This window comes from Aureimonas glaciei (genome assembly GCF_014643375.1).
GTDB lineage: Bacteria > Pseudomonadota > Alphaproteobacteria > Rhizobiales > Rhizobiaceae > Plantimonas > Plantimonas glaciei.
The window spans coordinates 169,178-281,566 of the sequence record NZ_BMJJ01000002.1 but is presented as its reverse complement, the minus strand read 5'-3'; the positions used below and the strand labels follow the sequence as shown (position 1 = coordinate 281,566).

Genomic DNA, 112,389 nt, shown 5'->3' with positions numbered 1-112,389 from the left:
TTGCGATCCGACGACGACGACGTTGGCCATGCATTCTCCTCGCGGCTGGACGCCCGCTCGGGCGCCGCCAATTCTCTCTTTACGTCCGGTCGAATCGATCGGACCCGACGCGGTCGACGTGCCCGAAAAGACACTCGCAAAACGGCCGGACTATAGTGTCAGTCGCACTCCGAAGCGAGACGCGCTTGCCCTTTTAGCGACAGGAACTGCTTCGGACAGCTTATTTACCTGCCGCACCCTTTGCGGCAAACGCGCGCCACCGTAAACCCGTCGCATGAAAAACCGACTCGCCCACCCCTATGCGATGCTGACCCTCGTCGCCCTGATCTGGGGCGCCAATGCCGTGGCCGGAAAGCTGGCCGTCGGGCATGTCTCGCCGATGATGCTGACCTTGCTGCGCTGGATCGTCGCCTGCGCGGTGCTGGCGCCCTTCGCCTGGCCGCATGCCCGGCGCGACTGGCCGTTGATCCGTCCGCGCCTGCCCTTCCTGATCGCGCTCGGCGTCTTCGGCTTCAGCCTGTTCAACGCCCTCTTCTACTTCGCCCTCACATATACGAGCGCGCTGAATGTGGTGATCGAGCAGGCGTCGATGCCGCTCATCGTCTTTGCCCTGTCCTTCATCCTGTTCTGCACCCCGGTCACGCGCTGGCAGATGATCGGCTTCGTGGTGACGATCACCGGCGTCGCCGTCACCGCCTCGCATGGCGATCTCTCGGCGCTGGCGAGCCTCGAGCTCAACCGCGGCGACGCGCTGATGCTGCTGGCGGTCCTGTTCTACGCCGGTTTCACGGTAGGCATCCGCTCGAAGCCACCGATCCACTGGCTCAGCCTCATCTTCGTCCTGTCCCTGTCGGCGCTCGCGGCCTCGTTTCCGCTCGCCGCCATCGAGGCCGCGAGCGGCGCGATGATCCTGCCGGATGCGAGAGGCTGGGGCGTCGTCATCTTCGCGGCCCTGCTGCCCTCAATCGTCTCGCAGTCGCTCTATGTCCGCGCGATCGAACTGATCGGCGCCAACCGCGCCAACCTCTTCACCAATATGACGCCGGTGTTCGGCGCGATCCTGGCAATCCTCGTCATCGGTGAGGAACCGCATCCTTACCACGCTCTGGCGCTCGGCCTGGTGCTGGGCGGGATCGTGATCGCGGAGCGGCGAAGCGGGCGGAAGACGGCCCCTGCCTTGCCGCCGACGCTCTGAAGCGCGTCCTCGCGGACCCGCTGATGTCAGGGCGTCGCTCGCCTGCCTTTGGCCGCCCGCGGCCGGCTGCCTGAAGCCGGCCGCGGGCGGTAGGTGAAGATCAGACGTCGAAGGACAGAAGCTTTGCCTGGCCGATCTTCTTCAGGCTGCGGATCTCCGCCATCACCGCCTCCTCCAGCGGCTCGTCGAGATAGAGCATGGCGATCGCATCGCCGCCCTTGGTGTTGCGGCCGAGGTGGAAGTTGGCGATGTTGATGTTGTTCTTGCTGCACATGGTGCCGAGCTCGCCGATGACGCCGGGCTCGTCGTGGTTGGTGGTGTAGAGCATGTGGCGGCCGACCTCGGCCTCCATGTTGATGTCCTTGATCTGGATGAAGCGCGGCTTGCCGTCGGAGAAGGACGTGCCGGCGACGGAGCGCGAGAATTTCTCCGTCGTCACCGTCAGCTTGATGTAGCCGTCGAAGACGCCCGACTTGTCGCGCCGGACCTCGGAGACGATGATGCCGCGCTCCTTGGCCATCAGCGGCGCCGAGACCATGTTGACCGACTGCATCAGCGGCTTCAGGAGGCCGGCCAGCGCGGCGCTCGTCAGGGCGCGGGTGTTCATCGCGCCCGGCGCGCCGTCGTAGACGATCTCGACCGCCTTGATCGGATCCTCGGTGACCTGGCCGACGAAGGAGCCGAGGATTTCGGCGAGCTTGACGAAGGGCGTCAGCAGCGGCGCCTCCTCGGCCGAGATCGAGGGCATGTTCAGCGCGTTCTGCACCGCGCCGGAGATCAGGTAGTCCGACATCTGCTCGGCGACCTGCAGCGCGACGTTCTCCTGCGCCTCCTCGGTCGAGGCGCCGAGATGCGGGGTGCAGACGACGTTGTCGAGGCCGAAGAGCGGCGAGTCCTTCGCCGGCTCGGTCTCGAACACGTCGACGCCGGCACCGGCGACCTTGCCGGACTTGATGGCCTCGGCGAGATCCTTCTCGACGACGAGGCCGCCGCGGGCGCAGTTGATGATGCGCACGCCGTCCTTCATCTGGGCGATCGCCTTGGCGTCGATGATGCCCTTGGTCTTCTCCGTCATCGGCGTGTGCAGGGTGATGAAGTCGGCGCGCTTGAAGAGAGTCTCGAGCTCGACCTTCTCGATGCCGAGCTGCGCGGCGCGGTCGGCCGACAGGAAGGGATCGAAGGCGATGACCTTCATCTTCAGCCCGACGCCGCGCGAGGCGACGATCGCGCCGATATTGCCGCAGCCGATGATGCCGAGCACCTTGCCGGTGATCTCGACGCCCATGAAGCGGTTCTTCTCCCACTTGCCGGCCTGGGTCGAAATGTCGGCGGCCGGCAGCTGCCGGGCGACGGCGAACATTAGCGCGATGGCGTGTTCGGCGGTGGTGATCGAATTGCCGAAGGGCGTGTTCATCACGATGATGCCCTTCCGGCTCGCGGCCGGGATGTCGACATTGTCGACGCCGATGCCGGCGCGGCCGACGACCTTCAGCTTCGTCGCCGCGGCAATGAGCTTTTCGGTCACCTTGGTGGCGGAGCGGATGGCGAGACCGTCATACTGGTCGATGACGGCGAGAAGGGCATCCTTGTCCTTGCCGAGATCGGGGAGATAGTCGACCTCGACGCCGCGATCCTTGAAGATCTGGACGGCGGTGGGGGAAAGCTGATCGGAGACGAGAACGCGCGGGGCCATGATGTGTCCTATCGGTTTGCTGGACGTTGCTGCCAGCTGCAAAGGGATGTGGGGCAGGCCGCAAACGGCCTGCAAAGGGGATGCGGGGCAGGCCGCGAGCGGCCTGCCGGGATCGTTGGGATCAGCCGCCGAGCGACATGGGCTTCTGTCCGGGGCCTTCGAGACCGAAGAGCCGGCGGACGAAATCGAGCCAGAGTCCGTAGGGGCGGCCGAGCACCAGCATGAGGGCGGCGAAGCCGAGCGTGCCGAGGACGATCGCCTGTCCCTCGGCGCCGCCGGCGACGATGATGGCGACGTAGATCGGCACCTGGAAGATCAAGAGGGCAGCCGTATCGGCCAACATGCTCCCCCACTGCGTGGAAGGATCGATCTTCGCCAGGAGCCAGCTCCGCCAAAGGCCATAGGGCCGCGCCGTCAGCACCATCAGCACGGCGCCGATCGACCGGGAGACGAGTACCTCATCCCAGGCCATGCCGGCGACGAAGCGCTCGTTCATCCCGCTGGTGAGGGTGAAGAACACAACGAGCGCCAGCGTGTCGGCGATGAAGGCGCGAACGCCATCCGAGAACCGCATGGCGGTGCCGACCCCGGGACTCTCGCCGGCCTACGCCGCCTGTGCCAGCGTCGCCTTCTCAGCCGCGTAGGCATAGGCGAGCCAGGGCATCAACGCCTCGAGGTCCGAGGCCTCGACGGTGGCGCCGCACCAGATGCGCAGGCCGGGCGGCGCGTCGCGGTAGGCGCCGATGTCGAGGGCGACGCCCTCCTTCTCCAGGAGCGCCACGACGCCCTTGGCGAAGGCTTCCTGCGCGTCGGCCGGCAGCGCGACGATCGCGGGATCCACGAACTGCAGGCAGACGGAGGTGTTGGAGCGGATTTCCTTCGACGTGGCAAGGAAGCCGAGCCAGGAATTCTTCTCGACGAAGCGCTCGATCACCGCGAGATTGGCGTCGGCCCGGGCCTTCAGGCCGTCGAGCCCACCGACGGACTTCGCCCAGCCGAGGGCATCCAGATAGTCCTCGACGCAGAGCATCGACGGCGTGTTGATCGTCTCGCCCTTGAACAGGCCCTCGATCAGCTTGCCGCCGGAGGTCATGCGAAAGATTTTCGGCAGTGGCCAGGCCGGCTTGTAGGTGAGCAACCGTTCGACGGCACGGGGGCTGAGGATCAGCATGCCGTGCGCCGCTTCGCCGCCGAGCACTTTCTGCCAGGAGAAGGTGACGACATCGAGCTTGTCGTAGGGCAGGTCCTGGGCGAAGGCGGCCGAGGTCGCGTCACAGATGGTGAGGCCCTGGCGGTCGGCCGGGATGGCATCGCCATTGGGAAGGCGCACGCCGGAGGTCGTGCCGTTCCAGGTGAAGACGACGTCGCGGTCGAAGTCGACGGTGGCCAAATCGACGATGTCGCCATAGCCGGCTTCGAGGGTGCGCACGTCGGAGAGCTTCAGCTGCTTCACCGCGTCGGTGACCCAGCCCGCGCCGAACGATTCCCAGGCGACGAGGTCGGTGCCGCGGGCGCCGAGCAGCGACCACATGGCCATTTCGACCGCGCCGGTATCGGAGGCCGGGACGATGGCGATGCGGTAGTCGGCGGGCACGCCGAGAATCTCGCGCGTCTCGTCGATGGCCTGTTGCAGCTTGGATTTTCCGACCTTGGCGCGATGCGAGCGCCCGAGCGCGGCATCTTCGAGCGCGGCGAGCGACCAGCCGGGTCGCTTGGCGCAGGGGCCGGAAGAGAATCGGGGATTTTGCGGACGCAGGTCCGGCTTTGTCGTGGTCGTCATGGCTATCCTCACAGATAGATTGCATCCCGTTGGGGGGATGTGTCCCATCCATGGGGCTAGGCCTCCGACGCCGTTTGGTCAAGCGGGATTTTTGCTTCGCGACACGATCGATGGCCGGCATCCCAGACGACAAGGCCGGCGGGATCGCTCCCGCCGGCCTTGTCAGATCGAGGTTGGGGGCTGCGCCTAGAACAGGGAGTAGCGCAGGCCGGCCTGGATGGTGTGGCGGTCGAAGCCGTCGTCCTTGCCCTGGGCGCCCGCGGCGCCGAAGCCGGCCGTGTAGCTGTCGAAGCCGAACATGTCGCCCTCGTCGACATTGACGTAGCGATAGCCGACGTCGAGCTTCAGGCTGTGCGTCAGGTCGTAGGACGCGCCGGCCATCAGGGCGTAGGCGAAGCGCCAGTCGGACTCGCCGGGGTGCGTGGCGCTGTAGGCCACCGCGCCGTCGACGCCGTCGTAGACGCTGTAGGAGGTGTTGGTGAAATCGTCGTACTTCACGTGGACGGCACCGACGCCCGCGCCGACGTAGGGAGTGAAGCCGGCGAAGGTGCCGAGGTCGACATAGGCGTTGGCCATCAATTCCCAGGCCGAGATCTTCGAGCTGTCCTCCGAGCGGCACTCCGCGTCGGTGATCACATTGCCGTAGCAATCGATGCCGAAACCGCCCCGGTCGTCGCCCTTGACGTCCGCCTGCCAGTAATGCGCGGTCAGGTCGCCGCGGAAATAGTCGGTGAACTGGTAGCCGAAGCCGACGCCGACATTGGCGCCCGAGTCGATCTCGAAGCCGTCATAGTCCTGATCGTCGTAGGTCGGGTCGATTCCGCAACCGCCCGGGCAACCGACCGGACCGAAGGTCCGGTAGCTGGCGTCGAGATCGCTCTTGAAGTCGTAGGAGACGTCGCCGCGCAGGTACCAGCCGGAGCCGACCTCGACGGGAACGATCTCGGGCACTTCCTCGTAGACGGGCTCGATCAGGTCGGCCGCCAGCGACCCGTGGGAGAACGCGACGAGGGCCGTCACGGTAAGCAGCAGGGGTTTGACAATTTTCATCATTGTCTTCGCTCTCTTTTGTTCGCTCTGATCTCTTCGGAGCGTGCCCGCCCGAACCTGTTTTCAATCTGAACGACAAAACTTAAGCGATGATTAACCCTGATTCTTAACCGTGTCGGTTGACGAAACGGAAACTATAGCCAGGAAAATAAGTCCCGGCCCGCCGCTGCTGGCAGCAAGTCGGCGTGCGCCGAGGCCTCATCGACTGATCATGGGCGGCTGGCTGTGGGGGTTGGCTCACGAAGTGTTGAAGAGGCCGGCGCGCGCCGTCCTCCGGACCATGCGGCAGCGCGACAACGGGCGCTCGGTGCGCCGGGTGCTGTCATGAACTGCGCCGCCTTGGCGCCGGGGGTCAGGCCCGGGGAAGCCGAAGCCGCCAACGCGATCGCGGCGCCATGGTCCTGAGGTATGCGTTTCGGATCAGGCGGCGGCCTGGGTCAGGGCGCCGACGATGTCGTCGACGACGCTGCGCACCAGCACAAGATCGTCGCCTTCGGCCATGACCCGGATCAGCGGCTCGGTGCCCGAGGGGCGGATGACCAGCCGGCCGCCCTTGCCCAGACGCTCCCGCCCGGAGGTGATCGCGGACTGCACCGGCATCTTCTCCAGCGGCTCGCCGCCGGAAAAACGAACATTCTTCAGCACCTGCGGCACCGGCTCGAACTTGCGGCAGACCTCCGACACGAGGCCCCCCGTCTTGCGCACCACGGCCAGCACCTGCAGCGCGGAGATCAGCCCGTCTCCGGTCGTGCCGTAGTCGGACAGGATGATGTGGCCGGACTGCTCGCCGCCGACATTGTAGCCGTGCTCGCGCATGTGCTCGACGACATGGCGGTCGCCGACCTTGGTCCGGGCCAGCTGCAGGCCGCGTTCGCCGAGGAAGCGTTCCAGGCCGAGATTGGACATGATGGTGGCGACGATGCCGCCGGCCGCCAGCCGCCCGTCCTCGGCCCAGGATTCGGCGATCACCGCCATCAGCTGGTCGCCGTCGACGATGTCGCCGTTCTCGTCGACGATGATCAGCCGGTCGGCGTCGCCATCGAGAGCGATGCCGATGTCGGCGCGCACTTCCCTCACCTTCGCCGACAGAGCCGCCGGACTGGTCGAGCCGCAGTCGAGGTTGATGTTGGTGCCGTTCGGCTCGACGCCGATGCGCACGACTTCGGCGCCCAGTTCCCACAGCACTTCCGGCGCCACCTTGTAGGCCGCCCCGTTGGCGCAATCGATGACGATGCGCAGACCGTCCAGCGTCAGCGTCTTCGGCAAAGTGCGCTTGGCAAATTCGATGTAGCGGTCGCGCCCGCCATCGTCGTAGCGCTTGGCTCGCCCGAGCCGGTCCCCCATGGCGAGCTGCGAGGACATGTCCTCGCCGATCAGCTTCTCGATCTCCATCTCGACCTCGTCCGACAGCTTGTAGCCGTCCGGTCCGAACAGCTTGATGCCGTTGTCCTCGAAGGGATTGTGCGAGGCGGAGATCATCACGCCGAGGTCGGCGCGCATCGAGCGGGTGAGCATGGCGACAGCCGGCGTCGGCATCGGCCCGAGCATCAGGACGTCCATGCCGACCGAGGTGAAGCCGGCGCACAGAGCCGGCTCGATCATGTAGCCGGAGAGCCGCGTATCCTTGCCGATCACCACCCGGTGGCGGTAATCGCCGCGCCGGAAGGCGATGCCGGCGGCCATGCCGACCTTCATCGCGATCTCGGCATTCATCAAAGAGCTGTTGGCGGTGCCCCGGATGCCGTCGGTGCCGAAGAATTTTCTACGCATGGCAATCCCTTGAGAACAATATCTGCCGACGGCCCGCACGGCCTCCTTAGTGCGCAGATGATGCCCGAAAAAGTAAAAAAGAATGTCAGCGGGACATCAGATGTCCCGCTGCCGATCCGACATGACCGCCAACGAAAAAGGCGGCCCGACCGGGCCGCCTTCAACACGTCGGGATAGAGACCGGCGTCAGATCGACGGCTGCGGCTCGAGCGGGCTGTCGGGTGCCCCCTTGGGACGCGGCGAGGAGCCGGTTTTGGGCACCGCCGAGCCGCGCGAGGGCGGCGTGTCGTCGCCCATGTCGCGGGCCAGCGTCTTGCCGGCGATGAGATCGCGCACCTCGTCGCCCGACAGCGTCTCGAATTCGAGCAGGCCCTTGGCGACGATGTGCAGCTCGTCGATGTGATCGTTGAGGATCTTTCGCGCCTTGTTCTCGGCGGCCTCGATGATGCCGCGCACTTCGGAGTCGATCATGCGCGAGGTGTCCTCGGACATGTTCTGTTGCTGCGAGACGGAGTGGCCGAGGAAGACCTCTTCCTGGTTCTGGCGGTAACGGAGGCGTCCGAGCTTCTCGCTCATGCCGTATTCCATCACCATGGCACGGGCCATGTTCGTCGCCTGCTGGATGTCGTTGGAGGCGCCGGTGGTGACGTTGTCGAGACCGTAGATGATTTCCTCCGCGGCACGGCCGCCGAAGATCATGGCAAGGCGCGCCTCCATCTCGTTCTTGCGCATGCCGTAGCGGTCGCGCTCCGGCAGGTTCATCGTCACGCCCAGCGCCCGGCCGCGCGGGATGATCGTTACCTTGTGCAAGGGATCGTTGAACGGCTCGTGGATGCCGACGAGAGCATGACCGGCCTCGTGATAGGCGGTCAGCGCCTTCTCGTCCTCGGTCATGGCCATGGACCGGCGCTCGGCGCCCATCATGACCTTGTCCTTGGCGTCCTCGAATTCGAGCATGGTGACGAGGCGCTTGGAGCGACGGGCGGCCATCAGCGCCGCCTCGTTGACGAGGTTGGCGAGATCGGCACCGGAGAAGCCGGGCGTGCCGCGGGCGATGGTGCGAAGGTCGACGTTCGGCGCCAGCGGCACGTTGCGCACATGCACCTTCAGGATCTTCTCGCGGCCGCCGACATCGGGGTTCGAGACCATGACCTGGCGGTCGAAACGGCCGGGGCGCAGCAGCGCGGGATCGAGCACGTCCGGACGGTTGGTCGCGGCGATGATGATGATGCCTTCGTTCGGCTCGAAGCCGTCCATCTCGACCAGCAGCTGGTTCAGCGTCTGCTCGCGCTCGTCATTGCCGCCGCCGAGCCCGGCGCCGCGGTGGCGGCCGACGGCGTCGATTTCGTCGATGAAGATGATGCAGGGGCTGTTCTTCTTGGCCTGCTCGAACATGTCGCGGACGCGGCTGGCGCCAACGCCGACGAACATCTCGACGAAGTCGGAACCCGAGATGGTGAAGAAGGGCACGTTCGCCTCACCCGCGACGGAGCGGGCGAGCAGGGTCTTGCCTGTGCCGGGAGGGCCGACGAGGAGAACGCCGCGCGGGATCTTGCCGCCGAGGCGCTGGAACTTCTGCGGCTCGCGCAGGAACTCGACGATCTCTTCCAGGTCCTGCTTGGCCTCGTCGACGCCCGCGACATCCGCGAAGGTGACGCGGCCATGCGCCTCGGTCAGGAGCTTGGCCTTGGACTTGCCGAAACCCATCGCCTTGCCGCCGGCGCCGCCCTGCATCTGCCGCATCAGGAAGATCCAGACGCCGAGAATGAGGAGGATCGGTCCGAAGGACAGGATCATCGACCAGAGCGGATTGGAGTTGTCGCTGGGCGGCGCGGCGGTGATCGAGACGTTCTTGCCCTCGAGCCGCTCGATCAGGTTGGCGTCCTGCGGGGCGTAGGTCTGGAACGGCGTCGAGGCGTCCGTGTAGGAGCCGCTGATCTGCTGTCCCTGGATCGTCACCGCGCGGACACGGCCGGCATCGACGTCGCTCAGGAATTTCGAATAGGGGACGCTGGTCGAGCCCTGCGTCTGCGCGCCGTTCGAAAACAACTGGAAGACCGCGACGATGAGCAGACCGATGATCGCCCACAGCGCGATGTTGCGAAAGTTCTGGTTCATATGAGGTCCTGACATCCGCGCCGCTGGCAATCGACTTTTCGCCACACCGGCTGGATCGAAGATAGGTGCACGGCTGCAGCTTGCCAACCGCGTCGGGCGCTTTTGCGGCGATTTGCGTATCCGGGGTTAATCGACGGCCCGAGTCGCAGGCGCCGGTACTTTACGCGCTCGCCGAGTGGGAGGGAAGATCGGCCTGAAGACGCCACGACAGGCGCTCTTGCAGCGCCAGCGTACCGACGCCGGGTCCGAGCTTGGCATGCAGGCAGGCCGGCGCGGCGATCGGGCGCCCTGCCGCATCGAGAGCGACAGGCAGGGTTTTTTCGATGGCGTTGCCGCGACCGAGGCGGCCGAGCGGCACGAGAAGGACGGCCTGGTCTTCGAGGCCGGCGGTGTCGACGTCGAAGCGCCCGTCGAACAGCGTCGGCGCCGGGCCCGTCACCGTCACGCCCATCGGCCCGGCGCGCCCGAACTCGCGGGCGAAGTGCAGCGTCCGGTCGCCGCGGACCGCGACGCCGCCGAGCGTAGCGGCAACGGGCGACGGGTTGTCCTCGCTCAGCCGCGCCCACAGACGCGCCCTGGCCGCATGCTGCGGCGGATAGTCGCCGCCGCCGACGGCGCGAAGAATTCGGGCGAGGAGATCGGCGGCCGTCTCGGGTGCGAGGGTCGCCAGCGCCTGCCGATCGATCTCGACGGTCCCGACGGGCCGGACGGCAAGCTTCCGATCGGCCCCGAAGGCCCGCAGACAGTCGCTCAGCCGTCGATCGGCCGCATCGCGCGCCGCGGCATGGCGGGCGATGGCGGCCAGCACGGCGTCGCGGTCGAAGGCGCAGACGGCCAGCGCTTGGCGAAGCCGGGCCCGGTCGAAGCGGGGATCGCGGTTGCTGGGATCGTCGACCGCCGGGTGGCTGCCGAGCGATGCCTTCAGCACGGGGCCGGGAATATCGAGGAAGGGACGCAGCAGCACGAGTCCCGGGGCGAGCGCACGCTGCGCGCGCATTCCGGCGAGGCCTCGGTCTCCGGCATGCCGGGCTTCGGCGAGGAAATGCGTCTCGATCTGATCGTCCTGGTGATGGCCGGTCATCACCGCCTCCGCCCGGAGATCGCGTGCCGCCTGGATCAGCAAAGCGTAGCGCGCGTCGCGCGCCCTGCCCTGCAAATTGCCGGCAGGCGAAGCGTCCGTCCACCGGCGGACCGAATGCGGCAGGCCGAAAGCCCGCGCCACGGCGCCGACGTCGGCCGCTTCGGCGGACGATCGGGCGCGCAGGCCGTGATCGATGGTGACGACGTGGAAGGCGGTGGGGGACGCGGGACAGCGGTATCGTGCGGCCGCCTGCAGGAGGGCCAGCGAGTCCGGGCCACCGGAAACCGCGAGGACGACGGTGCGTGCCTTCCCCTCGAGGCGCGCCAGGCTGCGCTCCAGACAGCGCGCGAGCGTGTCGGCGGTCGCGGCGGTCGGGCGCTCTGCCGTCAGCAGTTGTTGGCGGCCGCTTCCGCCTGCAGCTTCTTCTTCACGCTGGCGCTCATCTGGGGATAGCGCTTGGAGACTTCCTTGAAGGTGACGCAGGCGGTCTCGCGGTTGTCGAGCTTGGCCAGCGACATGCCGAGCTTCAGCATCATCTCCGGCGCTTTCGGGCTCTTGGGATGCTTCTTCTGGGCAGTCAGGAAAACCTCGGCCGCATCGGTGTATTTCGCCTGCTGGAACAGGCTCTCGCCCAGCCAGTACTGTGCGTCCGGCGCATCGGCCGCGTCGGGATAGGTGTCGGCGTACTGGCGGAAGGCGTTCTCGGCCAGATTGTAGTCGCCAGCCAGCATATAATTGTAGGCCAGGCCGTAGAGTTCGCCCTCGCTGCCCGGGCGAACCGAAGCGACGGTCGAGGATCCCGCGGCCGGCGCCGTCGGGGCCGCGGCGGCACCGCCGATGCCCGAAGTGTCGAGACCGCCGGAGAGCAATCCGCCGATCTCGTCGCCGCTGCCGCCGGACGATGGCGCCGCGACCTGCGGCGGGGGCGCCGATGCGGCCGGCGCCGCGGGCGGCAGTTCGGCGCTCTGCGTCGGTGCGGCCGCCGGGGCCGGTGACGCATCGGTCCGCTTGCCGTTGCCGCTTTCGAGTTCCTGGAAGCGGAACTCGTTGTCTTCCTGCGCCTTGCGCAGCTGTTCCTGCAGCTGCAGGACCTGGAAGGAGAGTTCCTCCAGCTTGCCGTTCAGCCGGCGGTTGTCTTCCTCGAGCTGGTTGATGCGCTGCACCGGGTCGCTGGCCTGGGCATAGAGCACGGGGGCCCTGTCCTCGGCCGGCAGTGCCTGGCGGTTCTGCGCGGCCGCGCCGCCGAACTCAAAGGGCAGCGTCAGCGCATGGGCCGGAAGCGCGGCCGTCATCAGAAGAGCCGCCGTCGTCGTCGAGCGGATCAGGGTCAGCAGTCTCATTTGTACAATGTCCTCTTTCGCAGGTCACAGAGGGTCGCATCGCACCTCCTTTACGCGAGCGGGCGCCAGCCTGCCAGCATGGACAAGGCAGTGCGGCCAAAGTGTGCCGCCCGCCGATCCCGGCGGCGAAAGGTGATTCGCCGGCGCGCCCTTCGGGGTGGCTCCGGGCAAACGAAAGCGGCCCCGAAGGGCCGCCGACGTCATGCGATGGAGGGGGGTGGAGCCGGCGCTTAGCTGCCGGCGCCGTTCAGGACCGTCACGGCGCGGCGGTTCTGCGACCAGCAAGAAATGTCGTCGCAGACGGCGACCGGGCGTTCCTTGCCGTAGGAGATCGTCCGCATACGGCCGGAAGCGACGCCCTGGCGCACCAGATAGTCGCGCGTCGCGGCGGCGCGGCGGGCGCCCAGCGCCAGGTTGTATTCGCGGGTTCCACGCTCGTCGGCATGGCCTTCGACCGTGATCGAGTACTGCGAGTACTGGTTCAGCCAGCGCGCCTGGGCCGTCAGGGTCTGCTGTGCATCGGCACGAACGACCGAGGAATCGGTGTCGAAGAAGATGCGGTCGCCGACATTGACGGTGAAGTCCTGGCTGGTGCCGGGCGCGGCGGAGCCGCCGACGCCACCGGCGCCACCAAGGCCGCCAGCGCCGCCAAGGCCGAGGCCGCCGGCATTGTCGGGCAGGCCGCCATTCTTCTTCGCGCAGCCGGCCACGGCGAGGGCGGCCATCAGGGCAAGTGCGATGCGGCTATGGGCCAATACGGCGATCCGGCTCATGGCCAGCTCCTTCAAAGTCGATAAGTTGGTGTTACGGGACATTTACCCTGACCAGCCTTAAGGCGAAGTAAACACACGGAAACCATGCGCCGGTCGGGAAGAGGTCTCATCTCGTTTCGTGCCATCGAAACTTTGAGTCGCGAAGGTGGCGAAGTTGTGCGTTTCGGCGGGCGGCCGCCGAGCACAGTCGTTTCGCCGCCGGCTTGTTGCCGTGCGGCATCAGTGGGTTCCGGCGCCGCCGTGCGCGGCGTCCGGCGCCGCTACTCGCGCGAGGGCGACCAGGCAGGATCGGACGCATAGCCCGGCGTCGCCACCTTCTGCTCGTTGCGGCCGGTCAGATCGATCGAATAGAGCTGCGGTCCGGTGCCGCCCTGCGGATCGCGGAAGAACATCAGCACGCGGCCATTCGGCGCCCAGGTCGGCCCCTCATTGTGGAAGCCGGAAGTCAGGATGCGTTCGCCCGAGCCGTCCGGGCGCATGACGCCGATCTGGAACTGGCCACCGCTCTGCTTGGTGAAGGCGATAAGATCGCCGCGGGGCGACCAGACCGGCGTCGAATAGGAACCGTCGCCGAAGGAGATGCGCTGCTGCCCGCCGCCGTCCGCGCCCATGACGTAGAGCTGCGGTCGGCCGCCGCGATCGCTTTCGAAGACGATGCGGGCGCCGTCGGGCGAGAAGGACGGCGAGGTGTCGATGGCGGTGGTCGAGGTCAGGCGCGTCGTGGCGCGCGAGCGCAGGTCCATGGCGTAGAGATTGGCGTTGCCGTCCTGCTGCAGGCTCATCACCACCTTCTGCCCGTCGGGCGAGAAGCGCGGCGCGAACGTCATGCCGGGAAAGTTGCCGACGACTTCGCGCTGGCCGGTCTCGAGCTGCAGCAGGTAGACCCGCGGCTCCGACTTGCCGAAGGACATGTAGGTGATTTCCTGGCGGCTCGGCGAGAAGCGCGGGGTCAGCACCAGGTCGCTGCCGTCGGAGAGATAGCTCACATTGGCGCCGTCCTGGTCCATGATGGCGAGACGCTTGACGCGCTTGGTCTTGGGTCCGCTCTCGGAAACGAAAACGACGCGCGTGTCGAAATAGCCCTTTTCGCCGGTCAGCCGCTCGTAGATGGCGTCGGAGATGATGTGGGCGACACGGCGCCAGTTGTCGGGCGTGGTGTAGAACTGCTGGCCGTCTAGCTGCGTGCCGGCAAACGTGTCCCACAGGCGGAACTCGACGCGCAGGCGGCCGTCGGCCTCCGGCGTGACCTTGCCGGTGACGATCGCCTGGGCGTTGATGACCGTCCAGTCGGCAAAGCGCGGCGCCGCGTCGGGGCCGAGGTCCTTCTGGATGAAGGCGGAGGGGTCGATCGGGGCGAACAGGCCCGAGCGCTTCAGGTCGGCATTGACCACCTCGGTGATCTGTCCGCCGACCTGACCCTTGGCCTGGAACTGGTTGATGGCGATCGGCAAGGGATCGACGTTGCCGCTGGTGATGTCGATGTTGATGGCCGCACTGGCCGGCGCCAACGGCGCGCCGAGCAGGAGGGCGATGGCGGCCAGTGCCGCCTTAAAATCAAACTTCATGTCGGGACCTTCATGGCAAATCAGGAAGCTGGCGGCGTGGCGGGCGTGATGTCGGCGCCCGAGCCGCGCTGGCTGCCCCTGGCTCGCGGGGGCGATGGATCGGAAAAATCAGTACATGGCGCTCGGGTCGAAATTAAGGGTCGTGTCCTCCCAGCCGCCGGCATACATTTCCGCCGGCAGGTTGAAGGGGGCACAGCGCCTGATCGCGCGCACCGCCGCCTCCGCCGCGATCCGTGCCGCGCCCGAGCCGCCGCCGCCGGCCACGATGTCCGGCGCGCCGACGATGGCGCCCGAGGGATCGAACTGGATGCGGATCGAGACCTTCATGTCGTCGCCGTCGGTGCCGCCACCCGGCACAGAGTAGCAGCGCCGCATCTGATCGTTCAGAAGACCCTGGATCTCGCCGAGCTGGCTGCGCGAGAGCTTCGTGCCGGTCGTGCGCTCGCTGCCGAGCGAAGCCTGCTGGTTCGAGCGCTTGGCACCGCCGCCGGCGGCCTTCTGCTTGTTGATCGCCGCCGCCGCCATCGCTTCGAAATCGGACGGCGCATCGGAGTCCTCGTCCGCGGGCTTGTCGGCCTTCTGCGCCTTCGATTCCTTCGCCGGTGCCGGCTTGGCTTCCGCGGGCTTGGTCTCGGCGACCTTCACCGGCGCCGGCGGACGGGGCTTGGTCTGCGGCACCGGAACATGGGCCGGGGCCGGGTCGGGCTTCGGCTCCGGATCGGGCGTCGGCTCTTCCTTGGCGGCGGCGATCATCTCGGCCAGCGGGTCGATCTCGGGCGTCACCTCTTCGGGCGCCTCGGCCTTGGCCGGGGTCGGCTCCGGCGGCGGCGGCGTGGGTTCAGGCGTCGGCTCAGGCGGCGGGGGCGGCGGCGGGGTGTCCGCGACTTCGGGCGCTTCGACCGGCTTCACCTCGGGGCGGGCCGCCGGCTTCGGCGCGCCCGTCTGCGGCGTCTTATTGTTCGTCTTGTCCGGCGTCGGCGGCGTCGCGAGGTCGGTTTCGTTGTCGCCGACATTTTCCGCCGGCATCGGCAGGGTCTCAGGACGTTGCGTCGGGGTCGGCGCCGGCGCCTCGGTGATCGGCGCGGTCTTCTCGCCCTTCACGCCCTCGAAGCTGTCGGACATCACGATCTCGACAGGCAGGGCCTCGGCATAGGTCGTGTCGAACGCCGGCGGCGCAGACGACGACCACAGACCCAGAGTCAGGGCCGCGACATGCAGGACAGCGGAGGTGGCGACGCCGGACTTCATGTCAGCCGATCAGCTCGTCGTTTCTTGATCGGTCACCAGACCGATATTGGTGAATCCGGCGAGCGAGATGCGCGACATCACCTGCATCACCGTGCCGTAGTCGACCGAGCGGTCGGCGCGCACGAAGATGCGCTCCTGATAGCCGGTCTTGGCGATCTCGGTGAGCTTGGCGACCAGTTCCTCGATCGGATAGGTCTCCTCCTGGATGTAGATCTGCCCGTCCGACTTCACCGCGACGGTGATCGGCTGCGTCTCGGCGTTGAGCGCCTTGGCCTGGGTCTTCGGCAGTTCGAGCGGAACGCCGACGGTGAGGAGCGGCGCCGCGACCATGAAGATGATGAGCAGCACCAGCATGACGTCGACCATCGGCGTCACGTTAATCTCGCTCATCAGTGCCCGCTTGCGGCTCCGGCGCCGGCGCGAACCGCCCGATGCTGCTCCGCCTGTGGACATGCCCATATGATCGGCTCCTTGGCTCTCGAAGCATCAGCGCTCCGAAAAGGGTCTGTGCAGCGCCCGATGGGGCGCCTCATGCGTCCGGCAGGGTCAGCGTGCCGGGGTGCGCTCGTCGATCTGGCGCGACAGGATGGCGGAAAACTCGTCGGCGAAGGCCTCGAGCCGCATGCCGAGCTTGCTCGCATCGCCGGAGAGCTTGTTGTAGGCGATGACCGCGGGGATGGCGGCGACGAGGCCGATGGCGGTGGCCAGAAGCGCTTCGGCGATACCCGGCGCGACGACGGCGAGATTGGTCTGCTTGGAGGCGGCGATCGCCTGGAACGAGGTCATGATGCCGACGACGGTGCCGAACAGCCCGATGAAGGGCGCGGCCGAGCCGATGGTGGCGAGAAAGCCGAGGCGCGATTCCAGCCCGTCCATCTCGCGGGCCAGCGTCACGTCGAGCGCCTTCTCGATGCGGGTGTGCAGGCCGATCGGCGAACGCGCGCCCTTCTCGAAGGATTTCTTCCATTCGCGCATGGCGGCGACGAAGAGCGCGCCCATGCCGGTGGTCTTCTTCTCCGAGAGCGACTGGTAAAGCTCTTCGAGCGACTGGCCGGACCAGAAATTGTTCTCGAACGTGTTCAACTGGCGACGGAAGCTCCCGAAGCGCATCGACTTGTCGATGATGATCGCCCAGGTCCAGACGGACGCGCCGAGAAGGCCGAGCATGACGGCCTTGACGATGAAGCCGGCCTGCCAGAACAGATGCCAGAGCGAAACCGTCGCTTCGGGTGCGGCAAGAGCGCTCTGGGCGACCTCGTTCATTTCCTAGATCCTCGAATCTCGACGCCCGGACCGGGCAGGCTGTTCGCACATGCAAAAGGGGACATGCCCGATCATCCCGTCGGGGCGATCGAACCGCCTTCGCGCTCTTCATGCTCTGTGCTGCCGATGACCCCAACCGTTCTACACAATTTGAATCAAGCGAAAGAATGGCATGCAGCGCCGGGGTGACCCTAGGCACCTGCATCCAAACAGGATTAACCTTAAGCATTCGTTGACGCGATGCTGCGCTGCCGTTCAGGGAGAAGGCGCCGGTGCGCCGAGGATGGCCGACACCGCTTCCGGCATTCGGCGGGGACGGCCGTCCGGCGAAATCACCGCGACCTTCACCCTCGCCTCGATCAACACCTCGTCGCCGCGCAGGATCTTCTGGTCGAGGACGATGCGGGCGCCGCCGAGGAGATGGGTCCGCGTCTCGACCCGCAGCACGTCATCGATCCGCGCCGGCCGGAGGAATTCGATCCCCATCTGCCGGACCGCGAAGGCCATCGGTTCGCCATAGGCACCCTCGGCCAATTCGCGGTGACCGATGCCCTTCAGGCGCAGGAAATCGGTGCGGCCCCGTTCCAGGAAATGCAGATAGCGGGCGTGGTAGACGACGCCGGAAAAGTCCGTGTCCTCGAAATAGACGCGCACGTCGAGGCAATGGCCGTCATCGGTGAGCCAGCCGGAGAGAAGATCGTTCATCGCGCGGCCATAGGCGATCACCATGGCTTTGTCATGGGGCGGCTTCGTCAGGGGCCGGCTTTGTCAGGGAGCGGCCTTGTCGGGGGCCGGACCTGTCATCCGGCTGTCACCTGGCAGTGGTTAGGAAACCCGATCCGCCCTCCAGTCCGAGAGATCCGATGACCTTCCCGAAAACCGCCTCGCTTGCCGCCCTGCTCCTGGCATCGACCTCGCTGGCCGCCGTCGCAGAGCCTGTTTTCAACCGCATCGCCTCCTTCCCGGTCGCCTCGAACCTGCCGGAAGGCGCCGACCCCAAGGCGGAGACCTCCTCGGAGATCATCTCGGCCTCGAAGGACGGCATGACGCTGGTCTATTCCGACAGCCCGCACGGCGGCATCGGCTTCATCGACATCACCGACCCGAAAGCGCCGAAGGCCGGCGGCTATATCAAGTTCGACGGTGAGCCGACCTCGGTTGCCTTTGCCGGCACCAAGGCGCTGGTCGGCTTCCGCACCTCCGAGACCAAGGCCGATCCGTCCGGCGAACTCGGCGCCGTCGACCTCGCCACGCGGGAACAGAGTCCGGTCTGCGAGCTCGGCGGCCAGCCGGATTCGGTCGCCGTCGCGCCCGACGGCAGTTTTGCCGCCATCGCCATCGAGAACGAGCGCGACGAGGAGTTGAACGACGGCGCCCTGCCGCAGATGCCGGCGGGCTTCCTCGTCACCGTGCCGCTGGCCGCCGACGGCACGCCGGACTGCGCCGGCCTGAAGAAGATCGAGATGACCGGCCTTGCCGAGATCTCGCCCGAGGATCCCGAGCCGGAATTCGTCGACATCAACCAAGCCGGCGAGATCGTCGTCTCGCTGCAGGAAAACAACCACATCGTCATCGTCGACGGCAAGACCGGCACGGTGACCTCGCACTTCTCCGCCGGCAGCCTCGCGATTGACGGCGTCGACACGGAGAAGGACGGCAAGCTCGACTTCTCCGGTTCCGTCGAGGCGCGGCCGCGCGAGCCCGACACGGTGAAATGGCTGAAGGGCGACCGCATCGCCGTCGCCAATGAGGGCGACTGGAACGGCGGCACGCGCTCGTTCACCATCTTCAACCGCGACGGCAGCGTCTCCTACGAGTCCGGTGCCTCCTTCGAGCTGGCCGTCGCCCGCCTCGGCCATTTCCCCGACAAGCGCGCCGACAAGAAGGGCGTCGAGCCGGAGGGTCTGGCGACCGGCAACTTCGGCGGCAAGGACTACCTCTTCGTCCTGGCCGAGCGGGCTTCTGTCGTCGGCGTCTACGAGGATACCGGTGCGGAACCCGTGCTGACGCAGATCCTGCCCTCGGGCATCGCGCCGGAAGGCGCGGTCACGATCGCGTCGCGCAATCTCCTCGTCACCGCCAATGAGAGCGACCTCGTCGAGGACGGCGCCGCTCGCTCGCATGTCATGCTCTACGAGCGCGCCGAGGGCACGGCTGCCTATCCGCAGATCGTCAGCCAGGACGTCGACGGCAAGGTTCTCGGCTTCGGCGCGCTGTCCGGCCTCGTCGCCGCGGCCGAGCCGAACCAGTTCTACGCCATCAGCGACTCCTTCTATTCGGCCGCGCCGAGCATCTTCACCGTCGACGCCTCGGCCAAGCCCGCCAAGATCACCGCGGCGATGACCGTCACCCGCGACGGCAAGGCCGCCAAGAAGCTCGACCTCGAAGGCATCGCGCTCGACGGCGAGGGCGGCTTCTGGCTGGGCAGCGAGGGCAATACCGAGAAGGAAGTGCCGCATGCCCTGCTGCACGTCGACGCCAAGGGCGCCATCGCCGAGGAGATCGCCTTCCCGAAGGAGCTGCTCGAGGGCGAGACCCGCTTCGGCACCGAAGGCGTGACCCTGGTCGACGGCAAGGTCTGGCTCGCCATCCAGCGGCCGTGGAAGAACGACCCAAAGAACCAGACCAAGCTGGTCTCCTACGACCCGGCCGCCAAGAGCTGGGGTGCCGTGCTCTACCCGCTCGACGCGCCGCAAGAGGGCATGTGGACCGGCCTCTCGGAGATCACCGCCCACGGCGACCACGTCTACCTCATCGAGCGCGACAACGGCATCGGCGAGACCGCCCAGCTGAAGTCGATCACCCGCGTCGCCATCGCCGACCTCCAGCCCGCCCCACTCGGCGGTGCCCTGCCGGTGGTGAAGAAGGAACTGGTGCGCGACCTCCTGCCCGAGCTGAAATCGGCGACGAACGGCTACGTCGTCGACAAGGTCGAGGGCCTCGCCATCGACGCCGACGGCATGATGACCATCGTCACCGACAATGACGGCGTCGACGACTCCTCGGGGGAGACGCTGTTCTTCCAGGTCGGCAAGACCGAGGAAAAGGCGGCTTCGCTGGCGAAGTGATGGGGTTCGGGGCGGGGCGGCGAGGCCTGTGCCTTATCGTCCCGCCGCGGACCTCATCCTTTCAGTTTCGTCATCCCGGGCTTGAGCCGGGATCCTTCCAAACCGTCCAACACGCCGGCTGAGGGCGGACATTCCCGCCCCTTCGGGACGGATCGAGCGCCTTGCCGCAGAGGAATGGATCCCGGCTCAAGGCCGGGATGACGAGATCAGCGATGGCAGCTCGCCGGCAGCCGATTCACCCTCTACGCAAGCCGCGTTCCGCCAAGGGCGCGGCCTTTGCGTTTCATTACTCGAGGTCGGGCGCGTCCTCGAACAGGGTGGCCTGCGCCCCCTGCCAGCCCTGCGGCACGGCGAGGCCGATGTGGCGGAAGGCGTGGGCGGTGAGCACCCGGCCGCGCGGCGTGCGCTGCAGGAAACCCTGCTGCAGGAGATAGGGCTCGACGATGTCCTCGATGGCGTCGCGCGGCTCCGACAGGGCGGCGGCGATGGTCTCGATGCCGACCGGACCGCCGCCGAAGTTGAGCGAGATGAGGTCGAGATAGCGCCGGTCGAGCTGGTCGAGGCCGAGGCTGTCGACCTCGAGCCGCGTCAGCGCCTCGTCGGCGATGCGGCGGTCGACGAGGGTGACGGACGCGACGTCGGCGAAATCGCGGACGCGTCGAAGGAGCCGGCCGGCGATGCGCGGGGTCCCCCGGGACCGCCGGGCGATCTCGCGGCCCCCCTCCTCCGACAGAGGCAGGCCCATGATGCGGGCGCCGCGCCGCACGATCAGCTCAAGCTCCTCGACGGTGTAGAAGTTCAGACGGACCGGGATGCCAAAACGGTCGCGCAGCGGCGTCGTCAGCAGGCCGACTCGGGTGGTCGCGGCGACGAGGGTGAATTTTGCCAGGTCGATCTTCACCGAGCGCGCGGCCGGACCCTCGCCGATGATGAGGTCGAGCTGGAAATCCTCCATGGCGGGATAGAGGATCTCCTCCACCGCCGGGTTCAGCCGGTGGATCTCGTCGATGAAGAGGACGTCACGGTCTTCGAGATTGGTGAGGAGCGCGGCGAGATCGCCGGCCTTGGCGATCACCGGGCCGGAGGTCGAGCGGAAATTGACGCCGAGCTCCTTGGCCATGATCTGCGCCAGCGTCGTCTTGCCGAGGCCGGGCGGGCCGACGAAGAGCACATGGTCGAGCGCCTCGCCCCGGCCCTTCGCCGCCTCGATGAACACCTTCAGATTGGCGCGCGCCGCGGCCTGGCCGACGAAATCGTCGAGCCGCTGCGGGCGCAGCGTCGTATCGAGGTCCTCGCCGCGGGCGTCGGGGTCGAGAAGGCGGGTGGGGCCGGTCATGAGAATTCGGTCGCTATGGTCGCATCGGCAAGCCGGCTGGCGGCATGGTCGAAAGTTACGGTGGTGTCACAGCCGAGGCTGCGGTTGCGACAGGCGATAAGGGCGTCGGCAAGATCGCACTTGGCGGCTCCGGCCGCCTCAAGCGCCCGGACGACGTCGTCGCGGGCTTCCAACAGAAAATCCGGCGAGGCGAGGAGCATCTCCACCACCTCGGGGATGGTGGGAGCGGTGGGCCGCTTCAGCTTGCCAAGAACCCAGACCGCCTTCGTCAGGACAAGGAGATTGATCATGATCGGCCTGCCTTCCTGGCTGGCGAGAATGGCCCGAACCGTCTCCAACTGCGCCACATCATCGCCGACGAGGAGGCGGACCAGCACATTGGTGTCAATCCCGATCAAGCGAACGCTCGTATCTGTGCACGACGGCCTCTCCAATCGCCGCATCCATGGCGTCGAGCGAAACCGGTTGGTCGCCGACGGGCTTGAGAATGCCGATCAGATCGAGAGCCCGGACATGACGGGGTCTCAGGACGACATTTCCGTTCACCTCGACGAAATCGATCTGGTCGCCCGCCTTCAGCTGCAGCCGTTCGCGCAGCGCCTTTGGAAGCGTCACTTGTCCCTTGGATGTGATTGTCGCGATCGCCATGTCCAACCTCGTCCTTACACGCTCCTAAAAGTAAGGAATAACGCCAGGATGCACAACTCAGCCGCGGCTCAGTTCCCTCAGGCCCAGCCGGATCAGCGTCGCCGAACTCGGATCCTCGCCCGCTCCCTTCAGCGCCGCGGAAACGGCGGTCGCCGCTTGTTCGCGGGAATAGCCGAGATTGGTCAGCGCCGAGACGGCGTCGGTGATCGCCGCGGGGGCAAGGCCGTCGCCGAGATTGCGCTTCAGGCCCATCGACGGCGCATCCTGGGCTCCAGCGAAGGCCGGCGCCTTGTCCTTCAATTCGATGACGATGCGCGCCGCGACCTTGGGTCCGACGCCCGGGGCACGCGAAACCATCGCCTTGTCCTGCAGCGCGATGGCGCTGGCGAGTTCGCCCGTGGACAAGGTGCCGAGAATGGCCAGCGCTACCTTCGAGCCGACGCCCTGCACGTTTTGCAGCAGGCGGAACCAGGCGCGCTCGATCTCCGAGGCGAAGCCGTAGAGCCGCAGCATGTCCTCGCGCACATAGGTCTCGATGAACAGCGTCACCGCCTCGCCCGGCCCCGGCAGGGCGCCGAGCGTGCGCGCGCCGCAATGGGCGACATAGCCGACGCCGTGCACGTCGATGACGACGTGATCCTCGCCGATCTCGTCGACAGTGCCCTTCAGTTTGCCGATCACGTGGGGGTCTCCGGCGAGATGATCTCGAGGTCGGGGAAATAGGCGCGGTAGAGCGCGGGATCGCGCGTCAGGAGACGGTGGCCAGCGACCAGAGCATGAGCGCCGATCAGAAAATCGGGGAGCGTCCGCTCTCGGCGCCCTCCCCGTCCGCGGTAGAGCGCATGGGCTCTGCCGGCCGGAAAGGCAGCCTCGAACGGCAGATCTTCCCGCCTCGGGCGAAGCCAAGCGATCCTGTTCGAAAGCTCTTCTTCGGCCATGAAGGCGAATGCGAGTTCTGCCCAGACGACGACGCTGAGGACAACGTCGCCCCGCCTCAACTCATCGATCACGGCATCGACGGAAACCTCGAACTCAGGCCCATCTCCCAGCATGTCGATCAGGATGTTCGTATCAAGCATCGTCGAGGTCTTCACGCGGCCCCCTCATCCAGTCGACATAAGCCTTTCCGCCCATCCCGCGGGTGTCGAGGGTGCCACGCATGCGTTCGATCTCGGCCTCGAACTGTTTTTTGAACCGTTCGCGGTCTTCCGGCGGCTGAGTTTTCACGATCTCGATGCCGCCGTTCCTCTCGACGAAGGCGACCTCGCTCCCCGGACCGATCCCGAGCTTGTCGCGGATCGGCTTGGGGATGGTCACCTGGCCTTTTTCCGTCACCCGCATCGACGTCGTGCCCGCCCTGAAAAGTAATACCTCACCGGTATTACCTACGCGCGCGGCAAGAACAAGTCAAGAACATCAGCGAGCCTCGAAGGCCGCCCGGGCGGCCGCGGACTGGCGGTGATGGGTGTGGCAGATGGCGATGGCCAGCGCATCGGCGGCGTCCTCCGTGTCGAAGGTCGCGCGCGGCATCAGCACCTTCACCATCATGTGGATCTGCTTCTTGTCGCCGTGACCGACGCCGATCACCGCCTTCTTCACCGCGTTGGGCGCATATTCCGCGACCGGCAGGCCAGCAATCGCGGGAACCACCATGGCGATGCCGCGGGCCTGGCCGAGCTTCAGCGTCGCGACCGCGTCCTTGTTAACGAAGGTCTGCTCGACTGCCGCCTCGTCCGGCCTGTAGGTCGCCATCACCCCCTGCAGCCCGTCGTAGAGTTGGCGCAGGCGCGTGGCGAGGTCGAAGGTGGCGTCGGAGGTCACGGTGCCGGCCGCGACAAAACTCAGCGAATTGCCGATGCTCTCAACCACGCCCCAGCCGGTGCGGCGCAGGCCGGGGTCGATGCCCAGGATACGAATCGTCGGTCGCTGCAACACTTTGTTAACCCCCGCTTCTCATCGAATCAGTCGAGAGCTTAGGGACAGAGAGTGAACGAATTGGAACATAATGCCAACCAGTACGTCGGGCTGTCAGCGATGGTCGCGTCCGGGGTGCTTTGCCGCCGGATGAGACGGATACGATTCCAAAAGGAACAGGCAACTGACCTCTTTTGTCTTCGTCGCCGCATTTGCTAGATTGCCTCGAGATCGAGCCGTGGAGCTGGGGATGAGCGAGGCGACGACGCTGCCGCGAATGACCGCCGACGAGTTCTTCGTCTGGCAGGTCGAACAGGACAGGAACTACGAACTGGTCGATGGCGTGCCCGTGCTGACGCCCAAGGCGATGACCGGAGCCTCGCGCCGGCACGACACGATCACCGTGAACATCCTCCTGTCTCTGGGCAACCAGTTGCGGGGGCGGTCCTGCCGGCCGCACACCGACGACATCGCCATCCGCAACCCGAACGGCAATGTGCGGCGTCCCGACATCCTGATCGACTGCCGCTCGGCGCCGGACCGCTCAATGGAAGTGACCGAGCCGAGGGTCCTCATAGAGGTGCTGTCGCCCTCGACGACGAGGTTCGATCGCTTCCAGAAGATCGAGGAATACAAGGCGCATGCCGCCGTTGCCGTGGTGCTGCTCGTCGACAGCGAGGCGCCGCGCGTCATCGTCTGGCGGCGCGGCGCCCAGGGTCTGTGGTCGTCTCTGGTAGTGGAAGACGCCGGCGCGAGCATCGCGCTGCCGGAGATCGGTGCGGCGCTGACGCTCGCGGACATCTACGAGGATGCCGGACTGCCGTCCGCCGGTTGACCCGCCGCACACCGCCCAGGCGGGGCTGATTGCCCCGGCAGCGAGAGCCTTAGGCTGCCGACAGCTTCGCCATGACGGCGTCGTCCACCTCGAAGTTGGCGTAGACGCTCTGCACGTCGTCGTCGTCCTCGAGATTGGCGATGAGGCGCATGACGCTCTCGGCCTTCTCCTCGTCCACCGGCACGCCGTTCTGCGGCCGCCAGATGATCTTGACGCTTTCGCTGGGGCCCAGCGCCGCTTCGAGCGCACCCGAGACCTCGTTCAGGCTCTCGAACGTCGTCGTGATGGTGTGGCCGTCCTCGTCGGAGACGACGTCGTCGGCACCCGCCTCGATCGCCGCTTCCATGACCTTGTCGGCCGAGCCGGCCTTCGGCGCGAAGACGATCTCGCCGACCTTGTCGAACATGAAGGAGACCGAGCCGGTCGCGCCGAGGGCGCCGCCGGACTTGGTGAAGTAGGAACGCACGTTCGAGGCGGTGCGGTTGCGGTTGTCGGTCAGCGCCTCGACGATGACGGCGACGCCGCCGGGCCCAAAGCCCTCATAGCGGACCTCGTCGTAGTTCTCGGCGTCGGCGCCCGAGCCCTTCTTGATCGCCCGTTCGATGTTATCCTTGGGCATGGACTGCGCCTTGGCATTGTTCACCGCCAGGCGCAGGCGCGAGTTCATGTCGGGATCGGGAAGGCCCGCCTTGGCGGCGACGACGATCTCGCGCGCGAGCTTGGAAAACAGCTTGGACTTGATGCCGTCCTGCCGCCCCTTGCGGTGCATGATGTTCTTGAACTGTGAATGGCCTGCCATGGGGCACCTGTCTTCGAATTGTCGCGCGATGGCGCACATATAAAAAATCGCGCCCCAAAGGTCCAGAACGCTTCTGGAATGCGCGTGATGCAGCGCGAAAACGCGGCTTCGGGAATGACGTGATTATGATCCTCGCACGCCGCGATCGTGTGCTTAGGATGACGCATCGTCGTCCGCCGGGAGCCGCCCATGACCGCTCGTCGCATCGCCGCCGCCGCCTTCATGACCGCCTGCCTTGCCTTGCCGGCACACGCGCAGAACGCTCCAAGCACCTGCCACGCCATCGCCGAGGGCATTCCGAAGGCACAGCACGCTTCCTTTTCGGGTCAGGCCCCTGCCCTCCTGGCGGCGCTCGGCCGCGAGGAGGTCAAGATCACCTACGCCCATCATTCGACCTATGTCATCGAAAGCCCGGCCGGGGTGACGATCGCCACGGACTATTCCGGCTATGCCGGACCGCTGGTGCCGCGCGTCGTGACCATGAACAACGCCCACTCGACCCACTACACGAACGTCCCCGATCCCGGCATCGAGACGGTGCTGCGGGGCTGGAACCCTGACGGTGGACCGGCCCGCCACCAGGTGACGGTGGACGACACCTATATCCGCAACGTGCCGACCGATACGCGGGGCTATGGCGGCGACATTGCCGACGGCAATTCCATCTTCGTTTTCGAGATCGCCGGCCTGTGCATCGGCCATCTCGGCCATCTGCATCATCTGCTGACGAACGAGGATTTCGCTGAGCTTGGCCGCCTGGACGTCGTCATGGTGCCGGTCGACGGATCCTGGACGCTCAGCCAGGAAGGCATGGCGGAGACGGTCGCCAGGTTGCAGTCCCGCATCGTGCTGCCCATGCACCGCTTCGCCGGCCCGATCGAGCGCTTCCTTCAGCGCCTGCCGGACTTTGCGGTGGAGCGACGAGCCGAGCGCAGCCTCATCGTTTCAATGCGCAGCCTTCCCGAGCGACCGACGATCGTCGTCCTCGACGGCGTCTGAGGCCAGACATCCCTTGAAACGAGAAGAGCCGGCTTGCGCCGGCTCTTCCCTTCTTGAAACGTTGGCGGACGTCAGAGCCCCTTGCGGGCGTCCGAACGGCTCTTCAAGAGGCTTGCGACCGTCGTCACGACCAAGATGCCGACGATGACGGACAAAGAGAAGCTCGTCTCGATGTGCGGCAGGCCTTCGATGCCCTCTCCCCCGTTGAGGAAAGGCAGCGTGTTCGCCTCCATCGCATGGATGATCAGCTTGATGCCGATGAAGGCGAGGATCAGCGACAGGCCGATGCCGAGATAGACGAGCCTGTCGAGCAGGCCGCCCAGCAGGAAGTAGAGCTGCAACAGGCCGAGCAGCGCGAAGGCGTTCGCCGTGAAGACGATGTAGGGCGCGTCGGTGAGGCCGTAGATCGCAGGGATGGAATCCAGCGCGAACAAGAGATCCGTCATGCCCAGCGCGACGATGACGATGAACATCGGCGTGAAGAAGCGCTTGCCGTTTTCGATGACCGTCAGTGCATTGCCCCGGTAGTCGGGAACCGTCGGCAGATGGCGCTGGACGTATTTGACGATCGCGTTCGGCTCGTATTCCTCGTCCGTCGACTTCGCGCCGTGCTTCAGGCTCTCGGACGCCAGCTTCCAGGCCGTCCAGATGAGGAAGATACCGAAGATGTAGAACACCCAGGAAAACTGCTCGATCGCCGCCGCGCCGAGCGCGATGAAGATGCCGCGCATGACCAGCGCGATCACGATGCCGATCAAAAGCGCCTTCTGCTGGAAGGCGGCGGGCACGGCAAAACTCTTCATGATGATGACGAAGACGAAGAGATTGTCGACCGACAGCGACTTCTCGGTAATGAAGCCGGCGAAATACTCGATGCCGTGCTGGCGATCCCAATAGACCCAGACGCCCCAACCGAAGAGCAGCGCGATCGTGACATAGAAGGTCGACCAGAGGGACGCTTCCTTGAACGACGGCTCGTGCGGCTTGCGCACATGGGTGAGGAAGTCGAACACGAACAGCGCGCCGATGGCGCCGATCGTCGCCAGCCAGACCCAGGTCGGCACCGCATCGGGGGCGATGCCCGTCAGTGCGGTCTCTGCGGCCGCACTCGAAATTGTTTGGTCCAAAACTTCCTCCTTCGCGCCGGATCCACCGATCCCGACGTTCCTGTTTGGCAGCTGAGCGCCGCGTGGGAGCGGGGCGCTCGGGAGGGAGTTGTCTACCGGAAGCGCGACGGCTGCCGGTGGATAACGCTCTGGTGACGCCCCGTCGCCGCGACGTCCATGCCGACGGCTATCGACAGATGGCTATAGATTGCCAAAGCGCAATGTGCGGCAGGCCGCAATTCAGCGCCAGAACGCCGGAATGGTTTCCTCGAGCCGCGGGCCGATGCGCAGGGGCGCGACTTTTTCGGCGAGGCCCGTGCGATCGGAGATCTCGACGCCGAGGCCGGCGATGGTCGCCGGGCCCTGCGCCGCGTCGAAGCGGCCCGTGGCGATCTTGGTGAGAAACCGGTTCAGCGGCTCCTCCTTCTCCATGCCGAGCGAGGAATCGTAGTCGCCGCACATGCCGGCATCCGACTGGTAGGCCGTGCCGCCCGGCAGGATCTGGTGATCGGCGGTCGGCACATGCGTATGAGTGCCGACGACCAAGCTCGCGCGCCCGTCGAGAAAATGCCCGAAACACTGCTTCTCGCTGGTCGCCTCGGCGTGGAAGTCGAAGATCACCGCATCGGCCTGTTCGCCCAGCGGACAGGCCGCGACGATATCGCCGGCGCAGCGGAAAGGATCGTCGAGGCTGGGATTCATGAACACCGTGCCCATGACATTGGCGACGAGAACGCGCGCGCCGTTGCGCGCCTCGAACAGGCCGGAGCCGTTGCCGGGCGCGCCCTTGGGATAGTTGGCGGGCCTGAGGAAGCGGTCATGGCGGGTGGAAAACTCCAGCGCCTCGCGCTGGTCCCAGACATGGTTGCCGGTGGTCATCACGTCGGCGCCGGCACGCAGCGTCTCCTCCAGGATCTCCTCGGTGACGCCGAAGCCGCCGGCAGCGTTCTCGCCGTTGACCACGACGAAATCGAGCTTCAGATCCGCGATCAGGCCGGGCAATTGCTTGAACACCGCGGTGCGGCCGGAGCGGCCCACCATGTCGCCGAGAAACAGGAAGCGCATCAGCCCAGCGCCTTCTTGGCGGCCGCGAGCTTTTCCAGCGCCGCGATCACTTGCGGACGGGCGCCGATCCGCGCGACCCAGGCGGCAAGCGCGGGAAAATCGCCGGCGGCGCCGAGCTCGTCCAGGCCGGCCTTGGCCCAGGAAAAATTGATGACGTCGGCGATCGAATAGGTGCCGGCGAGGAAATCGCGTCCCGTCAGGTGCTTGTCGAGCACGCCGAGCAGGCGGCGCGATTCGTCCCGGTAGCGATCGATGGCATAGGGAATCTTTTCCGGTGCGGCGCTCTTGAAGTGATGCCACTGGCCAATCATTGGCCCGGTCCCGCCGGTCTGGAAGAACGTCCAGGCAAAAGTCTCGGCGCGGTCGGCACCGCTGGCCGGCAGAAGCTTGCCGGTCTTCTCCGCCAGATGGACGAGAATGGCGCCGGACTCGAAGACGCGCTGACCGGCGTCAAGGATCGCAGGAATGCGGCCGTTCGGGTTGATGGCCAGAAAATCCGGCTGCTTCTGAGCACCCGCCCCGATGTCGACAAGATGCAGCGTGTAGGGAAGCCCGACCTCCTCCAGCATGATGATGGGCTTTTCGCCGTTCGGGGTCGTCCAGGTGTAGAGGTCGATCATGTCGATGCTTTCGAGGGTTAGCTTGACCCGACATAGCGCGGATGGCGGGGATTTCGCGAGAGGCATCGCCGGCGTCGGCGGGGGATCGTGTACAACAAGGACAACGACATGCAGTTTCGGCCATTTTCCAGCGCGTCCCGGATCTCAAGCAGGGCCCGCCCCCTGGCACTGGCCCTCTGCCTGGCCGGGCTCGGCGCCTGTGCGACGGGCGGCCCGCAGGGTACGGCCTCGACGCTCGCTTTCGACAGGCAAGAGGCGCTCGCCTCCGTCAATGCCTTCCGCTCCGAGCACGGATTGCAGCCGCTGGCGCTCAATGCGCGCCTGACGCAAGTGGCGGAGGCGCAGTCGGTCGCGATGGCCGCCCGCGACCGGATGGATCACAACGTCGCCGGCGCCCTGCCCGCGCGGATGCGCCAAGCCGGCTACGCCTGGTCGACGACCTCCGAGAACATCGGCCGCAGCTATCCCGACTATGCCGCCGCCATGGCCGGCTGGGTGCGCTCGCCCGGGCACCGGGCGAATCTTCTCAATCGAAGCGTCACCGAAATCGGCCTGGGCGGCGCCCGGGATGCCGCGATCGGCCGAAACTACTGGACGCAAACCTTCGCGGCGCCGAAATAGCGGCTCTGCGTCGCCCTTCTTCCGGCCGCTGAAGTCGTTCGTAAGACTTGCTATCCCCAAAACACGGTCATCCCGCCGGTTGTCCGCTCTTCTCGATAGAGAGATTTTGGAGCGTTGCTGGCTTGCCATTCTGGGCGCCGAATGTCCGACTCCCATTGAAAAGAAACAGTATTATTCTTCTTTCGCCCGGAATCGATGGATGTACTTAAAGTTGTTTATTTTAGCTACTTGATTGGTTCCGCCCTCTTGCAGGGCATTCGGCGAAAATATAAATGTCAATTATATTTAAATCGCCCTAGTAAATTTTGATTTGATAGACAATTATTGGCTATCAAACGAGTATCGAGAGGCTCTCCTCTCTCGCCATTTCTCTGATGGGATCCGGGTGCGGCACGCCGCAGATCAGGTCTCACTGCTCATTTATTTTTTAGGATCATTCACATGACGTTTCCGAAGCTCTTCGGTGCGAACAGCACCGCCATGTCCAAGACCAGCCGCCAGTTCATCCCGGCCCTGGCCCTCGTGGGTCTCGTTCTCGGCGCCGGGCTCAGCCCCAGCATCGCGGCCGACTCCGTCGGCTTCAACCAGAACGCCGCCCTGCGCCTGGTCAACGACTTCCGCGCCGAGAACGGCGTGGGACCGGTACAGATCGATGAGCGCCTGATGCAGGTCGCCTCGACCCAGTCCGACGCGATGGCCGACCAGGATCGGCTCGGCCACTCCGTGGCCGGCTCCCTTTCGAGCCGGGTGCGCGGCAGCGGCGTGACGTATTCGGCGATCGCCGAGAATGTCGGCGCCGGCCAGAGCAGCTTTTCCGGGGCGATGGACCGGTGGATGAGGTCGCCCGTCCATCGCCAGAACATCCTGCGCAGCAACCTCACCAGCATCGGTTTTGCCGGCGCGCAGGCCGGCGGCAAGATCTACTGGACGGAAGTGTTCTCGGCGTCGCCGGGCGGCTTCATGTCGGCTCTTTGAGAGCCGCCTCCGTGGCAATGAAGTCGAGGCCCACATCGTGGGTCTCGGCCGGCACTTCTTCGATCTCCTGCACGGCGAAGGCCAGCCCCGCCAGCAAGGGGGAAAGGCCCTTGCCGCGCAGCGCCGTGATGGCGCGGTCGTAATAACCGCGGCCGTAGCCGATGCGATGGCAGCGCGCGTCGAAGGCGGCCATGGGCACCAGCATCACCGAGGGATCGAGGACCGCCGCGTCGGCGCCCGGCGCGTAGGTGCCGAAACCCTGGCTTTCCAGCGGCGCCCCCCGCACCAGATGCCGGAATTCCAGCCTCCCTTCGACGATCGCGGGCACGCAGAGACGGGCACCGCGATCGGCAAGCGCCATCATCAGCGGGCGCGGATCGACCTCCGAACGGATCGGTAGGAAGCCGGAGACGATCGTGCCGGGCTCCAGGGTCAGACGGGCGGCCACCCTGTCGGCGATCGCCAGCGAGGCCTCGATCCTGATCTCCTCGCCCAACGCATCGCGCCGCGCGAGCGCTTCGGCCCGCAGCTGCGCCTTCAGAGACATTTCCTGGTGCATGGTGGCCCTCCGCGGCTTCTGCCGGATGGTCCCTCATAGGTCGTTCGACGATCATAGGAAAGTTGGCGAGCCGCCTCGGCCGATGAGATGATCGATCCCGGGAACCTACAATGTAGGTGGGCGCCATATATTCCAGCCCACGGGCCGGAACAGGGACAGCTCCCTAGGGGATGCGTAAGGCCCCGGGGAAATGTTACCCCTGTCGGACCGCACAGCTCGCCGTCGGCAGACATAGGCTCCTTGCCGGTGCTTCGCTAGTGCCGTCACCCGCAATTTCGCGCGCGGCCGCCCTGGTCGACGATGCCCCCTTGCAGAACCGCCGCGGCGCCCGACCTAAACGCCGCGCCGGCAATCTGTACCGCTCGGTCGCTTTTGGACGAAAGGCGTGCTAGACGGCGCCTCCCATCGTCCGCCACGACCGACCGGAGAGTGCCCATGCCGCCCATCATCACCGTGTCGAAGCTCGGCAAGACCTACGATACCGGCTTCCAGGCGCTGAAGAACATCGACCTCGAAATCCGCCGCGGCGAGATTTTCGCGCTGCTGGGGCCGAACGGCGCCGGCAAGACGACGCTGATCTCGATCATCTGCGGCATCGTCAATCCCTCGACCGGCACGGTCGTCGCCGACGGCCACGACATCATCCGCGATTTTCGCGCCGCGCGCGCGACCATTGGGCTGGTCCCGCAGGAACTGACGACCGACGCCTTCGAGACGGTGTTCGCCACCGTCTCCTTCAGCCGCGGCCTGTTCGGCAAGCCGGCCAATCCGGCCTATGTCGAGAAGGTGCTGAAGCAGCTCTCGCTGTGGGACAAGAAGGATTCCAAGATCATGACGCTCTCGGGCGGCATGAAACGGCGCGTCCTCATCGCCAAGGCGCTCAGCCACGAGCCGCGGATCCTCTTCCTCGACGAGCCGACCGCCGGCGTCGACGTGCAGCTGCGCCAGGAAATGTGGGAGGTCGTGCGCCAGCTGCGCAATGACGGCGTCACCATCATCCTGACCACCCACTATATCGACGAGGCCGAGGAGATGGCCGACCGCATCGGCGTGATCTCCAAGGGCGAGATCATCCTGGTCGAGGAGAAGGCCGAGCTGATGGCCAAGCTCGGCCGCAAGCAGCTGACGCTGATCCTGACGCAGCCGCTCACCACCATTCCCGAGGCGCTTGCGCCGTTCGAGCTGGCTCTCGCGCCCTCGGGCACGGAGCTGACCTACACCTACGACACGCGCGGCGAGCGCACCGGCATCACCGCGCTGCTGCGCGGCCTTTCGGACAGCGGCATCGCCTTTCGCGACCTGCAGACCAAGCAGAGCTCGCTGGAAGAGATCTTTGTCAGCCTGGTGGGAGAAAAGGCATGAATTTCCACGCGGTCAAGGCGATCTACCGCTTCGAGATGGCGCGCGCCTGGCGCACCGTGTTCCAGAGCATCGTGGCCCCGGTCATCTCGACCTCGCTCTACTTCGTCGTCTTCGGCGCAGCGATCGGCGGGCGCATGGCCGAGGTCGACGGGGTCAGCTACGGCGCCTTCATCGTGCCCGGGCTGATGATGCTGTCGATCCTGACGCAGAGCGTCTCCAATGCCTCCTTCGGCATCTATTTTCCGCGCTTCTCCGGGACCATTTACGAGCTCCTCTCCGCGCCGGTCTCGGCGATGGAGATCACGCTGGCCTATGTCGGGGCGGCGGCGACGAAGTCGATCATTCTCGGCCTGATCATCCTCGCCACGGCAACGCTGTTCGTGCCGCTGCGGATCGAGCATCCCTTCTTCATGCTGCTCTTCCTGGTGCTGACGGCGACGACCTTCAGCCTGTTCGGCTTCATCATCGGCATCTGGGCCGACGGCTTCGAGAAGCTGCAGATCATTCCGCTCTTGATCATCACGCCGCTGACCTTTCTCGGCGGCAGCTTCTACTCGATCGCCATGCTGCCGCCCTTCTGGCAGAAGGTGACGCTGTTCAACCCCGTGGTCTACCTGATCTCCGGCTTCCGCTGGAGCTTCTACGGCGTCTCCGACGTCGCCATCGGCATCAGCCTGGGGATGACGGTGGTGTTCATGGCGGTGTGCCTCGCGGGTATCTGGTGGATCTTCCGAACAGGCTACCGGCTGAAGGCCTGAGTCCTCTGGCAGACGGTCGGCGCCATTGCGCCGACCGCGGCGCCGACTGGGCGTCGACTGGGGACTCCGAAATGTTCGTATTCCCGCCACGCGCCCAAGGAATGCCATCAGCTCAATCGCCACTTTATTTTCAGTGCGAGTAATAACGTGGGCAGAATTGCAACAGTCCGAATGTCGTAAAACCTTCATCTACTGTATTTGCTTGTAGTCCATTTGCTACCGATCGATACTGATGTCTGTGTTCGCACGATTATTGGCTGGATCCGGCGACCGGGGCTGGCCGACAGGAATGGCATCAGGAGAAATTTGATGAAAATGGACAGGCTGTTGCTGGCATCGGTCGGCTTGCTGGCCGGCATGGCCGGCGCGCGGGCGGCGGATGCCGTCGTCATGGTCGAGCCGGAGCCGGTCGACTTCGTCCGGGTCTGCGACGTCTACGGCACCGGCTATTTTTTCATCCCCGGCACGGAAACCTGCCTGAGGATCGGCGGCTATGTCCGCATGCGGCTGAACGCCAACAGCCAGGAATATACCAGGGCCAGCGATCTCGATGGCCCTGAAGACTATGCCTTCGCCTCGAAGGTGAGGGTCCGGCTGGAATTCGACACGCGCGAGGACACCGAACTCGGCACCCTTCGGGCGAAGGCGCGCGTCCAGTCGACCAATACCGGCAGCAGCAGCAGCGGCTATACGATGGACGAGGGGTTCATCCAGCTGGGCGGCCTGACCATCGGCCATCTCGACAGCGCCTGGACCTACAATGACGGCGGCATCGAAGACGGACTGCTGGTCGACGACGATTCCGACTTCGCGGCAGGCGACATCAACGCCAACCGCATTTCCTACACGGCGTCGGCTGGCGGCTTCTCCGCCGTCCTCTCGCTCGAGGACGACGGCGACGGCGACATCCGGCCGGACGCCATCGGCAAGCTCACCTACAAGGGCGATTGGGGCGGCGCCTATGTCATGGGCGTCTACGATGAGGACGCGCAGACCGAGGTGAACCGGCGGCGCGGCGTCGATCCGCTGGGAGACGATGCCGTCTACAGCTTCGGCAAGAATGGGGTCGACGGCGAGGACGGGGCGGTGGTCGTCAAGGCCGCGCTGCTCCTCAGCGATCCCTTCGCCCCCAAATCCAGCCTCAAGGTCGAGGGACATTACGCCTTCGATCCCAGCATCTATGCCGTCGTCGGCGACCTCGGCCAATCCAGCATCTTCGGCAGCAATGATTTCAACCAGACGGGTGCGACCGGCACCAATGGCGGCAATCTCACCCTCTCGAGCGAATGGCAGATCGGCGCGGCCTACAAGCAGGGCTTCGGCAAGATCTCGGCGACGCTGGCGGGACTCTACGGCGAGACCTTCGACCTCGACGCCTCCTCTCCCGGCTTCAGCTACGGCCAGATCGGCTCGATCGAGTACTGGGGCACGGTCGGCGAGGTCGGCTATGCCGTCACCAAAAACTTCTCGGTCCTTGGCCAGGTCTCCTATGTCGACCTCGAGCTCCCCTCCGCCATCGACGACTTCGATCAGACGCGCGGCTTCGTCGAGTTCAAGCGCACGTTCTGACGCGGCCACGGGGCGGCGTCGAGCAATCCCCGCGGCGCGAGGGGGCCGTCCGGCATGGCAGGGGGGCGAGCATGCCGCCCCTGCCGGAGCCCGTCAGGCGCGGCCGTCGATCTTGCCGGCCACCGTCTCGATCGCCGTGGCGACCTCGTTCATGTGCGCCACGAAGCGGCGCTCGTCGGCCGCGACGCGGCGCAGCGCCTCGTCGCGGTCACGGAAGGCCGCGGCGATCTCGGCCTCGAGGCCGGCGATCCGGCGGCGCTGCTCGCTCAGTTCGTCCGTCGCCATGATCGCCGCCATCACCACGAGGCGCTGATCGCCGATTTCGCCGAAACTCTTGCGCAGCTCGTTGACCCGCCCGTCGACCTCGGCGGCCAGACTGGCGAGGTGGTCCTCCTCGCCCTCGGCGCAGGCCATGCGAAACGTCTTGCCGTCGATCGTCACCACCACCTGGGGCATGGGTCTCAGCCTTCCTGCCGACGTTCGAGGACGGTGCGGATCGTCTCCATGGCGCCGACCAGGCGGCGGGAAACCTCGCGGTTGGCGTGTTCGAGGCGCTCGGACTTGGCCAGCGCCGTATCGAGCTCGCCCGCGAGCCGTCCGCGGTCGGCCGTCATGCGCTGCACCTGCTCCTCGGCCTCCCGGACGATGCTTTCGCGCTCCAGCTGGCCGTCCACGGCCTTATCGAGACGCTCGAGCGCCTGCTGGAGACGAAGCGACACCGCGTCGAGCGGATTATCTGCAGGCATGGTCAGGCATTCCCCCGGGCTCGCGGCCCAGTCTAAGCAACGATCGCAAGTATGGAAATTCCTGCGGCATTCGAACCCCCGTTGCAACCGGCAAAGCGCGGCGGCACCCACGGCGCGGTGGATAGCCCGCCCGGCTCCCGCAAGTCCCGGCAAGGACCCCGCCTCTACCGGACCTCATCGATCACATCGACGTGACCTCATTGTGGCTGGCGATGAAGCAAACGCGTCGCCGCGGCTTTACCTCAAGGGGAAAACCGGTAAGAACACGGGCGACGTCACGCAGATCTTGCACCGCAAGCTCTCGGTTCGACCGCCGGCGCCGCGCGCGCCGCGATGGTCCGGACGCCCGTGACTCATGGTGGGCCGGATCCCTCAGGAGGTACCAGGAATGACAGTTCGCGTCGCAATCAACGGATTTGGCCGCATCGGCCGCAACGTCCTCCGCGCCATCATCGAGTCGGGCCGCACCGACATCGAGGTCGTCGCCATCAACGATCTCGGCCCGGTCGAGACCAACGCCCATCTCATCCGCTTCGATTCCGTCCATGGCCGCTTTCCCGGCACGGTGACGGTCGACGGCAACACGATCGACGTTGGCCGCGGCCCGATCCGCGTCACCGCCGAGCGGGACCCGAAGAACCTGCCCTGGGCCGAGCTGAACGTCGACATCGCGATGGAGTGCACCGGCATCTTCACCGATGCGTCGAAGGCCGCCGCCCATCTCGAGGCCGGCGCCAAGAAGGTGCTGATCTCCGGCCCGCTGAGCGGCACGCCCGGGACCGAGAAGACCATCGTCTACGGCGTCAACCACGACACGCTGACCGCGGCCGACCGGATCGTCTCCAACGCCTCCTGCACGACCAACTGCCTCGCGCCGGTCGCCAAGGTCCTGCATGACGGGATCGGCATCGACAAGGGCTTCATGACGACGATCCATTCCTACACCGGCGACCAGCCGACGCTCGACACCATGCACAAGGATCTCTACCGCGGCCGCGCCGCCGCGCTGTCGATGATCCCGACCTCGACCGGCGCCGCCAAGGCCGTCGCGCTCGTGCTGCCGGAGCTGAAGGGCCGTCTCGACGGCGTCGCCATCCGCGTGCCGACCCCGAACGTCTCGGTCGTCGACTTCAAGTTCGTGCCGAAGCGCGCCACTACCGTCGAGGAAGTGCAGGAACTGATCCGCACTGCCGCGAACGGCGCGATGAAGAACATCCTCGGCTTCACCGACGCGCCGAACGTCTCCCACGACTTCAACCACGATCCGCATTCCTCGGTCTTCCACATGGACCAGACCAAGGTGATGGACGGCACCTTCGTGCGCATCCTCTCCTGGTACGACAACGAGTGGGGCTTCTCCAACCGCATGTCGGACACCGCCGTGGCGATGGCCAAGGTCGGCTGAGACGCGTCACGCGCCAGACCGCGCGTCCAGTTCCCGCAGTCCTGACAGCGCCCGGACCGATTTCCGGGCGCTGTCGTTTCCACCGCAGCCGCGGCCCGCACCCTGCCCAGGTGACCCGGGACCAGCCAGGATCGTTGCCTTGCTAAGGGCACAGGCCCCTGCTGCAATGCTCCCACCGGGCCGTCGAGGCAGGCTCGCCACCCTCGAGACGCAGCAAGGTCGCTCGTAGATGTATGAATCCATGTATCTCGCCATTCTCGTCGGAACGGTGCTGGTGCTGGTTGCTGCCTTCTCGAGTCTCCTGGCCCTGCGCTTCGGCGCTCCCCTTCTCTTGCTCTTCCTGTCGATCGGCCTGCTCGCCGGCGTCGACGGGCTCGGCCTCTCCTTCGACAATGCCCCGCTCGCCTATTTCATCGGCTCGATCGCGCTGTCGGTGATCCTGTTCGACTCGGGCTTCGGCACGTCGCTGGCTTCTTTCCGGCAGGCCGCCCTGCCCGCGCTGACGTTGGCGACGCTCGGCGTGCCGATCACGGCCGTGCTGTTTGGCACCGCCGCCTGGTATCTCCTGGACATTTCGTGGCTGCAGGGGGTGCTGCTCGGCTCGATCGTCGGCTCGACCGATGCGGCGGCGGTGTTCTTCCTCCTGCGCATCGGCGGCATCAACATCCGCGACCGCGTCCGCTCGACGCTGGAAGTCGAATCGGGATCGAACGATCCGATGGCGATCTTCATGACCATCGCGCTGGTCGAGATCATCGCGGCCGGCGGCGACGTCGACGATATCGGCCTCGGCGTGCTCGGCCTGTTCATCAAGCAGATGGGGCTCGGCCTGATCCTCGGCCTCGCCGGCGGCTGGATGATCCGCTTCCTCGTCAACCGGCTGAAGCTCGAGCGCGGGCTGACGCCGATCTTCACCCTCGCTCTGTCGCTGCTGGTCTTTTCGGTCACCGGCGCGATCGACGGGTCGGGCTTCCTCGCCGTCTACGTCGCGGGCCTCTATGCCGGCAACAGCCGCATCCGCTCGCACGCCTCGCTGAAGCAGTTCCAGGACGGCATGACCTGGCTCGCCCAGATCATCATGTTCCTGGTGCTCGGCCTGCTGGCGACGCCCTCGCAGTTCGGCGAGATCGCGCTGCCGGCGCTCGGCCTTGCCGCTTTTCTGATCTTCATCGCCCGGCCCGCGGCGGTCTGGCTGTCGATGCTGCCCTTCGACTTCAATCCGCGCGAGACCGCCTTCATCTCCTGGGTCGGCCTGCGCGGCGCGGTGTCGATCCTCTTGGCTATCCTGCCGCTGCTCGGCGGCATCGACGGCGACCACCTGCTGTTCAACGTCGCCTTCATCATCGTGCTGGCGTCGCTGATGGTGCAGGGCTGGACGATCGGCTTCCTCGCCAACAGGCTCGGGCTGATCGTGCCGAAGCGCATCGGGCCGGTGGAGAAGGTCGAGCTCGAACTGCCGGGCACCGCCTCGCACGAGCTCCTCTCCTACCGCGTCGTCCCCGACAGCCCGGTGGCGCGCGGCGAGCGGGTGCCGCGCTGGGCAAGGCCAGCGCTGGTGATCCGCGACGGCAAGTCGATGCGCTACCAGTATGCCGGGCCGCTGCGGGCCGGCGATTACGTCTACCTGTTCATCGCGCCGCGCTATCCCCGCCTGCTCGACCGCCTGTTCGCCAGCACCGTGCCCTTCGAGCCGGACGACGCCGATTTCTTCGGCGAGTTCACCATCGATCCATCGAAGCCGGCAAAAGTCCTGGATGCGGCCTACGGCATCGGCCTTGCCGACGACATCGGCGACGTCACCATCGCCGAGCTGATGACCACGCGTCTCGGCGGACGGGCGGAATATGGCGATCGGGTCGGCCTCGGACCGGTCGAACTGATCGTGCGCGACACCGATGACAACGGCCTGATCACCAGCGCCGGCCTGTCGCTCGAGCCCGAAGGCGGCCGGACCAACATCCCGCTGTTTCTCAACATCCGCGACATCGTCAAGCTGGCCAGAGCGCATCTGGAAAAGCGGCGCCTGCGCAAGGCCGGCAAGCTCGAGCAGCGGGGCGACAGGGCCGAGGCGCGCAACGTGCTGATGGGCACCACCGGCAGCGACGATCTCGCCGCGCCGCTGATGGACCCGTCCGATTCCGATGTCGCCGCGCCGGCCAAGGCTCAGTCGCCCTCGTCCTCGTAGCCGACGAGGTGCAGCGGCCGGGCCGGCAGGCCGCGGAGCGCGCACCAGCGCACCAGCGCCTCCTCGCGGCCATGCGTGACCCAGACCTCGGACGGCCCGAGCTCGGCGATCGTCTCCGTCAGCTCGTCCCAGTCGCCATGGTCGGAAATGATCAGCGGCAACTCGACGCCGCGCTGACGGGCGCGCTGGCGCACCTGCATCCAGCCCGAGGCGAAGCAGGCGAGCGGATCGGGAAAGCGCCGCGCCCATTTGTCGGCGAAGGCGGACGGCGTGCCGACGATCACCGCGCCGGCGAAGACGCCCTTGTCGCCGCCCTCGACCGTCGCCGGCCGGAGGTCGCCGAGGTCGATGCCTTGCGTCTGGTAGTAGTCGCAGAGCTTCTTCAGGGCACCGTGGATGTAGATCGGCCGGTCGTAGCCCTCGTCGCGCAGGAGCTTGATGACGCGCTGCGCCTTGCCCAGCGCATAGGCGCCGACGAGATGGGCGCGTTCGGGAAACTGCTCGGTCGAGCGGATCAGCCGGATGATCTCCGCCTGTCCCGTGGGGTGGCGGAAGACCGGCAGGCCGAAGGTCGCCTCGGTGATGAAGACATCGCAGGGCACCGGCTCGAAGCCGGCGCAGGTCGGGTCTGAACTGCGCTTGTAGTCGCCCGAGGCGACGATCCTCAGCCCGCCCTTCTCCACCGCGATCTGCGCCGAGCCCAGCACATGGCCGGCCGGATGGAAGGAGACGGTGACGCCGGCGATGTCGAGCCGCTCGCCGATGACGGCGACCTGACGCGTCTCACAAAAATCCTCGCCGTAGCGGATGGCCATGATGTCCAGCGTCTCGGCCGTCGCCATGACGGCCGTATTGCCGGGGCGGGCATGGTCGGCATGGCCGTGCGTGATCAGCGCCCGCGCCACCGGCTTCACCGGATCGATGTGGAAATCGCCGGGCGGGCAGTAGAGGCCTTCGGGCGTCGGGCGGAGGAGATCTTCGGGGCGCAGCATCGGCAGGGAGATAGGTGCGGAAGGCCGGGAGACCAGCATCCCATCCCGGGGGCCGGTGAGCTCGGCGGCGTGGTCGGGGACCTTTGGGCGGCGGACGATATCGCCGACCGATTGTCCGCCGGCCAGGAACGAACCCGCCCGGCACCGGCTTTGCCATTTCGAACAAGGAGAGACATGTCATGACCGACACCAATCGCCGTACCTTCCTGGCCGGGGCTGCCCTGACCGCGACCGCCGCCGCCACCCTCGGCGCGAGCAAGGGTGCCGCCGCGCAGTCCAGCCCGCCCGTCACCGCCCCGACGACACCGGCCGCGGGTGCCTATCCCAAGCCGCCTTATCCCACCGACATGCAGCCCTGGCCGGGCCTGGCGTCGAAGATGAACCCGCGTCCCGATCATGGCGAGACGAGCTACAAGGGTTCCGGCCGGCTGGCGGGCAAGAAGGCCCTTATCACCGGCGGCGACAGCGGCATCGGCCGTGCCGCCGCCATCGCCTATGCGCGGGAGGGCGCGGACGTCGCCATCAACTACCTGCCCGTGGAGGAGCCCGATGCCCGCGAGGTCATCGCCCTGATCGAGGCGGAAGGCCGCAAGGCCGTCGCGATCCCCGGCGACCTTCGCGACGAGGCCTTCTGCCAAAGCCTCGTCGACCAGGCGGCGGACCAGCTCGGCGGCCTGGACATCCTCGTCAACAATGCGGCCCGCCAGCAGACCCGCCCGGACATCGCCTCCATCTCGTCGCAGGACCTCGACGACACGATGAAGACCAATGTCTACGCGCCGTTCTGGCTGACCAAGGCCGCCGTCGCCCGGATGCAGGCGGGCGCGGTGATCGTCAACACCTCGTCCGAGCAGGCCGGGAGCCCGTCGGCCGACCTCATCGACTATGCGATGACGCGCGCAGCGGTGCTCAACTTCGCCAAGGGCATGGCCAAGCAGCTGGCGCCGAAGGGCATCCGCGTCAACGCCGTGGCGCCCGGCCCGTTCTGGACGCCCCTGCAGATCAGCGGCGGCGCGACGGTGGAGAAGCTGCGCACTTTCGGCAGCGACGGGCCGCTCGGGCGCGCCGGCCAGCCGGCCGAAATCGCCGGGCTCTACGTCGCGGCGGCCGACCCCCTGCTGAGCTTCTCGACCGGACAGATCTTTGGCGCCACGGGCGGCAACGGACAGCCGGCATGACGCGGCAGGCTTGAAGGCGCCCGCCGATTCACCGGAAGAAACTGTCAGGAGGCCGTCCCGAGGGGCGGCCTTCTGTACTCGGGTTAAGCCTGAGCCTTCGACCACGCGAGGCCTGCCGAGAGCGCCGGGCGCCTCTGGCCTGCCGGCGCCGGCAACAGCCGGAGGTCGCCAGCAGCTCCAGCGGCTCAATCGAGCCGGGCGAGCCCCAACGACAGGGCGACGAGGAGAAGGACGCCGAGCAGCACCAGCGCTCCGACCAACACGGACAGCAGGGCGCGGCCGAAGGCCCAGTGCCGGCGCGTGGCGCGGTCGATCGCGAACCACTCCGTGAGCACCGCCAGATACCAGACGAGGCCGCCGAGGAAGATCGCACAGCCCAGCCAGAACGCCGTCTCGCTGCGGCCATGGCCGGCCGTCATGGCGAGGTCGAGCGACAGGATGAAGGGCGCGGCAATCAGGCACTGGCTGTAGAAGGGCGGCCGCAGGCTGGTCCGCGTCAATCTCTGGCCGGGCGCGCGGACCGCCTGCACCGCCAGGAGAAGCGGCAGCAGGCTGAAGGAGACGGCTCGGAAGATCAGGAGATTGCGCGGGTCGGCGAAGATGCCGCCGAGCGCCACGGTCTTGGAGGAGAAGCCGAGGTCGATGCCGTGGGCGATGACGATGGTCAGGAACAGGAAGATCGGCGGACTGAGCCCGTCCGCGAACTGCTCCTGCGGCGGCTGGGCCAGTTCGCTCTGCACCTCTTCCATCATCCTCAGGGGATGGCGCAGGCAGCGCCAGAGGGTCAGCGGGTAGAACACCAGCCAGGAGACGACCTCGTAGAGGAGGGCCTCGACCGATTTCAGAAGATTCATAAAGTCCATGGGAACTCCGGTCTGGCCCGACAGGCTACAGGCCACGGCGGCCAACCTCCAGACCATCTCGCGCCTGTCCCGTGCGGATGTCGCCCGCGGCGGCACACATTGCCGCTACCGGCGCGGCAATGCGCAGGGGACTCCTCTCTGCAGTCCGGTAGCCCCGCCGCGAAGATTTGCCGCTTGAGTGCCGACCTTTTCGGGCGCATATCCCGGCTTCCTCGGAGCCCCTGACATGACCCTCTCCTCGTCCGGCGAAGCGCTCGCCGATCGCCGTGCCGACTACGCCTTGCAGCTGTCGGGCGCGGGCGATTTCGGCGCGGCGGCGGACCTGATGCGGCAGGCACTGGATCTGGCGCCGCTCTGGGTCGCCGGCTGGGTGGCGGTCGGCGGCTATCTCGAAAAGGCCGGCGCCGTCGAGGCGGCGATCCTGGCCTATGGCAAGGCGCTGACAATCGACCCTGGCGACCGCGAGGGCGCCGGGCTGAAGCTCGCCGCGCTGGGTGCCGCCCCGATGCCGCAGACCATGCCGGCGGCCTTCGTCCGCGGCCTGTTCGACCAGTATGCCGAGCGCTTCGAGACCGCGCTCGTCGACCGCCTCGGCTACCGCGTGCCCGAGCAGCTTTTCGCCGCGCTGCAGACGGTCGCCGGGCCCGGGCGTCGGTTTGCCCGCGCGCTCGATCTCGGCTGCGGCACGGGACTGATGGGCGAGCAGCTGCGGCCCGTCGCCGATGTCCTCAACGGTGTCGACCTCTCGCCCGGCATGCTGCACAAGGCGCGGCGCAAGAAGATCTACGACAGCCTCGCCGAGGCCGACATCACCGCGCTGGCGCCGGCGCCGCAGGCTTTCGACCTCGTCACCGCCGCAGACGTGCTGAACTATGTCGGCGACCTCCGGGCGATCCTCCTCTCCGTCGCCACCATGCTGGCCCCAGGCGGGCTGTTTGCGCTGTCGCTGGAGGCGCATGACGGCGACGAGCCGTATTTGCTTCTGCCCTCCCTGCGCTTCGCCCACCGGCTCGATGCGGCCTGCAGGCTCGGCACCGAGGCCGGGTTCACCCTCGGCCACCAGTCGCGCGTCATGCTGCGCCGGGATCGCGGCATTCCGCTGGACGGGTTTCTGCTGGTGTTTGAACGAGGTGCTTTGGGGGCGGTCTGAGGAGTTTTCGCGGGCGCGAGATTTGCCCCCCTTGGCACGAGGCACCCCCCTCTGGCCTGCCGGCCATCTCCCCCTCAAGGGGGGAGATCAGGCGCGTCGATGGGGCGGCTTTATCGCCAGCCGGTCGAGCACGCATCGATGTCAAAGCCTGGCCGACCTCCCCCCTTGAGGGGGAGATGTCCGGCAGGACAGAGGGGGGCGGCGTAGAGCGCGGCGGGTAAATCTGCGCAACAATCCTGATCGGCTCCCCTCGCCCCGATCACAACAAAGCCCTCTCTGGCTCGCGAAGCCGGGCTCGGCTATCGTCTTCGCACCTGCAGCACGACGCCCCGAGAACGAAGAGATCCTGGAAATGGCCGACGAGACGATCGCCCGCAAGCGCCTGCGCGGCTTCGGCAACTGGCAGGCGACCGCGACGCGGCACACGCCCCTGGAGGACGCGCAGGGCCTCTTCACCGGCACCGTGCTGACCGCGCTCGGCATCGCCATCCTCGCCCATCTCGGCTTCCTCACCGGCGGAACGGCGGGGCTCGCCTTCATCCTGCACTATGCGACGGGGGTGAATTTCGGCCTGCTGTTCTTCGTCGTGAACCTCCCCTTCTACTTCCTCGCCATCCGCCGCATGGGCCTCGCCTTCACCGTCAAGACCTTCATCGCCGTCGCACTGCTCTCGCTCCTGACCGCCGTTCAGCCCGCCCTCTTCGCCTTCGGCACGGTCGACCGCACCACCGGCGCCGTGCTCGGCGGCCTCCTGATGGGCTTTGGCCTGCTCGCCCTGTTCCGCCACCGCACCAGCCTCGGCGGCGTCGGCATCCTAGCGCTCTACCTGCAGGACCGTTTTCGCTGGCGCGCCGGGATCACCCAGCTCGCCATCGACCTCTCTGTCCTCGCCCTCTCCTTCACCGTCGCCGATCCCACGTCCATCGCCTTTTCCATCCTCGGCGTCGTCGTCCTGAACCTGTTCCTCGCCATCAACCACCGGGCGGACCGCTATATCGCGATGTGAGCGTCCTTGGCGGCAGGGCCAGCGCGCCTTACTTCAGGCAGGTGCAGCTCGCCCCCGACCCCGACCCGTCCGACCTCGCGGCCCTGCCGGCGCCCTTCCGTGACTGGTTCGCCGCAAAAGGCTGGGCGCCGCGGCCGCATCAGATGGATCTTCTCGCCCGGGCCGAGGCCGGGGCGTCGGTGCTCCTGATCGCGCCGACGGGCGCGGGCAAGACGCTGGCCGGCTTCCTCCCCGCGCTGGTCGACCTCACCCGGCGCGGACGGGTGAAGCCGGGGACGCGGCCGCGCGGCATCCACACGCTCTACATCTCGCCGCTGAAGGCACTCGCCACCGACATCGAGCGCAATCTCTCCGCCCCCGTCGCCGAGATCGGCATCAAGGTGACGCTGGAGACGCGCACCGGCGACACCAGCCAGGCCAAACGCCAGCGCCAGAAGCTGAAACCGCCGGACATCCTTTTGACGACGCCCGAGCAGCTGGCGCTGCTGATCGCAAGCAAGGACGCCCGCACCTTCTTTTCGGACCTGCGCTACGTCGTCTTCGACGAGCTGCACTCGCTGGTGACGTCAAAGCGCGGGCAGCTCCTGGCGCTGGGGCTCGCCCGGCTGCGCCAGCTGCAGCCCGATCTGCAGACGATCGGCCTGTCGGCAACGGTGTCGGAGCCGGACGACCTGCGGGAATGGCTGGTCGGCCAAAGGCTAGGCGCCTCGCCGCTCGCCGATCTCATCACGGTGGCCGGCGGCGCCAAGCCCGATATCGCGATCCTGCAGTCGAAGGAGCGCGTGCCCTGGCAGGGGCACACGGCGCGCTACGCCATGCCCGAGGTCTACGAGGCGATCCAGGCGCACAAGATGACGCTGCTCTTCGTCAACACCCGCAATCAGGCCGAGCGGCTTTTCCAGGAGCTGTGGCAGATCAACGAGGAGACGCTGCCGATCGCGTTGCATCACGGCTCGCTCGACGTCCAGCAGCGGCGCAAGGTCGAGGCGGCGATGGCGGCGGGAAAGCTGCGCGCCGTGGTCGCCACCTCGACGCTCGATCTCGGCATCGACTGGGGCGATGTCGACCTCGTCGTCCATATCGGCGCGCCGAAGGGCGCCTCGCGCCTCGCCCAGCGCATCGGCCGCTCCAACCACCGCATGGACGAGCCGTCGAAGGCGATCCTGGTGCCGGCCAACCGTTTCGAGGTGATGGAGTGCCAGGCGGCCCTCGACGCCAACTATCTCGGCGACCAGGACACGCCCCCCTTACGCAACGGCGGGCTCGACGTACTCGCCCAACACGTGCTCGGCATGGCCTGCGCCGAGCCCTTCCGCGCCGACGACCTCTATGCCGAGATCACCTCGGCCGCGCCCTATCGCGGCCTCGATCGCGCGACCTTCGACCGCGTCGTCGATTTCGTCGCCACCGGCGGCTATTCGCTGCGCGTCTACGAGCGCTACGCCAAGATCGTCCTCACCGAGGACGGCACCTGGCGCATCAGCCATCCGCGCATCGCGCAGCAGTACCGGATGAATGCCGGCACGATTATCGAGGCGGAATCGCTGACCGTCCGGCTGATCCGGCGCAAGACGCCCGCGGCGATGGCACGCGGCGGCTCGGTCCTCGGCAAGATCGAGGAGGGTTTTTTGGAGATGCTGCGGCCCGGCGACACGTTTCTCTTCGCCGGCCTGGTGCTGCGCTTCGAGGGCATCGTGGAAAACACCTGTCTCGTCACCAAGACCGTGTCGGAGGATCCGCAGGTGCCCTCCTATGCCGGCGCGAAATTCCCGCTGACCACCTATCTCGCCGAGCAGGTGCGCGACATCCTCGCCGATCCCGCGCGCTGGGGCTCGCTGCCGCCGCAGGTCGGCGACTGGCTGGCGATCCAGCAGCGCAAGTCGATCATCCCGCGCGCCGACCAGCTGCTGATCGAGACTTTTCCGGCGGGAAAACGCTTCTTCATGGTCGCCTACTGCTTCGAGGGACGGGCCGCGCACCAGACGCTCGGCATGCTCCTCACCCGCCGGCTGGAGCGGGCGCGGGCCAAACCTCTCGGCTTCGTCGCCACCGACTACGCGCTGTCGGTCTGGGGCCTTGGCGATCTCGGCGCGATGATCAAGGACGGGTCGCTGTCGCTCGACGGGCTGTTCGACGAGGACATGCTGGGCGACGACCTCGACGCCTGGATGGCGGACTCCTACCTCCTGAAGCGCACGTTCCGGCAGTGCGCCGTGATCGCCGGGCTGATCGACCGGCGCCATCCCGGCCAGGAGAAGACCGGCCGCCAAGTGACGGTCTCCGCCGACCTCGTCTACGACGTGCTGCGCGCGCACGAGCCCGACCACATCCTGATGCAGGCGACCTGGGCGGACGCGGCCTCGGGCCTCCTCGACGTCCAGCGCGTCTCCGACCTCCTCGCGCGCATCAAACACCACATCGTCCACCAGGATCTACCCGAGATCTCGCCGCTCGCCGTGCCGATCATGTTGGAGATCGGTCGCGAGAGCATCGTTGGCGAGGCGCGCGACGAGCTCCTGTCGATCGCGGCCGAGGCACAGCTGATCGAGCAGGCGCTGAGCTGAAAAAACTTCGCCGCAGCGCGTAGGGAAAGTCCGCGAGCTGCGTATCACGGTCAGGAAGCCGAAGACGGCATCCGATCCTGACCGTGGAGCCCCGTCGATGACCCGCCTTTGCCTCGCCACCACGCTTGCCACCCTTGCCGCCCTGTCCATCGGGGCCGGCACGGCTGCGGCAGGCCCTCTCCAGGGCCGACTGCTGCAGCACCTCGATACCAATCAGGACGGCGGCGTCGACCGCGGCGAGTTCGAGACGGCGATGGCCAATCGCTTCGTCCGGCTCGATGCCAACCGCGACGGCGCCCTCGACAGCGACGAGATCGAGATCGCGCGCGAGCGCGTCGCCCGCCGCCTCGACGCGGCGATGACCGTGGCCGAGAACCGCATGGAAAAGCGCGATGCGAACGGCGACGGCAAGATCTCGCGCGCCGAGTTCGTGCGCGTACCGGCCCTGTTCGATCTCGCCGACAAGGACCGCGACGGCCGGCTCGACAAGGACGAGCTTGCGGCCGCCCGGGACGCCTTCGGCAGCCGCTGACCGAAGCGGCCGCTTTCTCTCGACCCACCACCTGGAGCCCTCCAATGAAGCCGCATCTTGCCGCATGGGCCGCCGCCGGCGGATTTCTGGCCCTGCTTTCCCTGCCCGCCAGCGCCGCGGACCGCGTCTATCTCGGACCGCATGGCGGCAGCTATGCCGTCTCCTCCGGCTGCGTGGCGGGCGTCATCGACCGCTGCTACCGGCGCGTCACCGCCACCGGACCGGAAGGCCGCAGCTATGTCGCCGCCCGTACCGTGCTGGTCCGGCCGGCGCCGGTGCGACGGGTCGGCGTCGTCCATGTCCGGGGCGGCCCCACCGTGGTTCGCACCACACGCTGGTTCCGCTAGTCTCGGCCGGGCAGGCCGCCTTTTCGAGCCGATGACGTTCGGCCCTCCTGCGACGCGCGAGCGAGAGATGCCGGACGATTCCAGCAACCGAAACGGGCCGGGCAGTGTCGGCGGGAACCACCCCCTTCCCGCCCGCACGGTCCCCGTCCGGCCCGCGGCACCCGAAGCCTCGGCGGTTCGCCGCATGGCCGCCGGCGACCAGGGTGCCCTGGCGCAGCTCGTCTCCCGCTACGGAGGCGGGCTGCGCAGCTTTTGCCAGCGCTCTCTGGACAACGCTGCGGACGCGGAGGAAGTGGTGCAGGACGTTTTCTTTCAGGCCTGGCGCGAGGCCGGGCGCTATCGACCGGAGGCGGCCAGCGTGTCGACCTGGCTCTACGGGATCGCCGTCAGCCGCTGCATCGACCGCCGCCGCCGCCGCGCCTTCCGCGCCTTTGTCGGACTCGGGCTGCGCGAGGAGGAGTTGCCGAGCGAGGCCCCCGACGCCTTGCGGCAGACCGAGAGCCGGGATGCGCTGGAGCGGACCCGGGCCGCGATCGCCGCCCTGCCGGCGCGCCAGCGTATGGCCCTGCTCTTGACCGCCTCCGGCGATCTCGACAATGCCGGGGCGGCGGCGGCCCTGGGAATCGGCGTGGGCGCCCTCGAACAATTGCTGGTGCGGGCCCGCCGGACCTTGCGCGAGCGCCTCGACCCACCCGTCCCCCGATCAGGAGCATGATGATGGACGCCCAGAGTTTCGACGATCTTCTGCTGCGCCATGGTCCGGACATCGACGCCTGGCCGGAGCAGCATCGGTCGGCGGCGCTTCGCCTCGTCGCGGAGGACCAGGCGGTGCACGCCCGGCTGGCGGCCGATCGGCGTATCGCCGACCTCGTCAGCAGCGCCGTGACCGTTCCCGCGCACGAAACCGCGATCCTCCTCGGCGTCATCCGGGCAGCCGCCGCAGCCAAGCGCCGGTCCCGCGCCGCGCAATGGGGCGAGCAGCTGGATGCCTGGGCCGGCCGCTGGCTCGCACCGGCCACGCTCGCCGGGACCGCGCTCGGATGGGCGCTTCTCGCCATGGCCGGCGGCTACGGCCTCGCGCCCGACGAGGCCGCGGGGACCGACGCCCTCTTCGTCGCCATAGCGGAGGGTCGCGGGATTGCCGATGCGGCCTTCCCGGGCGAGGCGGCCCTGCCGCCGGAGGGCCTCTAGCCATGCGCCGATGGCTCGTCCCGCTTCTTGCGGTTGCCCTGCTGCTGTCGCTGACGGCCAATTTCGTCGGCGCGGGCTACGCTCTCAAGACCTGGCGTGCCGAGGCAGCGGCCATGTCCTTCGTCACCGGCGCCCTCGGAGGCTATTCGCCGCCGCTTCGAAAGGCGATGCGCGCCGCGTTCGTCGCCGACCGGCGCGCGCTTCTGGCGGCGCTGCGCGAGTTGCGCGACGCGCGCCAGGCCATGCGGGCGGCGCTGGAGGCCAGGCCCTTCGATGCCGCGGCCGCCGAGACCGCGATGCAGACCGTCGATGCCAAGACGACGGCGCTGCAGCAGCGCGTTCACGCCGCCATGCTGGCCGCAGCGAAGGCCACGCCCTGAGCGGCGCCCTCCCGCAGAAGGGCGGCGCTCCTCAGTGTGCCGTCAGCGCGTCCATGGCGCCGGGCTTGCCCTGGACGGAGAGACGGTCGACGAGCGTCTCGCTGGCGGCGTTGAGGCCGATCACCTCGGCCGCGACGCCGCGCCGCTGGAATTTCAGCACCACCTTGTCGAGGGCGCCGACGCCGGTGAGGTCCCAGATATGGGCGGCCGACACGTCGATGACGACGCGCTCCAGCTTCTCCGAAAAGTCGAAGGCGGCGATGAATTCCTGCGCCGAGGCGAAGAAGACCTGACCCTCGACACGGTAGGTCCGCGCCCGGCCGTCTTCCGACAGAGAGGAGGAAATGGCGAAGATCTGCGCGATCTTCGAGGCGAAGAACAGGCCGGACAGGAGCACGCCGACGAAGACGCCAATGGCGAGGTTGTGCGTCCACACGACGATGATCACGGTCGCCAGCATCACCACCGAGGAACGGCGGGGATGGGTGACCACATTGCGGATCGAGCCCCAGTCGAAGGTGCCGATCGAGACCATGATCATCACCGCGACGAGGGCGGCCATCGGAATGATGGCGACGAGGTCGCCGAGGCCGACGATCAGGATCAAGAGGAAAACGCCGGCGGCAAAGCAGGACAGCCGGCCGCGACCGCCCGAGCGGACATTGATGCCGGACTGGCCGATCATCGCGCAGCCGGCCATGCCGCCGAAGAAGCCGGTGACGAAATTGCCGATGCCCTGGCCGACGCATTCGCGATTCTTGTCCGACGGGGTGTCGGTGAGGTCGTCGACGACGGCGGCCGTCATCAGCGATTCCAGGAGGCCGACCAGCGCGATGCCGGCGGAATAGGGCAGGATGATCATCAACGTGTCGAGGGTGAAGGGCACGTCCGGCAGAAGGAAGCTCGGCAGGGTCGAGGGCAGCGCGCCCATGTCGCCGACGGTGCGCACGTCGATCTGCAGGAGGACCGCCGCAATGGTGACGACGACGATGGCGACCAGCGGCGACGGCACCGCTTTGGTGACGAGCGGCAGCCCGTAGATGATGGCGAGCGCCACGGCGACGAGGACGTAGGTCATCCCCGGCACGCCGATCAGCTCCGGCAGCTGCGCCAGGAAGATCAGGATGGCGAGGGCGTTGACGAAGCCGGTCATCACCGAGCGTGAGACGAAGCGCATGAGATTGCCGAGCCTGAGGACGCCCGCCAGCATCTGCAGGAGGCCCGCGAGGATGGTCGCGGCGAAGAGGTAGTTCAGCCCGTAATCGCGCACCAGCGTGACCATCAGCACGGCGGTCGCCGCGGTGGCCGCGGAGATCATGCCGGGGCGGCCGCCGAAGATGGCGGTGAGGACGGCGATGGAGAAGGAGGCGTAGAGGCCGACCTTCGGATCGACGCCGGCGATGATGGAAAAGGCGATGGCCTCGGGAATGAGGGCCAAAGCGACGACGAGGCCCGCGAGCAGGTCGCCCCGAATATTGCCGAGCCATTCGGCTTTCAGGTCGGTAGCATTGAACATCGAGACATCTGACATCTGGACGACGCGCGGACAGGCCTTGAGGCCGTGGCGGCGGAAGGGGTCGTCTAAAATGGGCCGGGGGATCGGCGCCCGGCATAGCCACCCGGCGAGGCGGGTCCATTGTGCCGGCAAGGCATCGCCGTTTCGGCACCAAATTGCAAGGCGACGCCGCGGTGGCCCCCCTCCCCCGCAGCCGAGGCGTCGGTCCTCACCTCGCGGCAGGTGGCCCGGCGGGTGTGACGTTTCCGCGATCTGCCGCCCTGGCCGCCGCGAAGGCCTTGCCTTTGCCGCCAAGCATGAGTCGATAGGGCCTGTGGCGAATCACACCAGGGACAGTCCGACAAAATGAATGCGGTGATGCGCCGGATGCGGCAGGCGGAGAGCGAGGGGCATGCGACGGCGCTGAACGGCGGCGCCATCGTCTGCGACCCCACGGGCGCCGTCTACTGCCCGGACGAGCGGCTGCTCATCGTCTCCGACCTGCATCTGGAAAAGGGCGCCGCTTTTGCGCGCCGCGGCATGATGATGCCGCCCTACGACACGGCGGCGACGCTGGCGCTGCTCGGCGCCGTCATCGGCCGCTACCAGCCGACGCGCGTCGTCTGCCTCGGCGACAGCTTTCACGACCGGCACGGGGCGGCCTTCATGCCCGCCGCCTATCGCGAGATCCTCGTCAAGCTGATGGCCGGCCGCGACTGGACCTGGATCGCCGGCAACCACGATCCCGAGCCGCCCGCCTTCGTCGGCGGCGAGATGCTCGGCGAGGTCGCGGTCGGCCCCTGGCTCTTCCGGCACGAGCCGAGAAACGGGCCATGTCCGGGCGAGGTGGCGGGCCACCTGCATCCCGTGGCGCGCGTCGCCGGCGGCGGTCGCAGCGTGCGTGGCGCCTGTTTCGCCACCGACGGCGAGCGCATGGTCATGCCATCCTTCGGCGTCACCACCGGCGGGCTCAACGTCCTCGACCGCGCCTTTCATGGCCTGTTCCGGGCAGAGCGCGCCATGGCCTATGTGATCGGCGTCACCCGCATCTATCCGATCGGCTTTCGCGCCCTCTGCCGCTGACGCCCGCGGTTTCGACGGGCTCCGCGCTCTCGCCGGATCAAAGCGTCGAGAGGGTCGCCGCGATCTCGCACAGGACGACGACCGCCGTCAGAACGAGGCGCAGCCGGCCGAACTCCGCCGGCAGCTGGCCGCGGCGGATGGCGGCGATGTCCCAGGCGCCCTGCGCCAGGAAGGCGAGGGCAAAGCCGGCAAAGCACCAGGGCGCCGGCACGAGGACGAGAATCCAGGCCATAATCGAGGGGACGACCGACAGCACCAGCGTGCCGCGCGTCCGGACGCCCGTCATCAGCGAGGCACCCCAGCGGATGCCGCCGAGGAAGGACAGGATCACCGCGCTATAGGCGGTGAAGGCCAGCACCAGCTTGTCGAAGGCGATGAAGTCGCGCCCGGCATAGATCAGCACCGCCGACAGAGCGACGAAGGGGATCAGCCCGCCGAGACCGAGGGCCCAGAGCGTGCGGTTATGCGCGAGCGGCTCGGTCGGCGCCTGGTCGGCCAGGTAAGGGGTCGCAGTGTCGGTCATGGTCAATCCCGCTTGAAGGCCAGCCTGCCGAACCAGCCGGTCACGATCGCCAGCGCAACCGCGAAGACACCGTACAGAAAGCCGTGGCGTTCCGCGAGGTTCGAGACCGTGGTCTCGAAACCCGACTTGACGACGCGCAGCGGCACGTTGCGCTCGCGCAGGAAAACGCCGTTGCGAAACAGCAAGGCGCGCGCGGTGTGGATCCCCACCGGCAGGTCCGCCGGCAGAACCAGATCGGCGCGGAACAGGGTCGTGCTGACGAATTCGATGCTGCCGAAGGACTGCTGATACAGCCCGCGTTCGATCCGGATGCGCCGCATGGCGTTGGCGTATTCGTCGCGGTTGGGCGCCACGGTCTCGGCATCGCGGCCGAGATCGGTGCGCAGGCTCTCGATTCCGACCGACAGCTGGTCGAGCAGCTTTTGCGGCGCGATGTCGGTCAGGCGCCGGGTCGAGGCCAGCGTGTAGGAGGCCGGGGCGCTGTTGAACGTCTCCGACCCCCTGTTGACCCACAGGCCGAGCACCCGCTCCTTCTCGCGCACGACGAGCGGCGTCTTCGGGCCTTCCAGGACGACGACGATGTCGTAGCCGCCCTGGCGCAGGATGCGCCCGTCGGCATTGTCCAGCGCGCCGAAGACGACGAGGCGGGCGCCGCTGAAATTGGAGGCGATGACGATCTGCTCGGTCGACAGGCCAATCTCGAAGGTCTCGTTCAGCCCCGGCGTCGCCTCGCTCGGCGCCGGCATCGCCTGCGCCGTCGTCGCCTGGGCCGTCCTCGTCGGCTCGTCGGCCGCGGTCGTGGCGGCAGGCAGCAGCAGCCCCAGCGCTGCCAAAGCGAGCGCCGGCGCCCTCACTTGGCCTCTCCGCTCGGCAGGCTGATCGAATAGATGTCGCTGGGATAGACCACCAGTTCGACGCCGAGGCGGATGCAGACCGCCAGCACCAGCAGGGCCAGGAGTGCCCGCAGCTGCTCGCCGCGCAGCTTGCGTCCCGCCTGCGCCCCGAACTGTGCGCCGACCACACCGCCGATCATCAGGAGGAAGGCCAGGACGACGTCGACCGTCGTGTTCGTCGCCGCCTGCATGACGGTCGAGATCGCGGCGGTGAAGATGATCTGGAACAGCGAGGTGCCGATGACGACGCTGGTCGGCACCCGCAAGAGATAGATCATCGCCGGCACCATGATGAAGCCGCCGCCGATGCCGAGCACCGCACCCAGGATGCCGATGATGAAGCCGAGGCCGAGGACCGGGATGACCGAGACATAGAGCTTGGAGCGCTGGAAGCGCATCTTCAGCGGCAGGCGGTGCACCCAGTTGTGCTGGCCATGGCGGCGCACCTCGCCCGAACCGCCGGCATGGACGCGGCGCATGGCGTTGAGGCTCTCGACCATCATCAGCACGCCGACCGAGCCGAGCAGCAGGACGTAGAGGATGGAAATGACGAGATCCAGCTGACCGAGCCGCCTGAGCAGCGTGAACAGCATGACGCCGAGGACCGAGCCGACCGCGCCGCCGGCCAGGAGCATGAATCCCAGCTTCAGATCGATCGTGCCGCGCTTGTAATGCGCGAGGGCCCCCGAAAAGGAGGCGGCGATGACCTGGTTGCCGCCGGTCGCCACGGCCACGGCGGGGGGGATGTTGTAGAAGATCAGGAGCGGCGTGATCAGGAAGCCGCCGCCGACCCCGAACATGCCGGAGAGAAAGCCCACGGCCGCTCCCATGCCGATGATGACCAGCATGTTGACGGAGATTTCGGCAATCGGCAGGTAGAGATTCACGGCGGCCATCGTTCCCGGGTTCGGCGCGCTTGTCGCATGGCTGCGGCTGCCCGACCCGTCAAGGACCGACCTTCGACATGCCAAATCCGGCGCGCGCTTTCGGCACGGCCGGAATCTAGCAAGAAAGTCCTAAGAACTTTAACCGTTTCGGCGGGCCAGCAGCGCCCGGATCAGCGTCTCGTCGATCTTGCCGTTCGACGCCAGGCCCGCCTGCTTCTGGAAGGCGGCGATGGCGGCCGTGGTCTTGTCGCCGACGACGCCGTCCGGCGTGCCGGCGTCGTAGCCGAGCTTGCCGAGGATGGCCTGAATGTTGCGCACGGCCCGCGTCATGTCGACCGAGGCCGTCTGGTCGCTCCCCGGGCTGCTCCACTCCGGCGGGACTTCCACCGTGTTGGCGGAGCTCGCCACGTCCTTCGCCGTCCACTGGGCGATCGTGGCGTCGGTCGCCGTGCGCTGCTCCGGCGTCATCTGCTCGCCGATTTCCTTCTGCTTGGTTTCGGCATCCTTGTCGCCGGACTGGGCGACGATGCCGAACCACTTGTAGGACTGGGCGAGGTTCTGTTCGACCCCCGAGCCGCGGGCATAGAGGATGCCGAGATTGTACTGGCTGTCGCGCATGCCGTGATCGGCCGCCTGCTCGAACCAGGACGCGGCGGTCTCCGGCTCCGACTTGCCCTCGATGCCGGTCGCATAGAGCACCGCGAGATTGTGCATGGCGCGGATGTTGCCCTGACCGGCGGCCAAGAGATACCAGTCGCGGGCAGCGCCGGTATCGCGCGCGACGCCGTTGCCCTTCTCGTACAACGTGCCCAGGCTGTACTGCGCCGGGGCGAAGCCGCGCTTGGCGGACTGGGCGAACCAATCCAGCGCCGCGGCGGCGTTGGGCTGGCTGCCGCGGCCTTCGAGCAGGCGCAGCCCGACCTCGAAGAGAGCCTTCGGTTCGGCGGCCGCGGCGGCCGCGACGAGGGCCGGCGTGCCGATGTCGGCGGGCGCGGCCGGAATGCCGCCGGCGGCCGAAGCGGGAAGCTTGGCCGTGGCTCGGGCCAGGACCGCGGCGGCGTCGTCGGCCTTGGTCGTCGCGGGCGCCAGCGAGGCGGGGCCAGGCGCCGCGACGTCCGGCGCCTTCACCGCCAGCATGGTCGGTCCCGGCGAATCCTGGCCGGGAGAACGATCGAACAGGGCTTGCTGCCCGGTGGACGGAACGCCATCAGGCGTCCCGCTGCTTTCGGCGGCGGCCTGCGGCACGGGCGCAGAAGGCGCTGTAGCGGATGAAACGGGGGCGGGCGCGGAGACGGCGGGCGGCGTCTCTGCCTCGTCCACGGCGGCGATCTGCCGGGTGTCGGCAGTTTCCGGATTGGTTAGGAGGGCCTTGCCGATCGGCATCGCCGCCAGGGCGACGAGGACCGCGGTCACAGCCATCAGAATCGTCTTGCGGCGGCGCTGCAGCAGCGAGGACAGGCCCTCGCGGCCGGACTTGCCGGCGACCTGGGGGGAACGCAGGGTTTCCGCCTCGGCGACGGCGGCCTTGGCGGCGCGCCGTGCCGCTGCGCGGGTCTCGGCCTCGCCGGTGGTTTCGCTGCCACCCTCCATCTTGTTGCGCTGCTGCAGGCGCACGCGCTCGAGCAGCGCGCCGATGTCGGGCGCGCCGGAACCCGGCTCCAGCGGGCGGTTGGCCTCGCTGCTGTCGAGCATGGGGGCGGTGTCGAGCGCAGGCGCGTCAAGGCGCTCGCGCGTGCCGGTTTCGACCTTGGGCGTGCGCCGTTCGAGCACGGTCTGGTCGCCCAGGGTGGCGACCGGCTCCGCCGCGCCGCGCCCGGTCATGTGGCGGGCGATCACGGCCCTGAGGCCGCGCGGGCTCGCCGGTTCGCCAAGGCTGACCGGCTCGACCGCCGGTGCCACCGCGTCCGTGGTCGGGCGGGTGTCGCCGCGACCGCCCTTCGTCAGTTCCGTCTCGATCATTTCGAGCCGGTCGACGATCTTGCGCAGGGTCAGATGGACGGCGTCGAAGACCTGGTTCGAGCGGTCGCCGGTTTCGCGCGACAGGTGCTCGAGGGACCGCAGATTATCCGAAAGCTGGGCCACATGCTCGCTCTGGCGCTGGTCGCCGGCGGCCTGCATGCGGCGCGCGGTTTCGTCCGCGGCCTCGCGGGCGGCGGCAATCAGGGCTTCGCGATTCTCGTCGAGCCGCTGCTCGACGGCCGCCAGCCGCCGATCGAAATCGCTGTCGAAATCCTCGGACGACAGCGTTCCGGCGGTTGCCAGATGCTCCGACAGGCGGCTGATCTGGCTCTCCAGTGAGCGCATCATCTCGGTGTCGACGCGGGGCTGCTCGGCAGCCTCGAGCCTCAGCGCGAGGGCGGCGAGCCGCGCCTCGATCGCCGCCGTATCGACCTGCGGCCGCTCCCATTCGGCCGAGACCAATTCCAGCCGGTCGGCCAGGCCCGCGATGCGCTCCGACAGCTGGTCGGTCAGCGCATTGCTGGCCAGATCCTCCACCCGCTGCGACAGTTCGGCGATGCGCTTGGTCAAAGCCTGACTGTTGTCGTCGGCGGCGAAGCGGTCGACCCGCGCGGTGAGGGTCGCGATGCGGGCCTCGATGCGCTCGATCGGTGCCATGTCGATCGTCGGCGCCTGCAGGGTCGTCGCCACGATCGCCCGCGAAATCTCGTCGAGCCGCTCCTCGAGCGACAGGAAATGCTCCAGGTCGGCGTCGCCGCCGCGGCGCGCCAGCGACTCCACGCTGGTCGCCAGGATCTTGATGCGCTCTTCCAGCTGGCCGATGCCGAGGCTCGCGGGAAGGTCGGCAAGGCTCGATTCGATCCGCCCAATCCGCTCGGCCAGCCGCTGCACGCTCGATTCGATCTGCCGCGAATCCAGCCGCTCCTCCAGCGCGCCCCAGCGCTTCTCCACCGCCGGCGAGGGCGTGCTGTGCATGGCCTCGAGCTTCTCGCGCATGGTCTCCAACTCGTCGCGCAGAAGCTGGGACAGGGCGGCGCCGTCGGCGCCGGCCGAGGGGCCGTGATAGCGGGTCTCGAATTCCTCCCAGCGCTTCTCGACGGCCCTCACCTGGTCCTCGCTGGCGAGCGAGCCGAGCGATTCGCGCAAGCGTTCCAGTTCGTGCCTCAGGTCCCCGCGATGCTCATGGTCGGCTTCGACGTCGGGCCCAGCGTCGCGACCGGCCGCGCGCGTCGGGCGGTCGGCCGCCAAGGGCGCGGCCGGCGCGAGTTGCCCGCGCAGGTCCTCGAGGTCGGCCCTCAGGGTATTCAGCGTCGCGCGGTCGGCACCCTCGTCGGTCAGCCGGGCCAGGGCGACGGAGATCTCGCCCATGCGGGCGGCAATCGCTTCGCCCGGCGAGCCGGCGGTGATCATCTGGCGCAGGTCGTCGAAGGCTCGGTGGACGGCTTCGAAGCGCGAACCGTCATGGCCGCTCCGTTCGTCCTCGATCTGCCGGCGCAGGTTGCGCAACTCGTTGGAAACTTCGGCCATCAGCGCGTAGCTGCTGCCTTCGGCCCGCAGGGTGTCGACTTCGCCGACCAGGGTCTCGAAGCGCCGGCCCATCGCGCGGTCCTCCTCGGCCGGCCGCTTGCTTTCTTCGCGGGAGCGCGGCATCGGCGCCGGGGCGCGCTGCGGTTGGGGCTGATCGTCCAGCATCTGGCGCCGCATGACGATCTCAGACACCGCATCGGCCAGCGAGGGCCGACGCCGTTCGGCCCCGGGAGCACCGCGCGGGGACGCGGCCGCATGGGCCGCCGCGGCGAAAGCGGTCGAGGCAGGAGCGTTCTGCCGCGGCGCCGTGGTGGCGGCGGCGGGCGTCATTTTCGCCAGGCGGGCTTCCAGGAGTTCGAGCGATCGGTTCAGCGCGGCCAGGGAGGCGCTCTCGTTCTCGCCGCTGGGCACTGCCGGATACGACTTCGCCATCGTTAGGCTCCTCTCGCTCTGCCAGAGTGGCCGAGCCCCCCGCAGGAGTTGCGTTCCGCTTTTGCTGCGACCGACGTTGCGTCCCCGGGTTTAAACCCTTGGTTAGTGGTCGACATGTTCGTTTACCATATAGAAAGGCTGGCATGAGCGAGGCTGGATTTTCAGCTTGATGACGTGGCGTCTTGCTCGCGCCGCAATCGGCGGAGTATGTCAGGCCACACCCAACGATCCCGTGAGTTTCGACGCCGGCTTCGCGTTGCCGAGGGAAACTCTCCTATGGAATTCAAATGAATAAGCTCAATGACGCCGAATCCCTCGGGGAAGACGCGATTCCGTTCGACATCGATTTTCTTCTCGGTCAGACCGCTTCGTCCGCCACCGACAAGCAGGTATTCCGGATCGGCGATCTCGCCCGCGAATTCGCCGTCACGCTTCGAACGCTCCGCTTCTACGAAGATCGCGGCCTTCTGAACCCGGAGCGCCGCGGAACGACCCGGCTCTATTCGCGCCGCGACCGGGCCCGGCTGCGACTCATCCTCCTGGCCAAGACGCTCGGCTTCTCGCTGACCGAGGCCAAGCAGCTGATCGAGATCTACCACGAGCCGAACGGCAAGCGACGCCAGCTCGAGGTCGCGCTGCAGCGCTTCGAGGAGCAGCAGCAGGTGCTTCTGGACCAGAAGCGCGAACTCGACGCGTCGATCGAGGCGATGGGCGTTTCGATCAGTTTCGTCCGCGACCGACTCAATCTCTCAAAATCTTGATCGGGCCGGCAGCGCGCTGCGCCGGGTGACGGCGCCCACGAGATTCGGCCCGTCCTGACCCGCGCCGTTTCGTACGGCGGTACGCCTGCCCTCACCTGATCCGCTCGTCGGCCACCCTCGCCGGATGATGATCCGCGGGCCGGATCGCCACAACTCCTACCACGGCGTTCCCTCGTCGCTGTGACCGAAGGCCGCCGATCGCCGGATAGCCGAGTGCCCTTGTGTGCGCACCCGGGAGTCGATATATCGGCTTCAATTGACGTAAACGTCAAAGTTAGAATCAGCTTCTGGGGAGGACAAGCCTATGCCGGTCTATCAGGCGCCCGTCGCCGACACTCTGTTCATCCTCAACGACGTCCTCGGGCTCGAGCGCTACAGCAACCTGCCCGGCTTTTCCGACGCGACCCCGGACATCGTCGAGGCGGTTCTCGGCGAGGCCGGCCGCGTCGCCGCCGAGGTATTCCATCCGCTGAACCAGTCCGGCGACCACGAGGGCTGCACCCGCCATGCCGACGGCACGGTGACGACGCCTGAAGGCTTCGATGCGGCCTATGCGACCTTCCGCGAGGGCGGCTGGGGCGGCATCTCGGCCGATCCCGAGTATGGCGGCCAGGGCCTGCCGCACACGCTGTCGGCCGCGATCAACGAATTCATGTCCTCCGCCAACATGGCGTTCGCGATGTATCCCGGCCTCACCGCCGGCGCGATCGCGGCGATCAGCCAGCACGGCACCGAGGCGCAGAAGCGACAGTACCTGCCGAACATGATCGACGGGTTGTGGACCGGGACGATGAACCTGACGGAGCCGCATTGCGGCACCGATCTCGGACTCCTGCGCACCCGGGCGACCCCGCAGCCGGACGGCTCCTACAGGATTTCCGGCCAAAAGATCTTCATCTCGGCCGGCGAGCACGACCTGTCGGAAAACATCATTCATCTCGTCCTCGCCCGCATCGACGGTGCGCCGGAAGGGGTGAAGGGCATTTCGCTGTTCATCGTGCCGAAGTTCGTGCTCGGCGCGGACGGCCGTCCCGACCAGCGCAACGGCGTCTCCTGCGGCTCGATCGAGGAGAAGATGGGCATTCACGCCAATGCCACCTGCGTCATGAACTACGACGACGCGACCGGCTTCCTCATCGGCGAGGCCGACAAGGGCCTGCGCGCCATGTTCACGATGATGAACGAGGCGCGGCTCGGCGTCGGCATCCAGGGCCTCGCCATTTCCGAGATCGCCTACCAGAACGCCGTCGTCTACGCCAAGGATCGGATCCAGGGGCGCTCGCTCTCCGGCATCAAGGCCGCCGACAAGCGGGCCGACCCGATCATCGTCCATCCCGACATCCGCCGCATCCTGATGACCATCCGCTCGGTCAACGAGGCCGGCAGGGCGCTGATCCTGTGGACGGCGCTGAAGGGCGACCTGTCGCATGTCGCCGAAGACGCCGCCGAGCGGCAGGCGGCCGACGACTGGATGGGCCTGATGACTCCGGTCATCAAGGGCGTCCTCACCGACAAGGGGTTCGACAACGCCGTGATGGCCCAGCAGGTCTATGGCGGCCACGGCTATGTCCGGGAATGGGGCATGGAGCAGTTCGTCCGCGATGCCCGCATCGCCCAGATCTACGAGGGAGCCAACGGCATCCAGGCGCTCGACCTCGTCGGCCGTAAGCTGGCGCTGAACGGCGGCCGCGCCGTGCAGGCCTTCTTCGCCGAGGTCGCGGCCTTCTGCGAGGAGCACCGGTCCGACGAGGCCATGGCCCCCTACACCAAGGCGATCCACAAGGGATCGAAGGACCTGCAACAGGCGACGATGTGGCTGATGCAGAACGCCATGATGAAGCCGGACAATGCGGGCGCCGCCTCGACCGACTACATGCACCTGTTCGGCCTCGTCGCGCTTTCCTACATGTGGGGCAGGATGGCGAAGGTGGCGCAGGACCAGCTCGCGGCCGGCACGGGCGACAAGGCCTTCCTCGAGGCCAAGCTCGTCACCGCGCGCTTCTTCATGGAGCGCGTTCTGCCCGAGACTGCGGCGCATCTGGCGCGGATTTCGGCCGGCGCCGACACGATGATGGCGCTGGAGGCCGAGGCGTTCTGACGTCTTGAGGGAGTTCTCGGATGAAGCGCGAAGCCTTTCTTCGGGAATTGCGCGCCGAGGCTCGAAAAGGCGGCCTGGAATTCCGGGTCATTGAAGGGCGCGGCAAGGGCAGCCATTATCGCGTTCACATCGGAGAGCGGTTCACGACCGTCCAGAGCGGTGAATTGACGCCGCTGATGATGCGACGGATACGCAAGCAGCTGGGACTGGAGGACGGGCATGAATGACTATCGCTACCCCGTCAGCTTTGCGGAGGATCCCGATGGCGGGATCAGCGCGACGTTCCCCGACGTTCCCGAAGCCATCACGTCCGGCAGCGATCTTCCGGAAGCGATGCGGGCAGCCTCGGAGGCCCTCGGTCTGGCGCTGCGGGGCTATCTCGCTATGAACCGCGCTCTGCCAGTCGCTCAGTCCCAGGGCGGCGAGATGGTCGCCCCCTATGCCGACGATCTCCTCAAGATCGCCTTCATCGAATCCTTTCGAAGCTCGGCCCTTTCGGCAGAAGCCCTTGGCGGCCTTGCCGGGCTGAAGCCTTGGCAGGTCGACGCTCTGCTCGATCCCGACAACGTCGACTCCGTCGCCGATCTCGAAAACGCGCTTGCGGTCCTGGGCCGCAGGCTCCGTCTCGTCGTCGAGGCGGCCTAACTCCGAACCGCGGCACTTGCCTGCGGAAAGCCAAACAGCATGGGAGGCTCGATCATGGCCGAAGCGTATATCTACGATCACGTCCGCACCCCGCGTGGCCGCGGCAAGAAGGACGGCGCGCTGCACGAGGTGCCGGCCGTCCGGCTCGGCGCCAAGGTGCTGGAGGCCCTGCGCGATCGCAACGGTCTCGACACCGCAAAGGTCGACGACATCATCTATGGCTGCGTCGATCCGGTCGGCGAAGCCGGCGCCGTCATTCCGCGCGCGTCCGCCTTCGAGGCCGGCTACGACTTCAAGGCGCCGGGCATCCAGATCTCGCGCTTCTGCGCCTCGGGCCTCGATGCGATCAATCTCGGTGCAGCGAAGATCGCCTTCGGCTCCGACGATCTCGTCATCGCCGGCGGCGTCGAATCCATGTCACGCGTCGGCATGGGCATGGCCGGCGGCGCCTGGTTCATGGACCCCTCCGTCGGCATTCCCTCCTACTTCATGCCGCAGGGTGTTTCGGCCGACCTGATCGCGACGAAATACGGATTCTCGCGCGACGACGTCGACGCCTATGCGGTGGAGAGCCAGAAGCGCTCGGCGCGCTCCTGGGAGGAAGGCCGCTTCGATCGCTCGGTGGTGCCGGTCAAGGACCAGAACGGGCTGACGATTCTCGCCCGCGACGAGCACATGCGCCCCTCGACCGACATGCAGTCGCTGGGTGCCCTCAACGCCTCCTTCGGCATGATGGGCGAGATGGGCGGCTACGATGCCGTCGGCATCCAGGCGCATCCTGAGATCGAGACGGTGAACCATGTCCACCATGCCGGCAATTCCTCCGGCATCGTCGACGGTGCCGCTGCGGTCCTGCTCGGCTCTAGGGAAGGCGGCGCCATCCTCGGCCAGAAGCCGCGCGCGAAAATCCGGGCCTTCGCCAATATCGGCTCGGATCCCGCGCTGATGCTGACCGGCCCCGTCGACGTCACCGAAAAGCTGCTCGCCCGCGCCGGCATGTCGCTTGCCGACATCGACCTGTTCGAGCTGAACGAGGCCTTTGCCGCCGTCGTCCTGCGCTACTGCCAAGCCTTCGACATCGACCACGCCAAGATGAACGTCAACGGCGGCGCCATCGCCATGGGCCATCCGCTCGGCGCGACTGGAGCAATGATCCTCGGCACGGTGCTCGACGAGATGGAGCGCACCGACAAGACGGTGGCTCTCGTCACGCTTTGCATCGGCGCCGGCATGGGCACGGCGACCATCATCGAAAGGATGTGACGCCGATGTTTAACACCGGGTCCCTCGCCCGCGAGTTCGACGCGGTGGTCCAGCACTGGTCGCCGCGCGTCATCGCCGACCTCAACGGACAGAGCGTCAAGGTCGCCAAGATCCGGGACGAACTGGTCTGGCACGCGCATGCCGAAGAGGACGAGATGTTCCTGGTCTGGAAGGGCGCGGTGACCATCCGTTACCGCGACCGGCCGGATGTCCGGCTCGCGGCGGGCGACTTCCACGTCGTTCCGCGCGGCGTCGAACACAATCCGCTGGCCGAAGAGGAATGCTGGATCCTCCTGTTCGAGCCGAGCGAGACGAAGCACACGGGCGATACGGCCAGCGACAGGGCGAAAAGCCTCGCCGACCAACGCGCGCATCTGTCGGCCTGAACGATGGGTCACGCCGAGTCCCTGCCGTCGACCGAGGTCTCCCATCGCGGCGCGGCGGCCAAAGCGATGGCGGCCAACGCGATGGTGGCAGGCCGCCGGCATGGGCGGCGCTGCCGCCTGCGCGGGGCCCCGGCGGCAGCCTTTCCGTGCTCAGGCGGCGACCGTCACCCGGTCCGGCATGCCCTGCATCAGCGGCGGCAGCGCCTCGAAGGCGGGACGGGCGAAGTAGTAGCCCTGGAACAGCGCGATCCCGGCAGCCTTCAGTACCAGAAACTCCGCCTCGGTCTCGATGCCTTCGGCCAGCACGGTGATGCCCAGTTCACGGGCCACGCCGACGATAGCCCGGACGATCGCCTGGCGCGCCCGATCGGTATCGACGCCGCGGATGATCTTCATGTCGATCTTCAGGAGATCGGGCTGGAAGTCCGCAAGCAGGCCAAGTCCCGCATAGCCGGCGCCGAAATCATCGAGTGCCGTGATGAAGCCCTGGCGGCGGTACTCGGCGATGATCTTCCGGAGATGATCGGTATCGACGATCTCCTCGGCCTCGGTGAACTCGAACATCATTGCCTGGCGAGGAAAATCAAAGGTGCGCGCCGCGGAGAGTGTGGCGCGCAGGCAGGCGGCGGGTTCGTAGACGGCGTTCGGCATGAAGTTGATCGACAGCTTCAGGCCGTTGCCGCGCGGGAACAGCCGGGATGCCAGCTCGATCGCCTTCACCCGGCAGGATTGGTCGAACAGATATTTCTGCTCGGGCTGCACCTGCGACAGAACCTGATAGGCGCCCTCGCCGGCGGTGCCGCGAATGAGAGCCTCGTAGCCCCAGACGCGCTCCACGGCGACATCGTAGATCGGCTGGAAAGCCATCGAAAAGGTAAAGTCGAGCTCCTTGCCGGAGCGACAGCCTTCGCAACCCTTGTTCACGTCATAGGTCCCTTAAAAACTCTTCTGAAACAGAAGAGTACGGGCTTTCTCTTTCCACATATTAAATGCCGGCGCCATTCATTTCGTCTTGCTGACTAAAGTGCGTCGGCGCCTACAGATATCGCTAGAAATCACCAGTCGGGAGACAACCATGACCGCCGAAAACTTCAGGATCGACATCGACGCCGACGGGATCGCTCTGGTCACCTGGGACATGCCGGACCGTTCGATGAACGTTTTCACCGAAGAGGTGATGGACCAGCTCGATGCGATGATCGACCGCTTCGCCGGCGATGCCGCGGTGAAGGGCGTCGTCATCACCTCCGGCAAGGAGGGCTCCTTCACCGGCGGCGCCGACCTCAACATGCTGCAGTCGATGTTCTCGCAGTTCGAGGCGAAGAAGGCGGTCGACGCGGAAGCCGCCGTGGCCGAACTCTTCGAGCGCGCCGGCCGGATGTCGTGGATCTACCGCAAGCTCGAGACCTCGGGAAAGCCCTATGTCTGCGCCATCAACGGCACCTGCATGGGCGGCGGCTTCGAGCTGGCACTGGCCTGCCATGGCCGCGTCGCGGCCGCGTCGGCGAAAATGGGCCTGCCGGAAGTGAAGGTCGGGCTGTTCCCCGGCGCCGGCGGCACGCAGCGCGTGCCGCGCCTCACCGACACGCAGGCGGCGCTGCAGATGCTCTTGAAGGGCGAGACGCTCTCGGCCTCGAAGGCCAAGGCGATGAAGCTGATCGACGAGGTCGCGGCGCCGGAGGATCTCGTCGCCAAGGCCAAGGACATGCTGAAGAGCGGCCTGTCGCCGGTGAAGGCCTGGGACCAGGAGGGCTTCAAGCTTCCCTCCGGCCCGGTCTATTCGGCCGCCGGCGCGCAGCTCTGGCCGGCGGTGTCCTCGCTCTACCGCAAGGAGACGGGCGACAACTATCCGGGCGCCCGCGCCATCGTCAAATGCGTCTATGAAGGCCTGCTGCTGCCCATCGACCAGGCGCTGAAGGTCGAGCAACGCTGGTTCGCCAACGTGCTGCAGACGACCGAGGCGGCGATGATGGTGCGCTCGCTCTTCGTCTCGCTGCAGGCGCTGAACAAGGGCGCGCGCCGCCCCGCCGACATCGCGCCGACGGCGCTGAAGACCGTGGGCGTCGTCGGCGCCGGCTTCATGGGCGCCGGCATCGCCTATGTCAGCGCCAAGGCTGGTCTTTCCGTCGTCCTCGTCGACCGCGACCAGGCTGCCGCCGACAAGGGCAAGGCGCATTCCGAAGAGCTGATGAAGAAGCTCGTCGGCCAGGGCCGCGCGACGAAGGAAGAGGCCGAAGGCGTGCTCGCCCGGATCACCGCGACGCCCGACTATGCCGCGCTGAAGGATGCCGACCTCGTCGTCGAGGCGGTGTTCGAGGACCGGGCCGTGAAGGCCGACGTGACGAAACAGGTGGCCGCGGTGATGAAGCCCGGCGCGATCTTCGCCTCCAACACCTCGACCATTCCGATCACCCACCTCGCCGAGGCCTTCCCAGACCCGGCCCGCTTCATCGGCATCCACTTCTTCTCGCCCGTCGACAAGATGATGCTGACCGAGGTGATCATGGCCGAGAAGACGGAAAGCCAGGCGCTCGCGGTCGCGCTGGACTTCGTCCGGGTGATCAAGAAGACGCCGATCGTCGTCAACGACACGCGCGGCTTCTTCGTCAACCGCTGCTTCCTGCGCTACATCTCGGAAGCCTACGACATGCTGATCGAGGGCGTGCCGGCCATGATGATCGAGAACGCGGCGAAATTCGCCGGCATGCCGGTCGGCCCGCTGGCGCTGAACGACGAGACGGCGGTCGACCTCGCCCAGAAGATCATGAAGGCCACCCTTCGCGACGAGGGCGAAGGCGCGATCAATGCCGAGCACTTCAAGCTGATCAACCACATGGTCGACGACGAGAACCGGCTCGGCCGCAAGAACGGCAAGGGGTTCTACGACTATCCCGACAAGCCGGCGAAGAAGCATCTCTGGGCCGGGCTGAAGGCGCTCTACCCGCAAAAGAAGCCGGAAGACGTCGATTTTGCCGAGCTGCAGCAGCGCTTTCTTGTGACCATGGCGCTGGAAGCGTCCCGCACCATCGAGGAGGGCGTCGTTACCGATCCGCGCGAAGCCGATATCGGTTCGATCCTCGGCCTCGGCTTCGCCCCTTATACCGGCGGCATGATCTCCTACATCGACGGCATGGGCGTGCCGGCATTCACCGCCCTGTGTGAGCGGCTGGCGGCGAAATACGGCCCGCATTTCGCGCCGACGCCGCTCCTGAAGGACATGGCGGAGAAGGGCGAAAGCTTCTACGGGCGGTTTGCGCCGGCCGACGCCGCCGCAGCCTGACGATTAAGACGGGGGCGCCATGTCGCCCCCGTCCTTCCCCTTGACTGCAAGGCCCCTTCGCGCTGCTATTTGCAGGACGGACGGAGCTTGCGCATGACGGTCCATCTCGACACGCTCGCCATTGCCGGAAAGCTGAAGGCGGCCGGGTTTTCCGAGGCGCAGGCGAAAGCCTTGTCCTCCATCCTGCTCAACGCGCGGGAACTCTCGCCATGGGCGACCAAGAATGATTTCGATATTTCGGGCAACGATCTCGAAGCCTTCCGACGCGACATTGTCGACCGGCTGACGCTCTGCGAATTGCGGCTTGTTGCCCGGATCGCGGCGGGCAAGGTCGATATGCTGAAGTGGATCCTGCTGGTCGCGATCGGTTTCCAGACATTGGTGACGATCGCCGCCCTCACCGCTTTTGCCCGCAGTTTCCAGCCCTGACGCGCGGTGCCAAAGGGACCGTGCGTCGCGCTAGGCGGCCGCCGACCCCTTCGACCGAAAGCGCTGCAAGAATCCCTTCTTTTCCGCCGTCGGCGGGCGGCCCTTGGACGAGCTCTTGCCGATCGTGTCGGCGACGCGGGCGCCGCGCTCGCCGATCGGCTTTTCCGGCAGGTCCGTCGTGTCGAGCGCCGTCTGGTGCTCCATCTCGGCGTTGATCTCGGCACCGAGGATGAAGATCACCGACGACACCCAGACCCACATCATGAAGCCGATCACGGCGCCGAGCGAGCCGTAGGTGGCGCCGTAATTGGCAAAATTCTGCAGGTACCAGGAAAAGCTGATCGAGGCGCCGAGCCAGACGAAGGCGGTAAGGACCGCGCCGAAAATCACCCAACGCCAGCGGGCGCGGTTGCGGCTCGGTCCGTAGCGGTAGATCATCGCGATCGAGCCGACGATGAGAAAAAAGATCACCGGCCAGCGCAGTGACGCGATGAGCGTATCGGAAAAACTCGACAGGCCGAAGATCTTCATAATCACCGGGACAACGCCGACGACGACGATCAGCGTGATGCCGATGAACACCGCGCCCAGGGTAAAGCAGAAGGCGACGATGTTGAGCTTGATAAAGCTGCGCTGCTCCTGCTCGCCATAGGCGATGTTCATCGCCTCGAACAGCGTCTTGATGCCATTATTGGCGCTCCACAGCGCCACGGCGAGACCGATGATGAAGCCGCGCGACAGCGAGGCGGGGTCCTGGGCGATCAGGCGCTCCAGCTGCATCTGCAACAGATCCGTGCCGGCCTGCGGCAGGAAGCGGCCGATGAAGGCGATGTGCTCGGAAATCGTCATGGGGTCGGCGACGAAGCCATAGGCCGAGACGAACACGGCAAAGGCGGGAAACAGCGCCAGCAGCAGATAGAAGGTGGCACCGGCCGCGATCAGCATCACCCGGTCCTCGAAAAACGAGAAATAGATGCGCCAGAGGATGTCCTTCCAGCCCTTCCACGGGATTCCGAGCGGCTGGTTGGCGTCGCGCCCCCGGCCGGGCTCGCCGGCGCGCCGGCGCTGTTCCTCGCTGGTACTCTGTCCGAACCTGAGTGCCATTCGCCCTGCCGTCTCCTGATGGCCGCAAAGGGCCGCCGGCCCTTTTCCATCCTAAGCCGCAAGGGCCGAAGCGGATGGTCGCCTTCCCCCGACAATGCCACATTTCACCCCCGGGTTCCGCCGCAAAGCTTGCCGGGGAGCGCTTCGGACCGATATGGGCGGGGAGCCCATCGCAAGGAGCACGCCATGCCAGTGATCGACTACTACTTCACCTCCTCCTCCCCTTACGTCTATCTCGGGCACGAGGAAATCCGATCCGTGGCCGGCCGGCACAACGCCACGCTGCGGCCACTGGCGGTCGACCTGTCGGCCATGTGGGCGGTCTCGGGCCAGGTGCCTGTCGCCCAGCGCCCGAAGATCCGGCAGGACTACCGCCTGATCGACCTGCAGCGGGTCGCCGAGCGGCGCGGCCTCGCCCTCAACGTCAAGCCGAAATTCTCGCCCGCCGACCCGGCCCTCGCCGATCTCGTGGCCGTGGCGCTCGTCGCCGAGGGGCAGTCGCCGCTGGACTTCATGGACCGGGTGTTCTCGGGCTACTGGGCGCGCGAGGAAGACATGGCCGACCGGCTGCAGATCGAGGCCTATCTCAGCGAGCTCGGCTTCGACGCCGCGGCGATCATCGAACGGGCCGAGTCGCCGGAATCGGCCGCCGCCCGCAAGGCCAACGCCGATGCCGCCGTCGCCGCCTCGCTTCCCGGCGTGCCGGGCTACGTCCTCAACGGCGAGCCCTTCTTCGGCCAGGACCGCATCGACGACCTGGAACACGTCCTGGATGGTGGCCGCGCGCCCTTCCGCGTCGGCTGACGGGAGCGGATTTTTCGGCGGGGCGGCGCCGCGGTCTGGACAATTGCCCAACTCCCTTCTAAACCTACGGCTTCGAGGTATTTATTCCTTGTCGCAAGCCACGATCGGGAGCGGATCGGGATGTTCTCGCACGAGCGGGTGTGGGCCGCCATCGACGGCCTCGCCGAGCGCCACAAGATGACGCCGTCCGGGCTGGCGCGCCGCGCCGGCCTCGATCCGACGACCTTCAACAAGTCGAAGCGGCTGGCCGCCGACGGCCGGCCGCGCTGGCCGTCCACCGAATCCATCGCCAAGATCATCGACGCGACCAATACGACGATCGAGCAGTTCACCGCGCTGATGAGCGGCAGGTCGCCGGCCGCCGCCAGCCTGCTCGCACCCGCCTCCGTGCCCCTTCTCGGCTTTGCCGAGGCCGGAGCCGGCGGTTATTTCGACGACAGCGGCTTCCCCGTCGGCCAGGGCTGGGACGAGATCGCGCTGCCGCAGACCGGCGGCGCCGAGCCGGTCTACGCACTGGAGGTGTCGGGACAGTCGATGATGCCGCTCTACCGCGACGGCGATATCGTCATCGTCTCGCCCGGCGCATCGGTCCGCCGCGGCGACCGCGTGGTGGTGCGCACAAGGGCCGGCGAGGTCATGGCCAAGATCCTGCAGCGTCGCACCTCCAAGACGGTCGAACTCGCCTCAGTCAATCCCGACTATCCCGACCTGCAGTTCGCCGTCGACGACATCGAGTGGATCGCACGGATCCTGTGGGCGAGCCAGTGAGGCCTCGCGCCGGCATTGCCGGGCCGCGTCGCCGTCCGGCAGACAGCCGCTGATGCCCTTGCCGCCGAGGCGCGGCCGCAGCGCCATCATACCGCCGCTGAAGATCGCTGCGGGCCTCGTTCTCCTCGTGGCGATCCTCGCCTATGGCACGGCCCGTCATGCACCGCGGTGGGAGGAGCAGGCGGCCGCCATCGCTGTCCCGCTGGCGCCGGCGGGCGGGACAGACGAGACGACCGAGAGAGCCACCGCGCGGCCGATCGGGCCGGGCCTTCGCCCCTCGCCGGAGAAGCTCCTGCCGGTCGACCATTCCAGTTTCGGGCGAGCGGCCAAGCCGCCGCCGGACCCGGCCTCCGTCGACGTCGAGGCCGAGACGGTGGACGACAGCGCCCCCCGCCCGACGCTGCTGCCGCGACCGGTCGTCGTCGACGGTGGCAGCTTTCGCGTCGGGAGCGGCACGGTCCGGCTGACGGGGATCGAGCCGCCGACGGAGCGCTGCGGCGCCGGCGCCGCGCTCTGGCCCTGCGGCGCACGGGCGAGGACGGCGCTGAGGGCGCTCGTCCGGTCGCGGTCGATCACCTGCACGGTCCCCGGCGATTTCCAGGCGAAGGGGGAGACCCTGGAGAGTGCCTGCAGCCTCGGCAGCACCGACATCGGGCATTGGCTGGTGGCCCATGGCTGGGCCCGGGCCAAGGCGGGCGGCCCCTATGTCGAGGCCGAGGAGAAGGCGCGCACCGCCCAAGCGGGCCTCTGGGCGGAACGCGACCCGTCCGGGCCCGGAGCGCCTATGCCGCCAGCCGCCCCTCCAGCGCCGCCGCAATGAGGGCGCGCGTCTCGGCGATGCCGTAGAGCTCGACGAAGGAGCCGAAGCGGGGTCCGCGCTCCTGGCCGATCAGCGTCTGGTAGAGCGCCTGGAACCAGACGCCCGAGACGCCCGGTCCGCCGTTCGGACCGGTCTTCTTCAGGTCCTGGTAGCGCTCGATCGGCCGGGCGACGTCGAGGATGGCGTCCTGGATGGCGTCCGAACCGGCGCCCTCCGGCAGCGAAGCCAGCTTTTCGTCGAGGGCGGCAAGGGCCTCGCGCTCGACCGCATCGGGGGCGCGAAAGACCTTGGCCGGCTCGACGAAATCCTTGAAGTAGCGCAGCGCGTAGCCGACGAGGCGGTCGAGTTCCGGCGCGTTCTCGACCGTCGTGCCGGGCGCGTAGCGCGTGATGTAGCCCCAGAGCGTTCCTGCGTCGCCGGCATTCGAGGCGGAGACGAGGTTGAGCAGCATGGCGAAGGGGATGGCGATGCCTTCCGACGGCGGCGCGCCGGAATGGATGTGCCAGACCGGGTTCTGCAGCTGCTGCGCCAGCGTCTGCCTGCCATAGGCGGCGAGGAAGGTGTAGTACTCGTCCACCGCCTTCGGGATGACGTCGAAATGCAGGCGCTTGGCCGCACGCGGCTTCTGGAACATGTAGAAGGAGAGGCTCTCCGGCGAGGCGTAGGCGAGCCAGTCCTCGATCGTCAGGCCGTTGCCCTTCGACTTGGAAATCTTCTGGCCCTTCTCGTCGAGGAAGAGCTCGTAGTTGAAGCCTTCCGGCGGCCGGGCGCCCAGCGCCCGGCAGATCTTCGACGACAGGGTGACGCTGTCGATCAGGTCCTTGCCGGCCATCTCGTAGTCGACGCCGAGCGCCGTCCAGCGCAGGGCCCAGTCGGCCTTCCACTGGCACTTCACCGCGCCGCCGGTCACCGTGGTCTCGATCCGCTCGCCGGTGTCGGGATCGGCATAGGCGATCATGCCGCGCTCGGGATCGCGATCGATCATCGGCACCTGCAAGACGATGCCGGTGCGCGGATGGATCGGCAGGAAGGGCGAATAGGTGGCACGGCGATCGGGGCCGAGCGAGGGCAGAATGATCTCCATCACCTCGTCGTAGCAGCGCAGCATGGTCAGCAGCGTCTGATCGAAGCGGCCCTGCGTATAATAGTCGGTCGCCGAGGCGAATTCGTAGTCGAAGCCGAAACGGTCGAGAAATGCCCTGAGGCGCGCATTGTTGGCGGCGCCGAAGGAGGGATGCTCGTTGGAAAAAGGATCGGGCACGCGGCTCAGCGGCTTGCCGAGATAGGCCAGCATCATGTCGCGGTTCGGCACGTTGTCGGGCACCTTGCGCAGCCCGTCGAGATCGTCGGAGAAGCACAGGAGCCGCGTCGGCACCTTGTCGGCGGTCAGGACGCGAAAGGCCGTGCGGACCATCGAAGTGCGGGCGACCTCGCCGAAGGTACCGATGTGCGGCAGGCCGGAGGGACCATAGCCGGTCTCGAACAGCACGGACTTCGAGCCCGTCTCGGCGTGACGGGCGACCAGCTTGCGCGCTTCCTCGAAGGGCCAGGCGTTGGAGGTCTCGGCCTCCGCGACGAGCGCATCGGTGATGGTCAGAAAATCGTGCCGATCGGCGGCCATGGCAGTCCTGCAACGCTGGAGGTCGGCCCGCGCCCGCGCGGGCGGTTCGCCGCCCGGGGCCGAAGCCGGTAGGATCGTCTATGGCGCGCCTGTGGCGCCGTCAACACGAGCGGCCGGCGGCACGAGGCTCAAAAGGCGCTGACCGGAAAATACCGCAGCATCAGCTCGGAAAAGCGCCGCTTGGCGATGACCTGCCCGATGCCGTAGTCGAGCGCCCTGGCGAGATCGACATTCTTCTGGGCCACGGCGATCGCTAACCCCTCGCCGAGAAAGCGCTGCGACAGATAGGGGCCGCCGGCAAAGCTGCAGCAGGCTTCGGCCGCCTCGCTTTCGAGCCAGAAGGAGAGACCGACGCCGTCGCCGAAGACGGCGTCGACATCGCCCTTCCTGAGGCCCGCCAGCGCCAGTTCGCGGCTGTCGAAAGGGACACGCTCTGCCTGTGGAAAGAAGGCCTGCAGCATGGCGACATGAGCACTCCCGTCGACGACACCGACCTTTTTGGCGGCGATGGATTGCGCCATCGGTTCGGCCAGCATCCGGTCCTTGCGGGTGACGAAGCGCGCGGGATAGCGGAAATAGCTTTCGGTGAAGGCCAGCTTCTCCCGGTTCTCCGGGGTGATGGCGACGCCGGCGATGATCGCTTCGGCCTCGCCGGCCAACAGCGCCGGCACGAGGTCGGCGAAGGGCCGCGCCTCGATCTGGCAGCGATCGAGGAGGCCGAGCTCATCGCAGGCAGCCTTGACGAGGTCGACGTTGAAGCCGGCCAGCCGGCCCCGCGCATCCAGAAAGTTGAAGGGCGGATAATCGACGCTGGTGAGGAAGCGCAGCCGCTCCAGCGTGGGAAGCGCCGGCTTGGCCAGCCGCTGGTGCTGATCCCAGAAGTTTTCCATCACGGCGTCCTGCGCCCGGGCCTGCGCGCCTAAGGCGAGGGCCATCATGACCAGCGAAAGTGCAACCACACGTATATTCAGCAAGTCGAATAATTCTCCCGTTGATTGGTTTCCGTAAGGGAAGCTCTACCCGACAATGCTCGCCATCCGGGTGCCAGCGGGTTGCCACGCATGTTGCGGTCCAAAGTTTCGACGTCCGATTATGCGTGACGACGCGGTTCCCCTCGCCGGCGAGGCAGGGCGATTCTACGACCCCTTCGTCCCCGCCCGCAAGCCGCCATCCGAAGCATCGGGTCCGGGCCGCGTGCCGGTGCTCCTGGCGGGCCTCGGCATCGACGCGCTGGCGGGCGAGCGCGCCCGCCGCCGTGCCGCCCGCAACGGCACCGACATGGGCTGGGAACTGGTCTGCGCCGGATGCGCGAGCGAGGACGCGCTGGCCGCGGCCATCGGCCAGGCCCTCGACCTTTCGGTCGAAGCCATCGCTTCCACCGACAGCATCGTCGGTCGGGGCGATCTTGGATCAGATCCCGGCAGGGCGGAAACGGCAGGAGGGCCGATGGCCAGATCGCTGCGGGTCTGCGGGCCGGACCTTCAGGGAAAGTTCTTCATGGCCCCGCGGCTCGAGGAGCTCGATTCGATCGCGGCGCTCCTGGCCATCCATCCGCAGCGACGGTCGATCTTCCGCGTGTGCACGCCGCGCGCGCTCTTCGCGCACCGCGCCACCGCATCGCTGGCGCAGCGGTCGCAATCGGCCTGTCTCGGCCTTGCCGGCGACAGGCCCGCTCTGTCGGCCCGCACGGTCTGGACCGGCATGCAGGGCATGGTCGCCGGACTGATTTCCGGTGGCCTTGCCATCCTTCTCGTCAAGGCGCCCTGGCAGTTCCTCCACGTCCTGCATCTCGGGCTCCTGCCTTTGTTCCTCTGCTGCGCGCTGGTCCGGCTGCTGGCAGCGCACCGGCTGCTGTCGCAGCATGCGGCGGACCCAAGCGACAGCGCGGGCCCGGCCCTTCGCTGCGAAGGACCGCGCCCGGTCTACTCGGTGCTGGTCGCGTTGCACGACGAGCGCGCCATGGTTCCGGGGCTCGTCGCCGCGCTGTCGGCGCTGCAATGGCCGCGTTCACGGCTGGAGGTGATGCTGGTCTGCGAGGGCGATGACGCCGGTACCATCGCGGCGGTGGAGGCGGCGATCGCCGGCCGCCCGAACTTTTCCCTCGTCCGCGTCCCGCCGTCGCTGCCGCGCACCAAGCCCAAGGCGCTGAACGTCGCGCTGCCGCTCGCATCCGGCGAGTTCCTCGTAATCTACGACGCCGAAGATCGCCCCCGGCCCGGTCAGCTGGAAGCCGCCTATCGGCGATTTCGATGCAGCGACGCGCGCCTGGCCTGCCTGCAGGCGCCGCTGGTCATCGGGAACGGCGAGACCTCCTGGCTCAGCGGGCATTTCGCGTTGGAATACGCCGCGCTCTTCCGAGGCTTTCTTCCCTGGCTCTCGGCGGCCGGCCTGCCGTTGCCGCTCGGCGGCACCTCCAATCATTTCCGCCGCGCGGCGCTCGAGGCCGTCGGCGCCTGGGACAGCCACAATGTCACGGAGGATGCCGACCTCGGCATCCGCCTCTATCGCGCCGGCTACCGGGTCGAGACGATCGACGTGCCGACCTTCGAGGATGCACCCGAGAGCTGGCGCGTCTGGCGCAACCAGCGCACGCGCTGGATGAAAGGCTGGATACAGACGTGGCTGGTCCACATGCGCGACCCGGTCGCGCTGTGGCGCGATCTCGGCGCGAAGGGTTTTGTCGGATTCCAGCTCCTTTTCTTCGGCATGCTCGCCTCCTCCGTGGCGCATGCCTTCCTGCTCTTCTTCCTCGCCTGCACGGCCCTGGCCCTGGGAACCTCGGGCCCTCCCGCTCTCGTCGACAGCGTCCTTCTGGCCACCGACGCCTTTACCCTGATTGCCGGCTACCTGGCCTTCGTCGTGCTGGCGACGCAGGCGCTCGACCGGGAAGAAAAGCGCTTCCTGCCGCGCCATCTCTGGACCCTGGCCGTCTACTGGCTGCTCATCAGCGTCGCCGCCTTCCGCGCCTTCCTCCAGCTGATGGACCGGCCGCATGTCTGGGAAAAGACGCCGCATCCGCCGCCGCCTGGCCTGGGCGCCGACGCCGGAGCCGGATCCATGCCGGGCGCTGTCCCCGCGGCGGAAACCACCGCCCGCTCCCTGTCCTAGCAGGGGTCGCGGGGGGGCGTGGAGGAACGCCCTTTCCAGGGCAGGGCCGACGGCGTCGCGGACGCTTCTCCCGGCAAAGTTGGAGACAAGGGGGAGTGCGACGATCGACAGGCAGATGCCCTGTCGCCCCACCAAGGGACCTCACGGTCAGCCTGCAGAGGGTGCAGGAGCACAACGCCGCATTGCCGGACACAGCACAACCGAGAGGAGCCTGGGAAAACCCTGCGAGCGCATCAGCGGGTCGCTACCGTCCGCTCTGCGGCGGTCTGGCTGGGGCGCCAGGATTCGAACCTGGGAATGGCGGCACCAAAAGCCGCTGCCTTACCACTTGGCGACGCCCCATCGACCGGCAAGCCGAGCGTCGCGGTCTATAGCGTCTCGGCGCTGCGCTGGCAACGGGATCACGCGGGCTGGGCGTGGTTGGCCCGCCGACGGCCGCACCGGCTTATCGCTTCAAACGTTCTCGGAGGAACCGGGTGCCTGGGCGCCCCACGCTGCACACTGTGATGCCGTCTCCTTCCCCATGAAATATCGGCCGGAGAAGGTGGGTCGGCGCGACCGGATTCAACCCTGCGACTCCTCGTCCCGTACAGCCTTCAGCGAACGCCTGGCCGCTGTTCAGCTTGGCCTTGGGCGGCCCTTCGGCACCGCTGATCGCGACCCCGTGCTGACCTGTCCCGCTTCAAATCCTTGACGTTTTCGCCCAGAGGGACAATCAGGGACCCGTAGAGTGGCAAGTTGGCAGGCAGGCTCTTCCTGGAGAAGGCTGCCACGGTCACGGAAGGGTCCGCCATGCAGGACATTGAAGCGGCGCTTTGGCTGATCGCCTCGGGCGACGCCGCGCTGCTGTCGATCGTCAGCCTGTCGCTGCAGGTCAGTGTCGCGGCGGTGCTCGCCGCGGCCGTCGTCGGCTTTCCGCTGGGCGCCGTCCTGGCCCTGTCGCGCTTTCCCGGCCGCACAGTCCTCATCGTCGTCCTCAACGGCTTCATGGGCCTGCCGCCCGTCGTCGTCGGGCTTGCGGTGTACCTCCTCCTCTCGCGCTCCGGTCCGCTCGGCGAATTCGGGATCCTGTTCACGCCGATGGCGATGGTCATCGCGCAGTCGCTGCTGGTCCTGCCGATCATCGCCGCACTGACACGGCAGACCATCGAGGATCTCTGGCGCGACTATCGCGACGAGCTGAACGCGATGGGCGTCGGCACGATCGGCCGCGTGGCGACGCTGCTGTACGACAGCCGCTACAGCCTCCTCACCGCCTTGCTGGCGGGTTTTGGCCGGGCCGCGGCGGAGGTCGGCACGGTGATGATCGTCGGCGGCAACATCGAAGGCTTTACCCGCACCATGACCACTGCCATCGCGCTCGAGACGTCCAAGGGGGATCTGGCGCTGGCGCTCGGCCTCGGCATGGTCCTCATCGCCCTCATCCTCGCCGTCAACGCCCTCGCCTGGAGCGTGACGGCCTGGTCGAAGCAGCGATTTCCCGGATGAAGGCGAGCGTGACGACGAGCAACCTGCCGCTGACCCTCGAGGGCGTCGTTCTCAGGATCGGCGACACGACGATCCTCGATCACGTCGGCCTCACCATCCGCCCCGGTCCGCCCACCCTCCTCGTCGGGCCGAACGGCTCAGGCAAGAGCTCGCTGCTGCGCCTCTGCATGGGGCTGGAGCGGCCCTCGGCCGGCCGCATCCTATGGGGCGGCCGGACAGATTGCGCGGCGGCGCGACAAGCCATGCTCTTCCAGCGCCCGGTGATGCTGCGCCGGTCGGCGGCAGACAACATCGCCTACGCGCTGGCGAAGGCGGGCGTCGACAAGCGAGACCGGTCGGCCCGGATCGAGGCGCTTCTGGCGCGCGTCGGGCTGACGCATCGGGCGGGCCATTCCGCCCGGACGCTTTCGGGCGGCGAACAGCAGCGGCTCGCTCTGGCGCGGGCCTTGGCGCGCGAGCCGGAAATCCTCTTCCTCGACGAGCCGACGGCCAACCTCGATCCGGCATCGAGCCGGATCGTCGAGGCCATCGTCCGGGAAAGCGCGGCGGCCGGCATTAAGGTCGTCATGGCCTCGCACGATCTTGCCCAGGTCAAGCGCCTTGCCGGCGACGTGCTCTTCCTCGACCGCGGGCGCCTGCGCGAGCAGAAGACAGTAACCGAGTTTTTCGATACCCAGATGTCGCCAGCCTCCGCCGCCTTCGTGCGCGGCGATCTTTGGTTTGATGAACCGCTTGAGTCCCGAACCACAGGAGCCTCGTCATGACCCCTCGCTTCCTCTCCCGCCGATCCCTGGCCGCCCTTCTGGCCGTCGCTCTCCTTGCCCCCCTCTCCATCCAGCCCAGCGCGGCACAGGATCGGTCGATCGTCGTCGCGTCGACCACGTCGACGCAAGATTCCGGCCTCTTCGGCCATATCCTGCCGCTGTTCCAGGCGGAGACCGGCATCGAGGTGAAGGTGATTGCCCAGGGCACGGGACAGGCCCTGGATACCGCGCGCCGCGGCGACGCCGATGTCGTTCTCGTCCATGCCAAAGCGCAGGAGGAGAAATTCGTCGCGGAAGGTTTTGGCGTGAAGCGCTTCGACGTGATGTACAACGACTTCGTCCTCGTGGGTCCCACGGGCGATCCGGCCGGCGTCGCCGGCATGACGGATATCGCCGCAGCGCTCGAGCAGATCCGCGCCAAGGCGCTGCCCTTCGTCTCGCGCGGCGACAAATCCGGCACCCATTCCGCCGAACTGGCGCTCTGGAAGACCGCCGGCATCGACATCGCCGCAGTCAGGGGAGACTGGTACCGCGAGATCGGCCAGGGCATGGGCGCCGCCCTCAACACCGCCGGCGCCATGGGCGCCTACACGCTTTCCGACCGCGGCACCTGGCTCTCGTTCAAGAACCGCGGCGATCTCGGCATCGTCGTCGAGGGCGATCGCCGGCTGTTCAACCAGTATGGCGTGATCCTGGTCAATCCGGCCAAGCATGCGCATGTGAAGGCCGAGCTCGGCCAGACCTTCATCGACTGGCTGCTCTCGCCAACCGGACAGTCCGCCATCAACGCCTATGCGATCGACGGCCAGCAGCTGTTCTTCGCCAATGCCGCGGCGGACAGGAGCTGAGGCCGCATGACGTTGCGATCGGCGCGATGACGCAGGCGCCTTTGCCAGATGGGGCCGTCGCCGGCGCAGGCCCGCTGACCAGCCTCGAAACCGCCCTGGCCCTGCTGCTGGAGGAACTCGAGCCGGTCGGCGTGCTCTACCTGGCGCTGGAACGGAGCCTTGGTGCCGTCGCGGCAGAGGCTCTGCCGCTGGCGCAGGACCTGCCCCTCGCCGACGAGGCGACCATGGACGGCTTCGCCTTCGCGGCGGCGGATCTCGTCGGGGCGTCGAGCTATTCGCCCGTCGCCTTCTTCGCGGAACCGCGGCGGGTCGAGATCGGCTGGCCGATGCCGGAGGGGTGCGACTGCGTCCTCGACGCCAGCCTGGTGGACTTTCACGGCGGCGTCGTGGAGGCGATGGCCGAGGCTTTTCCGGGCGAAGGCATGCGCCGCGCCGGCGAGGATCTGCGCATCGGCGGGACCACGACGACGCCAGGACGGCGCCTGTCGCCCATCGACCTCCTGATCGCCCGGCGGCTGGGGCTGGAAAGTCTGGCCGTCCGCCGGCCGCGCGTCGGGATCATCGATGTCGGCAACGACCGCCATGGCCCGACCGCCGCCTTCGTCGCCGATTTTTCCGCCAGCGAGGGGGCCGCCACTGGCGGCATCGTTACCGTCCAGCGGGATGAGGGGTCCATCTCGGCGGCGATCGACGAGGCCCTCGGCGACGACGGCTGCGATCTCCTCGTCCTCGTCGGCGGCACTGGCCGCGGCGCCGAGGACCGCACCGTCGCCGCCTTCGCGCCGCGCGCCGAAGCGTGGCGTCACGGCATCGCTTTGCGCCCCGGCACGAGCGCCGCCGTCGCCCGGATCGGTGGCCGCCCGGTCATCGCCCTCCCCGGCACGCCCGGAGAGGCAATCGCCGCGGCCTTGACGCTGCTGCGTCCCCTCCTCGATCGCCTGGCGGGCCGGGCGCCCCGGACCGCCCTCACTTTGCCGCTGGCGGCGAAGATCGCCTCGTCCGGCGGCCTTGCCGAACTCGTCCTGCTGCAGCGGTCGGGCGCCGCGCTGCGGCCGATCGCGACCGGCGGGTTCTCGTTGGAGAGCCTCGGCCGGGCCGATGCCTTCCTCGTCGTCCCCGGCTCCAGCGAAGGCTATGCCGCCGGCACCGCGGTCGATGCATTCCCGCTCTTCGAAGCGCGCTGAGGTCCGTCTGATGTCTTCCTTCCCTCCGAAGTCCCGGGATCTTCCGCCGCAGGGCGGCGCTTCCGGCCTCGAGCAAAACCAGTTCCTGACCATCCTCTCCCGCGAGGAGGCCCTCGCGCGGTTCGAGACGGCGCTGTTTGGGCCGGGGCAGACGAGCGACCGGGGCTCGCAATCGCGGTCGCTGGCGGAAGCGCTCGGCATGCCGCTGGCTGGCGACGTTCTCGCGCCCGGCGACGTGCCGCCTTTCGACCGCTCGAATGTCGACGGTTTTGCGCTGCGCGCCGCCGACACCGCGACGGCCAGCGAGGACCGGCCGGCCGTCCTCGCCCTCAACGGCGAGACGATCGCCTGCGGCACCGCGCCGACGCTGGCCGTCGCCCGCGGCACGGCGACGCCGATCGCCACCGGCGGCGTCGTTCCGCGCGGCGCGGACGCCGTGATCATGGTCGAGCACAGCAGCGTCGCCGACGATGGCGTCATCGCCTTCCGCCGTGCGGCGACGGCCGGCCAGTTCATCGCCTATGCCGGCTCGGACATGGCGGGCGGCGACGTGCTGCTGCGCGCCGGAACCCTCCTCGGCGCGCGCGAGATCGGCATTCTGGCGGGCGCCGGGATTGCCGAAGTCCGCGTCACGGCAAAGCCGCGCGTGGCCGTGCTGTCGACGGGAGACGAGCTGGTCCAGCCCGGCGAGCCGCTGCGCCCGGCCAGCGTCCACGATGCCAATGGCGCGATCATCGCCGCCGCGGTGACCGAGAACGGCGGCATCGCGCGCTTTCTCGGCGCCTTTCCCGACGACGAGGCGGTGCTCGAAGCCGCGATGCGCGCGGCGCTCATCGACCACGACATGCTCATCCTCTCCGGCGGTACGTCGAAGGGTGCGGGCGATGTCAGCCATCGAATCGTCTCGCGCCTCGGTGCTCCCGGCATCATCGCCCACGGCGTCGCGCTGAAGCCCGGCAAACCGCTTTGCCTGGCGGTCTGCGACGGCAAACCCGTCGTCATCCTGCCAGGCTTTCCGACCTCGGCGATCTTCACCTTTCACGACATGGTCGCACCGGTGCTGCGCCGGATGGCCGGCCTGCCGCCGCGCGCGGAGAACACCGTCGAGGCGAGCGTGCCGGTCCGGATCCCTTCCGAGCTCGGCCGGACGGAGTTCGTGATGGTCTCGCTGGTCGAGGCGGCGAGCGGTCTCGTCGCCTATCCCACCGGCAAGGGCTCCGGCGCGATCACCTCCTTTGCGACGGCGGACGGATTCCTGCGCATCGAGGCGCTCGCCGATCATCTGCCGGCGGGAAGCCGCACGACGGTTCAATTGCTGACGCCGCAATTGCGCCTGCCCGACCTCGTCGTCATCGGCAGCCATTGCACCGGTCTCGACCGCGTGCTGACGCCGCTGGTGCGGGCGGGGCTCGGCGTGCGCTCGCTTGCCGTCGGCAGTCTCGGCGGCCTTGCCGCCGCAAGGCGCGGCGAGTGCGACCTGGCGCCGATCCATCTTTTCGACGCCCAGACAGAGACCTACAACACGCCCTTCCTCGCCCCGGGGCTGGAGCTCGTACCGGGCTGGCGGCGCCTGCAGGGCTTCGTCTTCCGCCGGGACGACCCGCGCTTTGCCGGCCTCGGCGCGGCGGCCGAGGCCGTCGAGGCCGCGCTCGCCGATCCCGACTGCCTGATGGTCAACCGCAATCAGGGCGCGGGAACGCGGATCCTGATCGACGCGCTGCTCGGGGCCGCCCGGCCCGGCGGCTACTGGAACCAGCCGCGGTCGCACCATGCGGTGGCGGCCGCCGTCGTGCAGGGCCGGGCCGACTGGGGCGTGACGATCCGGCCGGTGGCCGAGGCCAAGGGGCTCGGCTTCCTGCCGCTCGCCGAGGAGCACTACGATTTCGCCCTCGTCGCGGCGCGCCGGGACAGGCCGGCGGTGATCGCCTTCCTCGCGGCCCTGCAGGATCCCGCTGTCCGCCAGAGCCTCGAAGAGGCAGGCTTTACGCCCGCCTGAAGCGTCGGGGCGAGTGCGGCGTCGGGCCTTTTCCCGCCTCCCGGACGACCCTGCCGAAGCGGTCGGCCGGCGCTCAGTCCGGCAGCAGCGCCGCCAGCCGCTCGGCCGCGCCGAGGTCCTCGGGCGTGTTGGCGTTGAAGAAGGGGTCGACCGGGTCGGCCGGCCAGTCGACGGTCACGCAGGCGTGGCGCGCCTGCCATCGGCTGATTTTGCGGATGTCCTCCTCGACCAGCGCCTGGCGCAGGTCCGCGCGCAGCGCGACGCGCCAGAGCCCGATCACCGGATGCGCCTGCCCGCCGGATTGGGCGATCGCCAGATCCGCGTTCCCGGCCAGCCGCGCGGCGTGCAGCCGGGCGACGAGATCCCTCGGCAGAAACGGGCAGTCGCCGGGCGCGGTGGCGACGAATTCCGCCGCGGGCCGGTGCTCGGCGGTCCAGTCGAGCGCGGCCAGCACGCCGGCGAGCGGGCCGGGATGGTCGGCGACCGTGTCGGGGACGACCGGCAGGCCGAAAGCCTCAAAACGCGCGGGATCGCTATTGGCGTTGATGACGAGCGTGCCGCATTGCGGCGCCAGCCGCGCCAGCACGTGGTCGAGAATGGTGCGGCCGCCGATCGTGCGCAGCGGCTTGTCGCCGCCGCCCATGCGCCGGGCGAGCCCGCCGGCGAGGACGACGCCGACCGTGTCGTGGGGGGCGTCAGTCATGGCCGTTCGCTCCAGTTGCCGCGCGCACACCGATGCGGCCCTTGTCGCGGGTCGGCTCGTCGGCGATGCCGACCGGGTCTTCGTCGAAGACGATCCGTTCCTCGCCGGAAGCGACGATGAAGCGCTTGCCGCGGGCGCGGCCGACCAGCGTCAGGCCCGCCTTGCGCGCGAGGTCGACGCCCCAGGAGGTGAAGCCCGAGCGCGAGACGAGGATGGGAATACCCATGCGCACCGTCTTGATCACCATTTCCGAGGTCAGGCGGCCGGTCGTGTACATGATCTTGTCGGCCGTCGGCACGTCGTTCTGGTAGAGCCAGCCGGAAATCTTGTCGACGGCGTTGTGGCGGCCGACATCCTCCATGTAGCAGATCGGCTCGCCCTCGCGGCAGAGCACGCAGCCATGGATCGAGCCGGCCTCGAGATAGAGCGAGGGGGTGGTGTTGACGCTGCGCGTCAGCCGGTAGAGCCAGGACGTCCGCAGCTCCGCCGCCGGCAGCGACACGCCCTCCATGGATTCCAGCAGATCGCCGAAAGCGGTGCCCTGGGCGCAGCCGGAGGTCAGCGTCCGCCTTTTCAGCTTGGCCTCGTAGTCGGTGCCGCGCTCGGTGCGCACCACGACGACCTCCAGGTCCTCGTCGTAATCGATCGCGGTCACCCGGTCGTCGTCGTGCAGCATGTTCTGGTTGAACAGGTAGCCGAGGGCCAGATATTCCGGGTAGTCGCCGATCGTCATCATGGTGACGATCTCCTGCGCGTTGAGGTAGAGCGTCAGCGTGCGCTCGACGGGGACGCTGATGTCGACCCTGACGCCTGTATGGTCGAGGCCGCCGACCTTGGCCGTCAGCTTGGGGTCGGAGGGGTTCGGCATCACGACCGGTCGGTTCTGGCTTTGCATGGAGATCCTCGCAACAGTCAGCCGGCCCGAGGGCGGACCGGATGGTTGACCCTATAGCCGCTCCGGCGGCCTGGGGGCGGGAAAAACGCCGGCATGAGCCCTGGGGCCGGTTATCGCGGCTGTGGGGCGGCGTGCTTGCTCCAACGGTTTCAGGCTGTTAAGCCGCCTGAGCGGCAACAGGCGGCGAGCGCCGACCGAGGACAAAAGGGAGCGGCATGGCGCAACTGTCGGACGACTGCTTCGCCTTCGGCGGCCCGATGCGGACCGTGGCGGAGACCGTCGCCCTGATCCGCGCGCGCCTCGTCCCCGTCGCCGAGACCGAGAGGGTCGGCCTTGCGAGCGCCGACGGACGGGTGACCAGCGAGGCCTTCACGGCCGGCCTGTCCCTCCCCGCCTTCACCAATTCGGCCGTCGACGGCTACGCCGTGCGCGGCAGCGACCTGCCCGTCGGCGCGCCGAAAGCCTTCGTCCTCGCCGACCGGATCCAGGCCGGCATGGCGGCATCCCGGCCGCTGGCGCCGGGCGAGACGGTGCGCATCTTCACCGGTGCTCCCATGCCGGCGGGCGCCGACACGGTGTTCATGCAGGAAGATACCGAACTCGACGCGTCCGGCCGCATCCTTCTGCCGGCCGGCCTGTCGCCGGGGGCCAATGTCCGCCCGGCCGGCGAGGACGTCGCCCCCGGCCGGGTCGTCATCGCCGCCGGTCAGCGCCTGCGCCCGCAGGACGTCGCAATGCTGGCGGCGCTCGGCGAGACCGAGGTGGCGGTGCGTCGGCGCGTGCGCGTCGCGGTGTTCTCGACCGGCAACGAGATCGTGGCGCCCGGCGCGCCGCTGGGGCCCGCCCAGGTGTTCGACTCCAACCGCTTCATGCTGATGGCCATGCTGGCGCGTCTCGGCTGCGCCGTCACCGATCTCGGCATCCTTCCCGACGCGACCGCGCCGATCGCCGAAGCCCTGGTCGACGCCGCCGCGGACCACGATCTGATCCTCGCCTCGGGCGGCGTTTCCACCGGGGAAGCGGACCATGTGAAGACCGCGGTGGAGACCGCGGGCACGCTGACCTTCTGGCGCGTCGCGATCAAGCCGGGACGGCCGGTCGCCATGGGCGTCGTCAAGGGCACGGCCTTCATCGGACTGCCCGGCAATCCGGTCGCGAGCTTCGTCACCTTCGCCCGCATCGCCCGCCCGGCGATCCTGGCGCTGGCGGGAACCGAGGAGGCGGCGCTGCCGGCGACCCCCCTGCGGGCCGCCTTCGCCTATGCCAAGAAGCGCGGCCGGCGCGAATATGTGCGGGTGACCCTGGTCGAGGGCGCCGACGGACTGCTGGAGGCGCGCAAATTCCCGCGCGAGGGGGCCGGGCTCCTGTCCTCGCTGGTCGATACCGACGGCCTCGTCGAATTTTCCGAGGACAGTGCCGGCACCGAGATCGGCGCGACCGTCGCCTTCATCCCCTATGCCGCGCTGCTCTGACGCAACGGCTGGCCTGCCTCCCCCGTGCCGCGCGGCTCGGCGCTCTCATTTGCCGGAGACCTCCACCATGACCCTGCTCGACCTGACGGGCCTGAAATGCCCTCTGCCGGCGCTGAAGACGCGCAAGGCGCTGAAGGGCATGGCGCCGGGCGAAACACTGTCGGTGCGCAGCACCGATCCCCTGGCCGGCATCGACATTCCGGCACTTCTGAACGAGACGGGCGACCGCCTGATGTCGACCGAGCGGGAGCCGGACGCCTTCCTGTTCACCATCGAAAAGGCGGGCGAAAAGGCGGGCGGCTGATCCCTCAGCCCCCGGCCGCGCCCTCCCCGGGCTGGCTCCAGTCCGCCCCGACGAGATTGTCGCCGGGATTGCCGACCCTGGCGCCGGAGGTGCTGCTGAAGGCAGCATAGGACGGCCGCTGCGCCTCTGTCAGGACGAGGGCGGCCACGACGCCGATGCACAGGGTCAGGACGAGACCGACGAAAATCGACTTCACGGCTGGCCTCCCGGTGCGGCGGGCGCCGCGGTCTGCTGGAATTTCAGGTCGAGCGCGGCCAGCGCCATCAGCGCCGGCGGCATGTCGACACCTTCCCGGCGCATCGACCGGGCGGCATTCTGGCAGGCGGCGATGTCGTTGGCCGCCGCCAGCGCCTGTCCCTCGGCCAGCGACATGGTCGGGCCCTTCTTCTGGATTGTGGGAGAGGTCGGAATCGGCGCCGAGAGACCTGAGGTCTGCGGCGCGTTCTGACCCGAGCCCTGCGCGGCGGGCGCGTTGGCGCCATTCGGCGCCTCGACGGCCGCCCCGGCCTGGTTCGACGAGTCCTGGGCGGAGCCGCCCGGCGACTGGCCCTGGGCTGCCGCAGCGGCAGGGGCCGCGGCCTGGCCCGCGCCCGGCGCGTGAGCGGCTGTACCGGCGGCCGGCGCGACGGCCTGACCAGAAGCTGCGGGCGCGGGGGCGGTGGTCGTGATCCCGGCAGGCGCCGGCGTGGTCGCGGCCGTCGGGGCAGCCGGCTGGCCGGGCGTCGGCGGCGCGGGCGGCTTCGGCGTGAGATAGGCGACGAGTTCGGCGCAGATATTGGCCGGTCCCGCGGTCGCCGCTGCCGCAGGTGCGGCGGCGGTCGCATTGGCCGGCGGCGCGGCCGGAGACGCAGGGGACGCCGGCGTCACGCCCGTCGGCGCGGCCTGGACCGAACCGGCGGCCGGAGCCGGCGGAGCGGTCTGTGCGCCGGGTGCCGGCGTGGCCTGAGCGCCCGCATCGGGCGCCGGCACGACGGCCGGAGCCTCTGCAGCCGGCGGCGACGCCGTCTGGGCGCTGGCCGCGGCGACGAAGCTGCAACTGGCGAGAAGCAGAGCGAAGATCTTGGGCTGCATGGTCTCTACTCCGCCGGAACCGCGCCGGGCCGCAGCGACTTGGCGCCACGCGCCTCTTCCTCTTCGACCCAGAGGCTGTGATGGGTCTTGGCCCAGCCGAGATCGACCTCGCCGCTTCCCATGGCATCATAGGCGCCCTCCATGCCGAGCGAGCCGATATAGATGTGGGCTATCATGATGGCGATGAGCAGGACGCCGACGATGGCGTGAATGTACTGCGCCGTCTGCATGCCGGTGATGTCGAGGAGGGTGAAGGGAAAGAGCATCAGGATGCCGGTCAGCGACAGCGCCACGCCGCCGATGGTCACCGACCAGAAGATCCCCTTCTGCCCGGCATTGAACCGCTTCGCCGGCGGGTGGCCGGTGCCGACGAGACCGCCGAACTCCTTGACCCAGCGCATGTCGGTGCGATCGGGGATGTTGTCCTTGATCCAGACCACGATCATGACCACGAGGCCGAGCATGAAGGCCCATGAGACGTAATTGTGGATGTACTTGCCCCATTGGCTCATGGCGGCAAAGGCGTCGGGGCCGATCAGGGGAAAGATCAGCCGCTTTCCGAAGATGTAGTTCAGACCGGTCAGCGCCAGCAGGATGAAGGCCGAGGCGGTCATCCAGTGGTTCATCCGCTCGATCGCGCCGAAACGCAGGATCTTGCGGCCGGTATCGGGGCCGGGCTCCATCATGATGCGGCCGCGGGTCATGTAGAACACCACCAGCGCGATCAGCATGCCGAGAACGGCGATGCCGCCGATCCAGGGAAGCCAGCCCTCGCGGAAGCCGCGGTATTCGCGCCCCTCCGGCTGTTCCAGCACGGCCGCCTTGCCGTCGGGAATGGTGATACGGCCGGTGATCTTGCCACCCTGCAGGGCGTTAAGCAGCTCGGCCTCGGTCGGCGCGGCCGCGGTCGGGTTCTGGCCGCTGGGATCGGTCGTTTCCTGCGTCGGCACGCCGCCCGGCCCGTCCTGGGAGGCGGCCGGACCGGCGAGCACGGCAAGGCCGAGCATGGCGGAGGTGGCGAGAGTGAGAAGTCGCGTCATCGTCTCCGTCCTCACGTCTGCACGGTTTCGCGATAGGCCGTCTGCCAGCCCCAGGCGCCGGAGCCGTAGCCGCGCCGGGCCACGCGCTCCTTGTAGATGCTGGCGATGATCTCGCCGTCGCCGGCCAGCAGCGATTTGGTCGAGCACATCTCGGCGCACATCGGCAGTTTGCCCTCGGCCAGCCGGTTCTTGCCGTATTTGGCGTATTCGGCCTCCGAGCTGTCGGCCTCGGGACCGCCGGCGCAGAAGGTGCATTTGTCCATCTTGCCGCGCGAGCCGAAATTGCCGACGCGCGGATACTGCGGCGCGCCGAAGGGGCAAGCGTAGAAGCAGTAGCCGCAGCCGATGCAGAGGTCCTTGGAATGCAGGACGACGCCATCGGCGGTGGTGAAGAAGCAGTTGACCGGGCACACCGCCGCGCAGGGCGCGTCGGTGCAGTGCATGCAGGCCATCGACACCGACCGCTCGCCGGGCTTTCCGTCGTTCAGTGTGACGACCCGGCGGCGGTTGATGCCCCAGGGGACATCGTGCTCGTTCTTGCAGGCGGTGACGCAGGCGTTGCATTCGATGCAGCGGTCCGAGTCGCAGAGAAATTTCATACGCGCCATGTTCAGGCCCCCTTAAACCGCAGCGATCTGGCAGAGGACGACCTTGGTCTCCTGCATGCCGGTCACCGGGTCATAACCGTAGGTCGTGATGGTGTTGACGGATTCGCCCAGCACGATCGGATCGGTGCCGGCGGGATAGTGCCCGCGCCAGTCCGCGCCCTGGTAATGGCCGGAAAAGTGGAAGGGCATGAAGGCAACGCCCGGCCCGACGCGCTCGGTCACGAGCGCCTTGACCCGGGTCCTGGCCGCGTTTTCGGTGCCCATCACCCAGACGAAGCTTCCGTCGACGACGCCGCGGGCCGCGGCGTCCACCGGGTTGATCTCGACGAACATGTCCTGCTGGAGCTCCGCCAGCCACTTGTTCGACCGCGTCTCCTCGCCGCCGCCTTCGTATTCCACCAGGCGGCCCGAGGTCAGGATGATCGGGAAGTTGCGGAAGACATTGTTCTCGACCGCCGCCTTCTGGACGGAGAAGCCGACATTCGGCAGGCGGAACTGCATCTCGTCCGGCCGCGTCGGATATTTCGACACGAGCTCGGGCCGGGCCGAATAGATCGGCTCGCGGTGGACGGGCACGGGATCGGGCAGGTTCCAGGCGACGACGCGCGCCTTGGCGTTGCCGTAGTGCATGACGCCATGGTCCATGCAGACGCGCTGGATGCCGCCGGAGAGATCCGTCGCCCAGCTCACGGCATCCGGCTTGTCGCCGCCGACGCGCTGGATGGTCGCCAGTTCCGCCGGCCGCAGGTCCTTGTCCCAGCCGAGCTTCTTCAGGATGCCGAAGTTGATCTCGGGATAGCCGTCGGTGAGATCGGAATCCTTCGAGAAGGAGTCCTCGGCCAGGAGCGTCTGCCCGTTCCGCTCGACGCCGAAGCGGGCCCGGAACGTGCCGCCGCCCTCCCAGACAGAGACGTCCGTCCGGTAGAGCAAGGGCGAACCCGGATGCTTCATCTCCGGCGTTCCCCAGCACGGCCACGGCAGGCCGTAATACTCGCCGCCCACTTCCGGATCGTCCTTCGGTGCGCGCAGCGTCACGAGGTCGAATTTCGCTTGGTTGCGCATGTGCGCCTTCAGGCGCTCCGGCGACTGGCCGCAATAACCGGTCGAGAACCCGCCGCGATTGATCTCGCGCAGCACGTCATCGGCGACCACCTTGTTGTCGACCCGGGCGATGTTCTTGAACATCTGATCCGCGAAACCGAACTTGACCGCGAAATCGTAGATGACGTCGTAATCGGTGCGCGCCTCGAAGGGCGGTTCGACGATCTTTTCGCCCCACTGGAGGGAGCGGTTGGACGCGGTGCGGCTCCCGTCGCATTCCAGCGAAGTCGCAATGGGCAGGAGATAGGTGCCGTTGCGCCGTCCCGGAATGGCGGCGAAGGTGGTGGGGTGCGGATCGGCAACGACGAGCAGGTCGAGCTTCTCGAGCGCTTTCAGCATTTCGGGGATGCGCGTCACGGTGTTGCCGCCGTGGCCCATGACGAACATGCCGCGCAGCGGGCTGCGCTGGTCGATGTCCTCCTCGGGCAGCGTGACGGCATCGAACCAGCGCGTGGAGGTGAGACCGGGGGTCTCCATGTTCTCCTTGCGCGAGCGCGGCTTGCGCCCGCCCTTGGCCGGCACCTCGTCGAAGCGGCTCTGGAGATAGTCGTACTCGACCTCCCAGACGCGCGACCAGTGCTTCCAGCCGCCCTCGGTGAGGCCGTAGTAGAGCGGCAGCGAGGTGACGTCGAGGCCCAGATCGGTCGCGCCCTGGACGTTGGTGTGACCGCGGAAGATGTTGGCACCGGTGCCCGGCTTGCCGATGTTGCCGGTCGCCAGCACCAGCGTGCAGTAGGCGCGCACATTGGCGGTGCCGACGGTGTGCTGGGTCGCCCCCATGCACCAGATCAGCGTCGAGGGCTTTTCCTGGCTGAACAGATAGGCGACGCGCTTCAGCTGCTCGCCGGGAACGCCGGAGACGCGCTCGACCTCGTCCGGCGTCCACTTGGCGACTTCCTTGCGGACCTCGTCCATGCCGTAGACGCGGGTGCGGATGAATTCTTTGTCCTCCCAGCCGTTCTGGAAGACGTGCCAGAGAATGCCCCAGATGACCGGGATGTCGGTGCCGGCACGCAGGCGCACATATTCGGTGCCGTGCGCGGCGGTGCGGGTGAAGCGCGGATCGACCACGATCATGTTGGCGCGGTTCAGTTCCTTGCCCGCCAGCACGTGCTGCATGGCGACGGGATGCGCCTCCGCCGGGTTGCCGCCCATGATGATCATGGTCTTGGCGTTGCGGATGTCGTTGTAGGAATTGGTCTGGGCGCCGTAGCCCCAGGTGTTGGCGACGCCCGCGACGGTGGTCGAGTGGCAGATGCGGGCCTGATGATCGACCGAGTTCGTGCCCCAGAAGGCGCCGAACTTGCGGAAGAGATAGGCGCCCTCATTGGTGAACTTGGCCGAGCCCAGCATGTACATGGCGTCGGCGCCGGAGGTCTCGCGGATCTCGGCCATCTTGTCGCCGATCTCGGTGATCGCCTGCTCCCAGCTGAGGCGCTGCCATTCCCCGTCGACCAGCTTCAGCGGATATTTGAGGCGTCGGTCGCCGTGCACGATCTCGCGAATCGCCGCGCCCTTGGCGCAATGCGTTCCGCGATTGATCGGGCTCGACCAGCTCGGCTCCTGGCCGGTCCAGACGCCGTTCTGGACTTCCGCCGTCACGGTGCAGCCGACGGAGCAGTGGGTGCAGATGTTCTTCTTGATCACGATCGGCACGCCGGGCATTGGCCCGGCGACCGCCTCCGCCTTTCGCACAGCACCCGGCGCCATCGCGCCGAACACGGCCATGCCGCCGACGGCGAGGCCGGAATTGCGCAGGAAGGCGCGGCGGTCGAGCCCTCGCGGGACGGCCGCCGAAGCGGAAGAAGCGACAGAGGATACAGAGGCGCCGGCAGCGGCGGACTTGCGCTTGGTCAGCATGGCGGCCTCACTTGTCCTTCAGGGTTTCATAGCCGTTCGACCGATAGAAGGCCTGAACGTCCGCGGCATCGGGCTGATACTTCGCCCCCGTCTCGTCGGGACCGGGATCATAGGCCTCAGCCTCCGTCACCATGGCCGGCGAGATCGCGGCAGCGACGGCGGCCACGGTGGCGACGCCGGAAGCCGAGCGAAGGAAACCTCTGCGGTCCAGCTTGTTGCGCGAATCCACCGTCATCGTCTTTTCCTCCCGAAACCGTCCGTCATCGCCATCCCCCGCCTCACGCGGCGCGGTCCGAGGCCTCGGCCTCGATGGCCATCAGAGCCCGCCCAACGGCGGCCACAAGCTTGTAGAAATCCGCGGCCTTTGCCGCTTCCACATCCGCAAAGAACCGGGCGCCCCAGGGTTGCAGATGCCGTGCGAAGAAGCGCTCGTCCGCGCCCTCCGGCGTCCCGAACCGACCGTCCGCCAGTCCCGACAGAATCTCGCAAAGGACGGCGATATGGTCTTCGAACTCGCCGAGGCCCGGCAGACGCTCGATCCCGAGTTCGCCGAGGTCCTGCCGCAGGCGCGCCAGCGGCTTCTCCTGGAGAAAGCCCGTCAGGTAATAGGATCCGTAGGGGACGAGCTCGCCGCGGCCGACGCCGATGAAGAGATTGAAATATTCCCGCTCCAGAGCGTCCGGCGCCGCCACGGCCGCTTTGGCGGCGAGCGCACGGCAGGCCGCCCCCAGCGCCCCCTGCCCGCCCTCGACGGAGGCCAATGCCGCCAGCGTCGCGGGCGTCGGCGACCGCGCGAAAAGGACGGCCAGCATGGCGTAAAGATGCGAGCGGGCGAGATCCACGGCGTCGCGCGCGTCCAGAGCTGCCGCTGCCTCTTCCACCGGCATTTCTGCCGGGGTCGGGAGGTGCTCCGAAAATGTGACGTGTCCGTTCTGGCTCAAGCGCCGATACCCTTTTGACTGCCCGGCAACACGCAATGCGCGTGTCGCTTGCATGGTCTGGCGGACGATAAAGGGGGAAGCGGCCGATGCAACTCATTTTTTGAACGTTTCCAAACAGAAACGAAAATCCTGAGGGGTTTCTCAGCTCGGCAGAGCACCGCCATGCCGCAAGGGACGCGCCTGGGGGGCCGCCGGCGGAGTGTCCTTCGAGGGATCTGGATCGACGCCGGCCGCCTCTGCGCCCGGGGTTTCGGCAGCGACCAGGAGGGGATCCTGCCGCTCGGCAGACGGCGCGACGGGTTCCTCGACAGGGTTGTCAGCCGGCTGCTGAATCTCGGGCAAGGCGGCCTCTGGGTCCGGCCCGATCTCCTCCTGCACCCTGTCGGTGCCGAAAATGCCGCGCACCATCTTGTCGACGTCGATCGACGCCGGGATCGGGCCGGAGACCGGCATTCCGCCGGGTATGTTCCAGTCCCAGGCATAGTCGCGGGCATCGCCGATGGCGTCCCGGATGTCTGGATCGATCGACCACATGCGTCGGAGCGCGCGATTGCGCAGCGCCGCCGGCACGCCGGAACGGAGAAAGCCGGTGATGTCCGACGCCGCGGTCAATTCTTCGGGATCGGGAAGGTCGGCGAGGTCTTCGGCAGTCAACGCAGCCGGAATCGCCGCGCCTTCTGCCTCCGTCGAGTCGTCGACCGGATCGACGGGTTGGTCACTTCCGTCCCGGGCCACCGCGCCGGGGGCTGCCAGGCTCTGCGCCTGGGGGTCGAGCGGCGGGACCGGCGAGGGATCGACGCCACGCTTGCGGCGCGACCAGCGGGCGATGAAATCGGTGCTCATGCGCTATGTTTCCCCCGGCGGTCGCCAATGCAAGCGCCTTTCCTGGCCCTACTCTGCACGAGAAGGCCATGGCCGGGCGTCCCGCCGCGCGGCCGAGGGATTGCGCGTCGCCGCCGCACCCCGCAGACTTGCCCGATGATGCGCCCCGCCCTTCTCGTCCTGCTTATCGCGATGCTGCCCTGCACGGGTTCCGCGGCCGATCTCCGCGGCCATGGCGGACCGGTCCGCGGCCTCTCCGTCACCGCAGACGGCCTGATGGCGGTTTCCGGCAGTTTCGATACGACGGCGATCCTGTGGTCTCTCCAGACGGGATCGGCGCAGCAGGTCCTCCGGTTCCATGCGGGCTCTGTCAATGCGGCAATCTTCCTGCCCGGTTCTACCGCCTCGGCCCCACGCTTCGCGACAGCCGGAGACGATGGACGGATCGCGCTGTGGGAGGGCGGCGCCACGGCTCCCTCGCGCGTGTTCGAAGGGCATAGCGGCCCGGTCGTCGCACTCGCGGTTTCAGCGGACGGATCGCGGCTCGGATCGGCCGCGTGGGATGGCAGCGCCCGCGTCTGGCCGCTCGACGGCCAAGGCGCCCCTAGCGTCCTCGAGGGGCATCAGGGCAACGTCAACGGGATCGGTTTTCTCGCCTCGGGCGAGATCGCGACCATCGGCTACGATGGGACGCTGCGTGTCTGGCCCGCCGACGGTCCCGCCCGCGTCACGACCTTCGAGACGCCCTTGAATGCCCTCGCGGTGCTGGGGGAATCGCGTCTGGCGGTCGGCGGCGGCGACGGCCGCCTGCGGATCGTCTCGGCCGCCGACGGGAGCGTCGAGGCCGAGAGCGCCGTGGCGCCGACGCCGATTTCGGCCATCGCCGTCTCGGGCGACGGGCAGACGGTCGCCGTCTCCGGCCTCCGGGGCGCGGTGCAGGTTTTCGGCGGGCGCAGCCTCGAGCCGCTCCGAACGCTGGTCGGCCCGGGAATGCCGGTCTGGTCCATGGCCTTCGTTCCCGGCACGGCGGACCTTTTGACCGGCGGCAACGACCATGTCGTCCGGCGCTGGGACACGCGAACGGGGGCCCCTCTCGGCCAGGGGCTCCTCGTCTCGGAAGCCGACCCGCTCGCCGCCTATGGCGACGACCCGGGCGCCGAGGTCTTTCGTGCCTGCGTCGCCTGCCACACGCTCCAGCCGGGGGAAGGCACGCGCGCCGGGCCGTCGCTCCATGGCGTCATGGGGCGCCGCATCGCGACGCTGCCTGGCTATGACTATTCCCCGGCCTTCGCCGGTCACGACATCGTCTGGACCAAGAAGACGATCGCCCGCCTGTTCGAGGTCGGACCGCATGCCCTGACGCCCGGCACCAAGATGCCCGAGCAGACCATCACCCGGCCGGAGAGCCGCCAGGCGCTCGTGGACTTTCTCGCACGGGTGACGGCCCCGAAGGACTGACGGCCCAGGCCCTGGAGCTCAGGCCTCGTCGTCCAGGACCGCGTAGTCGGCCGCCGTCCGCGGGCGTTCACGCGCTGGCCCGGCATAGGGGTCGAACCCCTCGTTCAGCGCGGACTCGACGCGGCAGGCCTCGCACATCCGGATCGCGTCGAGCCGGCGGGCATTCTCGCCGCTGAACATCCAGTGGCTTCCCTCGAGCTTGGCGACCACGCGCTCGATCGTGCTGCGGGTGCCGAAGGGCTTGGCGCAGCGGACGCACGGATAGGGCTCCTCCTCCTTCAGCGTCACGCGCGGCGCGTTCCAGGCGGCGAAGTCGAGCTGTGGGCGCAGCGTGATGACGTCTTCGGGACAGGTCGCGGCGCACAGGCCGCACTGGACGCAGGCATTCTGCGAGAAGCGCAGCATCGGCCGGTCCTCACCAGCCGACAGCGCCCCCGTCGGGCAGGCCGAGACGCAGGAGTGGCAGAGCGTGCAGCCCTCGGTCTCGACCAGCACCGTCCCGAAAGGGGAACCGGCCGGCAAAGGCACGAGCGCAACGGGTGCGGGCGCGACCTCGTGCATGGTGCGCAGGCTGAACTCCAGAAGCCCGCGCTTGGCGCCGACAGGTGCAAAGCGCGACGGCTGCGGGCTCGGCACGCCCCCCGGCAGGGCGGCGAGCGCGGCGAGCAGTTGCTCCGGCGCATCGGCCTGCACGATCGCGCAGGCCTCGGCCCCATAGCCGAGGGCGGCCGCGAAAGTGGTGGCGATGGCGACGGTCCCGGAAAGCGCCGCGATGCCGTTTTTCGGCGCCCGGCGCGTCAGCAGGCGGACGCCCGACACGCCATAGGCCAGAGCGGCGGCGATGACCTCGATGCCGATCTGCTTGATCTCATTGACTTCGAAAGGCAGCACCGTCGCCGGCAGCTCTGCGCCGATCGCCTGGATCAGCGGACGTCCGACGGTGACGTCGTGGATCAGGACGATGGCGTCCGTCCCGCCCGAATCCCGAAATGCGAGGATCATCGCGCGCAGGCGGCCGAGCTGCTCGTCGATCGTCGGCACGGTGTAGGACGCCGCGCCGGTCGGGCAGACGGCGGCGCAATTGCCGCAGCCCGCGCAGACCATGGCGTCGATCGAGACCACGTCGCCCAGCGGGGTGATCGCCTCCATGGCGCAGGCGTCGAGGCACTGCGTGCAGCCCTTGATCGAGGAGCGGGAATGGGCGCACAGCTCCGGGTGGAAATCGATGTACTTCGGCTTGTCGAACTCGCCGACGAGCTCGCCGGCCTCCTCCAGCGCCCGCGCCAGGGCGACACCGTCGGCCGGATCGATCTTGAAATAGCCGTCGCGGGCCTCGAAGGCAGGAAACAGCGCCGGCGCGTCCGACAGGTCGAGGATCAGGTCGCAGCGCGACACGGCACCGTCGCGGACCGGACCACCCCTTGTCGCGGCGAAGCCGTCGAGAACGGCTTCATAGGCGCCGAAATGGCCGGACGCCGAAACGACACGCCCGTGGACGACCGGAAAGGCCAGGCCGCCGGGAATTTCGACCGCGTTGCCGTCCGACAGCACCACCGTCACGTCGAGCCGGTCGGACAACGCAAGGCCCGCGGCGATCGCCGCCGCACCGGCGCCATGCACGAGAACGACGCCGTTGCTCGACAGCGTGACCAGCGGCGGCGCGGAGACGGCGCGGGCGGAAAGAGCGGCAAGGGCGGACTGGCGCGGCTGGTCGTCCATGGCAAAGATCGGCACTGTCTGAGCGGTCCTCATTGATGCTATTGGGTTTTCTGCACTGGCCGTTCAGGCTAGAACCATTGTAAACTGTGAAAAGTCAATCCGAATCCGTGTGATCATGCCCTTCTCCCGCCCCTCCCCGCTGGCTTCGGACCTGTCGCTGCCGCCCCCCTATTCGCTCCTGGCGATGCGCGAGGCCGTCGATCCTTTTGCCCATGCCCGGGAGATCGCGCTGTCGGCGGGAGCCGGCACCTTGGTCTGGGCCCGGCGCTTCCACCTGGCCGAGTTTGCCCTGGTGCTGGAGCCGGAGGAGCCCCTGGCCCTGGCGCGCCGCGTCGTCTACGCCGCCGGCAATGCGCTGGGCGACGCCCTCAGCATCCATGCGCCGCCCCTGGTCGACATCGCGCTCGGCTGGCCGGATGCGATCCGCATCGACGGCGCGCTGGTCGGTGGCCTGCGTCTCGCCTGGCCCGAGGGCACGCCGGAGGATGCCGTTCCGGCCTGGCTCGTCCTCGGCGCGACGATCCGCGTCATCGTGATGCAGGCCGGAGAAGCAGGGCTGCGCCCCCTGCTCGGCGGGCTTGACGAGCAGGGCTTTGAAGAGTTGAACCCAGGCACGCTCGTCGAGGGCTTCGCCCGTACCTTTCTGCGCGAGACGAGTCTGTGGGCCGAGGAAGGATTTGACGCCGTGCGTCAGAACTGGCTGCGCCGCTGGCGCGGGGAAGACACCGAGATCCTCGACGATGGCGACGTCCTGGCCGGCGGCACGCGCCGCTCGCTGCGGGAGGCGCTGTATACGCCATCCTGGCTCGATCCCGCGACCGGGGCATTCTGGATTTGACCGGGCTGAAGCTGCCGCGCACGATCCGGCTCGATCCTTCCGACGAATTCGTCTTCGACGAGACGGCAGCGCCCGGCGAATGGGCGATTTCGGGCGCGTTCCGGTTCTGGGACCGCGACATGCAGGCCCTGGCCGGCAAGGAGCGTCAGGCTTTTCGCTCGGGGCTGCTCGGCCTTTCGAGTTTCGGCTGGTCGACGCTGGTGGTGGTCACGCCCGCGAGCCAAGCCGAGCGCGAGGCGGCGGTAGCCCTGCTCGCCCGCCAGCTCGTCGTGCATCTCGGTGCGCCCGACGAGGCGACGGCCTGGGCCGCGGCCGAGGAGGAGATCGCGTTTGCCGCTTCGCTCTGCGACCATCCGGAAAACACCCTTCTCGCCGTCCAGCGCAGCGTGGAAGAGGACGGCATCCGCGAGCGCTTCCGCACCCTGAAGAAGCGCGAGGACCTCGTCCAGCACAGCCGCGCCTTCGACATCGTGACGCTCGAGGACAACGACGACGGCGATGCCGCCGAGGCGGTCGATCTGCACGCTCTCATGCGAGGCCCGACATGATGGAATTCTGGGTCTCTTCCGGCCATCAGCTGCTCGACCGGGACGAGGACGGCCGCCTGGTCCTCACCGACGACTATCTGAAAGCGCATTTCGCCCGGCCCGAGCTGATGCCGCCGCCGGAGGCCTGTCCCGCGGAGCAGCGCCTGCATGCCGCGCTCATGGCCGATCCCCGCCGCACCGTCGAGCCCGCCGAGATCGCCGCCCTCGAGGATGCGGATGCACGCGAGAACTGGCAGGTCATGCTCGCCTTTCGCGACCGGTTGACCGCCGCGCCGACGCTGGAGGGCGCCTATCTCGGCCTCGTCAGGGGGCACATGCATGAGACGCCGCCGCTCTTCGTCAACCAGCTGACGCAGGTGATCCTGCGCAATGTCCTCGACGGCTGCGACGACGCGCATGTCCTGCGCGCCGCGGAACTGTTCTTCCGCCCGCAGCGCGCCAGCGTCGAGGCGGGCGCCCTGCTCCTGGCTGATGCCGAGATCGTCGAGCTGCAGGAAGACCGCGGCCGCTCGGCCCCGCCGCTGCTCCAGATGTTCGCCGAACCCGTCGTCACCGAGCTCGACGTCCTCACGGACGAGAACGCCGCCTCGTACGGCCACCGCAGCGAATCCTTCGACCTCGTCCTCTCCTTTTCCGGGGGCGTCGCCTCGCGGCGCGGCCTGGCGCGGGCCATCGAGCTCTGGGTCGCCCATCTCCTCGGCGTGGCCGTCACCGTCACGCCGGAGGCGCGCGCCGACGAGGAGGACTGGGCCTGGTTCGTCGGCCTGGACGCCGATGCGACGCGCATCGGCAACGCGCTCTGGCGCGGGCAGGAACTCGATGACGGCGACGCCGAGCGGATCATCGGCCTCTTTGCCCTGCGCTTCACCCATCCGGAGGAGGCGCTTCCGGCGATCGGCGCGCGACCCGTTTGGCTCCTGCTCGCGATGACGCGGACCGGCGAAGTGCGGATGAAGCCGCAGAACCTCATCGCGGGATTGCCGCTTCGCACGCGCGAGGAGACGAGCTGATGGCAGGGCCCAATTTCCGTGTCGGCGTCGTGGTGGAGCGACGGCCGTCGTCGAGCCCCTGGGCGACCCACGCCTTCCGCGTCGTCGCCATCGTGCCGGAAGCCGCCGACATGGCCGACGGGCATGTCCTCGGCACGGAAGGAGACGCAGCAATGCTCTATGCCGGCTCCGCCGATGTCGAGTTCCACCGGGTGGAAACGGGCAACTATCGCGACAACCTCGCCACCGGCGAGGCGATGCTCTGGGTGACCCTGTCGATCGAGGACACCGCCGCCGGCATCCGCCTGCTCTCGGTCACGGCCGACCCGGCGGAGGGCGAAGCGATGACGGAGGCCGGCGGCCTGATGGTCGACGTCGCGCCGATGCCCTCGGAAATCGCCGAGCGGCTGGCCGACTTCGTCCGGACCCACCACGTCGAGCGCGTCTTTCGCAAGCGCAAGCGGGAATAGCGGCGTCCCCGACGGTGATTGCGGATGCTCAGGCAGGTCGCGATCTCGTTCATCCTCGTCCAGATCAGCCTCGACGCGGCAGTCTATCGCTAGGTGTGCGTGACAACGGGGGTCGGCTGATCGACGTGATCCGCCGCTTTCGACGAGGCGCCAGATCGACGAGGGTTTGGGGCGTTGCAGCAAAGGTCAACGCCGCCGCTGATCGTTCCGCGAAACTCTCCCAACCACGCTTTCCTGCTCCCGCAGCCGGCTTGTCTGTGCGAGCCGCTCGGGCAAAGATACGCCGGCGCCATGCGGCGAGCGCAACTCGACCTGAATGCCGCGCATCAGGAGGAGAGGAACGTGGTGATACCAGCGCGCATCGCCGTCGGATGGATCCTTGCCATGGTCGCCGCGACCGGATCGCCGGCTGCCGCGCAAGATACGGCACCTGCACCGACAGCGGCACCCGCACCGACAGCAGCTCCGGCACCGACTCCGGCGCCGGCAACAACGGCCCAGACCGCCGCGCCGGGACGCAACTGGCAGGTCAATTGCAACGGGGATGGCGAGGCCAAGCGCTGCACGGTCTTGCAGAACCTGGTGGCCGATCAGGGAAAGGGCCAGCAGCGATTGCTGACAGTGATGGTCCAGCCCGGCGCGGACAATAAGCCGGCGCTGCTTTTGGCGCTGCCGCACGGGCTGTTCCTTCCGGCCGGGGTGCAGATGCAGATCGACAAGGGCGAGGCCCAGAAGCTGGTCATCCAGACCGCCGATCAGAACGGCAGCTATGCGGGCGCCGCCCTGGACACGGCCCTGCTCGACAGGCTGAAGGGCGGCAGCACCCTCGGCGTCACCTTCCAGTCGGCGCAGCAGCAGGATGTCACCGTCCCGGTGACGCTGGTCGGCTTCTCCTCCGCTTACGCCGACTTCGCGGCCGGCCGTGCAAGCACCCCGGCGCCGGGCGAGACGACCCCGTAGTGGAGCCGGACCGGACGGCTCTTACCATGCCGCTCGGGCCGCCTAGCGTCCTTCAGGAAGCCGGAGCGCGAGATCGCCCCATCCGGCCCGCGACGCAATCTGCGCGAAGACGAGCGGCAGAACGCCGTTGTGGCGCAATTCCGCAAAGGCCTCGTCCGAAAGCTTGTCGACCGCCGCGGCGTCGATGACCATAAAATCCTTCAGCGCCACCTTGGAGCCGCTCGGCAGGGTGAGCGTCGCCAGGCTCCCGGTGAGAAGCGCGTGCTTGCGCAGGAGTTCGACGATCTTGCGCGTCGCCGCGATCTCCCGTTCGAAGGCGGCGCAGAACTCCAGTGCGTTGTCGGTCACCTTGGTCGGCTTGCCGTCCTCGAACAGTTTGTCGCCGCCCTGCTCGAGAAGGCGCCCGGCCGCCCGGTCGACGCAGAGCGTCAGCCGTCCCTGGTCCTCGCCGGTGGCGAAGACGAACGGGTAGCGCCGCACATAGGACGGAATGTACACGCCCGGCTCCCAGGTGCCGGTCGCATCGACGAAGAGGTTCTTGCCGGTCGAGAGGCCCAGCACCGCCAGCGGCAGGAACTCCCCGGCGGTGGCGAAGACGATCGGATAGTGGCGGGCGGCAAAGGGCGCTTCCGCCGCGCTGATCGGCACCGACACGGCCCGGGCCGCAAAGCCGAAATCCGGCTCCGGCTTCAGGCCGAGCGCGCCGTGCCGCTCCGGCTGCAGGGCTTCCGGCCGTTTATAGAACAGCGGCATGACGGGCTGGGTCTGGCTCATCTCAAAGCGTCTCCCGATAGTGATCTGCCCGCTTCGCAGCGCATCCCCCGATGCCGCGTAGCGAGCCCCTTCAAGCAAGTTGGGGGATAATCTCCGGCGCGGCAATCGCCGGTTTCGATGCTCCGCCTAAATCCGCTATCCTGACGCGGCAGGGGCGAAGCGGGGTGGCAAATGGCAATGCTGACGACACTGGAATCGGCGCAGGCATGCGCCGGAAGCGCGTTCGAGGCGCGTACCGGCGGCGTTGTCGTGCCGCTCGTCCTCGACGCCGTGACGCCGCTCGGCCAGGGCCTGCGCGAAGGCGAGAGCTTCAGCCTGAGTTTTTCCGGCCCGGCCGCGCAGGCGCTTTCGCAAGGTACGGTCGCGCTCGCTCCGGCCGGCGATGGAAGCGAGGGCACACCGGTGTTTCTGGTACCCGTTGGGCGGCAGGGGGAGCGCATGTTCTACGAAGCCGTCTTCAACTGATCGCCACGCGACCGTCGGCGGCGTCGACCGTCGCCGTGCCGGCCGCAAGGCGCATCATCAGGTCGTAGACGCCCTTGTCCTCCACGGTCGCGAAGCCGAGGCGCCGATAGAGCCGCATCGCCGGATTGGCCTTCTCGACGTGGATCGACACGGCCTTGCCGACCGCCTCCGCCTCGGCGATGACTCCGGCGAGGATCGCGCTCCCGAGGCCGTCGCCGCGGGCCTGCGGCACCAGCGCGATGTCGACGATGCGGTGCTGGCCCGGCCAGCGCGCCAGGATCAGCCGGCCGACCGGCTGCCCGTCCTGCTCCAGCACCCACCATTCCGCATCGTTGTAGTGCTGGACATAATGCGCCTGCTGGGCCATCGCCTGTTGCGCGAGGAACGCTTCCTGCAGGGTGTCCGGCCAGCCCGACAGGGCCAGTTCCTCGGCGCGGGTCGAAGCGTAGAGGGCGGCGAAGAAGGCCGCATCGGCGGTCGTGGCGGCACGGAAGCGCGTTCCCTGAGGCGCCGGGCGCGGCATGGCCGCAGCGGCGCCGATCAGGGTGCCCCCGATCTCTCCTGAATCGGCGTCGTGCGCCTCCACCGTCCGACGGCCGCTCACGGCCGCGGCGGAAAGACGCCCTGCAGCGCGATGCAGAAATAGCAGGTCAGGTACGGCTGCATGTTGTTATGCGGGGCACTGCCGCCGGCGGGTGCCAATGCCTGTGCCGCCATCTGGGTCGTTGTGCCAGTGGCATAGATGAACAGATTGGCTCGCGCCAAAGCCTTGCCGGCGGGATCGTTGGATTCGGCCGGATCATCGGGAGCCGTCATGAGAGCGTGGGTATGGGCGGGCATTTCCGATTCCAGAAGAGTGACCGTTTCCGTGCCGCCGATCTCGCCCAGATCGTGCGGCAATAACCCGGGACCTTGCCCCGGATGCATCGGCGCCGAGCCCTGCAGATCCGGAAGGGCAAAATTGCTCTTGCCATTGCCGCCATAGGTGGTCCCCAGCAGCGAGAACAGCGCCGTGTTCTGGGAAAGCGGCAGGAGCTGCCCATCGCACCAGGCCCATCCCTTGGGCGCAAAGTTGAACGGGAAGATGCGGATCTCAGCCACAAATGGATCGGCCATCGCAGTCTCCTCAGGTGGGGCTCGGAAAGATGCCGAACATCGAAATGATGAAGTCGACGCAGAGATAAGGCTGGAAATTCGTGTGCGGCTGGCTGCCGCCAACCAGACTGATGGCGCTAGGGCTGAGCGGCGTGCCGGGAACGGCATTGATGAACGCATCGATCTGCGTCGATTTCCCGACGACATTGCCGGCCGGCGAGGGCGACGAGGCGGCGTTGCTGGACGCGAAAGCCGCGTGTGTGTGAGCCGGCATCTGGGGCACCGTCAGCGTGACGTCTTCCGTTCCGGCGCTCTCGGCAAGAATGAAACCATTACCCTGGTGGATCGGCAGGCGGCCGCGCAGGTCGGGAAGGCCGAATGTGCTTTCTCCGTCACCGCCATAGGTGGTGCCGATCAGCTGAAAGAGCGTCTCGTTCTCCGAGATGGGCAGCAGCTGCCCCTCGCAGAACATCCAGCCGGCGGGCGCGAAGTTACCGGCGAACATGCGAATCTCGCCGACATACGGCTGTGCCATGGCTGTAGATCCTTCAGTTCTGCGAGGGGAAGATGCCTTGGAGAGCGATGCAAAAATTCAGCACCAGGAACGGCTGCATGTTGTTGTGCGGCTGGCTGCCGCCGACCGTCGAGATGCTGGCTGGCAGGAGAGCCACCAGCGACGCCGGGCCTGTATAGAAGTCGTTCGGCGCGCTGCTGCCGAGCAGGATATTGCCCGCCGGGATGTTGTTCGTCACGGTCGTCGACGTCGCAAACTGGGCGTGCTGGTGCGTTGGAGCCTCGGCGATCGACAAGGTGTGCGCGGCCTCGCCACCCCGCTCCCCGAGCGTATGCCCTCCTCCGACATGGATCGGCGTGCGACCCCGATAGTCGGGAAGGGCGAAGTTGACGCGGCCATCGCCGCCGAACGTGGTGCCCAGCAGCGAGAACAGGGCCTGGTTCTGATTGATCGGCAGGAGTTGCCCATTGCATAGCGCCCAGCCCTTGGGCGCAAACCCGAAGGACATCAGGCGGATTTCAGAAAGAAACGGCTCGGCCATGCCCCCTCCAGGTGACGCAATCCCCACATTACCTAACGTCATACAAATACGAATGTCAAAGTCGCTCGCCACGGTATGTCGCGACGAACCCGCTCGTTTGTGGACTGCCTAAGGCGCCGGATTAGTGGGCGTTAGGGCGGTCCCGGCACTCGGTGCGGTCGCCGTGCCGCTCAGGCTGACCGCCACGTTGGCCGTCGTTGCGGTCGGAGTGTTGCCGTTCGCATTCCATGTGGCCACGGCGTCGTCGTCAAGTCCGGCTCCACCCTCGACAAAGCCAGTCAGGAAGATTCTGGGATCGCTCGTGGCGTCGAGATCGCTGACGCGCAGCCGAAGAACGAGGGGAGTCCCGCCGGTCACCGAGTTGTTGACAATGTTGACGTATACTTGGTTCGTCTCCCCGGTGGCGGAGGACCCGGATTGGACGTTGACACCGGTGAGGACCAGGGGCGGCGCGGACAGACTGTTGCTGTCGAGCGTCAGGTCGAGCCGGGACGTGCCCTCTCGGGCGACCGCATCGACAACCCCGCTGCCGGTATTGTCTGGCGCCAGTGTCATCGTGTTGCGGCGGGCTTCTACGACGGCTTGGGAGGATTCCTGCGCGAGGACTCGCAGCCCGCTTCCGATGCCTGCGACCGTGATGTCAGTATTGTCGTTCACGCGGCCCATGATCGACGAGTTAACGAACGAGGTGATGTTGATTCCAGGGCCTCCTCGGCTGTGTATGACGTTACGGAGAATATTGAAATTGACGGTGGCCGTATCGTTGCTGTTGATGTCGATGCCGGTGCCGGTGCCGGCCTCGCTGTCGATCGTGCTGTCCGTGATGTCGACGCTGACCACCGAGTCATCTTCGCCGATGACCTGAATGGCCTGGGTGCGCAGGCGCAGGAAATCGCTGTTCAGGATGTTGATATCCGTCACCGGCGCGCCGCCGGCGCTGCTGAAGCTTCTGAACTGCAATCCGCCTTCGCCCAAGCCATTGGTTGCACCGCCCGACGAGACCGTCTGGGTATCGCTGAAGGTCACGTTGTCGAGGGTCAGGTTCAGGTTGACGTCGGTGTTGACGATGTCGAGGCTGTTGGTTTCCGAGAACGTGATGCTGGTGTTCGAGATCGAGGAAGTGCCCGACAGATTGCTGAATTCGATGCCGCTCTCGTTCGCCGCGTTCCCGGCCTGGGTGATGGTGCTGTTGTCCATCGTGAAGTTGCTGACGTTGAGGCCGGTGATGCCGTTATCCGCCGTCCCGCTGATGTCGACATTGCTGAGCGCGACGCCCGTGACGCCGCTGAGGTAGATCGCGGCGTTCGCCGCCGAAATGTCTAGATCCAGCGACGTGCCGTCGACGGTGTTGGCGTTGTTCAGGACCATGTTGCTGAGGGAGATGGCCCTCGCACTGCTGATCGATATGCCGCGATTGCTGATGCTCTGGATGACGCCACCCGAAGCATCTGCCGTGCCGGTGCCGGTGACGACGAGGCCTCCGTGGACGCCGGCGGTCGTGCCGGTGTTGTTGAGGAGGATGCCATTGGCGCCGCCGCTGGCCGAAATGCTCTGGAACGTCAGGTTGGCCAGCCCGATATTGGTGTTGACGACGTTGAGCGCCACGCCGGGGCCCGATGTGATCGTGTTGCCGGTCCCCTGGACCGTCACCGCGCCGCCGCCGGTGGCGTTGAAGCCGGTCGCCGATGTCGTGGTGATCCCCAGACCGCCGCCGGTGAAGTTGAACGTCGTGCCGCCGTTGTTCGTCAGGTTCACGGCGGCATTGGCACCGGTGTTGAGCGTCTTGCTCGCGCCGGAGAAGGTGACGGTGCCGCCCGTATTGGCATTGGCGAAGATGCCGGTGGCGCTTCCGGTCGCGGACAGGTTGCCGCTGAGGGTCACCGTGCCGGCGGTGCGGTTCTGGATATCGATCAGCCGCCCCGCCGAGGTCTTGGTGATGGTGCCGCCATAGGTGACGTTGGCGGACCCGCCGCTGGCGAGGAAGCTGGCGCCCGACGCCGCGCTGAAGGCACCCGCCGAGCCGAGATTGACGGTGCCGGTCACGCCGGCGAGGGTCGCGTTGTTCGTGCCACCGCTCGATGTCGTCGACAGGAAGTTGATCCCGGCCGCGATGCCGTTGAGGTTGATCGCTTGGGCAGAGGTGGAACTGAGCGTGCCGGTGGTGACGTTGACGGTGCCGCCGCCCGAGGCGACGAAGCCGGACGCATTGTTGGTCACGATGTCGATGTTGGCGAAAGTCGTGGTCGTGTTGGCGTTGGTGAGCGATACGGCGGTGCCGGTCAGCGCCGATCCGACGCCGAGGTCGACGGTGCCGGTGAAATCGACGGTGTTTGCGCCCGTGGCACCCGAAACAACGATGCCGTTGGTCGCGCCGTTTGCCACCACTGTGCCGCCAAAGGTGATGGCGCCACCGGTGCGGTTGGCGATGGTGACCGCCGCACCGCTGGTGTTGGTGATGGAACTCGTCGCATCGAAGGTGAAGGTTCCGGCGCCGCCGGTGATGTTCAGCCCGTTGACGGCGGAGACATCGACATTGGTGGCGTTGATCGTTCCGGCATGGGTGCCGGTGAAGGCGAGGCCGCCGCCGCCCGCGCCGGTGATCGAGACATTGGTCAGTGTGGTGGTGCCGGTGACGTTGTTCAGCTGGAGCGCCGTTCCGGTGGCACCGAAACTGATGACGTCGGTGATGGTCGTGCCGGCGGCGTTGAGCAGCATGTCGGAGACGTTGCCGGCGAAGGTGGTGTTCGTGATCGTGGTATTCGTCGACGGCGTGATCTCGATGCCGACGGTGTCGAAGTTGCGAACCGTCATGTTGTTGACGAGCGTGTTCGTCGCGCCGCCGCCATTGTCGTTGATGCCGCGGGCCGCGCCCGCGGGGTCGCCGTCGAGGATGAAGCCGTCGATGATGTTGTTCTGGCTGCCCAGGGTGATGACGTCCGCGCCGGCGCTGGTCGTCAGATTCGCAGCGCCGGACCCGATCGGGGCGATCGAAATGGTGTTGCTGGCGAGTTGGATCGTGGAAGGCACGGTCAGCGCCAGGTTGATCGGATTGTTGTTGCGGAAGCCGCGCACCTGTTCGCCGTTCGATAGCGACAGCGTGTTGTCGGCGTTGGTGCCCGCCGCGGTGATGGCCGAGCCGTTGTTGATCAGCACGATGACGTCGCCCGCGCCGGACGCGAGCTCCGCCGCTGCCAGCGTCGTCGGATTGGCGCCGTCGATGCCGGACCCGGACCCGCCGCCGCCCGCGCCATCGCTGTCGACGAAGTAGATCTGGCCGACGCCGAAGCCAAGGCCCGGGCTCGCCGGGAAGAGGACGTCGCGGAAATTGTAGGTGCCGGCGACGGGCGCCGCCGATGCGTCGATCCCCACGACAGCGGAAAGGGTCGACGACTGGTCCGTGGCCGATTCGCCGTCGCCATAGGTAAAGGCAAGGTTCGTCGTGGCGTTCAGGAAGACGCCGGTATTGACGCCGGCGATCGAGGAGCTGTCGCCCGCCAACGCTGCGTCGCCGAGCCGGACGACCGAACCGCCCAGCGCGCCCCGCAGGTCGACGCCGATACTCGTACCGGCGGCGGCATTGTTGGTGACGTCGAAATCGTTCGCGGTGACCGCGGCACCGACGGTCGCGCCATTGAGGTCGAAGGCGATGGCAGCGCTGTTGCCCAGCGAGATGTCGAGATTGGCGAAGGACGTCGCCGCGCCCAAGGTCCCGCTGATGTCGACGCCGCGCGTCGTGACGTTCTGGAGGTTCACGGTCCCGAGAGCCACCGTGCCGCCGCCGGTCGACGCCACGTTCGCCAGCAGGACGCCGTTCGCGGCGCCGTTGGCGGTCACACTGGAGAGGTTGAAGCCGCCGCCCGCGACGGTCACGCCATCGAGGTTGAGCGCAGTCCCAGTGCCCGTCGTCGCGATCGTTCCCGCCGCGACGCCGAGCGTCCCGCCGCCCGTCGCTGCGAAGCCCGTGCCTGTCGCCGACCCGATCGTCAAGCCGGCGCCGGTGAAGTTGACCGTCGCGCCGGCGTTGGTGCTGAGCTCGACGCCGTTCGCCGATCCCGTCGTTATCGATTGGGAGGTGCCGGAGAACGTCACCGTGCCCCCGGTATTGTCGTGGACGTAGACGCCGCGGGCGCCGGCGACGTTGTGGCTGATGGTGCCCGACAGCGTGATCGGACCCGACGCGACGGTGCGGCCGGTGATCTCGACGGCCTGTCCGGTGCCGCTGGAGATCGATCCGGCATAGGAAAGGGTCGCCGTTCCGCCGAGAACGCGGAAGCCGGTGTTTCCGGCACCGGCAAGCGTCCCGGTCCCGAAATCGAGCGTGCCGGCGACGTTCTGCAGGCCGATATTGTAGAGCGGCGACGCGGAAGAGGAGGTGCTGGCGAAGACGAGGTTGGCGGTATTGTTGGAGAGCGCCGCGGCTGCGGCGCCGGTCGAGGACAGCGTGTTTGCGGCATTCGTCGCGGTGATCGCGCCGCCATTGGTGACGATGCCCTGGCCGGTCCCGGTGGCGATCGACAACACGCCGGCGATGTTCATCGTGCCGCCGGTTTGCGTCACGCCGATTCCGGACGCCGTCTGGATGGTGGTAGCGCCCGTCATGGCGATGGCGCCCCCGGTCTGCGCCAGGCCCACGCCGATATTCGTCTGGATCGACGTTGTGCCGGCCACGGCAACCGTGCCGCTGTCGATCCGCGCGCCGCTGCCGGTCGACCCGGTGTTGTCGATCGTCACGGTGTTGAAGTTGAACGTGCCGGTGTTTCCGGGTGTCGCGTTGATGCCGTAGCCGGTCGTGCCGGTGATCGTCGTCGCGCCCGTGACAGTAAAGCTGCCGGCGACATCGTCGAAGATGATGCCGCTCAGGCCGCCGGTGGCGTTTACCGACGCGAAGGTCATGTCGACCGTCAGCGGATCGAGGCTGATTGCCGTGCCGTTGGTCGTGTCGACCGCGCCGCCGGTATTGTTCAGCGTGAAGTCATTGGGCTTCGGGTTCAGGACGCTGAGGCCGGTGCCGCCGTCATTGGCGATGGCGATAGCGCCGTAGTCGAGCAGGCCGAGCACGTTGGTGAAGGCGAGGCCGTTGCCGTTGACGCGCGCACCGGAGGTGCCGATCGTCGTGTTGCCGCCTGCCACCGACTGGAATCCGGCCGTCGCCGTGTCGCTGTCGATGGTCGCATCCGTGACCGCGATGCCGCTGCCCGTGCCGGCGCCGCCCTCGACGGTGAGCCCCTCGAAGCGGGTGATGCTGGTCGCTCCACCCGTGCCGTTGATCGCCAGCGCCGGCGCGCCGATGCCCGAGCGCAGGGTGAGGTTCGAGAGCGCGAGCTGGGTGGCGGTGTTCGACGTGAGGGCGACCCCCGATGCCGCCGTTCCGCCGCGGACCGTGCTGTCCTGCAGGATCAGCGCGGCGATGTTGGTGCCGCTGATCCCGACCGCGCCGCCGCCGTTCTCGATGACGACGCCGCTGATGCCGTTGCTCCCGGCAAGCGTAACGGTGGGCACGGCACTCGTCGTCGTGAGGGTCGGCGCGCCGAAGCCGGTCGGATCGTTGACGATCGTCCCGCCTGCCGGCACGCCGGTGAGCAGGAAGCTCGCGGGGGCGCCGCCGGCCGTGAAGCCGAGCTCGGCAAGGTCGACCGGGCCGTCACGGAAACTGATCAGCGCCTGGCCGGCGTCGAGGGACAGCGTGGTACCCGTGCCTTGCGCAGCAGAAGCGATGTCGATCGTGTCGGCAACGACGCCGGCAGTATTGTCGACGAGCACGATCACCTGCGCGCTGGAGGCAAGGGCGCCCGCGATGCTGCCCGGATCGGCGGCCGTGCCGGTCCCGGAGCCGTCGGCATCGACATAATAGTAGGTGATCGCACTTTCGAGATTGGTGGTATCCCCGGTCAGCACGGCGTCGAGGAAATTGTAGCTGCCACTGACCGGCAGCGTATCGATCGTGTCGATGACGCGGCCGCCGCCGAAGGTGGTAATGGCCGATTCCGCCGGCTTTGCGCCGTCGCCATAAATGAAGTTCGCAAGGTTCGTCGCGCCGGAGAGGACAACGCCGCGGGCGACGTTGAGGATCGTCGAAGTCACGCCGCCCGGATTGCTGTTCACCGTGTCGCCGAGCTGGATGACGCCGGTGCCGGTCGCGCCAGCGAGGTTGATTCCGAGCGTGGCGGGAAGATTGCCGCCGTCGACGTCGAAATCGCCGGCGGTGATCGAATTGGCAACCGTCGCCCCCGACAGGTCGAGCCCGAGCGTGCCGACCTTGAGGAGATTGATCTTGAGATCGGCGAAGCTGATCGCGCCGTTGGAGCCGCCGATGTCGACGCCGGCGTCGGCCGGGTTGGTGATCGAGGTGGCACCGAAGCTCACGGTTCCGCCGTTGCCGGTCAACAGGATGCCGTTGCCGGCGGTGGAGCCGATCGTCGTCGCGCCGAAGCCGATATTGGCCGTCGAGCCGGTGATCGAGATGCCATCCGAGCCAGCGCCGCTCGTTGCCGCGATCGAGACGGTGTCCCCTGCGAGGCTGCCGCCGCTCACATTGACCAGCGATATCGCGTCGGCGCCGACGGCGCCCGTCGCGGTCAGATTGCCGAAGCTGGCGCCGCCAGCCCCGAGGACGACGTTGTTCAGGCTGAGGATCTGACCGGTGGTCGTGGTGATCTGGCGGTTTCCGGCGGCGGCGACGTCGATCGTCGCGCCGCCGCTGGCGGTGAAGCCGGCGCCGGACGTGGTCGTGATGTCGAGGCCGCCGAGGAAAGAAACCGTGTGGGTGGCTGCGCCGGTGATGGACACCCCATTGCCGGTCGAGCCGGTCTGGTCGAGCGTCACCTGGCCGTTGAAGCTGTAGGTCGCCGATCCGGCCGCGTCCGAGATGGCGATGCCGCGGCCTGTGCCGGTTGTGCTGGCGGTGACGCCGGCGAAGGAGAGCGTGCCGGCATTGTTGGTGAAGGACAACGCATCGGCGGTGGCGCCGGTGACGGCCAAGACGGCGTTGACGCTGACGGCGGCGCCGACCGCCAGGTTCTGCACACGGTTGCCGCTGCTGCCGGTATCGGTGATCGCGCCGTCGAAGGTGATCGAGCCGCCGGTGATGGCCCCGGCCGCGCCGATGTCGAGCGCCCGTCCGCCGCCGGTATCGGTGATCGTGCCGCCGAAGACGATGGCTCCGGAGGTGAGGTCGATCTCGACCGCGCCGCTGCCAAAGGCCCCGCTGCCGGTATGCACGAGATTGGCGCCGATGGTGATGGTCGCGCTGCTGTCGAAAATGTCGACGGTGTCGGCGTCGTTGCCGGCCTGGGTGAACGTGCCGTTGGTGACGGTGATCGTGCCGGCGCTTCGCCTGATGGAGAGGAGGTCGCCGGAAAAGCCGTCGCTGGTAATGTCCAGATTCGAGAGGGCGATGGTGCTCGATGCGGCCTGATTGTCGATCAAGACGCTGACGGAACCAAACGGATCTGTCGCCCCGATCGACCCGCCATTGATGGTGACGTCGTTCGTCGCGCCGTCGATCACGACGCCGTCGTCGCCGGCTCCGTCGATCTCGATGCTGGCAAAGGTGACGTCGCCGTTGGCGCCGGTGAGTGCAATGCCGCTCTTGCTGGTGTCGTCGATGGTCACCGCACCGAAGCTGAAGGTCGCACTCGAATTGGTGATCGCAAGGCCGTCGAGGATGCCGCCGCTCGTTCCGGCGATCGACACCGTTCCAACCGAGACGCTGCCCCCGCTGACGCCTGCGAGGTCGATCGGCGTCGCGAAGACGGTGCTGGTCGCGGAGAGATCGCCGAAGCTGGCGCCGCCAGCCCCGATGACGACGTTGTTCAGGCCGAGGATCTGGCCGCTGGTCGTGGTGATCTGGCGCGTGCCGGCGGCGGCGACGTTGATGGTGCCGCTGTTCGCCGTAAAGCCGGTGCCGGACGTCGTCTCGATGACGAGGCCGCGGGTAAAGGAGACGGTGCGGCCGGAGTTGTTGGCAACGGTGACGCCATTCGCCGCCCCGGTGGTGAGAGACACCTGCGTTCCGAAACTGACGTTGCTGTTATTGATCAGGATGCCGCCGGCACCGCCGCTGGCGGTCACCGCGTTCCCGAAGACGCCGCCGATCTGGACGGTGCCCGTGGCATCGCTGATGTCGGCCGTCAGTCCGCCAACGGTCTTGGTGATGTCGTCACCATCGAAATTGATGACCGCGGATGTTCCCGCGATGCGCACCGCGGCCCCGGCTGCGCCGCTGTGGACGATGCTGCTGTCGATGGAGATGCTGCCGGTGCCGCCGCTGATGTCGACGCCATCGCCGGCGCCAAGCTGGGTGATCGTGCCGGGCCAATTCATGATGACGGCACCGGCATTGTTTGCCAGTTGGACAGCATCCGCGCCGTTCGCCCTCACATCCATGCCGCTGCTGGTCTGGACCGTACCCGAGACCGTGTTCTCCACGAGCAGCCCCGGGCCGCCATTGACGGTCGTGCCGCCGATCGACCCGCCCATGAACACAGAGCCGGTCGTGCCGCTGATCCGGACGCCTGCACCGGCCGCGCCGTCGACGACCGTGTTGAACATCGTGACCGTGCCGTTGGCGCCGACGAGATTGACGCCGTGGCCCGACGTATTGTTGATCGCCACCAAACTGAGGCCGAAGTTAACGATCGCGCTTGAGTTGTTGATCTCGATGCCGTCAGAACCCACACCCGACGTCCCGGCAATCGACACGGCGCCGCCAAGGAAGCTGGCGCCGCTGACATTGCTCAGGTTGATCGCGTCCGTATTGGCGACCGTGCCGCTCGCGGTCAGATTGCCGAAGCTGGCGCCGCCGGCCCCGATGACGACGTTGTTGAGGCTGAGGATCTGGCCGGTCGCCGTGCTGATCTGCCGCGTTCCGGCGGCGGCGACGTTGATCGTCGCGCCGCCGCTGGCGGTGAAGCCCGCGCCGGACGTGGTCGTGATATCGAGGCCACCGAGGAACGAGGTCGATCCGATGTTGGTCAACTCGACGGCGTTCAACGCGCCCGTGCTGAGCGTTACAGCGTTCGAGAAGGTGGTCGTGGTGGCGAGGGCGTTCGAGATCAGGATGCCGCCGGCACCCGCGCCGTTCGACGTCACCGTGCCGGCGTAGGTGAAGCTGCCGCCGGTGCGCCCGGACAGGCTTACGGCCACCCCGCCGGTGTTGGCGATCGAGCTCAAGCCGTCGAAGGTGAAGACGGCGTCGCCGCCGGTGACGGCCAGCAGCGAGGCGCCGCTCAGGTCGACATTCCCAGCGTTTACGGTGCCGGCCGCGTTCTGGAACAGCAACGCCCCGCCCGCCCCGCTGCTGACCGAGACATTGGTCAACGTCGTGATACCGGTCAGATTCGGCAGCTGCAGCGCCGGGCCGGTGAAGTTGCCGATCGTCATGTTCG

General features: G+C 67.6%; 104 protein-coding genes, 1 tRNA gene, 1 other RNA gene and 1 other annotated feature (2 of these 107 only partly in view). Of the genes, 47 read left to right on the top strand and 59 right to left on the bottom strand.

Features of this window, described 5'->3' with window-relative positions; genetic code table 11:
- Positions 1 to 30 carry the 5' end (the start) of an adenylosuccinate synthase gene (locus tag IEX88_RS05320; protein ID WP_188849537.1) on the bottom strand. Its footprint begins 1,263 nt before the window's first position, so the window shows 30 of its 1,293 coding nt (coding positions 1–30); it begins with the start codon at positions 28 to 30; its stop codon lies off the left edge, out of view.
- Between the two features lie 244 nt (positions 31 to 274).
- On the opposite strand from IEX88_RS05320, the gene IEX88_RS05315 reads away from it, so the two are divergent.
- Positions 275 to 1,195 (top strand): DMT family transporter, encoded by a 921-nt coding sequence (locus IEX88_RS05315; protein ID WP_188849536.1) that lies wholly within the window; start codon positions 275 to 277, stop codon positions 1,193 to 1,195.
- Between the two features lie 100 nt (positions 1,196 to 1,295).
- Here IEX88_RS05315 and serA read toward each other — a convergent pair whose 3' ends face one another.
- From serA to ybgC, 14 genes are all read right to left on the bottom strand, one after another.
- A complete protein-coding gene (gene serA, locus IEX88_RS05310) occupies positions 1,296 to 2,888 on the bottom strand; it encodes a phosphoglycerate dehydrogenase (RefSeq protein ID WP_188849535.1) in 1,593 nt (530 codons plus the stop codon).
- 121 nt (positions 2,889 to 3,009) lie between these two features.
- Positions 3,010 to 3,462, bottom strand: a complete 453-nt coding sequence (gene alaE, locus IEX88_RS05305) for an L-alanine exporter AlaE (protein WP_188849534.1) — start codon at positions 3,460 to 3,462, stop codon at positions 3,010 to 3,012.
- Positions 3,463 to 3,492: 30 nt separating this feature from the next.
- Positions 3,493 to 4,668, bottom strand: a complete 1,176-nt coding sequence (locus IEX88_RS05300; protein WP_188849533.1) for a phosphoserine transaminase — start codon at positions 4,666 to 4,668, stop codon at positions 3,493 to 3,495.
- 186 nt (positions 4,669 to 4,854) lie between these two features.
- Positions 4,855 to 5,718, bottom strand: coding sequence for an outer membrane protein (locus IEX88_RS05295; protein WP_188849532.1), 864 nt, complete (start codon positions 5,716 to 5,718; stop codon positions 4,855 to 4,857).
- Between the two features lie 420 nt (positions 5,719 to 6,138).
- Positions 6,139 to 7,488 (bottom strand): phosphoglucosamine mutase, encoded by a 1,350-nt coding sequence (gene glmM, locus IEX88_RS05290; protein WP_188849531.1) that lies wholly within the window; start codon positions 7,486 to 7,488, stop codon positions 6,139 to 6,141.
- A gap of 186 nt (positions 7,489 to 7,674) precedes the next feature.
- Positions 7,675 to 9,606, bottom strand: a complete 1,932-nt coding sequence (gene ftsH / locus IEX88_RS05285) for an ATP-dependent zinc metalloprotease FtsH (RefSeq protein WP_188849530.1) — start codon at positions 9,604 to 9,606, stop codon at positions 7,675 to 7,677.
- A 160-nt stretch (positions 9,607 to 9,766) separates the two neighbouring features.
- Positions 9,767 to 10,942 carry a tRNA lysidine(34) synthetase TilS gene (gene tilS, locus IEX88_RS05280; protein WP_244639904.1) on the bottom strand — a complete coding sequence of 392 codons (1,176 nt, stop codon included), beginning with the start codon at positions 10,940 to 10,942 and terminating at the stop codon, positions 9,767 to 9,769.
- A 131-nt stretch (positions 10,943 to 11,073) separates the two neighbouring features.
- Positions 11,074 to 12,027 (bottom strand): tol-pal system protein YbgF, encoded by a 954-nt coding sequence (gene ybgF, locus IEX88_RS05275; RefSeq protein ID WP_188849529.1) that lies wholly within the window; start codon positions 12,025 to 12,027, stop codon positions 11,074 to 11,076.
- 230 nt (positions 12,028 to 12,257) lie between these two features.
- Positions 12,258 to 12,842 carry a peptidoglycan-associated lipoprotein Pal gene (gene pal, locus IEX88_RS05270; protein ID WP_188849528.1) on the bottom strand — a complete coding sequence of 195 codons (585 nt, stop codon included), beginning with the start codon at positions 12,840 to 12,842 and terminating at the stop codon, positions 12,258 to 12,260.
- A 218-nt stretch (positions 12,843 to 13,060) separates the two neighbouring features.
- Complete coding sequence (gene tolB / locus IEX88_RS05265; RefSeq protein WP_188849527.1) at positions 13,061 to 14,365, bottom strand: Tol-Pal system beta propeller repeat protein TolB; 1,305 nt, start codon at positions 14,363 to 14,365, stop codon at positions 13,061 to 13,063.
- Positions 14,366 to 14,473: 108 nt separating this feature from the next.
- Positions 14,474 to 15,613 carry a cell envelope integrity protein TolA gene (gene tolA, locus IEX88_RS05260; protein WP_188849526.1) on the bottom strand — a complete coding sequence of 380 codons (1,140 nt, stop codon included), beginning with the start codon at positions 15,611 to 15,613 and terminating at the stop codon, positions 14,474 to 14,476.
- A 9-nt stretch (positions 15,614 to 15,622) separates the two neighbouring features.
- Positions 15,623 to 16,072 (bottom strand): protein TolR, encoded by a 450-nt coding sequence (gene tolR, locus IEX88_RS05255; RefSeq protein ID WP_188849525.1) that lies wholly within the window; start codon positions 16,070 to 16,072, stop codon positions 15,623 to 15,625.
- Positions 16,073 to 16,159: 87 nt separating this feature from the next.
- On the bottom strand, positions 16,160 to 16,876 hold the full coding sequence (gene tolQ, locus IEX88_RS05250; RefSeq protein ID WP_188849524.1) for a protein TolQ: 717 nt from the start codon (positions 16,874 to 16,876) through the stop codon (positions 16,160 to 16,162).
- Between the two features lie 255 nt (positions 16,877 to 17,131).
- Positions 17,132 to 17,605 carry a tol-pal system-associated acyl-CoA thioesterase gene (gene ybgC, locus IEX88_RS05245; protein ID WP_244639859.1) on the bottom strand — a complete coding sequence of 158 codons (474 nt, stop codon included), beginning with the start codon at positions 17,603 to 17,605 and terminating at the stop codon, positions 17,132 to 17,134.
- 134 nt (positions 17,606 to 17,739) lie between these two features.
- On the opposite strand from ybgC, the gene IEX88_RS05240 reads away from it, so the two are divergent.
- A complete protein-coding gene (locus IEX88_RS05240; protein WP_188849523.1) occupies positions 17,740 to 19,944 on the top strand; it encodes an esterase-like activity of phytase family protein in 2,205 nt (734 codons plus the stop codon).
- A gap of 286 nt (positions 19,945 to 20,230) precedes the next feature.
- Here IEX88_RS05240 and ruvB read toward each other — a convergent pair whose 3' ends face one another.
- From ruvB to ruvC, 7 genes are all read right to left on the bottom strand, one after another.
- A complete protein-coding gene (gene ruvB, locus IEX88_RS05235) occupies positions 20,231 to 21,280 on the bottom strand; it encodes a Holliday junction branch migration DNA helicase RuvB (protein WP_188849522.1) in 1,050 nt (349 codons plus the stop codon).
- Complete coding sequence (locus tag IEX88_RS05230) at positions 21,277 to 21,678, bottom strand: type II toxin-antitoxin system VapC family toxin (RefSeq protein WP_188849521.1); 402 nt, start codon at positions 21,676 to 21,678, stop codon at positions 21,277 to 21,279. Before IEX88_RS05230 ends, ruvB begins: the two co-directional genes overlap by 4 nt.
- Positions 21,665 to 21,928, bottom strand: coding sequence for an AbrB/MazE/SpoVT family DNA-binding domain-containing protein (locus IEX88_RS05225; RefSeq protein ID WP_210319236.1), 264 nt, complete (start codon positions 21,926 to 21,928; stop codon positions 21,665 to 21,667). Before IEX88_RS05225 ends, IEX88_RS05230 begins: the two co-directional genes overlap by 14 nt.
- Positions 21,929 to 21,985: 57 nt before the next feature.
- The gene (gene ruvA / locus IEX88_RS05220; protein ID WP_188849519.1) at positions 21,986 to 22,609 is read right to left on the bottom strand and encodes a Holliday junction branch migration protein RuvA; all 624 of its coding nucleotides are present in this window, start codon (positions 22,607 to 22,609) and stop codon (positions 21,986 to 21,988) included.
- Positions 22,606 to 23,022 carry a type II toxin-antitoxin system VapC family toxin gene (locus IEX88_RS05215; RefSeq protein ID WP_188849518.1) on the bottom strand — a complete coding sequence of 139 codons (417 nt, stop codon included), beginning with the start codon at positions 23,020 to 23,022 and terminating at the stop codon, positions 22,606 to 22,608. Before IEX88_RS05215 ends, ruvA begins: the two co-directional genes overlap by 4 nt.
- Positions 23,000 to 23,269 (bottom strand): AbrB/MazE/SpoVT family DNA-binding domain-containing protein, encoded by a 270-nt coding sequence (locus tag IEX88_RS05210; protein WP_188849517.1) that lies wholly within the window; start codon positions 23,267 to 23,269, stop codon positions 23,000 to 23,002. The genes IEX88_RS05215 and IEX88_RS05210 overlap by 23 nt, the downstream gene beginning before the upstream one ends.
- A 75-nt stretch (positions 23,270 to 23,344) precedes the next feature.
- On the bottom strand, positions 23,345 to 23,863 hold the full coding sequence (ruvC, locus tag IEX88_RS05205) for a crossover junction endodeoxyribonuclease RuvC (RefSeq protein WP_188849516.1): 519 nt from the start codon (positions 23,861 to 23,863) through the stop codon (positions 23,345 to 23,347).
- 229 nt (positions 23,864 to 24,092) lie between these two features.
- Between ruvC and IEX88_RS05200 the strand changes: the two genes are divergently transcribed.
- Positions 24,093 to 24,677 carry a Uma2 family endonuclease gene (locus tag IEX88_RS05200; protein ID WP_188849515.1) on the top strand — a complete coding sequence of 195 codons (585 nt, stop codon included), beginning with the start codon at positions 24,093 to 24,095 and terminating at the stop codon, positions 24,675 to 24,677.
- Positions 24,678 to 24,726: 49 nt separating this feature from the next.
- Here IEX88_RS05200 and IEX88_RS05195 read toward each other — a convergent pair whose 3' ends face one another.
- Entirely contained in the window at positions 24,727 to 25,476 is a 750-nt protein-coding gene (locus IEX88_RS05195; RefSeq protein ID WP_188849514.1) for a YebC/PmpR family DNA-binding transcriptional regulator, read from the bottom strand.
- 189 nt (positions 25,477 to 25,665) lie between these two features.
- Between IEX88_RS05195 and IEX88_RS05190 the strand changes: the two genes are divergently transcribed.
- The gene (locus IEX88_RS05190; protein WP_188849513.1) at positions 25,666 to 26,475 is read left to right on the top strand and encodes an MBL fold metallo-hydrolase; all 810 of its coding nucleotides are present in this window, start codon (positions 25,666 to 25,668) and stop codon (positions 26,473 to 26,475) included.
- 71 nt (positions 26,476 to 26,546) lie between these two features.
- On the opposite strand, the gene IEX88_RS05185 is transcribed toward IEX88_RS05190, so the two are convergent.
- From IEX88_RS05185 to IEX88_RS05175, 3 genes are all read right to left on the bottom strand, one after another.
- Complete coding sequence (locus IEX88_RS05185; protein WP_244639857.1) at positions 26,547 to 27,602, bottom strand: TerC family protein; 1,056 nt, start codon at positions 27,600 to 27,602, stop codon at positions 26,547 to 26,549.
- A gap of 219 nt (positions 27,603 to 27,821) precedes the next feature.
- On the bottom strand, positions 27,822 to 28,646 hold the full coding sequence (locus IEX88_RS05180) for a TIGR00282 family metallophosphoesterase (RefSeq protein ID WP_188849512.1): 825 nt from the start codon (positions 28,644 to 28,646) through the stop codon (positions 27,822 to 27,824).
- The gene (locus tag IEX88_RS05175; protein ID WP_188849511.1) at positions 28,646 to 29,266 is read right to left on the bottom strand and encodes a glutathione S-transferase family protein; all 621 of its coding nucleotides are present in this window, start codon (positions 29,264 to 29,266) and stop codon (positions 28,646 to 28,648) included. The genes IEX88_RS05180 and IEX88_RS05175 overlap by 1 nt, the downstream gene beginning before the upstream one ends.
- A 108-nt stretch (positions 29,267 to 29,374) precedes the next feature.
- Here IEX88_RS05175 and IEX88_RS05170 point away from each other — a divergent pair, with 108 nt between their 5' ends.
- Positions 29,375 to 29,887, top strand: a complete 513-nt coding sequence (locus IEX88_RS05170) for a CAP domain-containing protein (protein WP_188849510.1) — start codon at positions 29,375 to 29,377, stop codon at positions 29,885 to 29,887.
- 441 nt (positions 29,888 to 30,328) lie between these two features.
- Entirely contained in the window at positions 30,329 to 30,862 is a 534-nt protein-coding gene (locus IEX88_RS05165; RefSeq protein ID WP_188849509.1) for a CAP domain-containing protein, read from the top strand.
- Here IEX88_RS05165 and IEX88_RS05160 read toward each other — a convergent pair.
- Positions 30,846 to 31,421: a 5-formyltetrahydrofolate cyclo-ligase gene (locus IEX88_RS05160; RefSeq protein WP_188849508.1), complete on the bottom strand. Its 576-nt coding sequence runs from the start codon at positions 31,419 to 31,421 to the stop codon at positions 30,846 to 30,848. The genes IEX88_RS05165 and IEX88_RS05160 overlap by 17 nt on opposite strands.
- Positions 31,422 to 31,484: 63 nt before the next feature.
- Positions 31,485 to 31,642: non-coding RNA, 6S RNA (ssrS, locus tag IEX88_RS05155), on the bottom strand.
- 214 nt (positions 31,643 to 31,856) lie between these two features.
- On the opposite strand from ssrS, the gene IEX88_RS05150 reads away from it, so the two are divergent.
- The 3 genes from IEX88_RS05150 (at position 31,857) to IEX88_RS05140 (ending at position 35,110) form a co-directional block, all read left to right on the top strand.
- Positions 31,857 to 32,783 (top strand): ABC transporter ATP-binding protein, encoded by a 927-nt coding sequence (locus tag IEX88_RS05150; RefSeq protein ID WP_188849507.1) that lies wholly within the window; start codon positions 31,857 to 31,859, stop codon positions 32,781 to 32,783.
- Positions 32,780 to 33,541, top strand: coding sequence for an ABC transporter permease (locus IEX88_RS05145; RefSeq protein ID WP_188849506.1), 762 nt, complete (start codon positions 32,780 to 32,782; stop codon positions 33,539 to 33,541). Before IEX88_RS05150 ends, IEX88_RS05145 begins: the two co-directional genes overlap by 4 nt.
- 309 nt (positions 33,542 to 33,850) lie before the next feature.
- Entirely contained in the window at positions 33,851 to 35,110 is a 1,260-nt protein-coding gene (locus IEX88_RS05140; RefSeq protein ID WP_188849505.1) for a porin, read from the top strand.
- A 93-nt stretch (positions 35,111 to 35,203) separates the two neighbouring features.
- Here IEX88_RS05140 and IEX88_RS05135 read toward each other — a convergent pair whose 3' ends face one another.
- Together IEX88_RS05135 and IEX88_RS05130 are read right to left on the bottom strand one after the other, a co-directional pair.
- Entirely contained in the window at positions 35,204 to 35,566 is a 363-nt protein-coding gene (locus tag IEX88_RS05135) for a cell division protein ZapA (protein WP_188849504.1), read from the bottom strand.
- Between the two features lie 5 nt (positions 35,567 to 35,571).
- A complete protein-coding gene (locus IEX88_RS05130) occupies positions 35,572 to 35,856 on the bottom strand; it encodes a DUF4164 domain-containing protein (RefSeq protein WP_188849503.1) in 285 nt (94 codons plus the stop codon).
- Between the two features lie 388 nt (positions 35,857 to 36,244).
- Here IEX88_RS05130 and gap point away from each other — a divergent pair, with 388 nt between their 5' ends.
- Together gap and IEX88_RS05120 are read left to right on the top strand one after the other, a co-directional pair.
- A complete protein-coding gene (gene gap, locus IEX88_RS05125; RefSeq protein ID WP_188849502.1) occupies positions 36,245 to 37,261 on the top strand; it encodes a type I glyceraldehyde-3-phosphate dehydrogenase in 1,017 nt (338 codons plus the stop codon).
- Positions 37,262 to 37,490: 229 nt separating this feature from the next.
- The gene (locus IEX88_RS05120; RefSeq protein WP_188849501.1) at positions 37,491 to 39,446 is read left to right on the top strand and encodes a potassium/proton antiporter; all 1,956 of its coding nucleotides are present in this window, start codon (positions 37,491 to 37,493) and stop codon (positions 39,444 to 39,446) included.
- Here the strand turns inward: IEX88_RS05120 and IEX88_RS05115 are convergent.
- The gene (locus IEX88_RS05115; protein WP_188849820.1) at positions 39,425 to 40,435 is read right to left on the bottom strand and encodes a ligase-associated DNA damage response exonuclease; all 1,011 of its coding nucleotides are present in this window, start codon (positions 40,433 to 40,435) and stop codon (positions 39,425 to 39,427) included. The genes IEX88_RS05120 and IEX88_RS05115 overlap by 22 nt on opposite strands.
- A gap of 182 nt (positions 40,436 to 40,617) precedes the next feature.
- On the opposite strand from IEX88_RS05115, the gene IEX88_RS05110 reads away from it, so the two are divergent.
- The gene (locus IEX88_RS05110) at positions 40,618 to 41,616 is read left to right on the top strand and encodes an SDR family oxidoreductase (RefSeq protein ID WP_188849500.1); all 999 of its coding nucleotides are present in this window, start codon (positions 40,618 to 40,620) and stop codon (positions 41,614 to 41,616) included.
- A gap of 185 nt (positions 41,617 to 41,801) precedes the next feature.
- Here the strand turns inward: IEX88_RS05110 and IEX88_RS05105 are convergent, their stop codons facing one another.
- Positions 41,802 to 42,479: an MFS transporter permease gene (locus IEX88_RS05105; RefSeq protein ID WP_188849499.1), complete on the bottom strand. Its 678-nt coding sequence runs from the start codon at positions 42,477 to 42,479 to the stop codon at positions 41,802 to 41,804.
- A gap of 226 nt (positions 42,480 to 42,705) precedes the next feature.
- On the opposite strand from IEX88_RS05105, the gene IEX88_RS05100 reads away from it, so the two are divergent.
- The 8 genes from IEX88_RS05100 (at position 42,706) to IEX88_RS05065 (ending at position 49,649) form a co-directional block, all read left to right on the top strand.
- On the top strand, positions 42,706 to 43,629 hold the full coding sequence (locus IEX88_RS05100; RefSeq protein ID WP_188849498.1) for a class I SAM-dependent DNA methyltransferase: 924 nt from the start codon (positions 42,706 to 42,708) through the stop codon (positions 43,627 to 43,629).
- Between the two features lie 352 nt (positions 43,630 to 43,981).
- The gene (locus IEX88_RS05095; protein ID WP_188849497.1) at positions 43,982 to 44,635 is read left to right on the top strand and encodes a YitT family protein; all 654 of its coding nucleotides are present in this window, start codon (positions 43,982 to 43,984) and stop codon (positions 44,633 to 44,635) included.
- 41 nt (positions 44,636 to 44,676) lie between these two features.
- Entirely contained in the window at positions 44,677 to 47,199 is a 2,523-nt protein-coding gene (locus IEX88_RS05090; RefSeq protein WP_188849496.1) for a ligase-associated DNA damage response DEXH box helicase, read from the top strand.
- Between the two features lie 97 nt (positions 47,200 to 47,296).
- On the top strand, positions 47,297 to 47,731 hold the full coding sequence (locus IEX88_RS05085) for an EF-hand domain-containing protein (protein WP_188849495.1): 435 nt from the start codon (positions 47,297 to 47,299) through the stop codon (positions 47,729 to 47,731).
- A gap of 44 nt (positions 47,732 to 47,775) precedes the next feature.
- A complete protein-coding gene (locus IEX88_RS05080) occupies positions 47,776 to 48,078 on the top strand; it encodes a hypothetical protein (protein ID WP_188849494.1) in 303 nt (100 codons plus the stop codon).
- 67 nt (positions 48,079 to 48,145) lie between these two features.
- Positions 48,146 to 48,793, top strand: a complete 648-nt coding sequence (locus IEX88_RS05075; RefSeq protein WP_188849493.1) for an RNA polymerase sigma factor — start codon at positions 48,146 to 48,148, stop codon at positions 48,791 to 48,793.
- Positions 48,794 to 48,795: 2 nt separating this feature from the next.
- Positions 48,796 to 49,269, top strand: a complete 474-nt coding sequence (locus IEX88_RS05070) for a hypothetical protein (protein WP_188849492.1) — start codon at positions 48,796 to 48,798, stop codon at positions 49,267 to 49,269.
- Positions 49,270 to 49,271: 2 nt separating this feature from the next.
- Positions 49,272 to 49,649, top strand: coding sequence for a periplasmic heavy metal sensor (locus tag IEX88_RS05065; protein ID WP_188849491.1), 378 nt, complete (start codon positions 49,272 to 49,274; stop codon positions 49,647 to 49,649).
- 31 nt (positions 49,650 to 49,680) lie between these two features.
- On the opposite strand, the gene IEX88_RS05060 is transcribed toward IEX88_RS05065, so the two are convergent.
- A complete protein-coding gene (locus tag IEX88_RS05060) occupies positions 49,681 to 51,165 on the bottom strand; it encodes a SulP family inorganic anion transporter (RefSeq protein ID WP_188849490.1) in 1,485 nt (494 codons plus the stop codon).
- Between the two features lie 69 nt (positions 51,166 to 51,234).
- Positions 51,235 to 51,287, bottom strand: a sequence feature (sul1 is cis-regulatory element that is thought to sense ions involved in sulfur or methionine metabolism; They are found in Alphaproteobacteria).
- A gap of 223 nt (positions 51,288 to 51,510) precedes the next feature.
- On the opposite strand from IEX88_RS05060, the gene pdeM reads away from it, so the two are divergent.
- Positions 51,511 to 52,227: a ligase-associated DNA damage response endonuclease PdeM gene (pdeM, locus tag IEX88_RS05055; protein WP_188849489.1), complete on the top strand. Its 717-nt coding sequence runs from the start codon at positions 51,511 to 51,513 to the stop codon at positions 52,225 to 52,227.
- Positions 52,228 to 52,264: 37 nt separating this feature from the next.
- Here pdeM and IEX88_RS05050 read toward each other — a convergent pair whose 3' ends face one another.
- From IEX88_RS05050 to IEX88_RS05035, 4 genes are all read right to left on the bottom strand, one after another.
- On the bottom strand, positions 52,265 to 52,750 hold the full coding sequence (locus IEX88_RS05050) for a DUF3429 domain-containing protein (RefSeq protein WP_188849488.1): 486 nt from the start codon (positions 52,748 to 52,750) through the stop codon (positions 52,265 to 52,267).
- Positions 52,751 to 52,752: 2 nt separating this feature from the next.
- A complete protein-coding gene (locus IEX88_RS05045) occupies positions 52,753 to 53,496 on the bottom strand; it encodes a TIGR02186 family protein (RefSeq protein ID WP_188849819.1) in 744 nt (247 codons plus the stop codon).
- A 104-nt stretch (positions 53,497 to 53,600) separates the two neighbouring features.
- A complete protein-coding gene (locus IEX88_RS05040; RefSeq protein WP_188849818.1) occupies positions 53,601 to 54,530 on the bottom strand; it encodes a sulfite exporter TauE/SafE family protein in 930 nt (309 codons plus the stop codon).
- 138 nt (positions 54,531 to 54,668) lie between these two features.
- A complete protein-coding gene (locus tag IEX88_RS05035; protein ID WP_188849487.1) occupies positions 54,669 to 58,448 on the bottom strand; it encodes a peptidoglycan-binding protein in 3,780 nt (1,259 codons plus the stop codon).
- Between the two features lie 287 nt (positions 58,449 to 58,735).
- Here IEX88_RS05035 and IEX88_RS05030 point away from each other — a divergent pair, with 287 nt between their 5' ends.
- From IEX88_RS05030 to IEX88_RS05005, 6 genes are all read left to right on the top strand, one after another.
- The gene (locus IEX88_RS05030) at positions 58,736 to 59,209 is read left to right on the top strand and encodes a MerR family transcriptional regulator (protein ID WP_188849486.1); all 474 of its coding nucleotides are present in this window, start codon (positions 58,736 to 58,738) and stop codon (positions 59,207 to 59,209) included.
- A gap of 304 nt (positions 59,210 to 59,513) precedes the next feature.
- A complete protein-coding gene (locus IEX88_RS05025; RefSeq protein WP_188849485.1) occupies positions 59,514 to 61,307 on the top strand; it encodes an acyl-CoA dehydrogenase C-terminal domain-containing protein in 1,794 nt (597 codons plus the stop codon).
- Positions 61,308 to 61,327: 20 nt separating this feature from the next.
- Positions 61,328 to 61,534, top strand: a complete 207-nt coding sequence (locus tag IEX88_RS05020) for a hypothetical protein (RefSeq protein ID WP_188849484.1) — start codon at positions 61,328 to 61,330, stop codon at positions 61,532 to 61,534.
- Entirely contained in the window at positions 61,527 to 61,952 is a 426-nt protein-coding gene (locus tag IEX88_RS05015; RefSeq protein WP_188849483.1) for a type II toxin-antitoxin system HicB family antitoxin, read from the top strand. The genes IEX88_RS05020 and IEX88_RS05015 overlap by 8 nt, the downstream gene beginning before the upstream one ends.
- Positions 61,953 to 62,006: 54 nt before the next feature.
- Positions 62,007 to 63,215, top strand: a complete 1,209-nt coding sequence (locus IEX88_RS05010) for an acetyl-CoA C-acetyltransferase (RefSeq protein WP_188849482.1) — start codon at positions 62,007 to 62,009, stop codon at positions 63,213 to 63,215.
- A 5-nt stretch (positions 63,216 to 63,220) separates the two neighbouring features.
- Positions 63,221 to 63,601 (top strand): cupin domain-containing protein, encoded by a 381-nt coding sequence (locus IEX88_RS05005; RefSeq protein ID WP_188849481.1) that lies wholly within the window; start codon positions 63,221 to 63,223, stop codon positions 63,599 to 63,601.
- Between the two features lie 150 nt (positions 63,602 to 63,751).
- Here IEX88_RS05005 and IEX88_RS05000 read toward each other — a convergent pair whose 3' ends face one another.
- A complete protein-coding gene (locus IEX88_RS05000; RefSeq protein ID WP_188849817.1) occupies positions 63,752 to 64,468 on the bottom strand; it encodes an EAL domain-containing protein in 717 nt (238 codons plus the stop codon).
- Between the two features lie 208 nt (positions 64,469 to 64,676).
- Here IEX88_RS05000 and IEX88_RS04995 point away from each other — a divergent pair, with 208 nt between their 5' ends.
- Together IEX88_RS04995 and IEX88_RS04990 are read left to right on the top strand one after the other, a co-directional pair.
- Positions 64,677 to 66,881: a 3-hydroxyacyl-CoA dehydrogenase NAD-binding domain-containing protein gene (locus IEX88_RS04995; RefSeq protein WP_188849480.1), complete on the top strand. Its 2,205-nt coding sequence runs from the start codon at positions 64,677 to 64,679 to the stop codon at positions 66,879 to 66,881.
- 93 nt (positions 66,882 to 66,974) lie between these two features.
- Positions 66,975 to 67,310, top strand: coding sequence for a DUF1640 domain-containing protein (locus IEX88_RS04990; protein ID WP_188849479.1), 336 nt, complete (start codon positions 66,975 to 66,977; stop codon positions 67,308 to 67,310).
- 30 nt (positions 67,311 to 67,340) lie between these two features.
- Here the strand turns inward: IEX88_RS04990 and IEX88_RS04985 are convergent, their stop codons facing one another.
- A complete protein-coding gene (locus IEX88_RS04985) occupies positions 67,341 to 68,414 on the bottom strand; it encodes a YihY/virulence factor BrkB family protein (protein ID WP_188849478.1) in 1,074 nt (357 codons plus the stop codon).
- A gap of 186 nt (positions 68,415 to 68,600) precedes the next feature.
- Between IEX88_RS04985 and IEX88_RS04980 the strand changes: the two genes are divergently transcribed.
- From IEX88_RS04980 to IEX88_RS04970, 3 genes are all read left to right on the top strand, one after another.
- On the top strand, positions 68,601 to 69,218 hold the full coding sequence (locus IEX88_RS04980) for a 2-hydroxychromene-2-carboxylate isomerase (protein WP_188849477.1): 618 nt from the start codon (positions 68,601 to 68,603) through the stop codon (positions 69,216 to 69,218).
- 120 nt (positions 69,219 to 69,338) lie between these two features.
- Entirely contained in the window at positions 69,339 to 69,986 is a 648-nt protein-coding gene (locus tag IEX88_RS04975; protein ID WP_188849476.1) for a S24 family peptidase, read from the top strand.
- 52 nt (positions 69,987 to 70,038) lie between these two features.
- Positions 70,039 to 70,806 (top strand): thermonuclease family protein, encoded by a 768-nt coding sequence (locus tag IEX88_RS04970; RefSeq protein WP_188849475.1) that lies wholly within the window; start codon positions 70,039 to 70,041, stop codon positions 70,804 to 70,806.
- On the opposite strand, the gene IEX88_RS04965 is transcribed toward IEX88_RS04970, so the two are convergent.
- A complete protein-coding gene (locus IEX88_RS04965) occupies positions 70,769 to 72,427 on the bottom strand; it encodes a lysine--tRNA ligase (protein WP_188849474.1) in 1,659 nt (552 codons plus the stop codon). The two genes, IEX88_RS04970 and IEX88_RS04965, sit on opposite strands and share 38 nt — an antisense overlap.
- 128 nt (positions 72,428 to 72,555) lie before the next feature.
- On the bottom strand, positions 72,556 to 73,386 hold the full coding sequence (locus IEX88_RS04960) for a transporter substrate-binding domain-containing protein (protein ID WP_244639853.1): 831 nt from the start codon (positions 73,384 to 73,386) through the stop codon (positions 72,556 to 72,558).
- Positions 73,387 to 73,519: 133 nt separating this feature from the next.
- Here IEX88_RS04960 and IEX88_RS04955 point away from each other — a divergent pair, with 133 nt between their 5' ends.
- Positions 73,520 to 75,535: a glycosyltransferase family 2 protein gene (locus tag IEX88_RS04955; RefSeq protein WP_188849473.1), complete on the top strand. Its 2,016-nt coding sequence runs from the start codon at positions 73,520 to 73,522 to the stop codon at positions 75,533 to 75,535.
- Positions 75,536 to 75,802: 267 nt separating this feature from the next.
- Here the strand turns inward: IEX88_RS04955 and IEX88_RS04950 are convergent.
- Positions 75,803 to 75,877: transfer RNA gene (locus tag IEX88_RS04950), tRNA-Gln, on the bottom strand.
- 450 nt (positions 75,878 to 76,327) lie between these two features.
- On the opposite strand from IEX88_RS04950, the gene IEX88_RS04945 reads away from it, so the two are divergent.
- The 5 genes from IEX88_RS04945 to IEX88_RS04925 are packed head-to-tail and all read left to right on the top strand — an operon-like array spanning position 76,328 to position 81,815.
- Entirely contained in the window at positions 76,328 to 77,023 is a 696-nt protein-coding gene (locus tag IEX88_RS04945; RefSeq protein WP_188849472.1) for an ABC transporter permease, read from the top strand.
- A complete protein-coding gene (locus IEX88_RS04940) occupies positions 77,020 to 77,787 on the top strand; it encodes an ATP-binding cassette domain-containing protein (RefSeq protein ID WP_188849471.1) in 768 nt (255 codons plus the stop codon). The genes IEX88_RS04945 and IEX88_RS04940 overlap by 4 nt, the downstream gene beginning before the upstream one ends.
- A complete protein-coding gene (locus IEX88_RS04935) occupies positions 77,784 to 78,635 on the top strand; it encodes an ABC transporter substrate-binding protein (RefSeq protein ID WP_188849470.1) in 852 nt (283 codons plus the stop codon). The genes IEX88_RS04940 and IEX88_RS04935 overlap by 4 nt, the downstream gene beginning before the upstream one ends.
- A 26-nt stretch (positions 78,636 to 78,661) precedes the next feature.
- On the top strand, positions 78,662 to 79,819 hold the full coding sequence (locus IEX88_RS04930; RefSeq protein ID WP_188849469.1) for a molybdopterin-binding protein: 1,158 nt from the start codon (positions 78,662 to 78,664) through the stop codon (positions 79,817 to 79,819).
- 10 nt (positions 79,820 to 79,829) lie between these two features.
- The gene (locus tag IEX88_RS04925; protein WP_188849468.1) at positions 79,830 to 81,815 is read left to right on the top strand and encodes a molybdopterin biosynthesis protein; all 1,986 of its coding nucleotides are present in this window, start codon (positions 79,830 to 79,832) and stop codon (positions 81,813 to 81,815) included.
- Between the two features lie 73 nt (positions 81,816 to 81,888).
- Here IEX88_RS04925 and mobA read toward each other — a convergent pair whose 3' ends face one another.
- Both mobA and IEX88_RS04915 read right to left on the bottom strand, forming a co-directional pair.
- Positions 81,889 to 82,518 carry a molybdenum cofactor guanylyltransferase MobA gene (mobA, locus tag IEX88_RS04920; protein ID WP_188849467.1) on the bottom strand — a complete coding sequence of 210 codons (630 nt, stop codon included), beginning with the start codon at positions 82,516 to 82,518 and terminating at the stop codon, positions 81,889 to 81,891.
- Positions 82,511 to 83,413, bottom strand: coding sequence for a formate dehydrogenase accessory sulfurtransferase FdhD (locus IEX88_RS04915; RefSeq protein ID WP_188849466.1), 903 nt, complete (start codon positions 83,411 to 83,413; stop codon positions 82,511 to 82,513). Before IEX88_RS04915 ends, mobA begins: the two co-directional genes overlap by 8 nt.
- Positions 83,414 to 83,628: 215 nt before the next feature.
- Here IEX88_RS04915 and IEX88_RS04910 point away from each other — a divergent pair, with 215 nt between their 5' ends.
- Both IEX88_RS04910 and IEX88_RS04905 read left to right on the top strand, forming a co-directional pair.
- A complete protein-coding gene (locus IEX88_RS04910; protein WP_188849465.1) occupies positions 83,629 to 84,885 on the top strand; it encodes a molybdopterin molybdotransferase MoeA in 1,257 nt (418 codons plus the stop codon).
- A gap of 67 nt (positions 84,886 to 84,952) precedes the next feature.
- Positions 84,953 to 85,189 carry a sulfurtransferase TusA family protein gene (locus tag IEX88_RS04905; RefSeq protein ID WP_188849464.1) on the top strand — a complete coding sequence of 79 codons (237 nt, stop codon included), beginning with the start codon at positions 84,953 to 84,955 and terminating at the stop codon, positions 85,187 to 85,189.
- Between the two features lie 4 nt (positions 85,190 to 85,193).
- On the opposite strand, the gene IEX88_RS04900 is transcribed toward IEX88_RS04905, so the two are convergent.
- From IEX88_RS04900 to IEX88_RS04865, 8 genes are all read right to left on the bottom strand, one after another.
- A complete protein-coding gene (locus IEX88_RS04900; RefSeq protein ID WP_188849463.1) occupies positions 85,194 to 85,385 on the bottom strand; it encodes a hypothetical protein in 192 nt (63 codons plus the stop codon).
- On the bottom strand, positions 85,382 to 86,260 hold the full coding sequence (locus IEX88_RS04895) for a hypothetical protein (protein ID WP_188849462.1): 879 nt from the start codon (positions 86,258 to 86,260) through the stop codon (positions 85,382 to 85,384). Before IEX88_RS04895 ends, IEX88_RS04900 begins: the two co-directional genes overlap by 4 nt.
- A gap of 5 nt (positions 86,261 to 86,265) precedes the next feature.
- A complete protein-coding gene (locus tag IEX88_RS04890; RefSeq protein WP_188849461.1) occupies positions 86,266 to 87,300 on the bottom strand; it encodes a formate dehydrogenase subunit gamma in 1,035 nt (344 codons plus the stop codon).
- 11 nt (positions 87,301 to 87,311) lie between these two features.
- Positions 87,312 to 87,908 (bottom strand): formate dehydrogenase FDH3 subunit beta, encoded by a 597-nt coding sequence (gene fdh3B, locus IEX88_RS04885; RefSeq protein WP_188849460.1) that lies wholly within the window; start codon positions 87,906 to 87,908, stop codon positions 87,312 to 87,314.
- Between the two features lie 12 nt (positions 87,909 to 87,920).
- Positions 87,921 to 90,869 carry a formate dehydrogenase subunit alpha gene (locus IEX88_RS04880; protein WP_188849459.1) on the bottom strand — a complete coding sequence of 983 codons (2,949 nt, stop codon included), beginning with the start codon at positions 90,867 to 90,869 and terminating at the stop codon, positions 87,921 to 87,923.
- A 7-nt stretch (positions 90,870 to 90,876) separates the two neighbouring features.
- Complete coding sequence (locus IEX88_RS04875) at positions 90,877 to 91,104, bottom strand: twin-arginine translocation signal domain-containing protein (protein ID WP_188849458.1); 228 nt, start codon at positions 91,102 to 91,104, stop codon at positions 90,877 to 90,879.
- Positions 91,105 to 91,147: 43 nt separating this feature from the next.
- On the bottom strand, positions 91,148 to 91,810 hold the full coding sequence (locus tag IEX88_RS04870) for a TorD/DmsD family molecular chaperone (protein ID WP_244639851.1): 663 nt from the start codon (positions 91,808 to 91,810) through the stop codon (positions 91,148 to 91,150).
- A 141-nt stretch (positions 91,811 to 91,951) separates the two neighbouring features.
- A complete protein-coding gene (locus IEX88_RS04865; protein ID WP_188849457.1) occupies positions 91,952 to 92,653 on the bottom strand; it encodes a DUF3306 domain-containing protein in 702 nt (233 codons plus the stop codon).
- 135 nt (positions 92,654 to 92,788) lie between these two features.
- Between IEX88_RS04865 and IEX88_RS04860 the strand changes: the two genes are divergently transcribed.
- A complete protein-coding gene (locus tag IEX88_RS04860) occupies positions 92,789 to 94,090 on the top strand; it encodes a c-type cytochrome (protein WP_188849456.1) in 1,302 nt (433 codons plus the stop codon).
- A gap of 18 nt (positions 94,091 to 94,108) precedes the next feature.
- Here the strand turns inward: IEX88_RS04860 and IEX88_RS04855 are convergent, their stop codons facing one another.
- Positions 94,109 to 95,824, bottom strand: coding sequence for a 4Fe-4S dicluster domain-containing protein (locus IEX88_RS04855; RefSeq protein ID WP_244639850.1), 1,716 nt, complete (start codon positions 95,822 to 95,824; stop codon positions 94,109 to 94,111).
- Positions 95,825 to 95,924: 100 nt separating this feature from the next.
- Between IEX88_RS04855 and IEX88_RS04850 the strand changes: the two genes are divergently transcribed.
- From IEX88_RS04850 to IEX88_RS04830, 5 genes are all read left to right on the top strand, one after another.
- Positions 95,925 to 96,647 carry a biotin/lipoate--protein ligase family protein gene (locus IEX88_RS04850; RefSeq protein ID WP_188849455.1) on the top strand — a complete coding sequence of 241 codons (723 nt, stop codon included), beginning with the start codon at positions 95,925 to 95,927 and terminating at the stop codon, positions 96,645 to 96,647.
- Positions 96,648 to 96,652: 5 nt separating this feature from the next.
- Positions 96,653 to 97,195, top strand: a complete 543-nt coding sequence (locus IEX88_RS04845; protein ID WP_188849813.1) for a DUF6505 family protein — start codon at positions 96,653 to 96,655, stop codon at positions 97,193 to 97,195.
- Positions 97,192 to 98,205, top strand: a complete 1,014-nt coding sequence (locus IEX88_RS04840) for a DUF6352 family protein (protein WP_188849454.1) — start codon at positions 97,192 to 97,194, stop codon at positions 98,203 to 98,205. The genes IEX88_RS04845 and IEX88_RS04840 overlap by 4 nt, the downstream gene beginning before the upstream one ends.
- Positions 98,205 to 98,654, top strand: coding sequence for a DUF3305 domain-containing protein (locus IEX88_RS04835; RefSeq protein ID WP_188849453.1), 450 nt, complete (start codon positions 98,205 to 98,207; stop codon positions 98,652 to 98,654). Before IEX88_RS04840 ends, IEX88_RS04835 begins: the two co-directional genes overlap by 1 nt.
- A gap of 384 nt (positions 98,655 to 99,038) precedes the next feature.
- On the top strand, positions 99,039 to 99,614 hold the full coding sequence (locus tag IEX88_RS04830; protein WP_188849452.1) for an invasion associated locus B family protein: 576 nt from the start codon (positions 99,039 to 99,041) through the stop codon (positions 99,612 to 99,614).
- Between the two features lie 42 nt (positions 99,615 to 99,656).
- Here IEX88_RS04830 and IEX88_RS04825 read toward each other — a convergent pair whose 3' ends face one another.
- Positions 99,657 to 100,388 carry a SapC family protein gene (locus IEX88_RS04825; RefSeq protein WP_188849451.1) on the bottom strand — a complete coding sequence of 244 codons (732 nt, stop codon included), beginning with the start codon at positions 100,386 to 100,388 and terminating at the stop codon, positions 99,657 to 99,659.
- A gap of 171 nt (positions 100,389 to 100,559) precedes the next feature.
- Between IEX88_RS04825 and IEX88_RS04820 the strand changes: the two genes are divergently transcribed.
- Complete coding sequence (locus tag IEX88_RS04820; RefSeq protein ID WP_188849450.1) at positions 100,560 to 100,853, top strand: DUF6916 family protein; 294 nt, start codon at positions 100,560 to 100,562, stop codon at positions 100,851 to 100,853.
- On the opposite strand, the gene IEX88_RS04815 is transcribed toward IEX88_RS04820, so the two are convergent.
- From IEX88_RS04815 to IEX88_RS04795, 5 genes are all read right to left on the bottom strand, one after another.
- Positions 100,846 to 101,457 (bottom strand): GNAT family N-acetyltransferase, encoded by a 612-nt coding sequence (locus tag IEX88_RS04815; RefSeq protein WP_244639848.1) that lies wholly within the window; start codon positions 101,455 to 101,457, stop codon positions 100,846 to 100,848. The two genes, IEX88_RS04820 and IEX88_RS04815, sit on opposite strands and share 8 nt — an antisense overlap.
- Positions 101,454 to 101,969, bottom strand: coding sequence for a phage tail protein (locus IEX88_RS04810; RefSeq protein ID WP_188849449.1), 516 nt, complete (start codon positions 101,967 to 101,969; stop codon positions 101,454 to 101,456). Before IEX88_RS04810 ends, IEX88_RS04815 begins: the two co-directional genes overlap by 4 nt.
- 10 nt (positions 101,970 to 101,979) lie before the next feature.
- Positions 101,980 to 102,483 (bottom strand): phage tail protein, encoded by a 504-nt coding sequence (locus IEX88_RS04805; protein ID WP_188849448.1) that lies wholly within the window; start codon positions 102,481 to 102,483, stop codon positions 101,980 to 101,982.
- 13 nt (positions 102,484 to 102,496) lie between these two features.
- Positions 102,497 to 103,003 (bottom strand): phage tail protein, encoded by a 507-nt coding sequence (locus tag IEX88_RS04800; RefSeq protein ID WP_188849447.1) that lies wholly within the window; start codon positions 103,001 to 103,003, stop codon positions 102,497 to 102,499.
- Between the two features lie 108 nt (positions 103,004 to 103,111).
- Positions 103,112 to 112,389, bottom strand: the 3' end of a protein-coding gene (locus IEX88_RS04795) for a hypothetical protein (protein ID WP_188849446.1). 11,221 nt of this gene lie beyond the right edge of the window; the window shows 9,278 of its 20,499 coding nt (coding positions 11,222–20,499); the start codon falls outside the window, past its right edge; the stop codon is at positions 103,112 to 103,114.

Coding starts and splice junctions, on each gene's coding strand:
- IEX88_RS05315 (WP_188849536.1), top strand. CDS start 275: ATGAAAAACCGACTCGCCCACCCCTATGCGATGCTGACCCTCGTCGCC.
- serA (WP_188849535.1), bottom strand. CDS start 2,888: ATGGCCCCGCGCGTTCTCGTCTCCGATCAGCTTTCCCCCACCGCCGTC.
- alaE (WP_188849534.1), bottom strand. CDS start 3,462: ATGCGGTTCTCGGATGGCGTTCGCGCCTTCATCGCCGACACGCTGGCG.
- IEX88_RS05300 (WP_188849533.1), bottom strand. CDS start 4,668: ATGACGACCACGACAAAGCCGGACCTGCGTCCGCAAAATCCCCGATTC.
- IEX88_RS05295 (WP_188849532.1), bottom strand. CDS start 5,718: ATGAAAATTGTCAAACCCCTGCTGCTTACCGTGACGGCCCTCGTCGCG.
- glmM (WP_188849531.1), bottom strand. CDS start 7,488: ATGCGTAGAAAATTCTTCGGCACCGACGGCATCCGGGGCACCGCCAAC.
- ftsH (WP_188849530.1), bottom strand. CDS start 9,606: ATGAACCAGAACTTTCGCAACATCGCGCTGTGGGCGATCATCGGTCTG.
- ybgF (WP_188849529.1), bottom strand. CDS start 12,027: ATGAGACTGCTGACCCTGATCCGCTCGACGACGACGGCGGCTCTTCTG.
- pal (WP_188849528.1), bottom strand. CDS start 12,842: ATGTCCCGTAACACCAACTTATCGACTTTGAAGGAGCTGGCCATGAGC.
- tolB (WP_188849527.1), bottom strand. CDS start 14,365: ATGAAGTTTGATTTTAAGGCGGCACTGGCCGCCATCGCCCTCCTGCTC.
- tolA (WP_188849526.1), bottom strand. CDS start 15,613: ATGAAGTCCGGCGTCGCCACCTCCGCTGTCCTGCATGTCGCGGCCCTG.
- tolR (WP_188849525.1), bottom strand. CDS start 16,072: ATGGGCATGTCCACAGGCGGAGCAGCATCGGGCGGTTCGCGCCGGCGC.
- tolQ (WP_188849524.1), bottom strand. CDS start 16,876: ATGAACGAGGTCGCCCAGAGCGCTCTTGCCGCACCCGAAGCGACGGTT.
- ybgC (WP_244639859.1), bottom strand. CDS start 17,605: ATGGTGATCGCCTATGGCCGCGCGATGAACGATCTTCTCTCCGGCTGG.
- IEX88_RS05240 (WP_188849523.1), top strand. CDS start 17,740: ATGACCTTCCCGAAAACCGCCTCGCTTGCCGCCCTGCTCCTGGCATCG.
- ruvB (WP_188849522.1), bottom strand. CDS start 21,280: ATGACCGGCCCCACCCGCCTTCTCGACCCCGACGCCCGCGGCGAGGAC.
- IEX88_RS05225 (WP_210319236.1), bottom strand. CDS start 21,928: ATGGCGATCGCGACAATCACATCCAAGGGACAAGTGACGCTTCCAAAG.
- IEX88_RS05210 (WP_188849517.1), bottom strand. CDS start 23,269: ATGCGGGTGACGGAAAAAGGCCAGGTGACCATCCCCAAGCCGATCCGC.
- IEX88_RS05200 (WP_188849515.1), top strand. CDS start 24,093: ATGAGCGAGGCGACGACGCTGCCGCGAATGACCGCCGACGAGTTCTTC.
- IEX88_RS05195 (WP_188849514.1), bottom strand. CDS start 25,476: ATGGCAGGCCATTCACAGTTCAAGAACATCATGCACCGCAAGGGGCGG.
- IEX88_RS05190 (WP_188849513.1), top strand. CDS start 25,666: ATGACCGCTCGTCGCATCGCCGCCGCCGCCTTCATGACCGCCTGCCTT.
- IEX88_RS05180 (WP_188849512.1), bottom strand. CDS start 28,646: ATGCGCTTCCTGTTTCTCGGCGACATGGTGGGCCGCTCCGGCCGCACC.
- IEX88_RS05175 (WP_188849511.1), bottom strand. CDS start 29,266: ATGATCGACCTCTACACCTGGACGACCCCGAACGGCGAAAAGCCCATC.
- IEX88_RS05170 (WP_188849510.1), top strand. CDS start 29,375: ATGCAGTTTCGGCCATTTTCCAGCGCGTCCCGGATCTCAAGCAGGGCC.
- IEX88_RS05165 (WP_188849509.1), top strand. CDS start 30,329: ATGACGTTTCCGAAGCTCTTCGGTGCGAACAGCACCGCCATGTCCAAG.
- IEX88_RS05160 (WP_188849508.1), bottom strand. CDS start 31,421: ATGCACCAGGAAATGTCTCTGAAGGCGCAGCTGCGGGCCGAAGCGCTC.
- IEX88_RS05150 (WP_188849507.1), top strand. CDS start 31,857: ATGCCGCCCATCATCACCGTGTCGAAGCTCGGCAAGACCTACGATACC.
- IEX88_RS05145 (WP_188849506.1), top strand. CDS start 32,780: ATGAATTTCCACGCGGTCAAGGCGATCTACCGCTTCGAGATGGCGCGC.
- IEX88_RS05140 (WP_188849505.1), top strand. CDS start 33,851: ATGAAAATGGACAGGCTGTTGCTGGCATCGGTCGGCTTGCTGGCCGGC.
- IEX88_RS05135 (WP_188849504.1), bottom strand. CDS start 35,566: ATGCCCCAGGTGGTGGTGACGATCGACGGCAAGACGTTTCGCATGGCC.
- IEX88_RS05130 (WP_188849503.1), bottom strand. CDS start 35,856: ATGCCTGCAGATAATCCGCTCGACGCGGTGTCGCTTCGTCTCCAGCAG.
- gap (WP_188849502.1), top strand. CDS start 36,245: ATGACAGTTCGCGTCGCAATCAACGGATTTGGCCGCATCGGCCGCAAC.
- IEX88_RS05120 (WP_188849501.1), top strand. CDS start 37,491: ATGTATGAATCCATGTATCTCGCCATTCTCGTCGGAACGGTGCTGGTG.
- IEX88_RS05110 (WP_188849500.1), top strand. CDS start 40,618: ATGACCGACACCAATCGCCGTACCTTCCTGGCCGGGGCTGCCCTGACC.
- IEX88_RS05105 (WP_188849499.1), bottom strand. CDS start 42,479: ATGGACTTTATGAATCTTCTGAAATCGGTCGAGGCCCTCCTCTACGAG.
- IEX88_RS05100 (WP_188849498.1), top strand. CDS start 42,706: ATGACCCTCTCCTCGTCCGGCGAAGCGCTCGCCGATCGCCGTGCCGAC.
- IEX88_RS05095 (WP_188849497.1), top strand. CDS start 43,982: ATGGCCGACGAGACGATCGCCCGCAAGCGCCTGCGCGGCTTCGGCAAC.
- IEX88_RS05085 (WP_188849495.1), top strand. CDS start 47,297: ATGACCCGCCTTTGCCTCGCCACCACGCTTGCCACCCTTGCCGCCCTG.
- IEX88_RS05080 (WP_188849494.1), top strand. CDS start 47,776: ATGAAGCCGCATCTTGCCGCATGGGCCGCCGCCGGCGGATTTCTGGCC.
- IEX88_RS05075 (WP_188849493.1), top strand. CDS start 48,146: ATGCCGGACGATTCCAGCAACCGAAACGGGCCGGGCAGTGTCGGCGGG.
- IEX88_RS05070 (WP_188849492.1), top strand. CDS start 48,796: ATGGACGCCCAGAGTTTCGACGATCTTCTGCTGCGCCATGGTCCGGAC.
- IEX88_RS05065 (WP_188849491.1), top strand. CDS start 49,272: ATGCGCCGATGGCTCGTCCCGCTTCTTGCGGTTGCCCTGCTGCTGTCG.
- IEX88_RS05060 (WP_188849490.1), bottom strand. CDS start 51,165: ATGTTCAATGCTACCGACCTGAAAGCCGAATGGCTCGGCAATATTCGG.
- pdeM (WP_188849489.1), top strand. CDS start 51,511: ATGAATGCGGTGATGCGCCGGATGCGGCAGGCGGAGAGCGAGGGGCAT.
- IEX88_RS05050 (WP_188849488.1), bottom strand. CDS start 52,750: ATGACCGACACTGCGACCCCTTACCTGGCCGACCAGGCGCCGACCGAG.
- IEX88_RS05045 (WP_188849819.1), bottom strand. CDS start 53,496: ATGCCGGCGCCGAGCGAGGCGACGCCGGGGCTGAACGAGACCTTCGAG.
- IEX88_RS05035 (WP_188849487.1), bottom strand. CDS start 58,448: ATGGCGAAGTCGTATCCGGCAGTGCCCAGCGGCGAGAACGAGAGCGCC.
- IEX88_RS05030 (WP_188849486.1), top strand. CDS start 58,736: ATGAATAAGCTCAATGACGCCGAATCCCTCGGGGAAGACGCGATTCCG.
- IEX88_RS05025 (WP_188849485.1), top strand. CDS start 59,514: ATGCCGGTCTATCAGGCGCCCGTCGCCGACACTCTGTTCATCCTCAAC.
- IEX88_RS05020 (WP_188849484.1), top strand. CDS start 61,328: ATGAAGCGCGAAGCCTTTCTTCGGGAATTGCGCGCCGAGGCTCGAAAA.
- IEX88_RS05015 (WP_188849483.1), top strand. CDS start 61,527: ATGAATGACTATCGCTACCCCGTCAGCTTTGCGGAGGATCCCGATGGC.
- IEX88_RS05010 (WP_188849482.1), top strand. CDS start 62,007: ATGGCCGAAGCGTATATCTACGATCACGTCCGCACCCCGCGTGGCCGC.
- IEX88_RS05005 (WP_188849481.1), top strand. CDS start 63,221: ATGTTTAACACCGGGTCCCTCGCCCGCGAGTTCGACGCGGTGGTCCAG.
- IEX88_RS05000 (WP_188849817.1), bottom strand. CDS start 64,468: ATGGCTTTCCAGCCGATCTACGATGTCGCCGTGGAGCGCGTCTGGGGC.
- IEX88_RS04995 (WP_188849480.1), top strand. CDS start 64,677: ATGACCGCCGAAAACTTCAGGATCGACATCGACGCCGACGGGATCGCT.
- IEX88_RS04990 (WP_188849479.1), top strand. CDS start 66,975: ATGACGGTCCATCTCGACACGCTCGCCATTGCCGGAAAGCTGAAGGCG.
- IEX88_RS04985 (WP_188849478.1), bottom strand. CDS start 68,414: ATGGCACTCAGGTTCGGACAGAGTACCAGCGAGGAACAGCGCCGGCGC.
- IEX88_RS04980 (WP_188849477.1), top strand. CDS start 68,601: ATGCCAGTGATCGACTACTACTTCACCTCCTCCTCCCCTTACGTCTAT.
- IEX88_RS04975 (WP_188849476.1), top strand. CDS start 69,339: ATGTTCTCGCACGAGCGGGTGTGGGCCGCCATCGACGGCCTCGCCGAG.
- IEX88_RS04970 (WP_188849475.1), top strand. CDS start 70,039: ATGCCCTTGCCGCCGAGGCGCGGCCGCAGCGCCATCATACCGCCGCTG.
- IEX88_RS04965 (WP_188849474.1), bottom strand. CDS start 72,427: ATGGCCGCCGATCGGCACGATTTTCTGACCATCACCGATGCGCTCGTC.
- IEX88_RS04955 (WP_188849473.1), top strand. CDS start 73,520: ATGCGTGACGACGCGGTTCCCCTCGCCGGCGAGGCAGGGCGATTCTAC.
- IEX88_RS04945 (WP_188849472.1), top strand. CDS start 76,328: ATGCAGGACATTGAAGCGGCGCTTTGGCTGATCGCCTCGGGCGACGCC.
- IEX88_RS04940 (WP_188849471.1), top strand. CDS start 77,020: ATGAAGGCGAGCGTGACGACGAGCAACCTGCCGCTGACCCTCGAGGGC.
- IEX88_RS04935 (WP_188849470.1), top strand. CDS start 77,784: ATGACCCCTCGCTTCCTCTCCCGCCGATCCCTGGCCGCCCTTCTGGCC.
- IEX88_RS04930 (WP_188849469.1), top strand. CDS start 78,662: ATGACGCAGGCGCCTTTGCCAGATGGGGCCGTCGCCGGCGCAGGCCCG.
- IEX88_RS04925 (WP_188849468.1), top strand. CDS start 79,830: ATGTCTTCCTTCCCTCCGAAGTCCCGGGATCTTCCGCCGCAGGGCGGC.
- mobA (WP_188849467.1), bottom strand. CDS start 82,518: ATGACTGACGCCCCCCACGACACGGTCGGCGTCGTCCTCGCCGGCGGG.
- IEX88_RS04915 (WP_188849466.1), bottom strand. CDS start 83,413: ATGCAAAGCCAGAACCGACCGGTCGTGATGCCGAACCCCTCCGACCCC.
- IEX88_RS04910 (WP_188849465.1), top strand. CDS start 83,629: ATGGCGCAACTGTCGGACGACTGCTTCGCCTTCGGCGGCCCGATGCGG.
- IEX88_RS04905 (WP_188849464.1), top strand. CDS start 84,953: ATGACCCTGCTCGACCTGACGGGCCTGAAATGCCCTCTGCCGGCGCTG.
- IEX88_RS04895 (WP_188849462.1), bottom strand. CDS start 86,260: ATGCAGCCCAAGATCTTCGCTCTGCTTCTCGCCAGTTGCAGCTTCGTC.
- IEX88_RS04890 (WP_188849461.1), bottom strand. CDS start 87,300: ATGACGCGACTTCTCACTCTCGCCACCTCCGCCATGCTCGGCCTTGCC.
- fdh3B (WP_188849460.1), bottom strand. CDS start 87,908: ATGGCGCGTATGAAATTTCTCTGCGACTCGGACCGCTGCATCGAATGC.
- IEX88_RS04880 (WP_188849459.1), bottom strand. CDS start 90,869: ATGCTGACCAAGCGCAAGTCCGCCGCTGCCGGCGCCTCTGTATCCTCT.
- IEX88_RS04875 (WP_188849458.1), bottom strand. CDS start 91,104: ATGACGGTGGATTCGCGCAACAAGCTGGACCGCAGAGGTTTCCTTCGC.
- IEX88_RS04865 (WP_188849457.1), bottom strand. CDS start 92,653: ATGAGCACCGATTTCATCGCCCGCTGGTCGCGCCGCAAGCGTGGCGTC.
- IEX88_RS04860 (WP_188849456.1), top strand. CDS start 92,789: ATGATGCGCCCCGCCCTTCTCGTCCTGCTTATCGCGATGCTGCCCTGC.
- IEX88_RS04850 (WP_188849455.1), top strand. CDS start 95,925: ATGCCCTTCTCCCGCCCCTCCCCGCTGGCTTCGGACCTGTCGCTGCCG.
- IEX88_RS04840 (WP_188849454.1), top strand. CDS start 97,192: ATGATGGAATTCTGGGTCTCTTCCGGCCATCAGCTGCTCGACCGGGAC.
- IEX88_RS04835 (WP_188849453.1), top strand. CDS start 98,205: ATGGCAGGGCCCAATTTCCGTGTCGGCGTCGTGGTGGAGCGACGGCCG.
- IEX88_RS04830 (WP_188849452.1), top strand. CDS start 99,039: ATGGTCGCCGCGACCGGATCGCCGGCTGCCGCGCAAGATACGGCACCT.
- IEX88_RS04825 (WP_188849451.1), bottom strand. CDS start 100,388: ATGAGCCAGACCCAGCCCGTCATGCCGCTGTTCTATAAACGGCCGGAA.
- IEX88_RS04820 (WP_188849450.1), top strand. CDS start 100,560: ATGGCAATGCTGACGACACTGGAATCGGCGCAGGCATGCGCCGGAAGC.
- IEX88_RS04810 (WP_188849449.1), bottom strand. CDS start 101,969: ATGGCCGATCCATTTGTGGCTGAGATCCGCATCTTCCCGTTCAACTTT.
- IEX88_RS04805 (WP_188849448.1), bottom strand. CDS start 102,483: ATGGCACAGCCGTATGTCGGCGAGATTCGCATGTTCGCCGGTAACTTC.
- IEX88_RS04800 (WP_188849447.1), bottom strand. CDS start 103,003: ATGGCCGAGCCGTTTCTTTCTGAAATCCGCCTGATGTCCTTCGGGTTT.